Source organism: Variovorax sp. 05N34 (genome assembly GCF_056397405.1).
In genome coordinates this window covers 449018-559177 of record NZ_JBFTNI010000001.1, presented here as the reverse complement: position 1 = coordinate 559177, position 110160 = coordinate 449018, and the positions used below count along the sequence as shown (strand labels likewise).

The 110160-nt window shown below is 63.3% G+C and carries 116 protein-coding genes, 1 tRNA gene and 1 riboswitch (2 of these 118 only partly in view); of the genes, 61 read left to right on the top strand and 56 right to left on the bottom strand.

Features of this window, described 5'->3' with window-relative positions; translation table 11 throughout:
* The 7 genes from dnaX to AC1DMA_RS02745 form a co-directional block, all read left to right on the top strand.
* A protein-coding gene (gene dnaX, locus AC1DMA_RS02775; protein ID WP_478143141.1) for a DNA polymerase III subunit gamma/tau crosses the window boundary here: on the top strand, positions 1-77 show its end. The gene continues 1774 nt to the left of window position 1, outside the view; 77 of the gene's 1851 nt are visible here — the last part of the coding sequence; its start codon lies beyond the left edge, outside the window; the stop codon is at positions 75-77.
* 75 nt (positions 78-152) lie between these two features.
* Positions 153-485 carry a YbaB/EbfC family nucleoid-associated protein gene (locus AC1DMA_RS02770; protein ID WP_012747441.1) on the top strand — a complete coding sequence of 111 codons (333 nt, stop codon included), beginning with the start codon at positions 153-155 and terminating at the stop codon, positions 483-485.
* A 17-nt stretch (positions 486-502) separates the two neighbouring features.
* Positions 503-1093: a recombination mediator RecR gene (recR, locus tag AC1DMA_RS02765; protein ID WP_478126465.1), complete on the top strand. Its 591-nt coding sequence runs from the start codon at positions 503-505 to the stop codon at positions 1091-1093.
* 22 nt (positions 1094-1115) lie between these two features.
* Positions 1116-1511, top strand: coding sequence for an MAPEG family protein (locus tag AC1DMA_RS02760; protein ID WP_478126464.1), 396 nt, complete (start codon positions 1116-1118; stop codon positions 1509-1511).
* A gap of 110 nt (positions 1512-1621) precedes the next feature.
* Entirely contained in the window at positions 1622-2656 is a 1035-nt protein-coding gene (locus AC1DMA_RS02755) for an ABC transporter substrate-binding protein (RefSeq protein WP_478126463.1), read from the top strand.
* Between the two features lie 48 nt (positions 2657-2704).
* The gene (locus AC1DMA_RS02750) at positions 2705-3520 is read left to right on the top strand and encodes an ABC transporter ATP-binding protein (protein ID WP_478126462.1); all 816 of its coding nucleotides are present in this window, start codon (positions 2705-2707) and stop codon (positions 3518-3520) included.
* A gap of 1 nt (position 3521) precedes the next feature.
* Positions 3522-4355, top strand: coding sequence for an ABC transporter permease (locus AC1DMA_RS02745; protein ID WP_478143140.1), 834 nt, complete (start codon positions 3522-3524; stop codon positions 4353-4355).
* A 4-nt stretch (positions 4356-4359) separates the two neighbouring features.
* On the opposite strand, the gene AC1DMA_RS02740 is transcribed toward AC1DMA_RS02745, so the two are convergent.
* Complete coding sequence (locus AC1DMA_RS02740; RefSeq protein ID WP_478143139.1) at positions 4360-5889, bottom strand: transglycosylase SLT domain-containing protein; 1530 nt, start codon at positions 5887-5889, stop codon at positions 4360-4362.
* A 349-nt stretch (positions 5890-6238) separates the two neighbouring features.
* Between AC1DMA_RS02740 and AC1DMA_RS02735 the strand changes: the two genes are divergently transcribed.
* A complete protein-coding gene (locus AC1DMA_RS02735; protein WP_478126459.1) occupies positions 6239-7009 on the top strand; it encodes a class I SAM-dependent methyltransferase in 771 nt (256 codons plus the stop codon).
* 13 nt (positions 7010-7022) lie between these two features.
* Positions 7023-7472, top strand: coding sequence for a ribonuclease HI (rnhA, locus tag AC1DMA_RS02730; protein ID WP_478126458.1), 450 nt, complete (start codon positions 7023-7025; stop codon positions 7470-7472).
* Positions 7473-7478: 6 nt separating this feature from the next.
* Here the strand turns inward: rnhA and AC1DMA_RS02725 are convergent, their stop codons facing one another.
* The 7 genes from AC1DMA_RS02725 to AC1DMA_RS02695 all read right to left on the bottom strand — a co-directional run bounded on the left by AC1DMA_RS02725 (position 7479) and on the right by AC1DMA_RS02695 (position 14034).
* A complete protein-coding gene (locus AC1DMA_RS02725; protein ID WP_478143138.1) occupies positions 7479-7961 on the bottom strand; it encodes a cyclic nucleotide-binding domain-containing protein in 483 nt (160 codons plus the stop codon).
* A gap of 40 nt (positions 7962-8001) precedes the next feature.
* The gene (gene moeA / locus AC1DMA_RS02720; RefSeq protein WP_478126456.1) at positions 8002-9312 is read right to left on the bottom strand and encodes a molybdopterin molybdotransferase MoeA; all 1311 of its coding nucleotides are present in this window, start codon (positions 9310-9312) and stop codon (positions 8002-8004) included.
* Positions 9313-9355: 43 nt separating this feature from the next.
* Positions 9356-10000: a molybdenum cofactor guanylyltransferase MobA gene (mobA, locus tag AC1DMA_RS02715; protein WP_478143137.1), complete on the bottom strand. Its 645-nt coding sequence runs from the start codon at positions 9998-10000 to the stop codon at positions 9356-9358.
* Entirely contained in the window at positions 9997-11109 is a 1113-nt protein-coding gene (gene moaA, locus AC1DMA_RS02710) for a GTP 3',8-cyclase MoaA (RefSeq protein ID WP_478143136.1), read from the bottom strand. Before moaA ends, mobA begins: the two co-directional genes overlap by 4 nt.
* Before the next feature lie 91 nt (positions 11110-11200).
* Positions 11201-11962: an SDR family oxidoreductase gene (locus AC1DMA_RS02705; protein ID WP_478126453.1), complete on the bottom strand. Its 762-nt coding sequence runs from the start codon at positions 11960-11962 to the stop codon at positions 11201-11203.
* A 24-nt stretch (positions 11963-11986) separates the two neighbouring features.
* Complete coding sequence (locus AC1DMA_RS02700; protein WP_478143135.1) at positions 11987-13420, bottom strand: aldehyde dehydrogenase family protein; 1434 nt, start codon at positions 13418-13420, stop codon at positions 11987-11989.
* A 47-nt stretch (positions 13421-13467) separates the two neighbouring features.
* Positions 13468-14034 (bottom strand): peroxiredoxin, encoded by a 567-nt coding sequence (locus AC1DMA_RS02695; protein ID WP_478126451.1) that lies wholly within the window; start codon positions 14032-14034, stop codon positions 13468-13470.
* 70 nt (positions 14035-14104) lie between these two features.
* Between AC1DMA_RS02695 and AC1DMA_RS02690 the strand changes: the two genes are divergently transcribed.
* The 4 genes from AC1DMA_RS02690 (at position 14105) to AC1DMA_RS02675 (ending at position 17101) form a co-directional block, all read left to right on the top strand.
* Positions 14105-15682, top strand: coding sequence for a phospholipase D-like domain-containing protein (locus tag AC1DMA_RS02690; RefSeq protein WP_478143134.1), 1578 nt, complete (start codon positions 14105-14107; stop codon positions 15680-15682).
* Positions 15683-15746: 64 nt separating this feature from the next.
* Positions 15747-16091, top strand: coding sequence for a hypothetical protein (locus tag AC1DMA_RS02685; protein ID WP_478126449.1), 345 nt, complete (start codon positions 15747-15749; stop codon positions 16089-16091).
* Positions 16084-16326, top strand: coding sequence for a hypothetical protein (locus AC1DMA_RS02680; RefSeq protein WP_478126448.1), 243 nt, complete (start codon positions 16084-16086; stop codon positions 16324-16326). The genes AC1DMA_RS02685 and AC1DMA_RS02680 overlap by 8 nt, the downstream gene beginning before the upstream one ends.
* Before the next feature lie 208 nt (positions 16327-16534).
* Entirely contained in the window at positions 16535-17101 is a 567-nt protein-coding gene (locus tag AC1DMA_RS02675) for a hypothetical protein (RefSeq protein WP_478126447.1), read from the top strand.
* Positions 17102-17111: 10 nt separating this feature from the next.
* On the opposite strand, the gene AC1DMA_RS02670 is transcribed toward AC1DMA_RS02675, so the two are convergent.
* Positions 17112-19631: a sodium-translocating pyrophosphatase gene (locus tag AC1DMA_RS02670; RefSeq protein WP_478143133.1), complete on the bottom strand. Its 2520-nt coding sequence runs from the start codon at positions 19629-19631 to the stop codon at positions 17112-17114.
* 252 nt (positions 19632-19883) lie between these two features.
* Here AC1DMA_RS02670 and ppa point away from each other — a divergent pair, with 252 nt between their 5' ends.
* Positions 19884-20411: an inorganic diphosphatase gene (ppa, locus tag AC1DMA_RS02665; RefSeq protein ID WP_478126445.1), complete on the top strand. Its 528-nt coding sequence runs from the start codon at positions 19884-19886 to the stop codon at positions 20409-20411.
* A gap of 65 nt (positions 20412-20476) precedes the next feature.
* Here ppa and AC1DMA_RS02660 read toward each other — a convergent pair whose 3' ends face one another.
* Together AC1DMA_RS02660 and AC1DMA_RS02655 are read right to left on the bottom strand one after the other, a co-directional pair.
* The gene (locus tag AC1DMA_RS02660) at positions 20477-21652 is read right to left on the bottom strand and encodes a GNAT family N-acetyltransferase (protein WP_478143132.1); all 1176 of its coding nucleotides are present in this window, start codon (positions 21650-21652) and stop codon (positions 20477-20479) included.
* Between the two features lie 10 nt (positions 21653-21662).
* Positions 21663-22601 carry a DMT family transporter gene (locus AC1DMA_RS02655; protein ID WP_478126443.1) on the bottom strand — a complete coding sequence of 313 codons (939 nt, stop codon included), beginning with the start codon at positions 22599-22601 and terminating at the stop codon, positions 21663-21665.
* Between the two features lie 108 nt (positions 22602-22709).
* On the opposite strand from AC1DMA_RS02655, the gene AC1DMA_RS02650 reads away from it, so the two are divergent.
* Both AC1DMA_RS02650 and AC1DMA_RS02645 read left to right on the top strand, forming a co-directional pair.
* On the top strand, positions 22710-24404 hold the full coding sequence (locus AC1DMA_RS02650; protein ID WP_478143131.1) for an NAD+ synthase: 1695 nt from the start codon (positions 22710-22712) through the stop codon (positions 24402-24404).
* On the top strand, positions 24401-24739 hold the full coding sequence (locus AC1DMA_RS02645) for a P-II family nitrogen regulator (RefSeq protein WP_286565984.1): 339 nt from the start codon (positions 24401-24403) through the stop codon (positions 24737-24739). The genes AC1DMA_RS02650 and AC1DMA_RS02645 overlap by 4 nt, the downstream gene beginning before the upstream one ends.
* Positions 24740-24868: 129 nt before the next feature.
* Here the strand turns inward: AC1DMA_RS02645 and AC1DMA_RS02640 are convergent, their stop codons facing one another.
* From AC1DMA_RS02640 to AC1DMA_RS02615, 6 genes are read right to left on the bottom strand one after another with little or no spacing between them, the layout of a single operon-like run.
* Positions 24869-25459 carry an LOG family protein gene (locus AC1DMA_RS02640; protein ID WP_478126441.1) on the bottom strand — a complete coding sequence of 197 codons (591 nt, stop codon included), beginning with the start codon at positions 25457-25459 and terminating at the stop codon, positions 24869-24871.
* A gap of 49 nt (positions 25460-25508) precedes the next feature.
* Complete coding sequence (locus tag AC1DMA_RS02635) at positions 25509-25901, bottom strand: diacylglycerol kinase (RefSeq protein WP_478126440.1); 393 nt, start codon at positions 25899-25901, stop codon at positions 25509-25511.
* The gene (locus AC1DMA_RS02630; protein ID WP_478126439.1) at positions 25898-26482 is read right to left on the bottom strand and encodes an RDD family protein; all 585 of its coding nucleotides are present in this window, start codon (positions 26480-26482) and stop codon (positions 25898-25900) included. The genes AC1DMA_RS02635 and AC1DMA_RS02630 overlap by 4 nt, the downstream gene beginning before the upstream one ends.
* A 10-nt stretch (positions 26483-26492) precedes the next feature.
* The gene (locus AC1DMA_RS02625; RefSeq protein WP_478126438.1) at positions 26493-27326 is read right to left on the bottom strand and encodes a DUF3106 domain-containing protein; all 834 of its coding nucleotides are present in this window, start codon (positions 27324-27326) and stop codon (positions 26493-26495) included.
* 14 nt (positions 27327-27340) lie between these two features.
* The gene (locus tag AC1DMA_RS02620; RefSeq protein ID WP_478126437.1) at positions 27341-27775 is read right to left on the bottom strand and encodes a DUF3619 family protein; all 435 of its coding nucleotides are present in this window, start codon (positions 27773-27775) and stop codon (positions 27341-27343) included.
* Complete coding sequence (locus AC1DMA_RS02615) at positions 27772-28338, bottom strand: RNA polymerase sigma factor (RefSeq protein WP_478126436.1); 567 nt, start codon at positions 28336-28338, stop codon at positions 27772-27774. The genes AC1DMA_RS02620 and AC1DMA_RS02615 overlap by 4 nt, the downstream gene beginning before the upstream one ends.
* A gap of 296 nt (positions 28339-28634) precedes the next feature.
* On the opposite strand from AC1DMA_RS02615, the gene AC1DMA_RS02610 reads away from it, so the two are divergent.
* The 7 genes from AC1DMA_RS02610 to AC1DMA_RS02580 all read left to right on the top strand — a co-directional run bounded on the left by AC1DMA_RS02610 (position 28635) and on the right by AC1DMA_RS02580 (position 37848).
* The gene (locus AC1DMA_RS02610; RefSeq protein ID WP_478143130.1) at positions 28635-30419 is read left to right on the top strand and encodes an acetolactate synthase 3 catalytic subunit; all 1785 of its coding nucleotides are present in this window, start codon (positions 28635-28637) and stop codon (positions 30417-30419) included.
* 130 nt (positions 30420-30549) lie between these two features.
* Positions 30550-31041 (top strand): acetolactate synthase small subunit, encoded by a 492-nt coding sequence (gene ilvN / locus AC1DMA_RS02605; protein WP_478126434.1) that lies wholly within the window; start codon positions 30550-30552, stop codon positions 31039-31041.
* A gap of 43 nt (positions 31042-31084) precedes the next feature.
* A complete protein-coding gene (gene ilvC / locus AC1DMA_RS02600; RefSeq protein ID WP_478126433.1) occupies positions 31085-32101 on the top strand; it encodes a ketol-acid reductoisomerase in 1017 nt (338 codons plus the stop codon).
* 164 nt (positions 32102-32265) lie between these two features.
* Positions 32266-33090 carry a CDP-diacylglycerol--serine O-phosphatidyltransferase gene (gene pssA / locus AC1DMA_RS02595; protein WP_478126432.1) on the top strand — a complete coding sequence of 275 codons (825 nt, stop codon included), beginning with the start codon at positions 32266-32268 and terminating at the stop codon, positions 33088-33090.
* A 178-nt stretch (positions 33091-33268) separates the two neighbouring features.
* Positions 33269-34972 carry a 2-isopropylmalate synthase gene (gene leuA / locus AC1DMA_RS02590; RefSeq protein ID WP_478143129.1) on the top strand — a complete coding sequence of 568 codons (1704 nt, stop codon included), beginning with the start codon at positions 33269-33271 and terminating at the stop codon, positions 34970-34972.
* A gap of 64 nt (positions 34973-35036) precedes the next feature.
* Positions 35037-36575: a 2-isopropylmalate synthase gene (locus tag AC1DMA_RS02585; RefSeq protein WP_478143128.1), complete on the top strand. Its 1539-nt coding sequence runs from the start codon at positions 35037-35039 to the stop codon at positions 36573-36575.
* Positions 36576-36687: 112 nt separating this feature from the next.
* Positions 36688-37848 carry a serine hydrolase gene (locus tag AC1DMA_RS02580; RefSeq protein ID WP_478126429.1) on the top strand — a complete coding sequence of 387 codons (1161 nt, stop codon included), beginning with the start codon at positions 36688-36690 and terminating at the stop codon, positions 37846-37848.
* Positions 37849-37870: 22 nt separating this feature from the next.
* Here AC1DMA_RS02580 and AC1DMA_RS02575 read toward each other — a convergent pair whose 3' ends face one another.
* From AC1DMA_RS02575 to aat, 3 genes are read right to left on the bottom strand one after another with little or no spacing between them, the layout of a single operon-like run.
* On the bottom strand, positions 37871-38671 hold the full coding sequence (locus tag AC1DMA_RS02575; protein WP_478126428.1) for an IclR family transcriptional regulator: 801 nt from the start codon (positions 38669-38671) through the stop codon (positions 37871-37873).
* 30 nt (positions 38672-38701) lie between these two features.
* Positions 38702-39451 carry an arginyltransferase gene (locus AC1DMA_RS02570; protein ID WP_478126427.1) on the bottom strand — a complete coding sequence of 250 codons (750 nt, stop codon included), beginning with the start codon at positions 39449-39451 and terminating at the stop codon, positions 38702-38704.
* Entirely contained in the window at positions 39448-40200 is a 753-nt protein-coding gene (gene aat, locus AC1DMA_RS02565; RefSeq protein WP_478143127.1) for a leucyl/phenylalanyl-tRNA--protein transferase, read from the bottom strand. Before aat ends, AC1DMA_RS02570 begins: the two co-directional genes overlap by 4 nt.
* 113 nt (positions 40201-40313) lie before the next feature.
* On the opposite strand from aat, the gene AC1DMA_RS02560 reads away from it, so the two are divergent.
* Entirely contained in the window at positions 40314-42644 is a 2331-nt protein-coding gene (locus tag AC1DMA_RS02560; protein ID WP_478143126.1) for a xanthine dehydrogenase family protein molybdopterin-binding subunit, read from the top strand.
* Between the two features lie 19 nt (positions 42645-42663).
* Here AC1DMA_RS02560 and pobA read toward each other — a convergent pair whose 3' ends face one another.
* Positions 42664-43845, bottom strand: coding sequence for a 4-hydroxybenzoate 3-monooxygenase (pobA, locus tag AC1DMA_RS02555; protein WP_478143125.1), 1182 nt, complete (start codon positions 43843-43845; stop codon positions 42664-42666).
* 120 nt (positions 43846-43965) lie between these two features.
* Here pobA and AC1DMA_RS02550 point away from each other — a divergent pair, with 120 nt between their 5' ends.
* The 9 genes from AC1DMA_RS02550 to AC1DMA_RS02510 all read left to right on the top strand — a co-directional run bounded on the left by AC1DMA_RS02550 (position 43966) and on the right by AC1DMA_RS02510 (position 51883).
* Positions 43966-44736: an IclR family transcriptional regulator domain-containing protein gene (locus tag AC1DMA_RS02550; protein WP_478126423.1), complete on the top strand. Its 771-nt coding sequence runs from the start codon at positions 43966-43968 to the stop codon at positions 44734-44736.
* A gap of 61 nt (positions 44737-44797) precedes the next feature.
* Complete coding sequence (locus AC1DMA_RS02545) at positions 44798-45457, top strand: response regulator (protein ID WP_478126422.1); 660 nt, start codon at positions 44798-44800, stop codon at positions 45455-45457.
* Positions 45458-45464: 7 nt separating this feature from the next.
* Positions 45465-46787, top strand: coding sequence for an ATP-binding protein (locus AC1DMA_RS02540; RefSeq protein ID WP_478143124.1), 1323 nt, complete (start codon positions 45465-45467; stop codon positions 46785-46787).
* Positions 46788-46889: 102 nt separating this feature from the next.
* Positions 46890-48362, top strand: a complete 1473-nt coding sequence (locus tag AC1DMA_RS02535; protein WP_478126420.1) for a DegQ family serine endoprotease — start codon at positions 46890-46892, stop codon at positions 48360-48362.
* A 141-nt stretch (positions 48363-48503) separates the two neighbouring features.
* A complete protein-coding gene (locus AC1DMA_RS02530) occupies positions 48504-48854 on the top strand; it encodes a hypothetical protein (protein ID WP_478126419.1) in 351 nt (116 codons plus the stop codon).
* Positions 48855-48922: 68 nt separating this feature from the next.
* Entirely contained in the window at positions 48923-49303 is a 381-nt protein-coding gene (locus AC1DMA_RS02525; protein WP_478126418.1) for an FHA domain-containing protein, read from the top strand.
* Positions 49304-49393: 90 nt separating this feature from the next.
* A complete protein-coding gene (locus tag AC1DMA_RS02520; protein WP_478143123.1) occupies positions 49394-50335 on the top strand; it encodes a LysR family transcriptional regulator in 942 nt (313 codons plus the stop codon).
* A 124-nt stretch (positions 50336-50459) separates the two neighbouring features.
* Entirely contained in the window at positions 50460-51461 is a 1002-nt protein-coding gene (locus AC1DMA_RS02515; protein WP_478143122.1) for a helix-hairpin-helix domain-containing protein, read from the top strand.
* An 80-nt stretch (positions 51462-51541) separates the two neighbouring features.
* The gene (locus AC1DMA_RS02510; protein ID WP_478126415.1) at positions 51542-51883 is read left to right on the top strand and encodes a DUF1090 family protein; all 342 of its coding nucleotides are present in this window, start codon (positions 51542-51544) and stop codon (positions 51881-51883) included.
* Between the two features lie 180 nt (positions 51884-52063).
* Here the strand turns inward: AC1DMA_RS02510 and AC1DMA_RS02505 are convergent.
* The 5 genes from AC1DMA_RS02505 to AC1DMA_RS02485 form a co-directional block, all read right to left on the bottom strand.
* Positions 52064-52139 (bottom strand) — tRNA-Asn (locus tag AC1DMA_RS02505).
* A gap of 65 nt (positions 52140-52204) precedes the next feature.
* Positions 52205-53134, bottom strand: coding sequence for a thiamine phosphate synthase (locus tag AC1DMA_RS02500; protein ID WP_478143121.1), 930 nt, complete (start codon positions 53132-53134; stop codon positions 52205-52207).
* A 36-nt stretch (positions 53135-53170) separates the two neighbouring features.
* Complete coding sequence (locus tag AC1DMA_RS02495) at positions 53171-53983, bottom strand: thiazole synthase (protein ID WP_478126413.1); 813 nt, start codon at positions 53981-53983, stop codon at positions 53171-53173.
* Between the two features lie 7 nt (positions 53984-53990).
* On the bottom strand, positions 53991-54188 hold the full coding sequence (gene thiS / locus AC1DMA_RS02490; RefSeq protein ID WP_478126412.1) for a sulfur carrier protein ThiS: 198 nt from the start codon (positions 54186-54188) through the stop codon (positions 53991-53993).
* Positions 54185-55312 carry an FAD-dependent oxidoreductase gene (locus AC1DMA_RS02485; RefSeq protein WP_478126411.1) on the bottom strand — a complete coding sequence of 376 codons (1128 nt, stop codon included), beginning with the start codon at positions 55310-55312 and terminating at the stop codon, positions 54185-54187. Before AC1DMA_RS02485 ends, thiS begins: the two co-directional genes overlap by 4 nt.
* A gap of 47 nt (positions 55313-55359) precedes the next feature.
* Here AC1DMA_RS02485 and thiD point away from each other — a divergent pair, with 47 nt between their 5' ends.
* Entirely contained in the window at positions 55360-56205 is an 846-nt protein-coding gene (gene thiD / locus AC1DMA_RS02480; protein ID WP_478126410.1) for a bifunctional hydroxymethylpyrimidine kinase/phosphomethylpyrimidine kinase, read from the top strand.
* Here the strand turns inward: thiD and AC1DMA_RS02475 are convergent.
* The 12 genes from AC1DMA_RS02475 to AC1DMA_RS02420 all read right to left on the bottom strand — a co-directional run bounded on the left by AC1DMA_RS02475 (position 56150) and on the right by AC1DMA_RS02420 (position 68327).
* Positions 56150-57487: a purine-cytosine permease family protein gene (locus tag AC1DMA_RS02475; RefSeq protein ID WP_478126409.1), complete on the bottom strand. Its 1338-nt coding sequence runs from the start codon at positions 57485-57487 to the stop codon at positions 56150-56152. The genes thiD and AC1DMA_RS02475 overlap by 56 nt on opposite strands.
* A 74-nt stretch (positions 57488-57561) precedes the next feature.
* Positions 57562-57668: riboswitch (TPP riboswitch) on the bottom strand.
* Positions 57668-58234 carry a phosphatase PAP2 family protein gene (locus AC1DMA_RS02470; protein WP_478143120.1) on the bottom strand — a complete coding sequence of 189 codons (567 nt, stop codon included), beginning with the start codon at positions 58232-58234 and terminating at the stop codon, positions 57668-57670. Its footprint overlaps the riboswitch before it by 1 nt.
* A gap of 22 nt (positions 58235-58256) precedes the next feature.
* On the bottom strand, positions 58257-59318 hold the full coding sequence (locus AC1DMA_RS02465; RefSeq protein ID WP_478143119.1) for an NAD(P)/FAD-dependent oxidoreductase: 1062 nt from the start codon (positions 59316-59318) through the stop codon (positions 58257-58259).
* The gene (gene fdxA / locus AC1DMA_RS02460; RefSeq protein WP_478126406.1) at positions 59276-59605 is read right to left on the bottom strand and encodes a ferredoxin FdxA; all 330 of its coding nucleotides are present in this window, start codon (positions 59603-59605) and stop codon (positions 59276-59278) included. Before fdxA ends, AC1DMA_RS02465 begins: the two co-directional genes overlap by 43 nt.
* Positions 59606-59645: 40 nt before the next feature.
* Positions 59646-60977 (bottom strand): sulfate adenylyltransferase subunit 1, encoded by a 1332-nt coding sequence (locus AC1DMA_RS02455; protein ID WP_478126405.1) that lies wholly within the window; start codon positions 60975-60977, stop codon positions 59646-59648.
* 131 nt (positions 60978-61108) lie between these two features.
* Positions 61109-62062, bottom strand: coding sequence for a sulfate adenylyltransferase subunit CysD (cysD, locus tag AC1DMA_RS02450; protein WP_478126404.1), 954 nt, complete (start codon positions 62060-62062; stop codon positions 61109-61111).
* A 43-nt stretch (positions 62063-62105) separates the two neighbouring features.
* The gene (locus AC1DMA_RS02445; protein ID WP_478126403.1) at positions 62106-62726 is read right to left on the bottom strand and encodes a phosphoadenosine phosphosulfate reductase domain-containing protein; all 621 of its coding nucleotides are present in this window, start codon (positions 62724-62726) and stop codon (positions 62106-62108) included.
* Between the two features lie 17 nt (positions 62727-62743).
* Positions 62744-63136 (bottom strand): DUF934 domain-containing protein, encoded by a 393-nt coding sequence (locus AC1DMA_RS02440; protein WP_478126402.1) that lies wholly within the window; start codon positions 63134-63136, stop codon positions 62744-62746.
* On the bottom strand, positions 63133-64911 hold the full coding sequence (locus tag AC1DMA_RS02435; RefSeq protein ID WP_478143118.1) for a nitrite/sulfite reductase: 1779 nt from the start codon (positions 64909-64911) through the stop codon (positions 63133-63135). Before AC1DMA_RS02435 ends, AC1DMA_RS02440 begins: the two co-directional genes overlap by 4 nt.
* 286 nt (positions 64912-65197) lie before the next feature.
* The gene (locus AC1DMA_RS02430) at positions 65198-65425 is read right to left on the bottom strand and encodes a YbdD/YjiX family protein (RefSeq protein ID WP_478143117.1); all 228 of its coding nucleotides are present in this window, start codon (positions 65423-65425) and stop codon (positions 65198-65200) included.
* Positions 65422-67488: a carbon starvation CstA family protein gene (locus AC1DMA_RS02425; protein ID WP_478143116.1), complete on the bottom strand. Its 2067-nt coding sequence runs from the start codon at positions 67486-67488 to the stop codon at positions 65422-65424. The genes AC1DMA_RS02430 and AC1DMA_RS02425 overlap by 4 nt, the downstream gene beginning before the upstream one ends.
* Before the next feature lie 41 nt (positions 67489-67529).
* On the bottom strand, positions 67530-68327 hold the full coding sequence (locus AC1DMA_RS02420) for a fumarylacetoacetate hydrolase family protein (RefSeq protein WP_478143115.1): 798 nt from the start codon (positions 68325-68327) through the stop codon (positions 67530-67532).
* Between the two features lie 201 nt (positions 68328-68528).
* On the opposite strand from AC1DMA_RS02420, the gene AC1DMA_RS02415 reads away from it, so the two are divergent.
* Positions 68529-68774, top strand: a complete 246-nt coding sequence (locus tag AC1DMA_RS02415; protein ID WP_478143114.1) for a hypothetical protein — start codon at positions 68529-68531, stop codon at positions 68772-68774.
* A gap of 21 nt (positions 68775-68795) precedes the next feature.
* Here AC1DMA_RS02415 and AC1DMA_RS02410 read toward each other — a convergent pair whose 3' ends face one another.
* The 5 genes from AC1DMA_RS02410 to AC1DMA_RS02390 form a co-directional block, all read right to left on the bottom strand.
* Positions 68796-70250, bottom strand: a complete 1455-nt coding sequence (locus AC1DMA_RS02410) for a GntP family permease (RefSeq protein ID WP_478143113.1) — start codon at positions 70248-70250, stop codon at positions 68796-68798.
* 3 nt (positions 70251-70253) lie between these two features.
* Positions 70254-71267, bottom strand: coding sequence for a patatin-like phospholipase family protein (locus AC1DMA_RS02405; RefSeq protein ID WP_478126395.1), 1014 nt, complete (start codon positions 71265-71267; stop codon positions 70254-70256).
* A gap of 103 nt (positions 71268-71370) precedes the next feature.
* The gene (locus tag AC1DMA_RS02400; RefSeq protein ID WP_478143112.1) at positions 71371-72273 is read right to left on the bottom strand and encodes a transglutaminase family protein; all 903 of its coding nucleotides are present in this window, start codon (positions 72271-72273) and stop codon (positions 71371-71373) included.
* Between the two features lie 40 nt (positions 72274-72313).
* Positions 72314-74164 (bottom strand): bifunctional tRNA (5-methylaminomethyl-2-thiouridine)(34)-methyltransferase MnmC2/FAD-dependent 5-carboxymethylaminomethyl-2-thiouridine(34) oxidoreductase MnmC1, encoded by a 1851-nt coding sequence (gene mnmC, locus AC1DMA_RS02395; protein WP_478143111.1) that lies wholly within the window; start codon positions 74162-74164, stop codon positions 72314-72316.
* A 223-nt stretch (positions 74165-74387) separates the two neighbouring features.
* The gene (locus tag AC1DMA_RS02390; protein ID WP_478126392.1) at positions 74388-74654 is read right to left on the bottom strand and encodes an oxidative damage protection protein; all 267 of its coding nucleotides are present in this window, start codon (positions 74652-74654) and stop codon (positions 74388-74390) included.
* Between the two features lie 126 nt (positions 74655-74780).
* Here AC1DMA_RS02390 and AC1DMA_RS02385 point away from each other — a divergent pair, with 126 nt between their 5' ends.
* From AC1DMA_RS02385 to AC1DMA_RS02325, 13 genes are all read left to right on the top strand, one after another.
* Complete coding sequence (locus AC1DMA_RS02385) at positions 74781-75806, top strand: sulfate ABC transporter substrate-binding protein (RefSeq protein ID WP_478126391.1); 1026 nt, start codon at positions 74781-74783, stop codon at positions 75804-75806.
* A gap of 11 nt (positions 75807-75817) precedes the next feature.
* Positions 75818-76402: an NADPH-dependent FMN reductase gene (ssuE, locus tag AC1DMA_RS02380; protein WP_478143110.1), complete on the top strand. Its 585-nt coding sequence runs from the start codon at positions 75818-75820 to the stop codon at positions 76400-76402.
* Between the two features lie 119 nt (positions 76403-76521).
* Positions 76522-77487: a sulfonate ABC transporter substrate-binding protein gene (locus AC1DMA_RS02375; protein WP_478143109.1), complete on the top strand. Its 966-nt coding sequence runs from the start codon at positions 76522-76524 to the stop codon at positions 77485-77487.
* Positions 77488-77505: 18 nt separating this feature from the next.
* Complete coding sequence (locus AC1DMA_RS02370) at positions 77506-78531, top strand: sulfonate ABC transporter substrate-binding protein (protein WP_478143108.1); 1026 nt, start codon at positions 77506-77508, stop codon at positions 78529-78531.
* Between the two features lie 11 nt (positions 78532-78542).
* Positions 78543-79712: an FMNH2-dependent alkanesulfonate monooxygenase gene (gene ssuD / locus AC1DMA_RS02365; RefSeq protein ID WP_478143107.1), complete on the top strand. Its 1170-nt coding sequence runs from the start codon at positions 78543-78545 to the stop codon at positions 79710-79712.
* A 34-nt stretch (positions 79713-79746) separates the two neighbouring features.
* Positions 79747-80598: an aliphatic sulfonate ABC transporter permease SsuC gene (ssuC, locus tag AC1DMA_RS02360; protein WP_478126386.1), complete on the top strand. Its 852-nt coding sequence runs from the start codon at positions 79747-79749 to the stop codon at positions 80596-80598.
* 27 nt (positions 80599-80625) lie between these two features.
* Positions 80626-81471 carry an ATP-binding cassette domain-containing protein gene (locus AC1DMA_RS02355; protein WP_478143106.1) on the top strand — a complete coding sequence of 282 codons (846 nt, stop codon included), beginning with the start codon at positions 80626-80628 and terminating at the stop codon, positions 81469-81471.
* A gap of 41 nt (positions 81472-81512) precedes the next feature.
* The gene (locus AC1DMA_RS02350; RefSeq protein WP_028250350.1) at positions 81513-81728 is read left to right on the top strand and encodes a TOBE domain-containing protein; all 216 of its coding nucleotides are present in this window, start codon (positions 81513-81515) and stop codon (positions 81726-81728) included.
* Positions 81729-81735: 7 nt separating this feature from the next.
* Complete coding sequence (locus tag AC1DMA_RS02345) at positions 81736-82779, top strand: methionine ABC transporter ATP-binding protein (RefSeq protein WP_478143105.1); 1044 nt, start codon at positions 81736-81738, stop codon at positions 82777-82779.
* Positions 82772-83437, top strand: coding sequence for a methionine ABC transporter permease (locus tag AC1DMA_RS02340; RefSeq protein ID WP_478143104.1), 666 nt, complete (start codon positions 82772-82774; stop codon positions 83435-83437). Before AC1DMA_RS02345 ends, AC1DMA_RS02340 begins: the two co-directional genes overlap by 8 nt.
* Positions 83438-83471: 34 nt before the next feature.
* Entirely contained in the window at positions 83472-84278 is an 807-nt protein-coding gene (locus tag AC1DMA_RS02335) for a MetQ/NlpA family ABC transporter substrate-binding protein (protein WP_478143103.1), read from the top strand.
* A 121-nt stretch (positions 84279-84399) separates the two neighbouring features.
* Positions 84400-85314 carry a serine O-acetyltransferase EpsC gene (gene epsC / locus AC1DMA_RS02330; RefSeq protein ID WP_478126381.1) on the top strand — a complete coding sequence of 305 codons (915 nt, stop codon included), beginning with the start codon at positions 84400-84402 and terminating at the stop codon, positions 85312-85314.
* 50 nt (positions 85315-85364) lie between these two features.
* Positions 85365-85919, top strand: coding sequence for an NADPH-dependent FMN reductase (locus tag AC1DMA_RS02325; RefSeq protein WP_478126380.1), 555 nt, complete (start codon positions 85365-85367; stop codon positions 85917-85919).
* Here AC1DMA_RS02325 and AC1DMA_RS02320 read toward each other — a convergent pair.
* The 3 genes from AC1DMA_RS02320 to AC1DMA_RS02310 are packed head-to-tail and all read right to left on the bottom strand — an operon-like array spanning position 85900 to position 88334.
* Positions 85900-86691, bottom strand: coding sequence for a cyclase family protein (locus AC1DMA_RS02320; protein ID WP_478143102.1), 792 nt, complete (start codon positions 86689-86691; stop codon positions 85900-85902). The genes AC1DMA_RS02325 and AC1DMA_RS02320 overlap by 20 nt on opposite strands.
* Positions 86672-87238, bottom strand: coding sequence for a flavin reductase family protein (locus AC1DMA_RS02315; RefSeq protein ID WP_478143101.1), 567 nt, complete (start codon positions 87236-87238; stop codon positions 86672-86674). The genes AC1DMA_RS02320 and AC1DMA_RS02315 overlap by 20 nt, the downstream gene beginning before the upstream one ends.
* Positions 87231-88334 carry an LLM class flavin-dependent oxidoreductase gene (locus AC1DMA_RS02310; RefSeq protein WP_478126377.1) on the bottom strand — a complete coding sequence of 368 codons (1104 nt, stop codon included), beginning with the start codon at positions 88332-88334 and terminating at the stop codon, positions 87231-87233. Before AC1DMA_RS02310 ends, AC1DMA_RS02315 begins: the two co-directional genes overlap by 8 nt.
* A gap of 226 nt (positions 88335-88560) precedes the next feature.
* Here AC1DMA_RS02310 and AC1DMA_RS02305 point away from each other — a divergent pair, with 226 nt between their 5' ends.
* Positions 88561-89571: an AraC family transcriptional regulator gene (locus tag AC1DMA_RS02305; protein ID WP_478126376.1), complete on the top strand. Its 1011-nt coding sequence runs from the start codon at positions 88561-88563 to the stop codon at positions 89569-89571.
* 72 nt (positions 89572-89643) lie between these two features.
* Here AC1DMA_RS02305 and AC1DMA_RS02300 read toward each other — a convergent pair whose 3' ends face one another.
* Genes AC1DMA_RS02300 through AC1DMA_RS02285 form a run of 4 tightly spaced genes read right to left on the bottom strand, consistent with a single transcriptional unit; the run spans position 89644 to position 92107 of the window.
* Positions 89644-90342 carry an HD domain-containing protein gene (locus tag AC1DMA_RS02300; RefSeq protein ID WP_478143346.1) on the bottom strand — a complete coding sequence of 233 codons (699 nt, stop codon included), beginning with the start codon at positions 90340-90342 and terminating at the stop codon, positions 89644-89646.
* Positions 90342-90824, bottom strand: coding sequence for a carboxymuconolactone decarboxylase family protein (locus AC1DMA_RS02295; RefSeq protein ID WP_478126375.1), 483 nt, complete (start codon positions 90822-90824; stop codon positions 90342-90344). Before AC1DMA_RS02295 ends, AC1DMA_RS02300 begins: the two co-directional genes overlap by 1 nt.
* Before the next feature lie 20 nt (positions 90825-90844).
* Positions 90845-91555 (bottom strand): nitroreductase, encoded by a 711-nt coding sequence (locus AC1DMA_RS02290; protein ID WP_478126374.1) that lies wholly within the window; start codon positions 91553-91555, stop codon positions 90845-90847.
* A gap of 3 nt (positions 91556-91558) precedes the next feature.
* Entirely contained in the window at positions 91559-92107 is a 549-nt protein-coding gene (locus tag AC1DMA_RS02285) for a 4-hydroxylaminobenzoate lyase (RefSeq protein WP_478143100.1), read from the bottom strand.
* Between the two features lie 116 nt (positions 92108-92223).
* Between AC1DMA_RS02285 and AC1DMA_RS02280 the strand changes: the two genes are divergently transcribed.
* Entirely contained in the window at positions 92224-93204 is a 981-nt protein-coding gene (locus AC1DMA_RS02280) for a LysR family transcriptional regulator (RefSeq protein ID WP_478143099.1), read from the top strand.
* A 101-nt stretch (positions 93205-93305) separates the two neighbouring features.
* On the opposite strand, the gene AC1DMA_RS02275 is transcribed toward AC1DMA_RS02280, so the two are convergent.
* The gene (locus AC1DMA_RS02275; RefSeq protein WP_478126371.1) at positions 93306-93953 is read right to left on the bottom strand and encodes an FMN-dependent NADH-azoreductase; all 648 of its coding nucleotides are present in this window, start codon (positions 93951-93953) and stop codon (positions 93306-93308) included.
* A 130-nt stretch (positions 93954-94083) separates the two neighbouring features.
* On the opposite strand from AC1DMA_RS02275, the gene AC1DMA_RS02270 reads away from it, so the two are divergent.
* From AC1DMA_RS02270 to AC1DMA_RS02235, 8 genes are all read left to right on the top strand, one after another.
* Positions 94084-95001, top strand: coding sequence for a LysR family transcriptional regulator (locus tag AC1DMA_RS02270; RefSeq protein WP_478126370.1), 918 nt, complete (start codon positions 94084-94086; stop codon positions 94999-95001).
* Between the two features lie 122 nt (positions 95002-95123).
* A complete protein-coding gene (locus tag AC1DMA_RS02265) occupies positions 95124-95702 on the top strand; it encodes an RBBP9/YdeN family alpha/beta hydrolase (RefSeq protein ID WP_478143345.1) in 579 nt (192 codons plus the stop codon).
* A complete protein-coding gene (locus AC1DMA_RS02260) occupies positions 95699-96703 on the top strand; it encodes a sulfate ABC transporter substrate-binding protein (protein WP_478126368.1) in 1005 nt (334 codons plus the stop codon). The genes AC1DMA_RS02265 and AC1DMA_RS02260 overlap by 4 nt, the downstream gene beginning before the upstream one ends.
* Complete coding sequence (cysT, locus tag AC1DMA_RS02255; protein WP_478126367.1) at positions 96704-97597, top strand: sulfate ABC transporter permease subunit CysT; 894 nt, start codon at positions 96704-96706, stop codon at positions 97595-97597.
* The gene (gene cysW, locus AC1DMA_RS02250) at positions 97594-98484 is read left to right on the top strand and encodes a sulfate ABC transporter permease subunit CysW (protein WP_478126366.1); all 891 of its coding nucleotides are present in this window, start codon (positions 97594-97596) and stop codon (positions 98482-98484) included. The genes cysT and cysW overlap by 4 nt, the downstream gene beginning before the upstream one ends.
* Before the next feature lie 167 nt (positions 98485-98651).
* Positions 98652-99746: a sulfate/molybdate ABC transporter ATP-binding protein gene (locus tag AC1DMA_RS02245; RefSeq protein ID WP_478126365.1), complete on the top strand. Its 1095-nt coding sequence runs from the start codon at positions 98652-98654 to the stop codon at positions 99744-99746.
* Complete coding sequence (locus tag AC1DMA_RS02240; protein ID WP_478126364.1) at positions 99743-100255, top strand: disulfide bond formation protein B; 513 nt, start codon at positions 99743-99745, stop codon at positions 100253-100255. Before AC1DMA_RS02245 ends, AC1DMA_RS02240 begins: the two co-directional genes overlap by 4 nt.
* Positions 100256-100533: 278 nt before the next feature.
* Positions 100534-101562 carry an AraC family transcriptional regulator gene (locus tag AC1DMA_RS02235; RefSeq protein ID WP_478143098.1) on the top strand — a complete coding sequence of 343 codons (1029 nt, stop codon included), beginning with the start codon at positions 100534-100536 and terminating at the stop codon, positions 101560-101562.
* A gap of 109 nt (positions 101563-101671) precedes the next feature.
* Here AC1DMA_RS02235 and AC1DMA_RS02230 read toward each other — a convergent pair whose 3' ends face one another.
* The 4 genes from AC1DMA_RS02230 to AC1DMA_RS02215 all read right to left on the bottom strand — a co-directional run bounded on the left by AC1DMA_RS02230 (position 101672) and on the right by AC1DMA_RS02215 (position 105203).
* The gene (locus tag AC1DMA_RS02230; protein WP_478126362.1) at positions 101672-102028 is read right to left on the bottom strand and encodes a LysR family transcriptional regulator; all 357 of its coding nucleotides are present in this window, start codon (positions 102026-102028) and stop codon (positions 101672-101674) included.
* A 165-nt stretch (positions 102029-102193) separates the two neighbouring features.
* Positions 102194-103357: a porin gene (locus AC1DMA_RS02225; RefSeq protein ID WP_478126361.1), complete on the bottom strand. Its 1164-nt coding sequence runs from the start codon at positions 103355-103357 to the stop codon at positions 102194-102196.
* A gap of 290 nt (positions 103358-103647) precedes the next feature.
* On the bottom strand, positions 103648-104340 hold the full coding sequence (locus tag AC1DMA_RS02220) for a P-loop NTPase family protein (protein ID WP_478143097.1): 693 nt from the start codon (positions 104338-104340) through the stop codon (positions 103648-103650).
* Positions 104337-105203: an esterase/lipase family protein gene (locus tag AC1DMA_RS02215; RefSeq protein WP_478143096.1), complete on the bottom strand. Its 867-nt coding sequence runs from the start codon at positions 105201-105203 to the stop codon at positions 104337-104339. Before AC1DMA_RS02215 ends, AC1DMA_RS02220 begins: the two co-directional genes overlap by 4 nt.
* Between AC1DMA_RS02215 and AC1DMA_RS02210 the strand changes: the two genes are divergently transcribed.
* Complete coding sequence (locus AC1DMA_RS02210) at positions 105195-105494, top strand: hypothetical protein (RefSeq protein ID WP_478143095.1); 300 nt, start codon at positions 105195-105197, stop codon at positions 105492-105494. The genes AC1DMA_RS02215 and AC1DMA_RS02210 overlap by 9 nt on opposite strands.
* 42 nt (positions 105495-105536) lie before the next feature.
* Here AC1DMA_RS02210 and AC1DMA_RS02205 read toward each other — a convergent pair whose 3' ends face one another.
* The gene (locus tag AC1DMA_RS02205) at positions 105537-106307 is read right to left on the bottom strand and encodes a hypothetical protein (protein WP_478126359.1); all 771 of its coding nucleotides are present in this window, start codon (positions 106305-106307) and stop codon (positions 105537-105539) included.
* Positions 106308-106411: 104 nt separating this feature from the next.
* Here AC1DMA_RS02205 and smc point away from each other — a divergent pair, with 104 nt between their 5' ends.
* Both smc and AC1DMA_RS02195 read left to right on the top strand, forming a co-directional pair.
* The gene (gene smc, locus AC1DMA_RS02200) at positions 106412-109927 is read left to right on the top strand and encodes a chromosome segregation protein SMC (RefSeq protein WP_478143094.1); all 3516 of its coding nucleotides are present in this window, start codon (positions 106412-106414) and stop codon (positions 109925-109927) included.
* Positions 109924-110160: the 5' end (the start) of a cell division protein ZipA C-terminal FtsZ-binding domain-containing protein gene (locus AC1DMA_RS02195; protein ID WP_478126357.1), read on the top strand. The gene runs 858 nt beyond the window's last position; the window shows 237 of its 1095 coding nt (coding positions 1-237); the start codon lies at positions 109924-109926; the stop codon falls past the right edge of the window. The genes smc and AC1DMA_RS02195 overlap by 4 nt, the downstream gene beginning before the upstream one ends.

Below are 110160 nucleotides of genomic sequence, written 5' to 3'. Positions count from 1 at the left end.
GCAACGATCCTGAAGTGCAATCGATGATGCGAGACTGGGATGCGAGGATCGTCCCAGGTACATTGCGACCCGCATGACGGTTTGAGCCGGCGGCGCCGAGCCGGCGCCACCTGGTCTCATCCATCCAACATTTCTTACTCACAGGACCAACGATGTTCAACAAAGGACAACTGGCCGGCCTCATGAAGCAGGCGCAGGCAATGCAGGACAACCTCAAGAAGGCGCAGGAAGAACTCGCCACCATCGAGGTCGAAGGCGAGTCGGGCGCGGGCCTCGTGAAGGTCGTGATGACCTGCAAGCACGATGTCAAACGCATCACCATCGACCCGAGCCTTCTGGCCGACGACAAGGACATGCTCGAAGACCTGGTGGCCGCTGCGTTCAACGCGGCGGTGCGCAAGGCTGAAGAAACGAGCGAGCAGAAGATGGGCAAGCTCACCGCCGGCATGCCCGGCTTGCCGCCCGGCATGAAGCTGCCGTTCTGACGGTTCGCCGCACCTGAATGGCGGATTCCAGCTCGCTCGATGCGCTGATCGAAGCGCTGCGGCGTTTGCCCGGCGTAGGCGCGAAGTCTGCTTCGCGCATGGCGTTTCACTTGCTGCAGCACGATCGCGAAGGCACACAGATGCTGGCTCGCGCGTTGCAGCAGGCGGCCAGCAACGTGCGGCATTGCGAGCGGTGCAACACGTTCACCGAAGCCGCCATCTGCAATGTCTGCGGAGATCCGCGCCGCGATGCGACCAAGCTTTGCGTCGTCGAGACACCGGCCGACCAGGCCGCACTCGAGCGCACCGGCGCGTTCCGTGGCTACTACTTCGTTTTGATGGGCAAGCTCAGTCCGCTCGATGGTATTGGACCCAAGGACATCGGCCTTGCGAAGCTGTTCGATCGCGCGCTCGATGGCACTGTGAGCGAGGTGATCCTTGCGACCAACTTCACCGCCGAGGGCGAGGCCACGGCTCACGTGATCGGCGAAGCGCTCAAGCAACGGGGGCTCACGGTGACGCGGCTTGCGCGTGGCGTGCCTGCCGGCAGTGAGCTCGAATACGTCGACCTGGGCACCATCGCGCACGCGTTGGTCGACCGTCGTTGACCCTCTCCAAGGCGAGAAGCACATGAGCATGCCCCACCTCTCTCTGGCCTACTGGTGCGTGTTGATCGCTGCCTTGCTGCCCTATGTGTCGGCCTACATTGCCAAGGCGGGCGCTTTCAAGGGCAGCGACAACCAGAAGCCGCGCGAGTGGGGTGCGCGCCAGTCTGGATGGCGCGCGAGGGCTAACAGCTCACAGGCCAACGGCTTCGAAGGGCTTCCGTTCTTCATCGGCGCCGTGATCATCGCGCATCAGCTGGGCGCTGCGCAGGCGCGGCTCGACATGCTTGCAGCGGCCTACGTCTTGCTGCGCTTGGTCTATATCGGTGTCTATATCGCAGGTCTCGGCACCATTCGGAGCGCTGTCTGGGCGCTCGCGTTTTTCGTGAATGTCGCGATCCTGTTCGCGGGCCGCCAGTAGTCTTCATGTTTACGTGAAAACCCGCACGGGATGTTCCCGATGCAGAGGGACATGCACACCCCTAAGCTCGTTTCGAAAACATTCGAACACAGGGCCTCAAGGCGCCACTCATGCTCAATCGCCGCACCTTCACCATCGCCACCGCACTTGGCGCTGCAGCCGTCGGCGCGCCCCTGGTCCACAGCCAGCCCAAGCTTGAAAAATCGAAGGTGTCTATCGCGGTCGGCGGCAAGGCCGCTTTCTACTACCTTCCGTTGACGATCTCAGAGCAGCTCGGCTACTTCAAGGCCGAGGGCCTGGATGTGGAAATCTCCGATTTCGCAGGAGGCTCACGCGCCCTGCAAGCCGTTGTCGGCGGCTCGGCCGATGTCTGCTCGGGTGCTTTCGAGCACACGATCAACCTTCAGGCCAAGAACCAGATCTTTCAGGCTTTCGTCCTGCAAGGGCGCGCACCGCAGATCGCGATCGGCGTTTCGACGAAGAACATGCCGAGCTATTCGGGCATCGTCGATCTGAGGGGCAAGAAGCTGGGCGTCTCGGCACCGGGCTCGTCGACGAACATGGTGGCCAACCTGGTGCTCTCGCGCGGCGGCCTCAAGGCGAGCGACGTGAGTTACATCGGCGTCGGCGTTGCGGCAGGGGCGCTCACCGCACTGCGCTCGGGTCAAATCGATGCCATCAGCAACACCGATCCGGTGATGACGATGCTCGAGCAGAAGGGCGACGTGAAGATCATCAGCGACACGCGCACGCTCAAGGGCACGCAGGAAGTGTTCGGCGGCCCGATGCCGGCCGCTTGCCTCTATGCGTCTGCGGAGTTCATCCAGAAGAATCCGAACACGTGCCAGGCGCTGGCGAATGCCATCGTGCATGGCCTCAAGTGGCTGCAGACGGCCGGCCCGGGTGACATCATCAAGACAGTGCCGGAGACGTATCTGCTTGGCGACCGCGCGCTGTATCTCGCGTCGTTCGACAAGGTTCGTGAAGCCATCGCCACGGACGGCATGGTGCCGGCGGATGGTCCGAAGACGGCGCTCAACGCCATCGCGAGTTTCGATCCCAGCGTCAAGGCCGACAAGATCGACCTGTCGAAGCTCTACACCAACGATTTTGCGCGGCGCGCAAAGGACAGGTTCAAAGCCTGACCTTTACGCCTCGCAACCCGGCTCCGGCCGGGTTTTTTCTGGCACTCCATGGTCGACTACGCGCTCGAACTCCTAGACATCAGCTGCATCTTTCGATCGAAGGACGATCAGGGGCAGCGCTACACCGCTGTTTCGGACACCACGCTGCGCATTCGCGAGGGCGAATTTGTGTCCGTGGTCGGGCCGACCGGTTGCGGCAAGTCGACCCTGCTCAACATCGGCGCCGGGCTGCTGGCGCCGTCGTCGGGCAGCGTGAAGGTGTTTGGACAACCATTGGCCGGCATCAATGCGCGGGCTGGCTACATGTTCCAGACCGAAGCCCTGATGCCGTGGCGCAGTGCGCTGGACAACGTGATGCTGGGTCTGCAATACCGCGGCGTTGCCGATGCGCAGGCGAAGGCACAGGCCGAAGACTGGCTCGCCCGCGTGGGTCTTGCCGGATTCGGCGACCGCTATCCGCATCAACTCTCGGGCGGCATGCGCAAGCGTACGGCGCTTGCCCAGGTGCTGGCACTGGACCCTGACATCATCCTCATGGACGAGCCGTTCAGCGCACTCGATATCCAGACAAGGCAACTGATGGAGAACGAGGTGCTCGACCTGTGGGCGGCGAAGAAGAAGGCGGTGCTTTTCATCACGCACGATCTCGACGAGGCGATCGCGATGAGTGATCGCGTAGTGGTTCTGTCGGCCGGTCCGGCAACGCATCCGATCGGTGAATTCGTCATCGACCTTCCGCGTCCGCGCGACGTGGCCGAGGTGCGGGCGCATCCAAGGTTTGTCGAACTGCACACGCAGATATGGGGCGTGCTGCGCGACGAAGTCCTCAAGGGCTACGCGCAACAACTGAAGAAGGCGGCCTGACATGCGCCTTCGACCCAGTGAAAACAACGCACGGTTCTGGCAGATCGCGCTGCTGATCGTGCTTCTGGTGGCGTGGCACGTCGCGTCGCGCAACGAGCAGTTCGCCTTCTTCGTCGGCGAACCGATCCAGGTCGCGGGGCGAATCTGGAGCTGGTTCATGCCCGTCGCGATCCCGCCGAACGTGCTCTTTCCGGAAGGGCTGCCCGGCAATGCCGATGTCTATCTGCACCTCGGGGTGACGCTGCTGGAGACCGTCCTCGCATTCCTCATCGGCACTGTGCTGGGGCTGGCCTGCGGACTCTGGCTGGCGCTCGCGCGCACGGCGAGCCTCGTGTTCGACCCGTACATCAAGGCAGCGAACTCAATGCCTCGCGTGATCCTCGCGCCGATCTTTGCCCTTTGGTTTGGGCTGGGGATCTGGAGCAAGGTGGCGCTTGCGGTCACTCTGGTGTTCTTCATCGTGTTCTTCAACGTGTACCAGGGAGTTCGCGAGGTGAGCCCGGTGGTGCTCGCCAACGCCCGCATGCTGGGCGCGAATCAACGTCAATTGCTGCGCACGGTGTATTTGCCGAGCGCGACCAGCTGGGTGTTTTCGAGCCTTCACACCTCGGTCGGGTTGGCCTTCGTCGGTGCGGTGGTGGGCGAATACCTGGGCTCGGCGCGCGGCGTCGGCTATCTGATCCTGCAGGCCGAAGGCACTTTCGACGTCAACACGGTGTTCGCGGGCATCGTGGTGCTGACAGCCTTCGCGCTGGTGCTCGACGCTATCGTTGGCGTGCTCGAAAAGCGCCTGATGAAGTGGCAGCCCCGCAGCGGCGAAACCGAGAAGCTCTGAGTGCCTAGCGCTTTTTCTTGGAGGTCTTCGGCGCGCTCTTGACGGCCTTTGCCTTTGGACTGGCCGCGGTGCTCTTGGGCGAGAGGCTCGTCGTCTTGAGCATGTGGTTTCCGCTCGAGCGCGCTGCACCGCTGCCGACGTGCGCCGTCGATGCCGCGCGCACGGGCAGATACACAACGACTTCGTAGCCCTTCTGGAAGGCGTGATTGGGCTTCACGTCGTTCCATTCGGCGACGGCGGCCGGGCTGAGCCTGTAGCGACGGGCGATGCTCGCGACGCTGTCCTTCTTGCCGGCGCGCACGATCGTTCGGCGCGTGACGATTTCGGGCTGAAAGCTCAGATGCCCGGTGTCAGCGACAAGCGCCGCCACGTCTTCCTGAACGCGGGCGCCACGCGGCACTATCAGAGTCGAGCCCGCCTTGATGAGCATGCGCGGAGGCACGCTGTTGACGGCGCGCAGGTCGGCTTCGCTCATGCCTGTGCGCTGGGCGGCGTCCGCGACCGTCATCGTCGATGGCACGGACCAGGCGGTCCAACTGGCGTACTGCCCTTGCGAGTAAGCCTCGAAATTGCGCTGGAACACGGCTGCGTTGTCCCAGGGCAGCAGGATCTCGGGTGTTCCGGCAGCGAGCAGAACCGGCTTGTGCGCCGATGGATTGAGCGCGCGGAAGTCTTCGATCTTGACGTCGGCCAGTTTTGCGGCAAGGTCGACGTCGAGATCCCGCTTGAGCGTGACGGTCTGGAAGTAAGGGTGGTTTGCGATCAGCGGCAGCTCTGCGTTGAAGCGTTCCGGATTGGCAACGATGTTCTTGACGGCCTGCAGCTTGGGGACGTACATGCGGGTTTCGGCAGGCATGTTGAGGTCGGTATAGCCGGTCGGCAAGCCGGCGCGCTGGTTCTTCGCGATGGCGCGGCTCACGTTGCCTTCGCCCCAGTTGTATGCCGCCAGCGCCAGTTGCCAGTCGCCGAACATGCCGTAGAGCTTCTGCAGGTAGTCGAGCGCTGCGCGAGTAGACGCGACCACGTCCCGGCGGTCATCACGAAAGATGTTCTGCTTGAGGTCGTAGTCGGTGCCTGTGGCGGGCATGAACTGCCACATGCCGGCAGCACGAGCGGTCGAAACCGCTTGCGGATTGAAGGCGCTTTCAATGTACGGCAGCAGCGCAATCTCCGTCGGCATGTCGCGACGCTCGAGTTCCTCGACGATGTGGAAGATGTAGCGGCTCGACCGCTCTGTCATGCGCTGCATGTAGTCGGGCCGGCTTGCGTACCACTGCTCGCGATCGTGTACGAGGTCGTTGTCGAGGTCGGGCATCTTGAAGCCCTTGCGGATGCGGTCCCACATGTCCGTGGGAGGTGCCAAGGTGACGACAGCGCGTGATTTCGTCTGGCCCGAAGTAATCGGCGTCAGGGGTCCGCCCGGATAGACCGGAGTCGCGCGCTCCGATGCAGCCAAGGACGAATTGCCTGTACCGGTGGCGCAGCCCGCGAGAAACAAGGAGCCCGCGAGGCAGGCGGCAACGATAAGTCTCATCAAAAGTGGTTCATCCATTAACGCAGCGCCGCGAACACCGCAGCGGCCGCTTACTGATCGATCTCTGCGGCAGGGGGTTCCGCTGCACACGCAAATCTCGGGTTAGCAAGTGTGTATGCCAGGTCGCCCTCGTCGCCAATGCGCGCCGGGCGGAAGAAAATTCGACATTCGCCTCATCGGGTCGGCATGACGGGAGTGCGTGACTAGAATCGCGGCCAACTGCAGATTGCCACGCTCGAGTGCATCGGACACCGGCCTGGCATCTCCCGGGTCGACCGAGTTCGCGTCGCACACTTCCTGCAGCATCCAGATGTGGTTGTCGGCAAAGGCGGGCAGCGGAACGAGGGTCATGAGCGGTCAAATTATAGGTTTGCATGATTGGTTCGAGACCCCCCCAGGCCGCTATCTGCTGGCCTGGGAGCAGTCCCAGTTCGATCAGGCCGTGGCGGACGTATTCGGCTATCACGCGCTGCAACTGGGCTTGCCGGAGCTGGACGGCCTGCGTGCCAATCGCATGCCGTATCGCTGGCTTTCGGTATCCGACCCGGCGATGGCGGCGAGATGCGCGCTCGTCACCGATTTTTCCGCGTTGCCTTTTTCGGCCAACAGCCTTGACCTGGTGGTGCTTCCGCACACGCTCGAACTCAGCCTCGACCCCCATGCGACGCTGCGTGAAGTCGAGCGCGTGCTGGTGCCCGAAGGCCGTGTCGTGATCTGCGGGCTCAATCCCGCAAGCCTGTGGGGCATGCGGCAACGGAGGGCGCGTCTTTACAGGCGCCTTGGATTCGGCGAGCTCTTTTTGCCGGAGGCCGGCGACTTCATCGGCTACAGGCGCATGCGCGACTGGCTGCGTCTGCTGAGCTTCGAGGTCGAATCAGGGCGCTTCGGTGTCTACCGACCTGCGGTGCGCAGCGAGGCATGGCTGGAGCGCTGCCATTGGTTCGACACGGCAGGGGAGCGCTGGTGGCCGATCTTCGGCGCGGTTTATTTTCTGGTCGCGGTCAAACGGGTCCGCGGCCTCCGGCTGCTGAGCGCCGACTGGCGCCGGGCTGCGGCCCGCGCGAGCGCGCCGGTGCCGATCGCGGGCAGGATGCACCGCGATCCCTCTCATCGACAGTGACAAGGAACGTTTCTTGAACGAAGTACAGATCTATACCGACGGCGCCTGCAAGGGAAACCCGGGCCCCGGCGGCTGGGGCGCATGGCTCAAGTCGGGTGCCACCGAAAAAGAATTGTTCGGCGGCGAACTCAACACCACCAACAACCGGATGGAACTGCAGGCGGTGATCGAAGGGCTCGGTGCCCTCAAGCGCCCATGCAAGGTCGTTCTCTATCTGGACAGCCAATACGTGCGGATGGGCATCACGGAATGGATTCGCGGCTGGAAAGCCAAGGGCTGGCGCACTTCGACGAAGCAGCCCGTCAAGAATGTCGAGCTTTGGCAGCAACTCGACAAGCTGGTGTCGGAGGGCGGCCATCAAATCGAGTGGCGATGGGTCAAGGGGCATTCGGGAGACCCGGGCAACGAGCGTGCGGATGCGCTCGCCAACAAGGGAGTCGAGCGGGCGCTGGGGAGGATCTGACGCGCTTCAGATGCGCTGCGGCGTTTCCAGTGCTTCGCCCATCTGGGCCCTGAAGAGCAGGTCATCGGTGACCCGCAGTCGCCGGCTCATCTCGCGCGCGATGTTCATCTGGATCAGCGCAAACTGTTCGACGTCGCGCTCGAACACCCGATAGAGATTGGCCGACGAAAGCTGAATTGCGCTGCAATCCTCGTCCGCGCGCACCGACGCACTGCGTGGCGAAAGATCGAGAAGGGCCATCTCACCGAAGCAGTCGCCCGGCCCGAGCCGGCGGATGAGGAGTTCGTGGCTTTGCCAGCTTTTCGAGACAGTGACGTGCCCGGTTTCCAGCACGTACATGCAGTCGGGCTCATCGTTTTCATGGAAGAAGTAGTCGCCGCCCTTCATGCGGACCACCGGCGCCGGCGCCAGCAGGAATTCCATCGTTTCAGAGCCCACGGCTCCGAAGATGGGCATCTGTTGCATCAGTTCGATTCTTGTCGCGCCCACTTGCCGCTCCTTCCGCTCCTTCGATCTGCGGGGCCAGACCTTACACCACACCGTCGAACATCATCACGTCGACGGCATCGCCTGCGGCCACGTCTCCCTGATCATGGTGGAGCACCACCAGCCCATTGGCTTCGACCATCGAGCTCAGGACGCCAGAGCCCTGGTTTCCGGCAACCCGAACCTCCGGCAGTGAGCCAGCGACGGCCTGTACGCGGCCACGCTGGTATTCGGTGCGGCCGGGCTTCTTGCGAATGGCGCTGACGCTCTTTGCGCGAAGGAGGGGTGGGGCCGCCGCCGAGCTTGCATTGCAGCCCATCATCCGCAGCAGCGCAGGGCGCACGAACGCGAGGAAAGTCACCATGACCGCGACAGGATTGCCGGGCAGGCCGAAGAGCACCGCTGGTGCGCGCATCTCGGTGCCCGCGTGAATGAGCCCGACGGCCATTGGACGCCCGGGCCGCATGGCAACACGCCAGAAGGCCATGTCGCCCAGGCGCTGCATTACCGTGCGCGTGTGGTCGGCCTCGCCGACACTGACGCCGCCGCTGGTGATGATGGCGTCGGCATCGCCCGCAGCACGCCGCAGGACGGATTCGAGCGCGGCGGGGTCGTCGCGCACCAAGCCAAGGTCGACGACCTCGGCACCCAGGCGCGCGAGAAGTCCGAAGACCGTGTAGCGATTGCTGTCGTAGACCGCACCCTCACGCGGCGATTCGCCCACGCTCAGGATCTCGTCGCCCGTCGAGAAATAAGCGACCCGCAGGCGCCTGAGCACCGGCACGGTGGGCAATCCCAGGCTGGCCATCATGCCCAACGCAGCCGGAGAGACGATCTCGCCGCGTTGGAGTGCCGGCCTGCCCTGCATCAGGTCTTCGCCGGCCAGTCGCCGGTTGTCGCCGCGCTGCAGCGCGGCGGCGGAAAAGCTGACGGCCGCGCCCTCGATGGTGCAGAACTCCTGCGGAATGACGGTGTCCAGGCCCTCCGGCATGACGGCCCCGGTCATGATCTTGACGGCGTCGCCAGCGGCGATCGAACCGTGCCAGGCGGCACCTGCCAGCGCCGTGCCCACCACCCGCAGGCGCACGGTCGCATCGTCGTCATGGCGGTCGAGCACCGCGCCATTGAAGGCGAACCCGTCCATGGCCGAGTTGTCGTGCGGGGGCACGCTCAGCGGCGAGACGATGTCCTCCGACAGAACCCTTCCGAGCGCATCGCGCAGCGCGACGGTTTCGTCTCGCGTGACGGCGGATTGGTCGGCAAGCCGCGCCAGGAACGCCTGCACCGCATCGACGCCCATCGCCTTGGGGTCGTAGCCCGCCAGGGCGGCGGCGATGTCGGCAATTCGGCTCATGGAGAAAGAACGGCAAGGATGACGAGAACGATCGGGCCGGCCGTCAAGGACGTCGCTGGGATTCGAGTGCGTGCAACTCGGCCAGCGTATTGGCGTTGAAGAATGCGCCCGGCGCGTCTTCTGGCCCCTCGAAAGGCACGATCACTGTCCGGTGCTGTGCAGTCCACCGCTGGATCTTGCGACCCCCGTCCTCCGTGAAGCGCACCAGGCTTTCGCGCAGTTGGATGCTCAGGAGGCAAAACACGGGTTGGGGTCGCGTGACATCAGCCTCATCCAATGACTCGGGCGCGGCCGCCATGGCGATTTCGGAGCCGTCGGAGACAAGGGCTTGGGATAGCCGGCGCGCGAGGTCGAGCGGAAACAGCGGCGTGTCGCACGGCACGGTCAGAAGATAAGGCGTCTCGCAGTGCTCCAGCCCTGTGAGAAAACCCGCCAGCGGCCCCGCGTAGTCCGCAAGTTCGTCAGGCCACACCGGAACGCCAAAGGCTCGATAAGCCGGGAGATTCCGATTGGCGTTCACCATGACCTGCCCGACCTGGCTGCCCAGGCGCTTGACCGCATGCTCGGCAAGTGGCGAGCCGTTGAAGTTCTGCAAGCCTTTGTCGACGCCGCCCATGCGCGAGCCGCGACCGCCGGCCAGCACGAGGCCTGTGATGTCCTGGACGGGGATGCCGGCCACCGCGCTCATCCGCCGATGTAGCTCATTTCGACACGACGCGGCGCGCCCGCATCGTTGTCCGGTTCGCGCAGCGAGCGCAACTCGGAATACCGGTCGCTCCGGCCCTGCCAGATGTCGGCGATGGCGGATGTGATCTGAGCGTCGTCCGCGCCGCCACGCAGCATCGGACGCAGATCGTGGCCGGAATTGGCAAAGAGGCAGAGAAAGAGCTTGCCCTCGGTGGAGAGTCGCGCGCGGGTGCAATCGTGGCAAAACGCCTGGGTCACGCTGCTGATCACGCCGATCTCGCCGGCGCCATCCGCATAGGCCCAGCGCTGCGCGGTTTCGCCGGGCGCGCTGGCTTCGAGCGGAACGAGCGGGAATTCCTCTGAAATGCGCCGCACCACGTCTGCGGACGGAAGCACTTCATCCATGCGCCAGCCGTTGGTCGCACCGACGTCCATGTATTCGATGAAGCGCAACACCACGCCAGTGCCGCGGAAATGCCGTGCCATCGGCAGGATTTCCTGCTCATTGGTGCCACGCTTGACCACCATGTTCACCTTGATCGGCGCGAGCCCGGCAGCCTGTGCAGCTTCAATGCCCGCGAGCACCTCGGCCACCGGAAAGTCGACGTCGTTCATGGCGCGAAAGACGGTGTCATCCAATCCGTCAAGGCTCACCGTCACGCGGTGAAGCCCAGCCGCCTTCAGCGCCTTGGCCTTGCGGGCGAGAAGGGAGCCATTGGTCGTCAGCGTCAGGTCCAAGGGTTCGCCATCCGCCGTGCGCAGGGCGGCCAGCTGCTCCACAAGCACTTCGAGGTTCTTGCGCAGCAGCGGTTCGCCGCCCGTGAGGCGGATCTTGCGCACGCCGTGCGTCGCAAAAACGCGCGCCAGGCGCGTGATCTCCTCGAAGCTCAGCAATGCACTGTGCGGCAGGTATTGATAGTTCTTGTCGAAGATTTCCTTCGGCATGCAATAGCTGCAGCGGAAGTTGCATCGATCGGTGACGCTGATTCGCAGGTCGGTCAGCGGGCGAGCCAGGCGATCGAGCAATACGCCCGTTGCCGCGACCGGAAGCCCGGCCGTGGCGCGGCGTGCGCGGCCGATCTCGGAGAGGGGAACGACATGCTGGCTCATGGAAAGAGCAATTTAACGCATCGCCCGCGGCATCGGTGCTGCAGGGCCGTTTGACCCTGCCGCGAGCCGACCACAACTTTGGTCTTGTGCGTTACACGCACCGAGCGCCGTCGACCTCGATGCAGACCCCGCTGATGAACGAAGCTTCGTCGCTCGCCAGATAAAGCGCCGCATTGGCTACGTCGAGCGCTGTCGAGAAACGCCCCAGCGGAATGGTCGCCCGGAACTTCGCCTTGCGTTCTTCCGTGACGGGCCCGCCGGCAAATTCGGCGGCGAGGCCGGTGTCGGGGTTGAACACCGGGTTGATGCAATTCACGCGAATGTTGTCGGGGCCCAGTTCGGCGGCCAGCGACTTGCTCGTGGTGATCACGGCACCTTTCGATCCGTTGTACCAGGTGAGGCCGGGGCGGGGCCGCACGCCTGCGGTCGAGGCGATGTTGATGAACGACCCACCGCCATTGGCACGAAAGGCGGGCACCGCGTGAATGGTCGAAAGATAGATGCTCTTCACGTTGACCGAATAGCAGCGGTCGAACTCGTCTTCGCTCACTTCGAGTGCCGGACGATTGCGGTGCGTCCAGCCGGCGTTGTTGACCATGGCGTCGAGCTTGCCATGGCGCTCGACCGCAGCGCCCACCAGCGCCTTCATGTCGGCTGATTTGGTGACATCTCCAGCAAAAAACGATGCGCGGCCGCCCGCACGCAGGATGGCTTCGACCACCTGCTCGCCCAGTGCCGTATTGATGTCGTTGACGATCACCTGGGCGCCTTCTTCCGCCAGCCGCTTCGCGATGCCTTCGCCGATGCCGCCGCCGGCGCCGGTGACGATGATGGATTTGTCCTTGACGCGCATTTTGTTGTTTCCTGTAGCTGTTGTTCAGCCGTGCTTGATGGCGACGGTCTTGAGGGTCGTGAATCCGTAGAGCGCTTCGAAACCCTTTTCACGGCCATAGCCCGATGACTTGACACCGCCGAATGGCAACTCGACGCCGCCGCCGGCCCCGTAGTTGTTGATGAACACCTGCCCGCTCTGCAGGCGCTTCGCCATCCGGAACTGCCGCCCGCCGTTTTCGGTCCAGACGCCCGCGACCAGGCCAAACCGCGTCGCGTTGGCGAGCGCCACGGCTTCGTCCTCGTCGCGGAACGACATCGCGGCCAGCACGGGGCCGAAGACTTCCTCTTGCGCGAGACGGTGGTCCACCGGCACGTCGCGCAGGAGAGTGGGCGCCTGGTAGAAGCCGCTCTCGGGCGCTTCCTCGACCACCGTGCCCTGGCCGACCATGGGAATGCCCGCGACATGCGCGTCCGACAGAAAGTCCCACACGCGCTGCTGCTGCGATTGGCGAATCAGCGGGCCCACGTCGAGGTCCATCGCCGCAGGTCCCACCCGCAGCGCATTGAACGCGTGGCCCAGCCGATCGAGCAGGGGCTCGTAGATTTCGCGCTCGATGAGAACGCGCGAGCCCGCCGAACAAGTCTGGCCCGCGTTCTGCACGATGGCGTTGATCACCACCGGAATGACAGCGCCCAGGTCGGCATCCGCGAAGATGATCTGAGGGCTCTTGCCGCCAAGCTCGAGCGTGACCGGGCAATGGCGCTCCGCCGCGACCTGCTGGATGATCGTCCCGACGCTGGGGCTGCCAGTAAAGCTGATGTGGTCGATGCCTGGATGGCGCGCCAGCGAATCGCCGACTTCGTGGCCGTAGCCCGTCACGATGTTGAGGGCGCCCGGCGGGAAACCCACCTCGGCCGCGAGTTGCGCCACGCGGATCAGCGACAGGCAAGCGTCTTCCGAAGGTTTGACGACGCACACGTTGCCCGCAGCGAGCGCGCCACCCACGCTGCGCCCGAAGATTTGCATCGGGTAGTTCCACGGAATGATGTGGCCCGTGACACCGTGCGGCTCGCGCCAGGTGAGCACGCTGTAGCCGTCTTGGTAGGGGATGGTTTCGCCGTGCAGCTTGTCGCATGCGCCGGCATAGAACTCGAAGTAGCGCACCAGCGCCAGTGCGTCGGCCCGAGCCTGCTTGACCGGCTTGCCGCAATCGCGTTGCTCGAGAAGCGCCAGCTCGTCCGTGTGCTGGGCAATCTTTTGCGAGAGCTTGTAGAGCAGCTTTCCGCGATCGGCGGCGCTCACCTTGTGCCAGGTCGACTCGAAACAGTGGCGCGCGGCGCGCACCGCGTTGTCGATGTCCGAGGCGTTGCTGCGCTGCAGTTCGTCGAAGGTCTGGCCGTCGGAAGGGTCGATCACCGGCAGCGTGCGGCCGGACGATGAGGCAACGCTTTCGTTGCCGATGTAGTTGAGTTGCATGGGGCGAAATCTTAGCGGCCTCCCGCTGCTTTCGTGAGGCGGCGGTTTCAGCGCGAAGCCGTGGCCTTCGGCAGGGCGCGCACGGCATTGAGCATCCGCTCCACGTGCTTGTCGGGGTTCAGGTTCTGGTAGTAATAGGCGACGTTGCCATTGGGGGCGATCACATACGACAGCCGGTTGGCAAAATCCGGGCGCGTTTGCATGAGTGCATCGAAGCCCTGGATGACTGTCTTCGCTGAGTCGGACGCGACCGGAAAGCGGTTCTGGCATGACTTCACCGAGAACCTGGTCAGCGTCTCGATGTCGTCGGCCGACACACCGATCACGGTGGCGCCAAGGGCCGCGAACTGGTCGATCGCTTCGGCGAAGGCGTGCGCCTCGATGGAGCAATCGTTCGAATCAGCGGCGGGGAAGAAATAGACCACCACCGGACCTTTGGCGAGTTGCTCGGCAAGCGAATACTGGAATGTTTTTCCGCCAAGAGCCGCCGTGGCCGTGAACTTGGGAGCAGGATCGCCGATGTCCAGTGCCGCGAAAGCGGGCGGTGCCAGAACTGCGGCAATTGCAATGCCAATCCCAAGCAAAGCCGGACGGGCAGAGATCGTGAGCGTCATGATGTAACCCTGCGGAAGGTTCGACGAATTCTAGGACGCAAGGGCGCAAAACAACCGAGGTGGAAAGACGATGACTTCCGGAACGACCCGCTGGCTGCACGCCGCCTTTTCATGCGCCTTGCTTGCCATGCTGACCGCTTGCGGGTCTTTGCCGCAGATGCATGAACGCGCGGACGAGTACGCTGCGCCACCCGATCAGTCCACCCGGCTCGCAAAGATCGTGGCTGATTCGACGCCGCCGGGTGAGCACTCCGGTTTTCGCCTGATGCCGCTGGGCGTCTATTCGCTCGACGCCCGAATCCAGCTCGCCAAGCGGGCCCAGCAGGCGCTCGCGGTGCAGTATTACCAGCTCGAAAACGACGGCACCGGCCGATTGCTGATGCGGGCTTTGCGGGAAGCCGCGGCGCGCGGCGTGAAGGTGAGGCTGCTGGTGGACGACCTCTACACCGCCAAGAGCCAGGAGCCGCTGCTGGAGCTCGCGCAGGTGCCAAACGTCCAGGTGCGGCTGTTCAATCCGTTCTGCTGCGGGCGCAACGGCTTCATCTCGCGTTTTGCCGCCTCGCCGCAGGACATCCCGCGTCTCAATCACCGCATGCACAACAAGCTCTTCATTGCCGATGGCGTGTTGGCGGTCGTGGGCGGACGCAACATCGCCGATGAGTATTTTGTGCTCAGCCAGGCGCAGAACTTCATTGACATGGACGCCGTTGTCGTCGGGAAAGTGGTGCCGGAGCTCGAGGCAGTCTTCGACACCTTCTGGAACGCCGAGCAGGTCTGGCCCATCGAAGACATCGTGCACGCCACTCGGGGGAAAAAGCCCACGGCCGAAGATTTCGACAATTGGATCGGCATGTCCGCGCCTGCGCCCCGGCTGGAGCTTCCGCCGGTGGACGTCCTGGGATACGGCCCGATCACGGAGGAACTGGACGGCGGCCGCATGGGGCTGCTCTGGGGCGAAGCCCATGTGATTGCCGATCCGCCGAAGAAGCCCACCTACATGAATGCCGACGAGGCGCTTGCCACCAGCGTGACCATGAAGGTCTGGGGGCTGATGATGGATGCGAAGACCGAAGTGAACCTGACTTCCCCCTACCTGGTGCCGGGGGAAAAGGGCATGGCCGCCTTCGACGATCTCGCGCGGCGAAAGGTCAAACTGACGCTGCTGACCAATTCGCTCGCCGCCAACGACGAGCCGCTGGTGCACACGGCCTATGCCCGCTATCGGGAGCGGCTCCTTCGCAGCGGCGCCGACCTCTACGAGCTGAGCCCCGAGCGAACGATCGCCAGCGAACGCTTCGGCATGTTCGGCAAGTCGCTCGGCCGGCTGCACGCCAAGACGGCCGCGATCGACAAGCAGCGCATCTTCATCGGATCCATGAACCTCGACCCGCGATCGGCGACGCAGAACACCGAAATGGGTGTCGTGGCCGAAAGCCCGCAACTCGCGCGCGAAATGCTGCGGGTCATCAACATCAGCAAGCTCCAGAATTCGTATCGCCTCCGGCTGAACAAGGAAACGGGAGCCTTGCAATGGCTGACCACCGACGGTGAAAAAGAAATAATCCTGACTTCCGAACCTGAAGCCAGCTTTTTTCAACGTTTTTACAACGTGCTGGTCGGGCCGATCGTTCCGGAAATGCTGTTGTAATCCCCGGATGGTCACCACGGCACCCCGTCCTTGCAATTCGGCTCCGGCTCCCCACATGCTTCGCATGAACGCTACACATACTCCTGCGAACAAGTCCGACCTGGCTGTAACGCACGTGCTGGCCCAACTCCTCGAGCGCATCGAGCACAGTTCCGAGCCCGTCGGGGCCGAGCAATATCGGTCCGTCGTCATGCACCTCGTGGATGAATTCCGCGATGTAGAACCAGGTGCCCAACTGGGCCAATTGCTCGACGCCTACCCGGCCGCCGCCGAGGTGTACGAAAATCTCAACTACCAGCATGCGGGCCTGTGCCGCACCGCGCTGGACGTATCGCTATCCGCTGAACTGGCCGCCAAGAGCGCTATAGAGCGCGCCATGAAGCGTGGCCCGGAAGCCGCCCATGAGTAAGACTGAAGTCAAGACCACCGTTCTAGAGGACGGCCTGCGCTACAAGGCGAAGGCGTCCGGATCCCCATTTCGCGCTTCGGCGTCGTTCAGCGGCGCGACGATGTCGTGCTTCATGTGCGGAAAGCACCGCGTGCGCTCGCAGATGCGCACCCGTCAATTGCTCGGCAAATCGCAGACGGTTTGCGCGCCTTCCTGCAAGGCACTCGACGAACTCGTGGCTTCCGGGGGCGGCTAAGCCCCCTTCTCGGGGGCGATCGGCCGCCGAATTAGTACTTCGTACCGCCTATCAAATCGGAAGAATTCGAACTACAGTTGGAAACAACTGACGCAACTATTTGCATCAGAGCAAAGTTCCAATTGATGGTTGATTCCATGTTTCCGATGAATTCGATAGCTCTTCAAGCCCTGAGCACGCTTCGATTCAATGCGAAAGGACGTGCCCTGTGAGCCGCCAACGCCACGTGATCATGCAGGTCGTCAAACGATCCGGCGGTGCGACGCACCACGTCGAGTTTTCGATGGACGACAACTTCGCCGAGCGACTGCGGCAATTGCGCTCGCTCGTTCCACCCCTGAACGCCCTGAACAAGCAACGCGACCTCGTCATCGACAAGGTCCGCGTGCGCTTGCCGACGGCTGTGTGGCGATGCGGCGTTGACATCGACAGCTCGGTCGACGGGTCTTGCATCGTGATCGCTGCCGAAGGTTTTTTCAATTGCGGGGCCAAGGACCGCAAGACCAAGGAAAAGCTGGTCACCTATACCTTTCCTATCGCGAGGCTGATCGAGCTTCACGTGGAGCGACCCGAGGGCGAGACTTTCTACATCCGCGACGGCATCTTCACCAATGACGAGCCGGCGGACTCAGCGGCCGGACGCTGGGTCGCTTCGCTGCATGAGCTCGACGAAATGCGTGTCCCCGAGGCGCCATCGGACTTCGACACGCTCCAGGGCGTGCCATTGCGAAGCGAGCAGGGCGCCTCGCCCACGCGCTCGGTCAGCCTGAACTGACCGTTTCTCGCTACTGAACCTTCACCTCGACGCGGCGGGCTTCGCCCGCAGAGCCGTCGCCCTGGGCTTGCGCGGGCTTGGCGAGTTCGACCTTGTCGTCAGGCACGCCCGCCATCCGAAGCGCGGCGCCTACCGCCATTGCGCGTTGCTTGGCGAGTTCGGCGTTCTTCTCTGCGTCTCCGCTGGCATCGTGGAAGCCGCTCACCACCACATGACCACCGGCCTGTACGTTCTTCGCGATGTCGGCCAGCGCTTCGTTCGCGCCGGCCGGTACTTCGGCGCTGCTGCTGGCAAAGTAGAACTTCACCACGCCGCCTTCGGTCTTGATCGACGCGCCTGAGTCCGCGGCCACCGGGGCCGATACCGGCGCAGCCGCGGCGGGGGCTGCGGGGGGGGCTGCGGGCGTAGCAGGTGCGGTTAGCGGTGCTGGCGTTTCTGCCGGCTTGGTCATTGCACCCGCTTCACCCGAATGAAACTTGACCACCAGCGGGACGATCAGGAGCGCCACGATGTTGATGATCTTGATCAGCGGATTGATGGCCGGGCCGGCAGTGTCCTTGTAGGGGTCGCCCACGGTGTCGCCGGTCACGGCGGCCTTGTGCGCCTCCGAGCCCTTGCCGCCGTGGTGGCCATCCTCGATGTACTTCTTCGCGTTATCCCACGCGCCGCCGCCCGTGCACATGGAGATCGCCACGAAAAGACCGGTCACGATGGTGCCCATCAGCAAGCCACCGAGCGCCTTCGGCCCGAGCACCAGGCCGACCAGAATCGGCACGACCACCGGCAACAGTGACGGGATCATCATTTCCTTGATGGCCGCACCAGTCAGCATGCTCACCGCGCGACCGTATTCGGGCTTGGCGGTGCCTTCCATGATGCCCTTGATCTCGCGGAACTGGCGGCGCACTTCCTCCACGACGGAACCCGCCGCCCGGCCGACGGCTTCCATTGCCATGGCGCCGAAAAGGTAGGGGATCATGCCGCCGATGAACAGTCCAACGATCACCATCGGATCGCTCAGATTGAAGTCGATCGCAAGGCCGTAGCCTTCGAGCTTGTGCGTGTAATCGGCAAAGAGCACCAGCGCCGCAAGCCCTGCGGAGCCAATCGCATAACCCTTGGTCACGGCCTTCGTGGTGTTGCCGACAGCGTCGAGCGGGTCGGTGATGTCGCGCACACTGGCTGGCAGTTCGGCCATCTCGGCGATGCCGCCGGCGTTGTCGGTGATGGGGCCATAGGCGTCGAGCGCGACGACGATGCCGGCCATGCTCAGCATCGCCGTTGCCGCCACTGCGATGCCATAGAGGCCGGCCATCGTGTAGGCGGCCAAGATTGCGATACAGACGCAGATCACCGGCCAAGCGGTCGAACGCATCGAAACGCCAAGGCCAGCAATGATGTTGGTGCCGTGGCCGGTCGTCGAAGCCTGCGCAATGTGACGTACCGGCGAATATTGCGTGCCGGTATAGAACTCGGTGATCCACACCAGTGCAGCCGTCAGCGCCAGCCCGACAAAACAGGCACCGAAAAGCTTGAGCTGGCTGCCGGTGGGAGCGATGGCGTTGTCGGGGATCAGCCAGCTCGTCACGAACCAGAACGCGATCAGCGACAGGATGCCCGCTACCGCCAAGCCCTTGTAGAGCGCGGGCATGACATTGACCATGCCTGGAGAAGCTTTCACGAAGAAGCAGCCGATAATCGAAGCGATGATCGACACGCCGCCGAGCGCCAGGGGATACATCACCGCGTTGACCGGTGCCGCGGACACCATGAGCGCGCCCAGGACCATGGTCGCGATCAATGTCACGGCGTAGGTCTCGAACAGGTCGGCGGCCATGCCGGCGCAGTCGCCGACGTTGTCGCCCACGTTGTCGGCGATCACGGCCGGATTGCGCGGATCGTCTTCAGGGATGCCCGCTTCGACCTTGCCCACCAGGTCGGCGCCCACGTCGGCGCCCTTGGTGAAGATGCCACCGCCCAGGCGCGCGAAGATCGAGATCAGCGAAGAGCCGAAGGCGAAACCGATCAACGGATTGAGCAGGCTCGCGAGGCTCTTGTCCGGTGTGATCGTGGCGCTGCCCGCCAGGTACCAGTAGAAGGCCGACACGCCCAGCAGGCCGAGCCCCACGACCAGCATGCCGGTGATGGCCCCACCGCGAAACGCCACGTCGAGCGCCGGGCCGATGCCCTTGGTGGCCGCCTGCGCCGTGCGAACGTTGGCCCGCACCGAGACGTTCATGCCGATGAAGCCGCAGGCGCCTGAAAGCACCGCGCCGATGATGAAGCCCACTGCCGTGGTCAAGTCAAGAAAGATGGCGATCAGAATTGCAAGCACCACGCCTACGATGGCGATGGTGCGGTACTGCTTCGCGAGGTAGGCGGCCGCGCCGGTCTGGATCGCGGCTGCGATTTCCTGCATTCGGGCGTTGCCCGCGTCTTTCGAAAGAATCCAGCTGCGCGCCCAGAACCCATAAGCCACGGCCACGAGGCCGCAGACAATGGCGAGGACGAGAGGGGTGTTGCCAGTCATGCCTTTGCTTCTCCATTAGTTCGACTTAACTTTGTGGAGACGAAAGCTCGACCTGTGCGCAACGCGTACGGGTCAGTGCTTCCGCCGCGTTGCTTCCTCGAAGCCCCGGTGCCGCAAAGGCAGGGGCCGATTGGCCAACGGGTTCAATTTACAGGCAAATGCGGCTTTGTGTGCGACTGTGCCGTGACATGGAAAGTAAACTTCGGGTTTGTCCGCATCTCGCTAACCTCCTCCTACTCCTAAAGACAGACCATGTCCCTCGGCAAAGTTCACCCCGGAAAAGACGCTCCCGAATCTTTCAACGTCATCATCGAAATCCCGATGAACGCTGATCCGATCAAGTACGAAGTCGACAAGGAATCGGGCGCGATCTTCGTCGACCGGTTCATGACGACGGCGATGCACTACCCGACCAACTATGGTTATGTGCCGCAAACCCTGTCGGGCGACGGCGATCCGGTGGACGTGCTGGTCATCACGCCTTACGCGCTGGTGCCTGGCGTGGTGGTGCCGTGCCGCCCCATCGGCATCCTCATGATGGAAGACGAAGCAGGCGTGGACGGCAAGGTGCTGGCCGTTCCGACCGACAAGGTGCTGCCGATCTACAGCCACTGGAAGAAGGTGGAGGACGTGAACCCGATGCGCCTGAAGGCCATCACGCACTTCTTCGAGCACTACAAGGATCTCGAAGCCGGCAAGTGGGTCAAGGTGCTTGGCTGGGAAGGCATCGACTCGGCCAAGAAGGAAATCATGGACGGCATCGCGAACTTCAACAAGTAAGTTTCGCGGTCGGTCATTTTCAGGGCGCCTTGCGGCACGTGTCGCAAGGCGCTTTTTTCATGCCTTCATTCTTGTTGGCGGAACGGGCTGCGCTCTTCGAGGTGGTCCATGTAGTTCTCGATGCCCGCGCCTTCGCGTTCCAGAAAGCGCTCGACCGCGTCCGCGAAAGACGGGTGCGCCAGCCAATGCGCGCTCGTGGTCTTGACCGGCATCAGCGCGCGCGCCATCTTGTGTTCGCCCTGCGCGCCGCCTTCGAAGCGCAGAACGCCATGCTCGATGCACCACTGCAGCGGCTGGTAGTAGCAAGCCTCGAAGTGCAGGCAGTCGACCCGTTCGAGCGCGCCCCAGTAGCGGCCGTAGGCGATGAGCGGATGCTCCGATGCGTTGCTTCTGCCGACGCCGGCGGACAATGCGATCAGGCTCGCCGCGATCGGCTTGCCGCCGCGCTCGGCGATGAAGAGCAGCCAGGCTTCCGGCATGCTCGCCGCCATGCGATGAAAGAAGTCGCGATTCAGATAGGGCGGATTGCCGTGCTCGCGGTAAGTGCGCGCATAGCAGCGATAGAAGAAATCCCAGTCGGCGCTGTCGATGTCGGTTCCACGCGACCAGCGAAAGCTCACACCTGCCTCATGGACCTTGCGGCGCTCCTGGCGGATCTTCTTGCGCTTGTCATGAGCCAGGCTCGCAAGGAACGCGTCGAAATCGCTCCATTGCGCGTTGTTCCAATGGAACTGGACCGTGTGCCGCAGCATGAGTCCGGCGTCGGCGCACGCAGCGATATCTTCGTCGGCGCCGAAAAGCAGATGCAGGGAAGACACTTCCGTCTGCTCACACCAGGCGACCAAGGCTCGTGCCAAAAGCGCTCGGCTGATGTCGTCGCGCGCGAGCAGCCGGGTACCCGGCACGGGCGTGAAAGGCACCGCGACGACCGCCTTGGGGTAGTAGGCCAGCCCGTGCTGCTCGTACGCATTGGCCCAGGCCCAATCGAAGACGTACTCCCCGTACGAATGGTCCTTGACATAGAGCGGGCATGCCGCCAACAGCTGCTTGCCGCGCCAGAGCGCCACGAAGTGCGGCGCCCATCCTGTCTTCGGCGAAGCGCTGCCGCTGGCGTCGAGCGCGTTCAGGTAGGCATGGCGCATGAAGGGGGAGGGCGCGGCCTGCGTGGCGAGCAAGCCGTCCCACGCGGCGGCGTCGATCTCGGCGATCGAGCGATGGATGCGAACGATAGGGTCAGTCACTGCAAACTCGTCAACTGCGGCGGGCCCCGAGCGTCTCGGCCACGTAAATGCCGCCGAGCACGAGGGCCAGTGCTACCGCGTGGTAGATCGACAGGGGCTCGCCCAGGATCATCACGGCCAGCAGCGGCCCGAAGATCGGAACCAGATTGAGAAAAACGCCGGCCCGCGCCGGCCCGATCAGTCCCACTGCGTGAATGAAGGTGATCTGCGAAATGAAAGACGGCAGCAGGCCGACGAAGATCACCAGTGCGATGCCCCTGCCCGTGGGCATGAAGAACTGGCCCATTGCGACCTCCGCAGCCACCAGCGGCAGTGAGACCAGGCACGCGACCAGGGCGGTGGCAGCAAAGAAGACGATCGCTGGCACCGCGGGTCTTCTGCGCAGACCCAGTGCATATCCCGCATACAGGAGGCACGCGATCACCATCCAGACGTCTCCGACATTGAACGCAAGACTCGCCAGCAACGCAAACTCACCGCGAGACGCGACGACCGCGATGCCGGCCAGTGTCATGACAACGCCCACGATCTGCAGGCCAGTGATGCGCGTGCCGAAGAACAAAAAGCTGCCGACCAGCACCAGCACGGGAATGGTGCCCTGAATGATCGCGATATTGATGGCCGTTGTGTGATGGGCCGCCGCATAGAACAGCGCGTTGAAACCCGTGAAGCCGAGCGCACCCATCAGCACGATGGACCGCCAGAACGGCAGCAGGGAGCGCCAGTGCATGGCGATCTGTTGCCGCGACGTAAGACCGAGGGCGAGACAACAGACGATCCAGCGCGAGAAGGTCAGCATCATCGGCGAGACCTCACCCACGGCGAGCCGCGCAGCCACGGCATTGGCGCCCCAGATCAGCGTGGTGAAGACCAGGAGCAGATAGGCCTGGCCCTGCGGGCTCGGAACGACGGAATCGAAGAAGGCGGAAATTGAAGAGCCGGTGCGCATCGCTTCATGAGGGTAACAGCCCCTGCGATGCCGCGTGGCCCGAGGGTTGCAAGGCGTGGGCGCCGATATGTGGATGACATAATCGATCAGCCCTTTGCTTGCTCTCATATGACTCTGAAACTCGCCATCGCGCAGCTCAATTTCGTGGTCGGCGACCTTACCGGCAATGCGCGGAAGATCGTCGACGCCGCGCGATCCGCCTATCAGCAAGGGGCACGCCTCCTGCTTACACCGGAGCTTTCGATCTGCGGCTATGCGGCGGAAGACCTGTTCCTGCGGCCCGCCTTCGTTGCCGCCTGCGACGATGCCGTAAAGGTGGTGGCCGCCGAACTCGCCGATCTCGATGGCATGGTGGTTGTGGTTGGCCATCCGACGGGCGGCAGCCTGCGCAGCAAGTCGGTCGCCGTGCAATTGCGGCACAACGCGGCCAGCGTGCTCAGCGAAGGGCGCATCCTCGAGACCTACGCCAAGCGCGAACTGCCCAACTACCAGGTTTTTGACGAGCGCCGGTATTTCACGCCCGGCGAAGGCGTCTGTGTGTTCCAGGCGGGCGGCGTGTCCGTCGGCCTGCTGATTTGCGAAGACGCGTGGTTCGACACTCCCGCGCGACTGGCCAAGGAGGCGGGTGCCGAAGTGCTGGCGGTCATCAACGCGTCGCCGTTTCACGTCGGCAAGGGCGGCGAGCGCCTGACGCGCATGGCCGAGCGCGCGCATGCGGTAGGCCTGCCGCTGGTATATGCGCACCTCGTCGGCGGCCAGGACGAAGTGGTCTTTGACGGGGGCTCCTTCGCGCTGCAGGCTGAAGGCACGCGCGCGCTGCAAGCGGAAAGTTTCAAGGAACAACTGGTCCTCGCGCAAATGGAGCGCAGTGCGCAAGGGATGCGCTTCATGCCCGACGACTCCGCCGCCTCGGCACCGCGCGAAGCCGAAGCGCAACTGTGGGACGCCCTCGTACTCGGCGTGCGGGACTACATCGGAAAGAACGGCTTTCCGGGCGCGATCCTCGGCCTTTCGGGCGGGATCGACTCGGCGCTTGTGCTCGCGGTTGCGGTCGATGCGCTCGGCAAGGACAGGGTGCGGGCCGTGATGATGCCTTCGCCGTACACCGCTGACATCAGTTGGATCGATGCGCGTGAAATGGCTCGGCGCATGGGCGTGCGCTACGACGAAATCTCGATCAAGCACACTTTCGAGTCGTACCTCGGTGCATTGGCCAATGAGTTCGAGGGGCTGCGCGAAGACACCACCGAAGAAAACCTCCAGGCGCGCATCCGCGGTACCTTGCTGATGGCGCTGTCGAACAAGTTCGGCTCTATCGTGCTGACCACCGGCAACAAGAGCGAAATGGCGACGGGCTACTGCACGCTTTACGGCGACATGGCGGGGGGCTTCGCGGTCATCAAGGATCTGCTGAAGACAACGGTGTTCGCGCTGGCACGCTGGCGGAATGCGCATGACCCCTACGGCACAGGCCACGAGCCAATCCCCGAGCGCATCATCACGCGCCCGCCGAGCGCCGAGTTGCGGCCGGACCAAACCGATCAGGACAGTCTGCCGCCCTACGACGTCCTCGACGGCATCCTGTCGCGCTACATGGAAGACGACGAAGGGATCGACGAGATCATCGCGGCGGGCTATGACCGGGACGTGGTCGAAAGAGTGGCGCGCCTGATCAAGATCAATGAATACAAAAGGCGTCAGGCACCCGTGGGAATCCGGGTCACCCATCGCAGCTTCGGCAAAGATTGGCGCTACCCTATTACCAGCAAATTCAACGAAACCGCCGGAAGAAAGCCCCTATGAAGCAAATCACTGCCATCCTCAAACCGTTCAAGCTCGATGACGTGCGCGAGGCCTTGGCCGAAGTGGGCGTCACTGGCCTCACCGTGACCGAAGTGAAAGGCTTTGGCCGCCAGAAGGGTCATACCGAGCTGTACCGTGGCGCTGAATACGTGGTCGACTTCCTGCCGAAGATGAAGGTCGAGGTGGTGGTCAACGAGGCGGATGTCGATCGCTGTGTCGATGCGATCGTCAGCGCTGCGCGCACCGGCAAGATCGGGGACGGCAAGATCTTCGTGACGAACGTGGAGCGGGTCGTGCGCATCCGCACGGGGGAAGAGGACGAAGCTGCGGTCTGACGGCTGGCTCGCCCCCAGGCTGCGCGCACTTCGTGTCGCTTCGCCTTCCCCCTGCCCGGGGGCAACACCGGCGGCCCGGCAAAGCCGGTTCCGCGGTGTTTCTGGAAGGAACTCGTTGCGACGCGGTCCTTATAGGATCTGGGCTAATTTGTCGGACTTGGGGTGGCGGGTGTGCTCTTGCCGGAGTGCTTCCAGGAGGGCGGGCGCGTCGGTGGCGGAGCGGATGAGGTCCATTTGCCATTCGCCCATGAAGCCTTCGCGGACGCTGTGGGCGAGGAAGGCGAGGAGGGCGTCGTAGTAGCCGGCCACGTTGAGGATGCCGACTGGCTTGTCGTGGTAGCCGAGTTGGCGCCAGGTCCAGATCTCGAACAGTTCCTCGAAGGTGCCGATGCCGCCGGGCAAGGCGAGGAAGGCGTCGGCTCGCTCGCCCATCATGGCCTTGCGCTCGTGCATGGTGTCTACAACGTGAAGCTCGTCGCTTTGGCGGTTGGCGAGTTCCCTGTCGACGAGGGCCTTGGGGATGATGCCGACGACACGGCCGCCGGCCGCACGGGTGGCGTCGGCGACGGTGCCCATCAGGCCCGTTCGACCGCCGCCGTAGACCAGCTGGCCGCCTTGTTCGCCGATCCAGCGGCCGACCGTCTGGGCGGCGGCGGTGAATTCGGCTTGCTCACCTGGGCGGGAGCCGCAATAAACGCATATCGAAAATCTAGGAGTCATCTCCGTATCATGCCGCGCCAGCGTGACGTTCGGGCTCCGGGGCCATGCGTCAACCCGCCAGGCGCTGCCAAACTGCGGTGATCCAGACGCCGGCGCACAGGAGGATGGACACAAGCACCGCGGCGCTGCCCACGTCCTTCGCCGTCTTGGAAAGTGGATGCCACTCGGCACCCACTCGGTCGATGGCGGCCTCGATGGCCGTATTGAGCAGTTCGACGATCACCACGAGAGCCAGTACGGCAAGAAGCAGCGCGATCTCCATCCAGCGCTGGCCCACCCAGAACGCAGACGGCACCATGACGATGGCGCAATAGATTTCCTGCCGGAATGAGGGCTCCTGCCAGCCGGCGCGGAAGCCGTCGACTGAAATCCGCGCTGCGTGCCAGATGCGAACCAAACCCCGACGTGCTTTTTGCGGGTTGGCCGTTTCCGTGGTGCTCATCTGCGGCTGAGCGGCTTCGACGGAATCAGGCGCGTGCCAGCCCATGCGTCATGCCAGAACTGTCGCTCTGGCTGAAACCGGGCCAACAGCGCCCACACCAGGACCCAGCCAAAAACCAGCACCGACGCTTCGCCGCCGCCGAGCTTGAACGGGGAGATGGCGGCCAGCGGCGGCAAGAACCAGATCCAGCTCAACAAATATCGCAGCAGCGCGCGACCTTGCGTCAGGGGTCGCCCGAAACGGTCAACGACCCGGATCCCCCAGGTTTTCATGGCGAGGGTCTGCCCCTTCGACCAAAACCAGACGAAGTAGACGCCGAATACCACGAACAGGAAGGCCTGCAGCAGATGCCGGCGGGAATCCATGCCGTCGCGCATCTGCCCGAGGGTGCTGAAAAGCCAGCCTGCAACGAACACTACCGCAAACAGCAGCATGCCTTCATAGAGCCAGCAAGCCATGCGGCGCCACAGACCGGGTGCTGGCAAAGCGGGCGAGGCGGGCGAGACAGGCGGACTCTGTGCGGGCGCTCCAGCGGCGGCAGCACGATCGGAGCCAGGGGTGCCGGAGGACGTGGAAGACATCGACAGCGGCTCAGGGCGCGGAGGCGGGTTGGTCGGACACGCGCACGGGCGCTTCAGATGCGGACGGAGCCGGCACCTGAGCCTCTGCGCTCACGGGCGGAAAGGAAGCCGAGGCTGCGGACGTGGGTGCGGGCGCGGGCGTGTTTGCCGCAGATGGCGCGGGCACCGGATGTGCCGTTCCCACAGGCGCAGAAGCCGCCGCGGCAGTGGTCGCGGGCGGGGCCAGCTGTATGCGGGGCATGTGCAGGTTGTCGGGGCCGACGGCGGGGACGGGCGCCAGCTTCTGGCGTGGCACTGGGCGGATCGTCGATGCCGCGCCTGGAGATTTCACGGTCGTGGCACGGGCCGCCAGCTTGCTTTTTTCTTCGTCGCTCAAGGCTTGGTAGGCCTCCCACTTCGCCTTGCGCTCGTCAGCGGGGACCTGCTTGACGTCCGCGAAGTTGAGCCGCGCCTGTTCTCGCTGCTGATTGCTCAGCTTTGCCCATTCGGTCATTCGGCTATGGAGAACTTCCTGATCCGACGCAGGCAAGCTGGCGTAATCGCGCGAAATGGCAAGCCATTTGCGCTTGTGAGGCTCGGTCAGCTCGTCCCAGTACAGGGCCAGCGGTTGCAGGGCCTTTTGCTGGCGGGCGGTGAGCTCGCGCCAGAGCGGCTTCGAGGGGGGCTTGGGCGCGACTGCGGAGGTGGTTGCCGAGCCGGTCGCTTTGCCCGGCTGGGCCTTGGCCGAAGTCGCGGCCATACCGCAGGCACACAGCAAAAGACCCGCGCTCAGCCACACGGCCGCCCAGGTGTGCGGCCGCGCGAGGCTGCGCGCTTCGGCGCGAGAAAGAGGGCGTAGCGGCATTCGGTGCGCGGCAATCAGTGTTCGGGCTCGGTGTCGGACGTCTTCAGGAACTGGGCAAATCCCGGGTCGGTATAGGCCGCCGGCGGGAGCGCGTCGGTCAGGAGCGCCGAGTCGATCGCGGCCAATTCGTTGGTGCGGTTGTCGTCCTGCATCACGCTGATCGCCACGAGCCCCGCGACGAGCGCGACGAGGGGGACGACCGATCCGATGCGGGTCCACCAGCGGGCGCCCAGCCCGAGCGACGCACTACCACCGTGCGACAGGACGACCGGCGCACTGCGAACGTGTTCAACGACCTTCCGACGCGCCATCGCCTGCGCCCGGGCGACGCGGAGCCTTTCGCTGACCTCGTGCGAAAGTTCTACATTGCCGGCCGAGAGCCGGGCGGCCACGCGGCGGCCGAACTGCTCCTCAAGTGCAGCGGAAGAGGCGGAAAGCGATGTATTCATAGCGAAATTCCCTTGGCTTTGAGCGCCTTGCTCAAGGCGTGAACGGCGCGCGAACAGTGAGTCTTGACGCTACCTTCGGAGCACCCCATTGCAGCGGCCGTCTCGGCGACATCCATTTCCTCCCAGTAACGCATCAGAAAGGCCTCACGTTGACGACCGGGGAGCGCGGCAATTTGTTCCTCGATTTCGCGGAAGACCTGAGCCCGCCGTGTCGTGTCTTCGGCGCTTTCGGTTTCCTGGCCGTTGGTCGAGAGCTGGAAGTGCTCCAGCAGGTCGAAATCACCGTCATCGTCCAGGCTCTCGAAATCGCTTAGATTGGAGAAAAGCGCCTTGCGCGTCTTCTGCCGCCGGAACCAGTCGAGGGTGCAATTGGAGAGGATGCGCTGGAAAAGCAGCGGCAGCTCGTTGGCCGGCTTGTCGCCATAGTGCTCGGCCAGCTTCATCATGCTGTCCTGGACGATGTCCAACGCGGCTTCTTCGTCCCGCACGTGATAGACGGACCGCTTGAACGCGCGACGTTCGACGCTCTTCAGGAAGTCGGAAAGTTCTTTTTCAGTGGCCAAGCGAATCTGGCGCCGGGGACGCGCCGAGTGGGAAAGTGTCTCGAGGACATCGGGTTTTCTTGTCGCCGCGGATTATGCCCCGCACCCATCCTGGCCGTGAGAAGGGGCGCCGGTTGCTCTTTGGGCGCCACTTCCGGTGTCATAATCCGCGCTGCTAGTCAAAAGGCAAACGGGTCACGGTCCGGCGGTATGACAAATTCGCCCATGGTCGTGGCCTCAAGTCCTGACGCGGCTTCAAGAGAGCTGGCGAAGGGGCACCCAAGGTTTTTCGTTCCCGAAAATCACAAAGGTTGATCATGGAAATCTCAAAGGCGGAAATCACTTCCGCGGCAGCCGCATCCTCCGCGATGGGCAATCAAACACAAGAGCTCATGGGCGCCGAAGTGCTGGTCAAGGCACTGCAGGCTGAAGGCGTCCAGTACGTCTGGGGCTACCCCGGCGGCGCGGTGCTCTACATCTACGACGCGTTCTACAAGCAAGACACCATCCAGCATGTGCTGGTGCGGCACGAGCAAGCCGCTGTGCACGCCGCCGACGGGTATGCGCGCGCCACCGGCGAGGTCGGCGTGGCGCTGGTCACTTCCGGTCCCGGGCTGACCAATGCGGTCACCGGCATCGCGACCGCCTACATGGACAGCATCCCGATGGTCATCATCTCGGGGCAGGTCCCGACTGCTGCGATCGGGCTCGATGCATTCCAGGAATGCGACACGGTCGGCATTACCCGTCCCATCGTCAAGCACAACTTCCTCGTCAAGGATCCCAAGGATCTGGCGCTGACGATGAAAAAGGCCTTCCACATCGCACGCACCGGCCGTCCGGGCCCGGTGGTGGTGGACGTGCCCAAGGACGTTTCATTCAAAAAGGTACCGTACAGCGGCTATCCCGACAAGGTGGAGATGCGCTCGTACAACCCCGTGCGCAAAGGCCATGGCGGCCAGATCCGCAAGGCCCTGCAGCTTCTGCTGGCTGCCAAGCGCCCCTACATCTATACCGGCGGTGGCGTGCTTCTCGGCAACGCGACGAACGAGTTGCGCGCGCTGGTCGACATGCTCGGCTACCCGGTCACCAACACCTTGATGGGTCTTGGCGCCTACCCGGCAAGCGACCGCAAGTTCCTGGGCATGCTCGGCATGCACGGCACCATCGAAGCCAACAACGCCATGCAGAACTGCGATGTGCTGCTGGCGGTCGGCGCCCGGTTCGATGACCGCGTGATCGGCAATCCCAAGCACTTTGCACAGAACGAACGCAAGATCATCCACGTCGACATCGATCCGTCGAGCATCTCCAAGCGGGTGAAGGTCGACATCCCGATCGTCGGCGACGTGAAGGACGTTCTCACCGAACTGATCTCGATGATTCGCGAAAGCTCCGTCCGCACCGATGCGGCGGCGCTCGCCAACTGGTGGGAGACCATCGAGGGCTGGCGCGGCAAGGATTGCCTCAAGTACGACCGCGGCAACAAGGACGTCATCAAGCCGCAATACGTGGTCGAAACCCTCTGGAACATGACCAAGGACGCCGACACGTACGTCACGTCGGACGTCGGCCAGCACCAGATGTGGGCGGCCCAGTACTACCGTTTCGACGAGCCGCGTCGCTGGATCAATTCGGGCGGTCTTGGCACGATGGGTGTCGGCATTCCCTATGCGATGGGCGTCAAGCTCGCCAAGCCCGAATCCGAGGTGTTCTGCATCACGGGAGAAGGCTCGGTGCAGATGTGCATCCAGGAGCTTTCGACCTGCCTGCAATACAACACGCCGATCAAGATCTGCTCTCTCAACAACCGCTATCTCGGCATGGTGCGGCAGTGGCAGGAGATCGAGTATTCGGGCCGCTACAGCCACAGCTACATGGACGCGCTGCCCAACTTCGTGAAGCTGGCCGAGGCCTATGGCCACGTGGGTCTGCTGATCGAACGCCCCCAGGACGTCGAGCCGGCATTGCGCGAAGCACGCAAGCTCAAGGACCGCACGGTGTTCATGGATTTCCGCACCGATCCGACCGAAAACGTGTTCCCGATGGTCAAGGCAGGCATGGGCATTACCGAAATGCTCCTCGGCTCCGAAGACCTCTGACGCAATGTCCCTCGTCCCCGTGTCCGCAGGGACCGGGTTTCCAGTCAATTTTTACGACAAATCTATTGCCCGCCAAGCCCGCGCATTACCGTGCGCGGGGGAGGGCGGCGAAAAGAGGAGTCCTCTCGCCATGAAACACATCATTGCCGTGCTGCTCGAGAACGAGCCCGGTGCACTCTCCCGCGTCGTCGGCTTGTTCTCGGCGCGCGGCTACAACATCGAATCGCTGACCGTTGCGCCGACCGAGGACCCCAGCCTCTCGCGCATGACCATCGTCACCGCCGGCTCGGACGACGTGATCGAGCAGATTACCAAGCACCTCAACCGGCTGATCGAAGTCGTCAAGGTCGTCGACCTGACCGAAGGCGCCTACACCGAGCGCGAGCTCATGATGGTGAAAGTGCGCGCAGTCGGCAAAGAGCGTGAAGAGATGATGCGCATGACCGAAATCTTCCGCGGGCGCATCATCGACGTGACCGACAAGAGCTACACCATCGAGCTCACTGGCGATCACGGCAAGAATGACGCGTTCCTCGAAGCCATCGATCGCGGCGCGATCCTCGAAACCGTCCGTACCGGCGCAAGTGGCATTGGCCGGGGCGAGCGCATTCTGCGCGTCTGAAAACAAAGTTCCACATCCACCGAATCAACGAAGGAGAAATCTCATGAAGGTCTACTACGACAAGGACGCTGATCTCAGCCTCATCAAGGGCAAGACGGTTGCAATCATCGGCTACGGCAGCCAGGGCCACGCACACGCGCAGAACCTGAACGACAGCGGCGTGAAGGTCGTCGTCGGCCTGCGCAAGGGCGGCGCTTCGTGGCCCAAGGTCGAGAAGGCCGGCCTCAAGGTGGCCGAAGTGGCAGATGCCGTGAAGGCAGCCGACGTGGTCATGATTCTGTTGCCTGACGAGCAGATCGCCAACGTCTACAAGAACGATGTCGCGCCGCACATCAAGGAAGGCGCTTCGCTCGTCTTCGCGCACGGCTTCAACGTGCACTATGGCTTCGTGCAGCCGCGCGCGGATCTGGACGTGTGGATGGTGGCACCGAAGGCGCCCGGTCACACCGTGCGCAGCACCTATGCCCAAGGTGGCGGCGTGCCCCATCTGATCGCCGTGCATGCCGACAAGAGCGGCAAGGCGCGCGACCTGGCTCTGTCGTATGCCACAGCCAATGGCGGCGGCAAGGCCGGCATCATCGAGACCAACTTCCGCGAAGAAACCGAAACCGACCTGTTCGGCGAACAAGCCGTGCTGTGCGGCGGCACCGTCGAACTGATCAAGGCCGGTTTCGAGACGCTGGTGGAAGCCGGCTACGCCCCTGAAATGGCGTACTTCGAATGCCTGCACGAGCTGAAGCTGATCGTCGACCTGATCTATGAAGGCGGCATCGCCAACATGAACTACTCGATCTCGAACAACGCCGAGTACGGCGAGTACGTGACCGGCCCGCGCATCGTGACCGAAGAAACCAAGAAGGTCATGAAGCAGGTTCTGAAGGACATCCAGACGGGTGAATACGCCAAGAGCTTCGTGCTCGAAAACGCGGGCGGCGCGCCCACGCTGATCAGCCGTCGCCGCCTCAACGCCGAGCACCAGATCGAAGTGGTCGGCGAGAAGCTGCGGGCCATGATGCCTTGGATCAAGAAGAACAAGCTGGTGGACCAGACCCGCAACTGATCGGGGCCTTTTTCATAGCTTGCAGGGGCCACCGATCGGTGGCCCTTTTCTTTCGGGGCGCCGCGGCGCCTGAACTACACTGCCTCCGATGCGATCGTCCCCCCTATTTGCCGTGATTTCCGAAGCCTGTTGCACCCTCCTGACGTGCACTGGAGGCCGGTTGCATGCATGACGACACGCTTCCTGATGATGCGCCGCCGCGCAAGCGTCGAAAAGGCATCTACATCCTCCCGAATCTGTTTACCCTTGCAGCGCTGTTCGGAGGCTTCTATTCGATCGTGATGGCGATGAATGCGCGCTTCGATCTCGCGGCGCTGGGTGTCTTCGCGGCGATGATCCTCGACAGCCTGGACGGGCGGGTCGCGCGCATGACCAATACTCAGAGCGCGTTCGGCGAGCAGATGGATTCGCTATCCGACATGGTGTCTTTTGGCGCGGCGCCCGCGCTGATCGCGTACGAATGGTCGCTCAAGGGCCTCGGCCGCTGGGGCTGGATTGCTGCCTTCGTCTATTGCGCGTGCGCTGCGCTGCGACTTGCGCGTTTCAACGTCAATACCGGCGTCGTCGACAAGCGCTGGTTCCAGGGCCTCCCTTCGCCCGCGGCGGCGGCGCTCGTGGCGGGCTTCATCTGGCTCATGACCGAATGGGGCAAGCGCGGCGGTGAGGTGCTTTATCTCTCCTGGCAGCAGATCACCTGGATTACTTTCGCCTTCACTTTGTACGCAGGGCTCTCGATGGTGACCAACGCGCCGTTCTACAGCTTCAAGGACGTGCAGGTGAAGCGCAGCGTTCCATTTGCCGTGATCGTGCTGATCGCACTTGGGATCGCTGTCATCAACATCCATCCGCCGACCGTACTGTTCAGCCTGTTCGTGGCCTACGGCCTCAGTGGATATGTTGTCTATGGATGGCGCAAGGCCAACGGACAGCCGGTGAGCGTGATCAGCATTTCGACGGACGAGCCCGACGAACGCGGTCTCCACAACTGATCAGGCCTGTGCTACATTCGCGCCTCCCATGAACAAGATTTCGCTGGCCCTACTACTAATCCCCCACGGGCGGAGAAGGTAGCGCGCGCGCAAATCCCTCACCACGGCCCGTTCGCACCAGCAACGGGCCGTTTGTTTTGGGGTTGCTGGTTGATCCAACCACAGCGAGAAATATCAGATGTTGAAGCAACCCAACCTCAAGTACCGTGCCTCCGCACCGGTCGGCCTCAAGGATCGCACTTGGCCTGACGCCGTGCTGAGCCAGGCTCCCATCTGGCTGTCAACTGACCTGCGTGATGGAAACCAGGCGCTGGTGGAGCCGATGGACATCGCCCGCAAGATGCGGATGTTCGAGACGCTGGTTGCGATCGGCTTCAAGGAAATCGAAGTGGGGTTTCCATCCGCGTCGCAAATCGAGTTCGACTTCGTGCGCAAGCTCATCGAGGAGGACCGCATCCCTGATGATGTGACCATTCAGGTACTCACCCAGGCGCGCGACCACCTGATCGAGCGCACCTTCGAGGCGCTGCAGGGCGCGCCGCGCGCGATCGTTCACCTGTACAACGCCGTGGCCCCAATCATGCGCCGGGTCGTGCTCGGCATGGACGAGGACCAGATCGTCGAACTCGCCACATCGCATGCGCGCATGTTCAACGAATTGGCGGCCAGACAGCCGAACACCCGGTGGACATTCCAGTACTCGCCCGAAATGTTCTCGGGCACCGATCTCGCGTTTTCGAAGCGCGTGGTCGATGCAGTGACTGAGGTTTGGGCGCCAACGCCGGCCCACAAGTGCATCGTCAACCTGCCGTCGACCGTCGAGCACTCGACCCCGAACATCTTCGCGGACATGATCGAATGGATGCACCGCAACCTCGCCCGCCGGGATGCAATCGTGCTTTCAGTGCACCCCCACAATGATCGCGGCACCGGCACTGCGGCCGGCGAGTTTGCGCTGATGGCAGGCGCCGATCGCATCGAAGGCTGTCTTTTCGGCAACGGCGAACGCACCGGCAACCTCGATCTCGTGAACGTGGCGCTCAATCTCTACACCCAAGGCGTCTCGCCTGGATTGGACTTCTCGAACATCGACGAAATCCGGGCGACGGTCGAGCACTGCAACCAGCTTCCGGTGCATCCGCGCCATCCCTACGTAGGCGATCTGGTTTACACGTCGTTCTCCGGTTCGCACCAGGACGCGATCAAGAAGGCATTCAGCGCCCGCAAGGACGGCGACGTCTGGGACATGCCCTATCTGCCGATCGACCCGAAAGACGTCGGCCGCAGCTACGAAGCCGTGATCCGCGTCAACAGCCAATCGGGCAAGGGTGGCATTTCCTACTTGCTCGAGAGCGAGTACGGATTGGAGTTGCCGCGCCGCCTGCAGATGGAGTTCAGCCAGACTGTGCAGCGCGTGATGGACGTCGCTGGCAAGGAACTCACCGCAGCCGACCTCTGGGACCTGTTCGAGAGCGAATACGGCCTGAGGGACGAAATCGGGCCGCAGCATCGCGTGCTCGAAGAGCAGGGCGAGGGCGCAGACGCATCGGTGGTCCTGCGCGCCGACTTGCCCTGGAACGGCGAAATTTGCCGAATCGAAGGTCGTGGCAACGGACCGATCGACGCTTTCATCCATGCCATTGCCGGTGCCACCGGTCATGCCCTGCGCGTGATCGACTATCACCAGCATGCCATTGGCGCGGGCGCCGACGCGCAAGCCGTGGCCTACCTTGAGTTGCGCGTGGACGAGGCGGTCACGCTGTTCGGCGTCGGAATGGATGCCAACATCATCTCGGCTTCGCTCAAGGCGATCGTTTCGGGCCTGACGAGGGCTCGGACGCAGACGGCGGTCAGCGCACAATCGGTGCCCGAACCTGTCTGATGAGCGGCAGAGGAGGGCCGCAGCGGCGCGCCCTCCGCCTCGCGCTGAATAAAGGAGATCCACGATGGCTGACAAACTGATCATTTTCGACACGACCTTGCGCGACGGCGAGCAGTCGCCCGGCGCGTCCATGACCAAGGACGAGAAGTTGCGCATCGCGCGTCAGTTGGAGCGCCTGCGAGTCGACGTCATCGAAGCCGGCTTCCCGGCGAGTTCGAATGGCGATTTCGACGCCGTGGCGGCGATCGCCACTGCCATCAAGGACTCCACCGTTTGCGGGCTTTCGCGTGCCAACGACCGCGATATCTCACGCGCGGCCGAAGCGCTCAAGAGCGCGGCCAATGGCCGGATCCACACCTTCATCGCGACGTCGGCCCTTCACATGGAGAAGAAGCTGCGGATGACGCCGGACGAGGTCTTCGAGCAGGCCAGGCTTTCGGTCCGCTTTGCGCGCAATCTCGTCGCCGACGTCGAGTTCAGCCCCGAAGACGGCTATCGGAGTGATCCAGACTTTCTCTGCCGGGTGCTAGAAGCGGTCATCAACGAAGGCGCGACGACGATCAATGTCCCAGACACGGTGGGTTATGCCATACCGGAGCTCTACGGCAATTTCCTCAAGATGTTGCGCGAGCGCATCCCGAACAGCGACAAGGCGGTTTGGTCGGTGCACTGCCACAACGACCTGGGCATGGCGGTTGCCAATTCGCTCGCGGGTGTGAAGATCGGCGGCGCCCGGCAGGTCGAATGCACCATCAACGGCCTGGGGGAGCGCGCGGGCAACTGCTCCCTTGAGGAAGTCGTGATGGCAGTGAAGACCCGCAAGGATTACTTCGGGCTCGAGTTGGGCATCGATACGCGCCACATCGTTGCCGCAAGCCGCATGGTGAGCCAGACGACGGGGTTTGTGGTGCAGCCCAACAAGGCTGTGGTCGGCGCCAATGCCTTTGCTCATGCGTCCGGCATTCACCAGGACGGGGTGCTGAAGGCGCGCGACACATACGAGATCATGAGGGCGGAGGACGTGGGCTGGGCGGCCAACAAGATCGTCCTCGGCAAGCTCAGCGGTCGCAACGCGTTCAAGCAACGCTTGCAGGAACTGGGCGTGACGATGGAAAGCGAAGCGGACATCAACGCCGCGTTCGCCCGGTTCAAGGAGCTTGCCGATCGAAAAAGTGAAATATTTGACGAAGACATCCTCGCGCTCGTCAGCGACGAAGAACTCTCGCACGTTGGAGAACAGTTTGGCTTTGTGTCCTTGTCGCAGCACAGCGAAACGGGCGAGCGTCCCAAGGCTCGCGTCGTGTTCACGGTCAGCGGCAAGGAAGTCACTGGAGAGTCCGACGGCAATGGCCCGGTGGACGCTTCGCTGAAGGCGATCGAGTCGCATGTGAAGAGTGGCGCCGAGATGGTGCTCTATTCGGTCAATGCGATCAGCGGATCGACCGAAAGCCAGGGGGAGGTGACAGTGCGATTGCAGAATGCGGGCCGCGTGGTCAACGGTGTGGGGGCGGATCCCGATATCGTGGTCGCGTCGGCCAAGGCTTATTTGAGTGCGCTCAACAAGTTACAGAGCCAAGCTGAGAGAGTGGCAGCACAAGGCTAGTTTCTCGTGCTCCTTGTTTTCGATTGAAGAAAAGGATGCAAGTAACTGATATTGCGCGTTTTTTTTGATTTCGATACACTGCGGTTTTCTTTGTCGCCGCTGGAGATTTTTAATGCCCGAAGCCCGTCCCCACCGAGTTTCCAGCCAGCGGTTTCTTCCCGCCTTTCGCCTACTCGCCGTCGCGCTTTGCGCCACGGCGTTTTTATTGCCCGCTGCCAATGCGGCCAAGAAAGAGCCCACGAAGAAGACCCTGAACGCGGATACCAAGCGCAAGACGGTCTCGAGCACGCGCACTGCGGTGTCCAAGCGCAGCACGAGCGCCGCGAAGAGCGAGAAGGTTGTCAGCGGCGGACGCAACGTGGTCGCATCCATTCGCAAGAAGAATGGCCGTACCGAAGTGGCCGTGCAGCGGCGCTCGGTCGTTCGCGTCGCCGAACCTGCCCGCCAATCCTTCGGCCAGATCGCCGGCTTGCACAGCACGGAGGATGCACTCGATCTGAAGTCGAGCGTTGCCCTCGTCATCGATCAGGACACGCACGAAGTGCTGCTCAGCAAGAACGATCACGCCGTTCTGCCGATCGCTTCGTTGACCAAGCTCATGACAGGCCTGCTCATCAGCGAAGCCCAGCTTCCAACGGATGAGCTGATCACCATCACCCAGGACGACGTCGATACCGAGAAGAGAAGCAGTTCGCGCCTGACCGTCGGCTCGACCCTGCCGCGCGGCGAGTTGCTGCACCTGGCCTTGATGTCGAGCGAGAACCGCGCGGCCCATGCTCTTGGCCGTACATACCCGGGCGGATTGACGACTTTCGTCAGCGTCATGAACGCCAAAGCCAAGATGCTCGGCATGAAGGACACCCGGTATGTCGAACCGACCGGCCTATCGAGCCGCAATCAATCCAGCGCGCAGGATCTTGCCCTGCTCGTGAATGCCGCCTATTCCGATCCGACGGTGCGGCAACTATCGACCTCGCCGGAATACCAGGTCGAAGTCGGCAATCGCGTGTTGCAGTTCAACACCACCAACCGGCTCGTCAAGAGTCCTGACTGGGACATCGGCGTTCAAAAGACCGGCTACATCTCTGAGGCGGGCCAGTGTCTTGTGATGCAGGCGAAGATCGCGGGCCGCAAGCTGATCATGGTGTTCCTCGACTCGGCCGGCAAGTTCAGCCGCATAGCCGACGCCGAACGTGTGCGGCGCTGGGTGGAAGCGAACCACATGGTGAGCAAGGCTGCGCAGCAGCGCCTGGCGGCAAACAACGCAGGATGATTCCACCGCAGCCCTTCAAGGGCTATGGCGATGCGGCGCTCGCGGCGTCGGCCTTGTAGCCGAGCGCGTTCGATATTTCGTTGGCGGTCGCTTGAAGCTTGGGTAGCCATCCATCATCCAGGCGATCCGCCGGTGCGGAGATCGAGAGACCGGCAACCAGCTTTCCCTGATCGTCGTAGATGCCTGCCGCCATGCAGCGCACGCCGAGTTCGAGCTCCTCGTTGTCACGCGCGATGCCGTACTGGCGAGCCTTCGAAAGCTCCCTCTCGAGAATCGGCAGCTGCGTGATGCTGTTGCGCGTGTGGCCAGCTAACCCGGTGCGCGTGGCGTAGCTTCGGACGCGCTGGGGTTCATCCACCGCCAGAAAGAGCTTTCCCGTTGAGGTCAGATGCAACGGAGCCCGGCCACCGATCGCGCGCACCACCTGCATTCCCGAGCGTTCGCTATAGGCCCGCTCGATGTAGACGATCTCGTCGCCCTGGCGCATGCTCAGGTTCACCGGTTGTTGGGTCAGTTTGTGCAGCTCCCGCATGGGCGCCATCGCGGCGTCCCGCACGTTGAGGCGTCCCTTGACCAGATTGCCGAGTTCCAGCAGGCGCATGCCGAGCCGGTAGCTTCCAGCTTCGGGGCGATCCACGAAGCGGCCGACCGCCAGGTCGTTCAGGATGCGGTGCGTGGTCGACGGATGAAGCCCCGTTTTCTCGCTGATCTCCTTGAGCGATATCGCCTCTTCGCGTGAAGCGAGGACGTCGATCAAGGAAAACATTCGCTCGATGACCTGGATCACGGGCGTGGCTGGAACGTCGGATTGGATTTTTCGCATGTGCAACACGGTTTTGGACCGGTCGCGATTTTACGTGGTGAAATGACTTGGCGCCTGCCACCGTCCGTCAATCAGTACCTCGTGCGGTGCGTAGCGCGCCTTGTAGTTCATCTTGGAGCTTCCTTCGATCCAGTAGCCCAGATACACGTGCGGCAGCCCAAGCTTGCGCGCCTGCTGGATCTGCCAAAGCACGCTGTAGTTGCCATACCCGGCGCCCGGCTCGGGTTCGTAGAAGGTGTAGACGGCCGAAAGCCCATCGTTGAGCACGTCGAGGATGGAAACCATCTTCAGAGCGCCTGGGCTGCCGTCGGGCAGGGTTTCGCGAAACTCCACGAGGCGCGAGTTGACCCTGCTTTGCAGCAGGAACTGGGTGTATTGGTCGATGCTGTCGTGGTCCATGCCGCCACCCGCATGCCGCCCGTTCTGGTAGCGCAAATAGAGCTGATAGTGCTCGGGGACAAAGCACAGTTTCAGCACGCGCGCTTGCAGATTGGCGTGGCGGGTCTGGGCGCGGCGTTGGCTTCGGGTCGGACGGAACTCGTTGACTAGCACACGCAACGGAATGCATGCATTGCATCCGTCGCAATAGGGCCGATAGGTGAACATGCCGCTTCGACGGAACCCGCTCAGTACGAGATCCGAATAGGCGTCGTTGTGGATGAGGTGGCTGGGCGTGGCAACCTGCGAGCGCGCCTGCCGGTCCGGCAGATAGCTGCACGGATAGGGAGCCGTCGCGTAGAACTGCAGCGTATGGAGCGGAAGGTCCTTGAGGTGCGTCACGTCTTTGGCAAGGGTCGCGCGGACAGGAGTTCGTTCCAGTATACGGGGTCGAAGCGCCACACAGGAGCGTCCATGAGGTGCGCGTGGGCGACGTGCGACACGAAGCGCTGGCGCGGCATTTCCCGGGCGCCGAGGCTGGCAAGATGGGCCGTGTTCTGCTGGCAGTCGATCATGGCGATGCCGTGATGCAAGCAGAAGGAGACGAGCGCAGCCAGTGCGATCTTGGATGCGTCGGGTCTTCGCGCGAACATGGATTCGCCGAAGACCGCGCGCCCGATTCCGACGCAGTAGAGTCCGCCGACGAGTTGACCGTCGACCCACGTTTCGACGCTGTGGGCATGCCCCGCGCGGTGAAGTGCGGTGTAGGCGCGCACCATTTCCGGAAGAATCCACGTGCCGCTCTGGCCCGCGCGCGGGGTTTGCGAGCAATTCGAGATCACCTTCACAAAATCTTGGTCGATGCGGACTTCGCAGCCTTCGGTGGCGACGAATCGAAGGAGCGTCTTGCGAAGAGAGCGGTGAAGCTTGAATCGAGCGGTTTCCAGCACCATGCGCGGATCGGGACTCCACCAAAGAATGGGCTGGCCGTCGCTGAACCACGGGAAGATTCCTTGGGCGTACGCCTGCAGCAGGCTTGCGACGTCCAGCGACCCGCCGGCTGCGAGCAGACCGGGAACCGGGTCGGCATCGCCCCACGCCATGGCCGCGTCAGGCAAGGGGTCACCGGGGTCTAGCCAGGGCAATTGCATTTTGGAATGGTTACACGCTTCGGCCAGATCGCAGTCAGTCAATGCCGAAAGTACCCGAAGCCCATATAGTCGTTATCTGTTCCGAAAATTTCCTCCAGACAAAAAGGACTACGGTGACAACTGAAACGAACCCCGCGCGCTTCGGGAGCGGCCAGGCAGTCAGGCGGCTCGAAGACGAAGACTTGCTGGCCGGTACCGGCCGCTATACCGATGACGTCGCGCTGCCGGGCCAAGCCTGGCTGAGCTTCGTTCGCTCTCCGTACCCGCACGCCAAGCTGGTCTCGGTGGACACGGCGTCCGCCACCGGCATGCCGGGCGTGCTCGGCGTCTACTCCGGTGCCGATCTGGCGCAAGCCGGCGTCAAGCCGATGCCGGGCGCTGCCGGGTTCAAGCGCGCCGACGGCTCGGACTGCGCCACGCCGCCGCGACGCGCGCTGGCCGTCGAGCGGGTGCGCTTTGTGGGCGAGCCGGTGGCCGTCGTTGTCGCGGAGACCGCGCAACAAGCGCGGGACGCTGCCGAAGCGGTGATGGTCGAGTACGAAGAACTGCCTATGGTTGTCGATCTGCCTGGCGCAACTGCGGACGGTGCGCCGCTGATCTGGGATGAGGCCACTGGCAATATCGCGGCCGAGATGCGCCACGGCAGCAGCGAGGCCACGGCCGAAGCGTTCGCCAAGGCCAAGCACATCGTCGCGCTCGACGTCATCAACCAGAGGGTCGTCGCGCTCACGATCGAGCCGCGTTCCGTGCTCGTCGATTTCGACGCTGCATCGGAGCGGCTCACGATCCGCATGAGCACGCAAATGCCCTCGGGTGTTCGCGACTCCGTTTGCGACGCCATCGGCTTGCCCAAGGAAAAAGTGCGCGTGGTCGTCGGCGATGTCGGCGGCGGTTTCGGCATGAAGACCGGTGCGTATCCCGAAGACATCGCTGTCGCGTTCGCAGCGCGCGCCCTGCGGCGGCCGGTCAAGTGGATCGCCGAGCGAAGCGAAGAATTTCTTTCGACGTCGCATGGCCGCGACATCGAGGCGCGCGCCGAGTTGGCGCTCGACGGGCAGGGCAAAATCCTTGGCCTTCGGATCAAGACCCATGCGAACGTCGGTGCCTATGCGACTGGCACCGGGGTTGCGATCCAACTGCTCATCGGGCCATGGGTGCAAACCAGCGTCTACGACATCCAGAACATCGATTTCCATTTCAAGGCGGTGCTGACCAACACGGCACCAACGGGCGCCTATCGGGGAGCAGGCCGTCCGGAGGCCATCTACACGATGGAGCGCTTGATGGACGAAGCTGCCCGCCAGACGGGCATCGACCGTATCGAGCTGCGCCGGCGCAATTTCATCCGTCCAGAGCAGATGCCGTACACGAACCCGATGCACCAGACTTATGACACGGGGCAGTTCGAATCGGTCATGAACCAGGCATTGGCGCTGGCGGACTGGCAGGGTTTCGATGCGCGCGCAGCCGAGTCGAAGCAGGCGGGGCGCGTTCGCGGGCTCGGCATCGCCACATTCCTGGAGTGGACTGGTGGCAATGTCTTCGAGGAACGGGTGACCGTATCGGTCCAGGCCGACGGCATGATCGAAGTGTTTTCCGCCGTCAACGCAATGGGACAGGGCATCGCGACCACCTTGGCGCAATTGGTTGTCGATGCATTCGGCGTACCCATCGAAAAAGTGAAGATCATCCTGGGCGACACGGATCGTGGGGATGGATTCGGCAGCGCCGGTTCCCGATCGCTTTTCACGGGCGGATCCGCGGTTCGGGTGGGGTCCGAACGGACCATCGACAAGGCGAAGGAACTCGCGGCGCAGGAACTCGAAGTTTCCCCAGCCGACGTCGAGTACTCGGCGGGAGTCTTCAAGGTCGCAGGCACCGATCTCTCGGTCGATCTGTTCACGCTGGCAGGCCATCAACCTGATCGGCAGATCTTCGTGGACTCGACCAGCACGGTGTCGGGCCCGACGTGGCCCAACGGATGCCACATCACCGAGGTGGAAATCGACCCGCCGACGGGCGAAGTCAGTGTGCTGCGCTATGCCTCAGTCAATGACGTCGGACGTGTGGTCAATCCACTGATCGTCCGCGGCCAGTTGGAGGGTGGGGCGGTGCAGGGGATCGGCCAGGCGCTTTACGAGCAAGTGGTGTACGACCCCCAAACCGGGCAGCCATTGACAGGCAGCCTGATGGACTACGCCGCTCCGAGAGCCGAGACGCTTGCGTCGATGTTCCGCATGGAGATGGACGAGTCGACGCCCTGTAAGAACAACCCGTTGGGCGTGAAGGGAGTCGGCGAACTCGGCACCATCGGCGCGACGCCGGCCATTGTCAATGCGGTGGCCGACGCACTGGCGCGGAACGGCATGGCCGACCGCACGCCGCACCTGGACATGCCGCTGACGCCGGCCCGGGTCTGGCAGTTGATGGCTTCGGCGGGTTGAGCCGCCCGCTGTCAGAAATTCAGAAATCCTCGAGCGGCAATCCGACGTAGTTTTCAGCCAGGGACGTCGAGGCCGCGCGCGAATGAACCAGGTAGTCGAGTTCGGCTTCCTGGATCTTCTGGCCGAATTCGCCGGTTTCTGGAAATCGGTGCATCAGTGACGTGAACCACCACGAGAAGCGCTCGGCCTTCCACACGCGACGCAGACAGAGGTCGGAGTAGCGGTCCAGCGCCGAAGCGGACTTCTCGCCATAGAAAATTTCGAGGGCGCGCGAGAGGTAACCGACATCCGCCGTCGCCAGGTTCAATCCCTTGGCACCTGTGGGCGGGACGATGTGCGCCGCGTCGCCTGCCAGGAAGAGGCTCCCGAAGCGCATCGGCTCGGCCACGAAGCTGCGCAGCGGCGCGATGCTTTTTTCGAGCGAAGGGCCGGTCACGAGACGCTCGCGGGCTTCAGGGTCCAGCCGCAGTCGCAGTTCATTCCAGAATGCGTCGTCGCTCCAGTTCTCGACCCGTTCATCTGTCGGCACCTGAACGTAGTAGCGGCTGCGCGTGGCGCTGCGCATGCTGCAAAGGGCAAATCCGCGCGACGTGTTGGCGTAAATCAGTTCATGCGAAACAGGCGGGACATCCGCCAGCACGCCCAGCCAGCCGAAGGGATAAACCTTTTCGTACATGTGCAGCGACTGCGCAGGAACACTGGCGCGGCTCACGCCGTGATAGCCGTCGCATCCGGCGATGAAGTCGCACTCGATTTCGTGCGTTGCGCCGTCTTTTTCGTATCGGACGCGCGGGGCAAGCGTGTCGAAATCGTGCAGGCTGACCTGCGATGCGCTGTAGACGGTGGTGAGGCTCTCGGCGTCGCGGGCGGCCATCAGGTCGCGAGTGACCTCCGTCTGCCCATAGACAGTGACCTGTTTCCCGCCGGTGAGCCCATGCATGTCGATGCGATGGCGGGCACCTTTGAACAGCAACTCGATGCCTTCGTGCGGCAGCCCTTCGGTCTTGGCTCGGGCGTCGACGCCTGCGCGGGACAGGAGGTCCATCGTGACCTGTTCCAGGACGCCCGCACGGATGCGTCCGAGCACGTATTCGCTCGTCTGGCGTTCAATGATGATGTTGTCGATGCCTGCCTTGTGCAGCAACTGCCCGAGCAAGAGTCCGGCAGGACCTGCTCCGATGATGGCGACCTGTGTTCGCATGGTTGTCTCCTGATGGCGTGCCGCCGAGCGTAGGGCGCCAAGGTGGTTTCGTGACGGCGCGAGTTCATGCTCTGTGCGATCATGAGGCCACCTGCGCGATCATCGCGCAACAGTTCTTTCATGACCATCGCAAAACAAGACTTCATCGAAGGCGTCGCCAAAGGAATGGCCGTACTGGAAAGCTTTGATACCGAGCGCCAACGGCTCAACGCGACGCTGGCTGCGGAGCGTGCCGGGCTGACGCGTGCTGCGGCGCGTCGGCATCTGCTGACGCTTTCACACCTCGGCTACCTCGAAACCGACGGCAGCTATTTCTGGATGGCGCCGAAGGTCTTGCGCTTTTCAGGCAGCTATCTGGCGTCCTCCAGGCTGCCGCGCGCACTGCAGCCGACGCTGAACCGGCTCGCCGCCCAGACGCAGGAATCGTTCTCGGCCGTGGTGCTCGACGGAGAGGAAGTGGTCATCGTCGCGCGCAGCGGGAGCTACGGGGCGCCCAACCGAGTGCTGGCTTACGGACTTCATCTCGGTGCGCGTCTGCCGGCGCATGCGACTTCGACGGGCCGTGTCCTGCTCGCAGCCCTCAGCGCCGCGCAGCTCACCCAGTGGCTCAAAGGGCGAAGCCTTCCGCGCCTCACTCCGCACACGCTGACCCAGCTGCGGATGCTCCGTCAGCGCGTGGCGCAGGTTCGCAAGGACGATTTCTGCTTTGCCAGCGAAGAACACGAACTCGGCGTGCAGGCCTTGGCGGTTCCGCTGCGCGACATGCAGGGCCACACCGTTGCGGCACTCAACGTCGTGCTTTCAGGGGGCCACCACAAGGAAGAGGCATTGCGACGCGACATGCTGCCGCTGCTGTTCGAGGCTGCGCGTGAGGTGAGGGCGCTTCTGTGAGCAATGAACCTGATCGCCGCTACGATCTCCAATCAGCCCAGACGGGTACGGACGACTGACCATGCGACTCCTGCTGCTTGAAGACGACGTGATGATCGGCGAGACCGTGCTCGATTTGCTGCGTGCGGAGCAGTATGCGGTCGACTGGGTCAAGGACGGCGAAACCGCGGACAGTGCGCTTCGCTCGCAGCAATACGACCTCGTCCTGCTCGACCTCGGTGTGCCGCGCCGGGACGGCCTCGATGTGCTGCGTGCGCTGCGTGCCCGCAAGCAGCGCATGCCGGTGCTGATCGCCACCGCGCGCGATTCCGTCCGGCAGCGTATCGAGGGATTGGATGCCGGCGCCGACGACTACGTGCTGAAACCCTACGATCTCGACGAGCTCCTGGCGCGCATTCGCGCCCTTTTGCGCCGAGCCTCCGGGCGGGCGGAGCCGGTCTATGAGCACAAGGGTGTGACGGTCAATCCGGCCACCCGCGAAGTCAGCGTTGCCGGGCAGCCGGTAATGCTTTCCGCCCGCGAATGGGCGGTGCTGGAGCCGCTGCTCGCGCGTCCGGGGATGGTGCTGTCCCGGGCGCAGCTCGAAGAAAAGCTCTACAGCTGGAAGGACGAGATCAGCAGCAATGCCGTGGAGGTGTACGTACACGGACTGCGAAAGAAGCTCGGCGCCGACCTGATCCGGAATGTGCGCGGCGTCGGCTACATGGTTCCCAAGGAATGACGGGCGCATGAAATCACTTCGTGCGCGTCTCCTGTGGTTTCTCCTTGCCGCCATCCTGATGGCCGCCGGCATCCAGGGCTTCGTGGCCTACAGGACAGTGCTTCACGAAGCCGACGACATTTTTGATCACCACATGCAGCAAATGGCGCTTTCGCTGCGTGCCGGGCTGCCGCCCAGCGCGACTGTGGGCGGACTCGGTGGTCTTGGCGCGGGCGAAGAAAACTTCGAATTCATCGTACAGGTCTGGACCGCCGACGGCATCCGCATCTTCGAGTCCGCCGCTCAGGCGGCACTGCCTCAGCGAGCGGTCCTGGGATTTTCGAACGTCCAGGCGCGGCGCACGACCTATCGCGTGTTTTCGATGCAAGCCGGCCCATTGGTGATCCAGGTCGCACAGGACATGGCCGCTCGCCGCCGAATGGCGGGATCGCTGGCGTTGCGCACGGTCGGCCCGATCGCGCTCGCTGCGCCTTTGCTGATGCTGGTCGTCTGGTGGGTGGTCAGCCGTTCGCTTGCGCCGGTCGCGCGCGTCCGCGGGCAGGTTGCCGCGCGGCAGGCCGATGATCTGTCGCCCTTGAGCGAAGACGACCTTCCCGAGGAAGTTCGGCCGCTGGTGCATGAACTCAATCTGCTTTTCGATCGTGTTCAGAAGGCCTTTGACGCGCAGAAGCACTTCGTGGCCGATGCGGCGCACGAACTGCGCTCGCCGTTGACCGCAATCAAGCTGCAGGTGCAGGGGCTGCAGCGCGCGCCCGATCAACCCACCCGCGACCTTGCTATCGCGAGGCTGGCTGCGGGCATCGACCGTGCGGCCAGGCTTGTCGAGCAGATGCTCGCGTTGGCGCGGCACGAGGCCAGCGCGGCGGCGGGGGCGGAGCGCGAAACCATCAGCCTGCCGGAGGTAGTCCGTCTGGCAATCTCCGATGCAGTTGCCGCAGCGCAGGCGCAAGACATCGACGTCGGACTCGTACGGGCGGATCCGGCGACGGTCACCGGTCAGGCAGAGGCAGTGCGAATGATGGTCCGAAATCTCCTCGACAACGCCGTCAAGTACACGCCGGGCGGTGGCCGCGTGGACGTCGCTGTTCTCAGGCTCGCAGATGGAGTCGAACTCACGGTCGACGACAGCGGCCCTGGCATTGCCGCAGATGAACGCGAGCGGGTGCTCGATCGCTTCTACCGTTCCGGCGAGCCGCAGGTGCCCGGCAGTGGACTCGGTCTCGCCATCGTGAAGTCAATCGCCGAGCTGCACGGTGCCACCGTATCGCTCGATCATTCAAAAACCCTCGGCGGTCTTCGCGTAGTGGTTCGCTTCGCACCCGACATCTAAGTGCGCCCGGAGCGCCATCAGACGCGCCTGAATTTAAGGCGCGCTTAAGCGTGCGGCGCGACATTCCTTTCGTTGATTTCAAAACCCTCGAAAGGATCACAAATGAAGAACCGTTTGAACTCTCCCCGGGCACTTGTCCTTTCGCTGGCCGCAGCCGGTCTGATCGGCGCCGCCGCCACAGGTGCCTACACCAGCGCCAACGCCCTGGGTTCCACGCCCACGGCCACAGCGCTCGCCGCCGCACCGCAGGTTTCCATGCCTGACTTCTCCAGCATCACCGCCGAGACCGGCCCTGCTGTCGTCAACATCAGCGTCGTCGGTACCAAGGCTGCTTCGGAAGGGCCCCAAGCCATGCAGGGAATGGACCCGGATGATCCGATGTTCGAATTCTTCCGCCGCTTCCAGGGCCAGATCGGCCCGCGCGGTCAGCAGCAGCAGCGTGAAGTGCCGGTTCGCGGCCAGGGCTCCGGCTTCATCGTGAGCGCCGACGGCATCATCCTGACCAATGCCCACGTGGTGAAGGACGCCAAGGACGTCACCGTGAAGCTCACCGACCGCCGCGAGTTCCACGCGAAGGTGCTGGGCTCCGATCCGAAGACGGACGTCGCCGTTCTCAAGATCGATGCGAAGAACCTGCCGACTCTCGCCATGGGCAAGACCAAGGATCTGAAGGTCGGCGAATGGGTGCTCGCAATCGGTTCCCCGTTCGGATTCGAGAACACCGTGACCGCTGGCGTTGTGAGCGCAAAGGGCCGCTCGTTGCCTGACGACGGCTACGTTCCGTTCATCCAGACCGACGTGGCAGTGAATCCCGGCAATTCCGGTGGTCCGCTGATCAATACGCGCGGCGAAGTGGTCGGCATCAATTCGCAGATCTACAGCCGCAGCGGTGGCTACCAAGGCGTTTCGTTCGCGATTCCGATCGACGTGGCGATCCAGATCAAGGATCAGATCGTCGCCACTGGCAAGGCGAGCCATGCCCGTCTGGGCGTCGCGGTGCAAGAGGTCAATCAGACATTCGCCGATTCCTTCAAGCTCGACAAGCCCGAAGGCGCGTTGGTCTCGAACGTCGAGAAGGGCGGCCCCGCCGATCAGGCCGGATTGCGCTCGGGCGACGTCATCCGCAAGGTCGATGGCGATGCGATCGTGTCTTCGGGCGATCTGCCCGCAGTGATCGGCCAGAAGAAGCCCGGCACCAAGATCACGCTTGAAGTGTGGCGCCAGGGCTCGCGCGAAGAGATCACCGCCAAGCTCGGCGACGCCTCGGACAAGGCCGCAACCGTCGCGAAGAACGACGACGCAGGGAATCAAGGCAAGCTCGGCTTGGCTCTGCGACCGCTGCAACCTGAAGAGCAGCGCGAGGCCTCGGTCGACGGTGGCCTGCTGATCGTCAACGTCGGCGGTCCGGCTGCCTTGGCCGGCGTCCAGACTGGCGACGTTCTGCTTGCCATCAACGGCACGCCTGCGAAAAACATCGATCAGGTCCGCGCCGTCGTGGCCAAGGCCGACAAGTCGGTTGCCTTGCTCATCCAGCGCGATGGCGACAAGATCTTCGTGCCTGTTCGCCTGAGCTGACCCGGATACGGGCTGCGACACCGTGTTCGAGACTTAGTACCCGGTTCGCGGCCCGGCCGAGGCGCAATGTGCCAAATTACCTTGGCGGATATTTCTGGCAGCTGTAACAATTCTTGAAACGGCTGAATAAGAGATTTCCCTATGGCACTCCGCGACATTGCGCTCACTGTTCTCGAGTTGGAACCGAATGAATTTCATTGGGTGCTGATGGAACCGGTACAGGCGGAGACCGAGGACTGCCTTGGGTACCGGCCGATCGATTCGTCGACGCAAGGATTGCCCGATTATTCGGAAGCGCTGATCCAGGGTGCGTCAGCCCTACGGGTGTTGCAGGGGCTCGCGCCGTTCGGCAAGCCGAGGAATCCGGTGGGCATGGGCGAAAGCGTCGCCGGCGACTTCCTGGAGAAGGAAGACAAGTCCTCGTCAAATTCATCTAGCTCCGCCAACGGCCCTGACTCGTGTATGTTCACGACCGGTCACCCGGTGTTGTAGTCGAGCGTCGCTGCTGTTGCGCGATCGGGTTTCGATCGGGAGTCTCTCCCGCCTCCAGGATTTGAACGATGCCAAGACTTATCGTGCTGCAGAAAAACGGGTCGGCCAAGCAGGTCAACATCACGGGGACGCCATTTGTCATCGGTCGCGCCGACAGCTGCGATCTGGTTCTGGACAGTCCGTTGGTGAGCAGGTCTCATGCTGTCTTCGAAACCGTCGGGAATGCGATGACGATCCGCGATCTTCAAAGCCACAACGGAACCTACGTCAACGGTGATCGGGGTGATGTGAGCGCCTTGAGCAGCGGTGACGAGATCAAGATCGGCAGCTATCAGATCCGTTTTCTGGCAAGCGAATCTCCGATTGGTGCAGCCGAGGCGCTTCGGCTCGTGACCATTCCCGGCAAACTATCCGACATCGACATGCTCAAGCTCAGCGGCAAAGCCTGAGGTCGGCGCGGCTTCGGGGAGCAACCGAGGCCTGCATGGCACCCCTGAAGCGGGTGCGATACTCCCGGTGCCCGGCAGAAAACAGCACCCATGCAGCAAAAGAGAAACGACAGCGGCGAGCTGAACTTTTATCTACTGAAGTGCCTGGTCGCGCTGATCGATCATTCACACGTATCGCGAGCGGCGGACGCGCTTTCAATCAGCCAGCCCGCAATGAGCCGTGCGATGAGCCAACTGCGTGCAGTCACCGCAGACCCGATTCTTGTACGAGGCGGAAGCGGGCTCATACCCACCGCCAAGGCGATTCAGCTGCGCGACTTTGCCGATCGCATCCTCCGAGAGATGGACGAACTGCTCGGTGACGCGGTGGCCTTCGATCCCGGGACTACCCAATATGAGTTCCGGATGGTGGTCACCGATTACCTCGAATGCGTATTCATTGAAGGTCTGCTGAAACGATTAAGCGCCGCCTTCCCGCGAATCAGCGTATTGACGCGCCATCCCGTGCATCCTTCCCACTTCAACAAGGTGCTGGAGGCCGGCGAAGTGGATTTCGCCGCTGGAATTTTGCCCATGAGTCTTCGCGACTTGCGGCACCGTTTGCTGTTCAGAGATCACATCGTTTGCGGCGCTCGGAAGGATCATCCCGCAGTGGGCCGAACCCTGTCGCCCAAGGAGTTTGCGGCGCTCGAGCACCTTGTGATCATGCCAAACACAGTGAACTGCTTTGGCGAATCGGTGGACCAGGTCCTCGGCGCACAAGGGTACCGGCGCAATCGCCGGTTCGTCACACCCAACTACCTGACTGCTCCGCACCTGCTTGCTGATTCCGACATGGTCGCGCTTTTGCCTGCATCTTTGCTGAAGCGTTTCAGCAATGAACTGGGTTTGGCGGAAGTGCTATTGCCGGTGCATGTACCTCCGTTGGATATCTATCTTTCCTGGCATGACCGCACGCATCGGCATGCCGCCCACACCTGGTTTCGCGACCAGGTCGTGAAGAGCCTCCAGCCGCTTACTCAGGCCCCTTAGCTGTCAAGGCTGGCGCGTGCCCAGCGCGCCAATCCAATTGGCGCATAGCGCATATCCGCGCCCGCCATGGACAACGATCCTTCGACTCCCAATACTTTGCCCGTCGCCGCTATATGTCTCTGCTATGTCCTATCGAATCATTCGAACCGTTGACGACCTGGCACAGCTGCCGGATGAAGAATTGCTGGCAAGTCTCGGCGCCCTGCGCGCTGCGATCGTTGAAGCAAAGCGACAACACGGAGTCGCTGTGCGGGAACACGTCATACCTTCTGGATCACCTTTCACCTTTCCTTCGTTCAACTGGCGCCCGAAAGGTCCACAGCGCCTCGATACACCCGTCCAACTCAAGCCCGAGACGCCGATTGATGAACTTGCCGTGCGTGCAAGCGCGAGAGAAGCGTTGCGCGAACTCAGCATCTTCTGCATCGAGGATCTGTCGGCCATCAGCGAGCAAGAGTTGCTGAACGAAGAGGCGATCGGCGCAAGAACTGTCGGAAGATTGCGTGAAATGCTGGCTCGCGTGGGACTCGACTTTCTTCCGAACCCCAATGTCGAAGAGCGCGCGCATGAGCAAAGCAAGGCGGTGCTCGCCTTGCCGTCCGACGCTCGCGCGCTCGCCCTGCGCGGGCTCGTGGACTCAGCGTTCGTTTCCTCGCTGGGGCTGAGGTCATCCACATTGAGCAGGGCGCTCGCCCATGGCTTCGAGACGGTCGGCCAATTGCGGCGGCTGACACTTGCTTCGCTATGCGAAAACTTTGGCAAGCGCGAAGCGCGAGAGATCTACGACCTGTTGCTGGCCACCGATTGTCCCTTCACCAGTTCAGCCTCTCCAATCGATCTTTGGCGCCATGGTCTGATGATGGCGAAGGAACTCCCGGTCCCTACGGCAGGCGAAACCCCCATTGCCGAATTGCGGCCTTGGCTGGGCACGTCGGTGGACTCGTTGAGTGCTTGCGGCATTGATACGCTCGGCAGTCTCCGAAGCGTCGCTGCTCAAGGAGACGTTGCTTCTTTCCGCGGAATGGGGCGCGTCACGTCCGATCGGGTTCTTGGCTTTCTCGGATCCTACGTGGCGCCGCAACCATATCGGCGCGGCATGTCAACTGCGACAGGCTTCCCCGCCTGATCGAGTGTTCGTTCCATCTGCGGCTTTGTCCGCGGATGGACTTGGTGCAAGATGTCACGACCCTTGACTCCATCCATCTCATGAAATTGCACCTTTGTACTAGCGCAGTTGCTATTGGCCTTCTGTGTTCGGCGCATGTCAACGCTCAGTCCCAACCCTCCAAGAAGATTGAGGCTGATTGCTATGCGCAGCAGGCCGCGCTTGAAAAAGACATGCGTGCCGCTCGTTCGAGAGGGCAGATGCTGCGTCGGCGCCAACTCCAGGAATCCCTGGACGCCTTGCGAAGCCGCTGCGATGAAATCGCCTCGCAGGAAAGTCACGAAGCGCGCGTCATGCGGCAGAAGAATGTGGTCCTGCAATTGAGGCTCGATCTTGATCGCGCCGAAGAGGATTTGCGGAAGCTCGTGGCTGAGAAGAAGTAGATCGGAAGTGGAGAAGTAGGGGCGCCACCCGCCTGACTTCTCCGGTCTAAGACGCGGCCGCAGTCCGGAAGTCGCAAGTGCAGCGAGTGAAAGGCGCAAACAATGGCACAAACCGAAATCACAAAGAAAAAGCCCGCTACAAAAATGTAGCGGGCTTTCCAGAGGCCTTGCGGCTTGTAGTGGCTCCTCGACCTGGGCTCGAACCAGGGACCTACGGATTAACAGTCCGGCGCTCTACCGACTGAGCTATCGAGGAACAAGCCTCAAATTATAGCGTCGTTTTTTGGCTTTTCAGACTCGACGCAACAACCTGCATTTTTTTCATCCCAAGTTCGACGACGTTCGCATCATGGTCATCAGTCGGCCCGCAGCGGCTTCGGGATCGGGATCGGAAATGATCGCGCGCACCACCGCCACCGACCCCACACCTGTCGCCAGAACATCGGCCATGCGTGCCGCATCGATACCTCCGATGCCGACCTGCGGATAGCCTCGCAGCAGCCGAGCGTAAGCATCCAGTCGTGCGACGCCTTGTGGTGCCGTGGCCATCTGCTTCAGGGTAGTGGGATACACCGCACCCATCGCGATGTAGCTCGGGCTCACGGCATCAGCGCGCACCATCTCCGCGTACCCGTGCGTGCTGACGCCAAGGCGGAGGCCCGACGATTGGATCGACTTCAGATCCTGTGGTGTCAGCGCGTCGAGGTCTTCCTGACCGAGATGAAGGCCGTAGGCTCTCGCCTCGATGGCTGCACGCCAATGATCGTTGATGAACAGAAGACTCTCCGTGCCGCGCACCGCTTCCACCGCCGCGCGGACCTCTTGGGCAATTGCTTTCGCGTCTTTCGATTTGAAGCGCAACTGAACAGTCGGCACGCCAGACTTGGCCATGCGCCCCACCCATTGCGAATCTGGCAGTACGGCATAGAGGCCCAACTTCTGCGGACACTGGGGGAACGCGTCTTCGCGAGAAGCGGGCGGGAATGCCCTCATGCCGAAGTCGACCGGGTTGTCGGGCCACGCGTTTGCATCGAAGGTGCCGGTGCGTCGCGTTTGCGCATCCCATGCATTTGCAAGGCACTCGGCGTCGACTTCGATAAAGCCGAATGCGGCGCATGCTTGCTTGGCGCCGCGATAGACGCTTCCTGTCGACGAGAAAGCATCGGCCGTGTTGCTGCTCTCCCCAAAGCGACCTGCGTGCGCCTTGACGATGGCATGTGCGATGGCGCTCGCGTCTTCAGGCGAATTCATGATGTTCATTGCGTCCACCGCATTCGGGGTTGATATTCAGGCTTGATGCCAGAAGGGGGTCCCAAGCACCGGCGTGCTCGGCTGAGCAGAGAGCTGTGCGGCCATGGCGCCGGCACGATGCGCCTCTCGACCGGCGTGCACCGCGTCCGCGAATGCACCCGCCATGGCGACCGGATCTTGGGCGAGTGCAACGGCAGTGTTGAGCAGCACGCCGTCGTAACCCCATTCCATGACTTGGCAGGCGTGAGACGGCAGACCGAGGCCGGCATCGACGAGCAGCGGCACCGTCAAGCGCTCGCGCAGCATCTGGAGCGCATATGGATTGACCGGCCCGCGGCCGGTGCCAATTGGCGCTGCCCAAGGCATCACGGCCTGGCATCCGACATCGACGAGCCTTTGGCATAGCACGAGGTCTTCGGTGCAGTATGGCAATACCTGAAACCCGTCTCGGATCAATTGCGATGCGGCATCGACCAGGTTCAGCGTGTCGGGTTGGAGCGTGTAGTCGTCGCCGATGAGTTCGAGCTTGATCCACGGCGTGTCGAACAGTTCGCGCGCCATCTGCGCCGTGGCGATGACTTCCTGCACGCTGTGGCAGCCAGCAGTGTTGGGCAGCACCGGCACATCAAGTCGCCGCAGAAGGTCCCAGAAACCGTTGTCGCTGCCGGATGTGCCCGACGCCGCCGTCTGGCGGCGCAGCGAGGCGGTCAGCATCGCGGGTCGCGCCCTGCAAACCGCAGCTTCGAGGATATCCGGCGATGGGTAACGCGCAGTGCCGAGCAGAAGGCGGCTCTGAAAAGGCTGCCCGTACAGCACGAGCGGGTCATTCGCGGGGTAAGAGGAATTCATGGTGTTCTCAGCCGCCCGTCACCGGACGGATCACTTCAATGCGGTCGTCGGCGTGCAGCGTGTGCGACGAGTAACTCGATCGCGGGACGAACTGGCGATTCACTGCCGCGGCGAAAGGCGGCGTGGCGTTGATGAGGCGCAGCGCGTCGACGAGCTTGGATTCGGGCGGGAGCGTATGAGGAAGGTCGTTGATCAGAATCTTCATGAGATTGCCTCTTCCAGGCCGGCCGGCAGATCGAAACGGCCAGCTAGGGTCGAGTGCCCGTTCGCGAGCATCTCCATCGCCATATCGAGAATGGCGGGTGCGATCATGAACCCGTGCCTGTACAGGCCGTTGATCTGCATCACACCGGGGCGCGGGTGGCGCACGGCTGGCAGATTGTCGGGAAGGGTGGGACGGCATTGTGTCGCGATTTCGATGATGCGGGCCTCCGCGAAGCCGCTATGCACGGAATACGCTGCGCTCAACAGTTCGAGCGTGGAACGCACGCTGGCGGGCGACATGTCATCCGACTCGATCTCGGTCGCTCCGATGACGAACACGCTCCCAGGCTTGGGCGCGATGTAGAGCGGATATCGCGGATGCACCAGTCGCGTCGGGCGTCGCAGCGTGACCTCAGGTGCGTGCACGCGGATGACTTCGCCGCGCACGCCGCGAATCGCGTTCCACTGAGGACGCGCGCCCAGGCCCCTGCAGTCGATCACGCGTTCGGGTTGGCCCGGCGATCCGGGCGCGAAGTCGTCGAGCGTGCGCGGAGTGTGCCAGTGCAGGCGCACCCCAGGCAGCGCTTGGAGCGTCTCGAGCAAAGCGGCTAACAACTCGCGATTGTCGAGTTGGCCTTCGCCTGGCAAGAGCAGGCCTTGCGCGAATCGCCGCCCCAATGAGGGCTCGACGGCAACGATGCCTTCAGCGTCGAGCGTTTGCATGGCGGGGAGATCAGGCACTGCCGCGCGCGTCCCGGCGAGCACGCGCGACAGCCGAGACGCCTCCGCGCTGTCCTGCCGATGCCACAGCACCAAGGTTCCTTCGCGCTGGAAGAAGACCGGCCCGGCGAGGGATTCGATCAACTCGGGCCAGCGTTCGAGTGCGTAGTGGCCCATGCGCACCACGGAAGGCGGCGCCACCGCGGATTCGGCCAGCGGCGCCAGCATGGCGGCGGCCACCCGCGCTGCGGCGCCGCCGGCGTCGGGGCCTGCAGCATCGAACAGGTCGACCTTGCAGCCAGCTTGCGCCAGTGTCACGGCAAGCAGCCGCCCCATCAGACCGGCGCCGATGATGGCTGCGGACCCGAAAGGAAGACTGAGCCCGATGCGCTTGTCAGCCTTCACGCACCCCTCCGGCACAGTCGTTGATCGCGTGGTCGATAATTTTCGACATGACCAATGCATTTTCCCGCTATGCGCGCGTCCTTTCGATCGCCGGCTCCGACAGCGGCGGCGGCGCGGGCATTCAGGCCGATCTCAAGACTTTCTCGGCCCTGGGTTGCTACGGCATGACGGCCATCACTGCACTGACGGCCCAGAACACCTTGGGCGTGACGGGAATCCATGGCGTGCCGCCGGCCTTCCTCAAGGCGCAGATTCAGGCGGTCGTCGAAGACATCGGCGTCGATGCCGTCAAGCTCGGCATGCTGCATGCGCCCGAGATCGTCGAAGTCGTCGCATGGGCGATCGATCACTACAAACTGCCGAACGTCGTGCTCGACCCGGTGATGGTGGCTACCAGCGGAGACAGGCTGATCGCAGCGGAAACAGTGCAGGTCTTGGTACGCGAACTCTTTCCGCGCGCGGTCGTGGTGACGCCCAATCTCGATGAAGCGGCATTGCTGATCGGTCATTCGATCGACGGCGCCGACGCGCTCGACGACGCGGCAAGTGAGCTGCTGGCGCTCGGAACGACTGCCGTCCTGCTCAAGGGCGGTCATCTCCCGGGCGACGACGTGGTCGATCTCCTGGCACAGGCGAACGGCGATCGATTGCGCCTGGCTTCGACGCGCATCGCCAGCCGCAATCTTCATGGCACGGGATGCACGCTGTCGTCCGCCATCGCGTCGAACCTGGCGCTTGGCTATGACTTGCCGCAGGCTGTCGAGCGCGCGCGCGGCTATGTCGTTGCCGCGATGGCGGCCGGCGCTGATGTGAAGATCGGTCGCGGGCATGGGCCTCTCAACCACGGCTTTGCGCCAGTGCCGACCGTCCGCCTGCCGGCGCAGGGCGGGTGATCCATGCAAACACGAAGGTGATCACGAGCGTCGGCAGCGCGGACCCCCAGCGCGGAGCCCATGCGGCGCAGGCGTGATAGACCACGATGCCGCCGATCCAGATGGCGGCGGCAGTCCAGTCCACCCGCCGCGTTTGCACCGACTCGACCAACGTACCGAGGCCGAGCCGCCCGAGAATCACTCCGTACAGCGGCACGAAGACCGAACTGAGCATCAGGAGAAACGGCTCGAGCGAGTGCATTGGCAACACCAGTGCGAAGGCAATGCAGACCGCCGCGACCAGCAATCCCCAGCGGCGAATGCTCCAGCGTGGCATCAGGCTATGAGCCGAAACGGAGCCTGAATAAACATCCCCATAGGCGTTGTCGAGTTCGTCGACCAGGATCAGACCGAGCGCGACCAGCCCGCCCTGCGCCAGCAGCAGCGCGGCCAGCATGTCCGTGCCGGGGTCGGCCACACTCACCACCATCACCCCCAGTGCGTAGCACCAGATGTTCGCGACGGCATAGCCGAACCATGTGCCGCCGAATGCGCCGCCCAGCCCACCAATGGACCGCTTGCCATGACGTGCGTAGTCGGCCACCAGCGGGAGCCAGGACACCGGCATCGCAATGACGAGGTCGAGTGCGCCGAACATGCTCATGCTGCCGTCGCCGGGCCTTGTCCAGAATGATTCGAGCCCCTTCGCATGAAGCCGTGCAGCGAACTGCCAGCTCAGCCATATCAGCGACAGCACGACCAGCGGCAGGCCGAACCGGCTCACGAACCGTCGAACAAGCTTGACCATCGATCCAGAAAGCAGGGCCAGGAGCACGGCGCCCCAGAGGAGTGTCGTTGCGACCGCGCCCACTTGTCCGTCCAGCGACCAGCCAAACGCCTGCCTGCCGATGGCCTGGGTGCCCTCGCGCATGATCACGATCTCGAAGGTGGTCCAGCCGATCAGCTGCACGATGTTGAGTACGACGGGCAGTCGGGCAAATGCGCTGCCGTAGGTCGCATGCATCAAGCCGGCGCTCGCCAGTCCGCTTTCGCAGCCGACCCGCGCAGTCCATGCCAGCAGACCTGCGCCGATGCACGAACCCAGCACAATGGCGATGGCCGCCTCGCGCGTGCCGACCGCGGGCACCAGGTAGGCGCCGATCTGCATGACCAGCAAGCCCACGCCAAGACTGAACCACAGCGCCATGTGGTCGTGCCATCGGAAGACGCGTCCGGATTCGCGGAGCGGCGTCAGCGCCTCATTGGCGCCTGTCGACGCCTGCTCGTTCTTTGTGTGTGCCATCCATTTGCTCCAATGCAAATTGTTTGGCAGGTGGGCGAGGCGACGGCGGCACGACAGGCACGCGAGAAACGTGACGGCCGCCGGACCAGCTTCCCTGCGCGAGGATTACCTCAGTCAGGTTCAAAGGGACTCTCTCAGCCGGTACACCGCAAACGGCGGACCGGCACCCCTAGCATTGCTTCAATCTGGCGAAGCGGATCTGATTGTAGAACTGTGCGGCGGATCGATGAACCGGTGCGACAGCTTCACCAGCACCCAGAACACTCCCGCGATCGCCACTGCCAAGACGAAGCCGCCGAGCACATCCAAAGGGAAATGAACGCCCACGTAGACGCGTGCCCATCCGGTGACGATCCCGATCAAAAGGACCGCAAGACCGGTCATGCGCAGAGTCGGTCGCAGGCAGAGGATCAAGGCGACCGCGAACATGACCGTTGCGTGTGTACTGGGCATTGACCCGCGTGCGCCGTGCTCGATGTAGCTTGGGCTCAGACCCGCGACGAAGGGCCGAGGCATGTTGACGGCGGCGGCTATGGCGTGGGCAACCACCGATGCGGCGGCTGCTGCGACCAGCGTCGCAATCACATATTTGCGTTGCGAAGGGTGACGCCAAGCGGCCCCGATGACCAAGGCCCCGCAAAGCCAAGCCGTGCCGACCGCCAAAAGAGATGCGATCCACAGGATCTGCGGATGCGGCGTGTTGCCGGCCGCCATCCAGTGAAAAAGCGAGACATTCAACTCCTGCATGCCTCGCATCCTAGCGGCAAGGTCAATGCTGGACCCCGAGCAGCGTATGCAGTCGCGTGCTGGTGGTCGTGTACTGCAGCGGGATCGACTTGCCCGGAAAGACGACGGCTGTCGCGCCCCAAGCCGCCAGGGTCGCTTCGTGGAAGCCGCAGACGATCAGCTTCTTCTTGCCTGGATAGGTGTTGATGTCGCCGACCGCGAAGACGCCCCGTTCGCGAGTCTCGAACTTTTCCGTGTCCACTGGTATTTGCTTGCGAACCAGTTCCAAACCCCATTCGGCGATAGCACCCAGGCGCGGCGAGATGCCGAGGCACCCGATGAGCGCATCGAATGGCACGGACACGGTCTGCGCGTCGGGCGTGATGATCTGCAGATGGGCGTCGTCAAAGGCGGACGGCTGGCCGATCGCGAGCTGGATCGACCGCGCCGCGACGTGTGTCCGCAATGCTGCGACGTTGGCATCTTCAGCCTGGAAGACGTCTCTTCGATGAAGCAGGGTGACGTGCCGCGCGAAGGGTACCAGCGCCAGTGCGGTCTCAAGGGCCGCATCGTCGCCGCCATTGACGACCACCCGCTGGCCGGCAAAGCGATCCAATGCGTCAGGGTGATAGAAAAGCTTGGTGCCCTCCAGTTCTTCGATGCCCTCGACGGCAATCCGCTTTGGCACGAATGCGCCGACGCCGGCCGCTATGAACACTGTCCTGGCAAGAAAGGCGGTGTTTCGCGAAGTGGTCAGGAGGAGGCGTCCGTCGTCCTGGCGCGCCAACGTGGCAACCTGCTCACCGAAATGGAAGTGGGGCTTGAAGGGCGCGATCTGCTGCACCAGCGACTCCGACAAGCCTCTACCAGTGGTCACAGGCGTGCCGGGGATGTCGTAGATCGGCTTGTCGCCATAAAGCTCGACACATTGGCCGCCGGCCCGGGGCAGGGCGTCGACGATATGGCAGGAGACTTCGAGCAGGCCGAGCTGAAAAGCCTGGAACAGCCCGACCGGACCCGCGCCGATGATCAGCGCGTCTGTCTCGATGGGCGCTTGCGCGCTCAGCGCACGAGCTCCGAAATCTTGCCGGTCTTGTCTTTCCACTCTTCGGCGTCAGGCAGCGCGGGCTTGCGTTTGGTGATGCTCTTCCAGCCGTCGGCCATGGCCAGCTCGGCATTGAGCTTGATGAAGGCGATCTGGTCGCCGGGCAGATCTTCCTCGGCGTAGATCGCGTTGACCGGGCATTCGGGAATGCAAACCGCGCAGTCGATGCATTCGTCGGGGTCGATCACCAGCATGTTCGGACCTTCGCGGAAGCAATCGACCGGACAAACGTCAACGCAATCGGTGTATTTGCAGCGGATGCAGGATTCGGAGACGACGTGGGTCATGGTGATTGCAAAGCGGGAAGGTAAGCGGGAACCGGCAATTTTAGGCGTTTGCGGCAGGCCGCACGAGGACGGCTGCGGAAGTCCGATGCGAAGCGGTGTCTACCAGGATCAGTGAACCAAGCGCGCGCGATTGCGTGAAAGGCAGCACGGCCAGAGGCTGTTGGAGGCTGAGCACCACGTCGCCAATCGCATTGGCTTCGAGCCGGTCGGCCGGCTCGGAATCCAGCGTGGTGATGTTGACGCGATCCACGATGCGCGCCACCTTCGCCTTGACCCAGCGATGGCCCTGCAGCGCCCAGTAGACGCGGCCCGCCACGAGCGGTTCGTCGTCGAGCCACGCGATGGTGGCGGTGATCTCGCGCGACGGTTCGAAGGCGCCGGGTTCCAGCAGCCAGTCGCCGCGCGACACGTCGAGTTCGCGGTCTAGCACGATGCCGGCGCTGTGACCCGCATGCACGGCTTTCGGCTGGCGCGTATGGCTCAGCACCTGCGCAACCGTGGCCGTCTGGTTGCCCGGCAGGACCGTCACGCGTTGTCCCGGTTCGATGTGGCCGCTGGCAACGCGGCCCCAGAACACGCGGCGACCGCGCGAAGTGTCCGCCGAAGCAGAGAACTTCTCCACCCATTGCACCGGAAACGCAAAAGGCACCGCTTCGTCCTGCGCCGTGACCGGCAGCTTCTCCAGCAGTTCGAGCAGGCTGGGGCCTTCGTAGCCCGCCCAGTCCGCATGTCGAGAAGCCACATTCCAGCCCTTGAGCGCCGAGATCGGCACCGTGGCAGCAACCTGCACCCCGGCCGCTTCGGCAAAGTTCGACAGCGCCGCCGAAATCCGCTCGAACGCCAGTTCGGCATCGTCCATGGCGTCGAGCTTGTTCACGGCGAACACAATCGACTGCACCCGCAGCAAATGGCAAAGCAGCGTATGCCGGCGCGTCTGCGGCAGAAGCTCGCGCCTCACTACTTCCCCGTCCCCGCATTCGGCAGCCCAGGCCAGCTTGGTCGCATCGACCAGCACCACCGCCGCATCCGCGCTGGAAGCCGCGGTCACCATGTTGCGCGTGTACTGCTCATGCCCCGGCGCATCCCCGATCACGAACTTGCGCTGCGCCGTAGAAAAGTACCGATACGCCACGTCAATCGTGATCCCCTGTTCGCGTTCGGCCGACAACCCATCCGTCAGCAGCGCCAGATCAGTTTCACCCCCCCGCTGAACCCCCGCAAGCTGGTCCTGCAGCACCGTCTTGCTGTCAACCAGCAGCCGCCCAATCAACGTGCTCTTGCCATCGTCCACGCTCCCGCAAGTAATAAACCGCAGCGCAGCCCCCGTCTCGGCAGCAGTGTGATCAGGCAAAGCAGCAATCGAAGTAGTCATGATCAGTTCAATTCATCAGCGGCGCGTAGGCCTTATTCGAGAAACACCGCGGAACCGGCTTAGCCGGGCCGCTGGTGTTGCCCCCGGCAGGGGGTAGGCGGCCACACGAAGTGGGCAAGCCTGGGGGCGAGTCAAAAATACCCGTCTTTCTTGCGCTTCTCCATGGAAGCTTCCGAGGTCTTGTCATCCATGCGTGTGGCGCCGCGTTCGCTCACATCGGCAGCGAGCGTTTCGACCACCACGTCGGCGGCATCGGACGCGAGGCTTTCGACTGGGCACGTGCAAGTGATATCGCCCACGGTGCGGAAGCGCACGTCACGCACTTCGACCTGTTCCCCGTCGCGCGGCGGAGTGAGCGCGGTCACCGGAACCAGCAGCCCGCGCCGCTCGACTACTTCGCGCTTGTGCGTGTAGTAGATCGACGGCAGCGCGATGTTTTCGCGCTCGATGTATTGCCATACGTCGAGCTCGGTCCAGTTCGAAATGGGGAACACGCGGAAGTGTTCTCCGGGAGAGAGGCGCGTGTTGAACAGCGTCCAGAGTTCAGGCCGCTGGTCTTTGGGTTGCCACTGACCGAAGCTGTCGCGGTGCGAAAAGATGCGTTCCTTGGCGCGCGCCTTTTCTTCGTCGCGGCGTGCACCGCCGATCAGCGCGTCGAAGCGAAATTCCTCGATGGCTTCGAGCAGCGTGACCGACTGATGCACGTTGCGCGATTCGTCAGGATGCGCAAGGCGCACCGTGCCGCGCTTCATTGAGTCCTCGACGTTGCGCACGATCAGTTCCGCCCCGAGTTCCTTGGCGCGCGCATCGCGAAAGTCCGTCACTTCGGGAAAGTTATGGCCCGTGTCGATCATCAGCAGCGGGTAGGGGATGCGGCCAGCGCCGAAAGCCTTCTCCGCGCACTTGAGCAGTACCAGCGAATCCTTGCCGCCCGAAAACAGCAGCGTCGGCCGTTCGAAAGAGGCGGCGACTTCGCGCAGGATGAAGATGGTTTCTTCTTCGAGTGCGTCCAGTTGCGTGTTGGACAGGCGCGCAAGCGACTGCGAAGTTTGCAGCAGCAGATCGTGTTCGGTACGGGCGTTCATGAAATGGGGCGCTCAGAGATTGAATCGAATGCGACGTGGGACATCAATGCGCGAGGTGCAGACCGCACTCGCGGTTGTCCTCGCCCTTGGTCGGATCGAGGTAGTCGAAGTTGTTGGGCAGTCCATGCGCCTGGCAGTAGGCGTGCAGATCCTTGGAAGACCAGTGCAGCAGCGGTGCGACCTTGATCAGTCCGTCTGGATTGATGCTGACCGGATCCATCTGCGCACGCACGGCGGTGTCGGTGGCCCGCAGCGCGGTGAACCAGACCTGCGGCGACATTTCGCGCAGCGCGCGCGCGAAGGGCTCCAGTTTCACTTCCTCGGTGAAGGCGGCGTGGCGCGGATCGTCGAGCGTCGGTGTCGGACCTTCCACCGCTTCGCGATGCGCTCGCGAACGCCGGGGCACGAAGATGCGCAGATCCAGGTTCAGCAGCTTCGTCACCTCGTCGGCGAAGCGATAGGTGGCGTCAGTGTTGTAGCCGTTGTCCATCCAGACCACCGGCACGTCGGGTTTCGCGCGCGTGACCATGTGCAGGATCACCGCCTCGAAGGGCCTGAAATTGGTGGTGATGATCGCCCGCCGGCCCAGGCCGATAGCCCAGTCCACGAGGCCCTCGGCGTTGCGGCCGAGCTTGGCGTTGATTTGTTCGAGATCGATGTTCATTTGGCGAAGGCAACCGTTCAGGCGCGCTTGAAGATGGGTGTGGCTTGCACCGCGTCGCCCTGGTAGAAGGCCGCGAATCTGTCGAATTGGCGTTGAGCCGCGGATGCATCAACGCCTTCCTTCAGAACGGCGCTGGAGAAACCCATGCGCTGCATCTGCACCAATTGGTCGACCAGCACGTCGCCAGTCGCGCGAATCTCGCCCTTGAAGCCGAGGCGGCGACGCAGCAGGAATGCCTGGCTGTAGGCGCGCCCATCGGTGAACTTCGGGAAGTCCAGGTCGATGCGCTCCACGTCGTCAAGGCACTGCTCGATCGCGAGTGGATCGGCGTCGTTGGACAGTTGCAGCACGGTCGGATCGCCGTTGTCGATGTGATCTTCGGCAGCGATCAGTTGAAGCGTCTTGTTCATGCGGCCACCTCGACCTTGAAGCGTGCGCCGTTGGCGGCGACCTTGAAAGGCTCGATGCCGACTCGCCGCAGCGCATCGATGAAGGTTTCACCCGCTTCCCGCGTATCGCGGTAGGTGTTCAGCACGGCTTCGATCACGTCGGGCACTTCGGCCGCCGAGAAAGAAGGGCCGACCACCTTGCCGGGCTGCGCCGCGCCGCTGAGTGCGGAACCATCGGAGCCGCCGAGCGTGACCTGATACCACTCCTTGCCGTCCTTGTCGACGCCGAGAATGCCGATATGCCCGCTGTGATGATGGCCGCACGAATTGATGCAGCCGCTGATGTGCAGGTCGATTTCGCCCAGGTCGTCGAGCTCGTCCAGGTCCTGGTAGCGCTCGGTGATGGCTTCGGCGATCGGGATCGAACGCGCATTGGCGAGCGCACAGAAATCGCCGCCGGGGCAGGCGATCATGTCCGTCAGCAGGTGCACGTTGGCGCTGGCGAAGCCGGCTTCGCGGGCAGCCAACCAAAGAGCGTGCAGGTCTTCGGCATGCACCCATGGCAAGAGCAGGTTCTGGTCGTGCGTGACCCGGACCTCGCCGGCACTGAAGCGGTCGGCCAGACGCGCGGCCGTTTCGAGCTGTTCGGCCGATGCATCGCCGGGCGCCTGCAAACGGCGCTTGAACGACAGCGTCACGGCGCGCAGCGACGGGTTCTTGTGCGGCGCCACGTTGCGTGCAAGCCAGCGTGCGAACATCACGTCGTCGGCAGCCTGCGCGCGCAGGTCCGCGTCGGTTTCCTCGGCGCTGCGGAAAACGCGGGTCGCGAGCGTCGGCGGCACGAAAGACGCGCTCACGCGGTCCAGCTCGGCCTGCGTGATGGTGTGCGGTGCGCCGTCGTGCTCGACGATCTGCTTGTATTCAGCCTCGACGTCGTCGATGTAGCGCTGGCCTTCGGCCTTCACGAGGATCTTGATGCGCGCCTTGTAGATGTTGTCGCGCCGGCCGTAGCGGTTGTAGACCCGAACCACCGCTTCGAGGTAATTCATGATCTGGTTCCACGGCAGGAACTCGCGCAGCACGGTGCCGATGATCGGCGTGCGGCCCATGCCGCCGCCGACCTGCACGCGAAAGCCCAGTTCGCCCTTGTCGTTCTTCAGCAGATGCAGGCCTACGTCGTGCCAGCCCGTGGCGGCACGGTCTTCGGTGGCGCCGGTGATCGCGATCTTGAACTTGCGCGGCAGGAAGGCGAATTCAGGATGCAGCGTGCTCCACTGCCGCATGATTTCCGCAAAGGGGCGCGGGTCGGCGATTTCGTCGACGGCGATGCCGGCGCGTTCATCGCTCGTGATATTGCGGATGCAATTGCCGCTGGTCTGGATGCCGTGCATGTCGACTGAAGCCAGAAGCTCCATCACGTCAGCCGACTTCGACAGCGGAATCCAGTTGTACTGGACGTTCTGGCGCGTCGTGAAGTGCGCGTAGTGCGTCGGCAGCTTCTGCGAGCCGAGCTTGCCCTGGGTGGCGACGGCGTTCTTGTAGACCTCGGCTTCGGGTGCGTCGTACTCGCGGGCGATCTTTGCGAGCACGCGCAGCTGACGGCTCGCCAGTTCGCCGTAAGGCACCGCCACGCGCAACATGGGCGCATAGCGCTGCACATACCAGCCGTTTTGCAGGCGCAAAGGGCGGAACTCGTCTTCCGAAAGCTTGCCGGTTTGCCAGCGCTCCAGTTGGTCGCGGAATTGCGCTGCGCGCAGGTGCACGAACTGACGGTCGAAATCTGTGTATTGGTACATCGTGTTTGACTTGCTGGAAGGCGGTGCGTCCACGGCCCGCCGATGCGAGGCACGAAATGTAGAAGCGAGCCTTATGGAAACGAACTATTTTTTGGTTCGCGCCTTATGCGGATAAGCATATTCACCAGGTTTCATGCGGGTTTGCGGGCGATTGGATGCTTATTCCGGATAAGGCGAGCAGCGAGCCGAATCGCCGCCGCGCACCCGAAACCGGGCTCGGAACGTGAGCGATTCTAGGAACTGCGGCGCGCCGGCGCTCGCGGCAGATCGGCACGGCCGCCAGGACTCAACAGCAGCGCCCAGTGCCCTGGCCGTACCGCCGTTCGATCACCCGAGCGCAGTATTCGTTGCGTGACATCACCGGCGCCCCGGGATGCGTGGCTTCGGCGTGCGCAAGGTAGCGCTCATAGTCGGGCATGCCGAAAACCTGACGGCACACCGAACAGACGCTGCGCATGCTGCGACCCAGCCAGCGATCGGTGTCGTCCGCAGGCGTGGTCGCTCGCGTGTTCAAGGCATCGCCCCTTGCGCGCCGGAGAACGGCGGAATCTCATGCGCCGTCGGCTTCGACTGCTTCAGCGCCTGCATGCAGATCTTGGCCGCGAAGACGCACATCGCCACCACGAGCAGCACGAAGAAGCCGCACACGATTGCGTCGAGGTAGTTGTTGAAGGCGACCCGCTGCATTTCCTCGATGGACTTGGCCGGTGCGATCAGCGTGCCTTGTGCGGCGGCATCGCCGAACTTTCGCGCCAGCGCCACGAAACCGATGGCGGGGTCCGGATGGAAGATTTTCTGCACGCCTGCAGTCAGGGTGGTGATGAGCAGCCAGGCCGTCGGCAGCAAAGTGACCCACACGTAGCGCTGCCGCTTCATCTTGACCAGCACGCTGGTGCACAGGAGCAGCGCGATACCGGCCAGCATCTGGTTGCCCACGCCGAACAGTTGCCAGAGCGTGTTGATGCCGCCCAATGGATCGACCACGCCCTGATACAGGAAGTACCCCCACATCGCGACGCACAGCGCGGTGGCGACAAGGTTGGCTGGCAGGAAGTCGGTATTGCCGAGCGGCTTGTAGACGTGGCCCAGCATGTCCTGGATCATGAAGCGTCCCACACGCGTTCCGGCGTCGACGGCCGTCAGGATGAACAGCGCCTCGAACAGGATCGCGAAGTGGTACCAGAAGGCTTCCATCGACTTTCCACCGAACGCCTGGCCGAGGATCTGCGCCATGCCGACTGCCAGCGTCGGGGCGCCACCTGCGCGCGAGAGGATGCTGGTTTCGCCGATGTCCTCGGCAGTCTGCGCGATGAGGTCCGGCGTGATGGTGAAGCCCCAACTCGAGATGACCTGCGCGGCGTTTGCAGCGGTCGTTCCGATCACCGCAGCGGGTGCGTTCATCGCAAAGTAGATGCCTGGGTCAAGCACACTCGCGGCGGTCAGCGCCATCACCGCGACGAAGGATTCGGCCAGCATGCCGCCGAATCCGATGATGCGCATGTGAGATTCCTTTTCGATCATCTTCGGCGTCGTGCCCGATGAGATCAGCGCATGAAAGCCCGAAACCGAACCGCAGGCGATGGTGATGAAAAGAAACGGAAAGAGCTTGCCCGAGAAGACCGGTCCCGTGCCATCGATGAAGCGGGTGGTGGCGGGCATCGACAACTGCGGTGCGACGTAGTAGATGCCAAGCGCCAGCGCGATGATGGTGCCGATCTTCAGGAAAGTGCTCAGGTAGTCGCGCGGCGCCAGCATCAGCCACACGGGCAGGCTGGCGGCGATTGCACCGTAGATGATCAGCGCCCAGGCAAGCTGCGGGCCGGTGAGGGTGAACATCGGCCCCCATGTCGGGTCGCCCGCCACGGCGCGGCCGAGAAAGATCGATCCCAGCAGAAGCACCACCCCGAAAGCGGACGCTTCGCCAACGCGTCCGGGGCGAATGACGCGCATGTAGAGCCCCATCAGGAGCGCGATCGGAATCGTCGCGAAGATCGTGAACAGCCCCCACGGGCTTCCCGTGAGCGCCTTGACGACAATCAGCGCGAGCACCGCCAGGATGATGATCATGATCGCCAGCACGCCGACGAGAGCCAGCGAACCCGGAACCGGGCCGAGTTCCATCTTGATCATCTCGCCGAGCGACTTGCCGTCCCGCCGAACGGAGGCAAAGAGCACGATGAAGTCCTGCACCGCGCCCGCCAGCACCACGCCCGCGAGGATCCAGATCGTGCCGGGCAGAAAGCCCATCTGCACGGCCAGCACCGGCCCCACGAGCGGACCCGCACCGGCGATCGCCGCGAAATGATGGCCGTACAGCACCCATTTGTTGGTGGGCACGTAGTCCATTCCGTCGTTGTGCCGAACAGCCGGCGTCGGCCGCGAGTCGTCCAGGCGCAGAACCTTGTCCGCAATGAACTTGCTGTAGAAGCGATACGCGATGAAGTAGACGCACAAGGCGGCGGTGACCAGCCACACCGCATTGACGCTTTCGCCGCGGCCCAGCGCCAGCGCGGCAAACGAAAAGGCGCCGAGGATGGCGACGGCTGACCAGACCAGGAGGGATGTGAGCTTGTTCATCGCGCAGTCCTCTCAGGAAAAAACGTCCGCAACGTTTCGCGTCAGACGACCTTCACGCTGATGTCGTAGAGGCCGTCGATGTGCCCCGTCATCACATCGCCCGGCACCACCGGCCCGACGTTTTCGGGGGTACCCGAGTAAACGATGTCACCCGGGAATAGTTCGTTGTAGGTCGACAGGTTCGCGATCTGTTCGGCCACGCTCCAGATCATCCGCGAAAGATCGCTCGGCTGCTTCGTCTGTCCGTTCACCTTGAGCCAGATGCCACCCTTGCTGAAGTGGCCGACCTGACTCACCGGATGCAGGTGGCTCACCACCGCCGAATGGTCGAAGGACTTGCCGATTTCCCAGGGCTTCTTCTCGTTCGCCATGGCATTCTGGAGGTCGCGACGGGTCATGTCCAGACCAACCGCGTAGGCGAAGACGCAGTCCAGCGCCTGGCTGGCCGGAATGTTCCGGCCGCCCTTGCCGAGCGCGGCGACCAGTTCGACCTCATAGTGATAGTTCTTCGTGACCGGCGGATAGGGATGATCGATCGTCACCCCTTTCGGCACCAGTTGCACTGCGTCGCTGGGCTTCTGGAAGAAGAAGGGCGGCTCGCGCGTCGGGTCCGAACCGCGTTCGATTGCGTGCGCTGCGTAGTTCCTGCCGATGCAGTAGATGCGGCGAACCGGAAAGGACTGCTCGCTGCCCATTACCGGGATGGTCGACCCGGCGACGGCGAACATGGGCTTCCTCGCGCCCTGCGCGCCAGCCGTCGAGGCACAGCCGGAGAGCGCTCCCGCCGCCATTGCCGCGGTAGAGAGTTGCAGCATGGCTCGGCGATTCGTAGCGGTCATCGATTCAGTCTCCTTGTTACTTTTGAAAGGACACCATCATCCCGCCGACGCCCATCGATGCATAGGCTCATCGCCTATCGGACTGAACGGCTACGGCCTAAGCGGTATAGACCTACAGCGGCACCCGTAATACATAAGTAGTCTGCAAACCCGATCACAACCGAGGAAAAGTCTGACGTGGCGCAAGTTCAAGGACGCGAGATGACGACGCTGTACCAAGCAGTCGTTTGCAGTCGCCTGAGGGTCGAGCAGGCGCGCGGAGAGCTTGTCGAGGCGCTCGGCGATTGGCTCTGCGGAAGCGGTACTCCGCCCGGCGTGCGGGAGATCGAAGCACTCGCGCTTCTCACCGCAGCGCAAGAGGAAGCCGAGGCCGAATATGCGCGGCACATCGCAGTCCTTTCCAATGCACTGGTCGCACGGTTGCGGCGCAGCCGAACGCACTTGTAGCGGGTGCGCTGTGGGAGCCGTTCAGAACGAACCGAAGGTCGTGCCCAGAACAATCACCGCAACCAGCGCCAACAGGGCGCCGACGATGCCGACCATCACGATGTCGAAATAGCTCTCGCGATGTCCCTGGCCGCACACCGCGAGCAGGGTGACGACCGCCCCATTGTGCGGCAGGCTGTCCAGCGTGCCTGCGCCGATCACCGCGACCCGGTGCATCAGTGCGGGGTCGAGGCCGATCGTCGCCGCCAGTTGCATGTAGGTGCTGCCCAGCGCGTCGAGCGCGATGGTCAGGCCACCCGAGGCCGATCCGGTCAGCGCCGCGAGGATGTTGGTCGACAGTGCCAGCGACACCAGCGGGCCTCCGCCGATCCCGAGCACCCATTCACGCACCGCCTCGAATGCAGGCATCGCCGCGACGACGGCGCCGAAACCTACCAGGCTGGCGACGCCCATCACCGGCAGCACTGCCGCGTTGGCGCCTGCGTCCACGGTCGCGCGCAGCGACGGCAGGCGTTTCCAGTTGAGCGCGATCAGCACCACGATGGCCACCGTGAGTGCCACCAGCACGGCCCACACGCCGCCGACGTTCGCCAGCGTGATGCCACCGAAGCGCGGCTCGGAAAGGAAATCGGTGTCCATGCGCGGCAGCACCACCAGCGCCATCACCAGATTGACCAGTACCACGATGGCAAGCGGCAGCAGTGCGACGACGACGCTGGGTTGCCCGGTGCCGTGTTCGCCGTGCTCGATTTCCGCGGGATCGAAACTGCCGGACGTCGTTGCACGTTCGCGCACGACAGGGTCTTCGGACGCGCTCACGTGCTTGTCCAGCGCCACCGCGCCGTAGCTTTCGCCGGCCCGCCGCGCGGACCCTTCAGCGCGCCGCAGCCACCACATGCCGAAGCCGAGCATGATCGCCGAGGCGATCAAACCCAGCCCTGGCGCGGCAAAGGCCGTGGTGCCGAAGAAGGGCATCGGAATTGCGTTCTGGATGGCGGGAGTTCCAGGCAACGCCGACATCGTGAACGTGGAAGTCCCCAGCGCGATCGCCGCCGGCATGAGGCGGCCCGGAATGTCAGCTGCGCGGAACAGCGCCTGCGCCATCGGCGCCAGCACGAAGAACGCGACGAACAAGCTGACGCCGCCATAGGTCACGAGCGCGCCCGCCAGGACGACGGCGAGCATGGCGCGCTTCGGCCCGAGCTTTTCGGTCATAAAGCGTGCGATTGTCTGCACCGAACCGCTGTCGTCCATCAGCTTGCCGAAAATCGCTCCGAGCAGGAAGAGGGGGAAGAACTGCGCCAGGAAGCCGGCCGCCGAGGTCATGAAAGTCTGCGTCCAGTGCGCGAGCAAGGGCTCGCCGGCGAAGAGCGCGGCAACGAGGGCCGCCATCGGCGCCAGCACCAGAACGCTCCAGCCCCGATACGAGAGCCAGATCAGCAGCCCGAGGCCGACGAAGATTCCTGCGAGTCCCATGCTTCAGACTCCTTCGAGCAGCGCGTCGAGGTCGAGCGTCGAACGCTTGCCGATGTCGCCTGCATGCGCATCGATAAATGCGGTTGCCGAGCGCCGGCCTTCGTCGCGCAGCTTGCAGAGGAACTCCCACTCCGCGATCAGCTTGGATGAGTAGCCGAGTTCGAGCATCGCGTCCGTGGAAATCCGGTGAATGCGCATGCGCGCCCAGGCTGCGCCTTCGCCGTGACCCGGGTCCGCCACCTGATGCAGCATCGCGACCATGCGCAATTCCTTCAGCAGCGGCGAGTTGAACGAGATTTCGTTCAGGCGGTTGTTGATCTCCTGCGCCGAACGCGGAATGCCGGGACGTTCCACCGGGTTGATCTGCACGAGGATCGTGTCGCTCGAACTGCATTCACGGATCAGCGGAGTCATGGTCGGATTGCCCGCATAGCCCCCGTCCCAGTAGGGCTCGCCATCGATCTCGACCGCATGGAACATCGTCGGCAGGCAGGCCGATGCGAGCAGCACGTCGGGGCCGATCTCCGCATTCCGGAAGACGCGCCCGCGGCCGGTGCGCACGTTGGTCGCGGTCACGAACAGCTTGATGGGGGAGGAGGCCAGCCGGTCGAAGTCGATCAGCTCGGCCAGGATGCCGCGCAATGGATTCATGCCCCGCGGGTTGAGGTCGTAGGGCGACCACAGGCGCGTCGCCATGTCGATCGCCATGAAGGCCGGCGAATTGTCGAGCGTCCAGCGGCCGCTCATCATTTCCATCCAGCTGCGGCGGAAAGGACTGAAGCGGGCCGCCTCGGAAACGCCGCGCCAGAAGGTCTCGAGCGATTCGCGTGCGCCATCGGCACCCGCCCTTGCATGGCCGCAAGCCAGCACCGCGGCGTTCATCGCGCCAGCGGACGTGCCCGAAATGCCGTCGATCCGAAACCATGGCTCTTCGAGCAGTCGGTCGAGCACGCCCCAGGTGAATGCGCCATGCGAGCCACCGCCTTGCAGCGCAAGATCGATCGGGAGAGTTTTCAAGGGGAGACCTCCAAGGCCGAAGCCATTGCCCAAGCGGACGTTGTAGAGAGAGGATGCACGCAAGCAATGGCCGAGCCAGCTTGCCGGAGTGAGGCGACGGGCATCAGGCGGATATGCGCCGAATCACGACCGAGGCGTCGAGCCCTTCATAGGCGCCTGGCTCGCCATACCAGGTGCCGGAGATGGGCGCCGCGAGCGCCGGATCGCGCGCCACGCCCACGCGGATCAACTGGTTGCCGCCGAGGAAGTTGTTGGTCGGGTCGAAGGCCACCCAGCCCGCGCCTGGCAAGTAGGCTTGAAGCCATGCGTGCGTGCTGCCGGCGCCTGTGACGGAACCATCGGCCGAGTCGCTGGCGATTTGCGTGTCGAGTGCGGCGTCGTAAAGATAGCCGGTGACAAAGCGCGTCGCGATGCCCAGGCGGCGAGCGGCTTCCATCATCAGCAACGCGTAGTCGCGGCAACTGCCGCTGCCCAGAGCGAGCGTCTGCAGCGGTGTCTGCGTGCCTTCCTCGTCGCGCGCGGCGTACGTCAGGGTCTGTCCGATGTGCGCGTTCATGCGCTTGAGCACGTCGAAGGTGGCATTGGGCGCATCGATCTGGAGAAACTGGTGGGCCCAACGGATCAGCGTGGCGTCGGGATCGTCGTGGTGCGGGCGCAGGTAACAGTCGAGGTCGAAGCGGTCTTGCAGGGAATACGCAAACGGAATGACTTCGGCCGATGGGTCCAGCGCCAGCATGTCGACGGTGCTGGGCACGTGCTCGATCGTGAAGCGGCAGACGATGCGCAATTCAGTCGCTTCGCCCAGCGGATACACGAGCGCGACCGAATTGGAGTGAGGGTCCAGGATCATCCGTACGTTGGCTGTCGGGCTCACCTGCAGGTCGGTCGCGAGCACACGCAAGTCATGGCTCTCGCGGGGCCGAAACATCACGCGATGCATCCCGAAGGTGACGGGCGACCTGTATCTGTAGACCGTGGTGTGCGTGACGTCGTAGTGAATGGGCATGCGCGCATTGTGCTGCGCGGAAGGAGATCGGGCGACCCCATCACATGGACGATGTCGCGCGCGACGTGTCCAATGCGCTCGCGAGCTTCGCCGGCAGCGGCAGCGGCTCGCCGTGCCAGCGCGCGGCAAGCACTTCGGCGCAGAGTGCCGCGAAGCTCATCCCGCGCGAGCCCATGGCGGTGCAGAGCCAGGCGCTGTTCTCGTTCGATGCATCCACCGGTCCAACGAGCGGGCGCCGGTCGCCGGAAGCGCAGCGCACGCCTGCCCACGCTTGCACATTGCCCTCGGCGAAGGCTTCGGCGAGCTGCGCGGCCGCATCGGGATGCAGTTGTCGGAGTCGTTCGAAGTTGACCTGACGCTCGCCCAACCGCACCGATGGATCGCTGCTGTGGCGGTCGAAGGTCGCGCCAGCCAGCCACAACTTGCCGGCTTCGTCCGGCACCCCGGCAATCAGGTGACCGTCGCCGTTGACCGGTACGTCAGGCAAACGCGCGCCCGAAGGCGCGACGCCCCAAGCCACTTGGCCACGCACGGGCTGCAGCGGAAAGCGGGGTGCGAAGGCGCGGCTTTCAAAGCCGGCGGCAATCACGACGCGATCGGCCTGCGCCAAGGCTGCGCCGGCGCCGTCACGGAGCGTCCAGCCTGACTCGATGCGTTCAATGCGTGCCACGTGGCGGCCTGTCTCCACGCGAACGCCCGGTCGCTTGAGCCATGCGTCGACGAGCCGCGCGGGCCGCACCCATCCGGCGCGTGCGTGCCACAGCGCGACGGCATCGCACGGCAAACCCGCGTCTCGCAGTTGCGCCGCCGTCGCATGCCATGACTCGTTCGGGCCTTCGGCAGTCCAGCCGTCGGGCACACGTGCATCTCCGGCGGCGCGCCGCTCGATCACGCCACTCGCGCGCCAGTCGCGCCCTTCGTCCAACCATTGCATCAACTGCTGCCACACCGCGCGAATGCCCGCTCGCGTGAGGCGCGAGAGCAGCGCATCGTCTGGCGACACATGCGGTGCCAGCACACCGACCGGCAGCCCGGATGCGCCAGCCGCAGGGCGCGCAGCCGCATCCAGCACGGTGACTTTCCAGCCACGCCGCGCGAGACTTGCCGCGACCGCCGCACCGGCCAGCCCCGCGCCAACCACCGCGCAATAGCCGGGCTTTGCTGGCGGCGCCGGTTCGGGCCCACGCCGCCGGACCTCCCATGCAGGCGCGAACACCGCCTGAAGGCAATCCCTTTTGGGTGGCAAGCCAGGTGCCTTGGTCACTTCGAATCCGAATTGCGTCAGCGCCGCCCGAACGCTGCTGGCAATCGTCCAGGTGGCCGCACGCGTTCCACGCCGAGCGAAACGCGAAACCGCCTTCAACGTTTCGGCCGACCACATCGCCGGGTTGCGCTGCGGACTGAAACCATCGAGAAAGATGCTGTCCGCTTCAAAGCGCTGGGCGCGCAACATCGGCTGCACGTCCCCAATGCAGAGCGTGAGCAGCACCCGACCTTCGTCGAACCAAAGCCGATGAAACCCTGGCAGCAGCCCGTGCCATTGACCGGCCAACATTTCGGCCAGCGGCATCAACTCGGGATAGGTGCACGCAGCCCGCAGCAAGTCTTCCCTCGAGACCGGATGCCCCTCCACGGAAACGAAGTGCAGCAACCGAGGCCGCCGCGGATCAGCCCGCCAGGCCTCCCAGCTTGTCAGGAAATTGAGTCCAAACCCAAACCCAGTTTCGAGAATCCGCCATTGCGCCTCCCCGCCCCAAGCCGCAGGCAGCCCACACCCGCCCAGGAACACATGCCGCGCCTGCGCCAGCGCCCCCGTTTCCGAGTGATAGATATCGTCGAAACGCGCGCTACGCGGAACCCCGTCCGACCGCCAATCAACAGGTTCAGCCATGTCCAATCCGAGCTATGCCGACAGCGAAAGTCCAGAAATACCGCGGAACCGGCTCAGCCGGGCTGCTGGTATTGCCCCCGGTAGGGGGTGGAGAGCGACACGAAGTGCGCGAGCCTGGGGGCGAGCAACAGGAATACCGCGGAACCGGCTCAGCCGGGCTGCTGGTATTGCCCCCGGTAGGGGGTGGAGAGCGACACGAAGTGCGCGAGCCTGGGGGCGAGCCCTATTGCGGCACGTAGCCCTGCGCGACGTCCGCACCGCCGCCGAAAAAATGGTTTTCCATCTGGCGCGCCAGGTACTGCCGCGCCCGCGCGTCGGCCAGGTTCAGCCGGTTTTCATTCACAAGCATCGTCTGCTGCTTCAGCCAGGCCGCCCACGCTTCCTTGCTGACGTTTTCCCAGATGCGTTTGCCGAGTTCGCCGGGGTAGGGCGGAAAGTCGAGACCTTCGGCCTCTTTGCCGAGCTTGATGCACTGGACCATGCGTGCCATTTGGATGCCTTTGGGGTGTCTTAGTTGATTTTGCTATTTAGAACTGAGAACTCAGTCGTTCTCTATTCCATATGCCGTATCCAGAATACGTCGCTTCAGCTTTATGCCATTTACGAGCACTAGACCATGAGCCTTCGCCGCGACTTTATCAAGCTTTCCCTCGGTGTCGCCGCCGTTGCGGGCTTCGCCCTGACGGCATTGCCGTCGTTTGCACAGGGGGTGACGCTGCTCAATGTCTCCTACGACCCGACCCGCGAACTGTATGTCGACTACAACCAGGTTTTTGCGAAGTACTGGAAGGCCAAGACCGGCCAGGACGTGACGATCAAGCAGTCGCACGGCGGCTCCGGCAAGCAGGCCCGTTCGATCATCGACGGCCTGGACGCCGACGTCGCGACGCTCGCGCTGGCCGGTGACACCGATGCGCTCGTCACGCACGGCGGCCTCGTCAAGCCTGACTGGCAAAAGCGCCTGCCGCACAACTCGGCGCCCTACACCTCGACCATCGTCTTTCTCGTGAAGAAAGGCAATCCCAAAGGCCTGAAGGACTGGGACGATCTCGTGAAGCCGGGCGTTCAGGTGATCACCCCGAACCCGAAGACTTCAGGCGGCGCGCGCTGGAACTACCTTGCCGCCTGGGAATTTGCCAAGCGCAAGTACGGCGGCGATGACAAGGCCAAGGACTTCGTGGGCAAGCTCTACAAGAACGTGCCCGTGCTCGACACCGGCGCTCGGGGTTCGACCATCACCTTCGTGCAGCGCGGCGTGGGCGACGTGCTGCTGGCGTGGGAAAACGAGGCCTTCCTCGCGCTGAAGGAATTCGGGCCGGAGAAGTTCGACATCGTCGTGCCGTCGGTCAGCATCCTGGCGGAACCGACCGTAGCCGTGGTCGACAAGGTCGTCGACAAGAAGGGTACGCGCGCCGTGGCGGAGGAATACCTGAAGTATCTGTATTCGGATGAAGGCCAGGACGTGGTCGGCCGCAACTATTACCGGCCGACATCGGAGAAGGCGAAGGCAAAGTACGAAAAGCAGTTCCCCAAGCTCACGCTCTTCACGATCGACGATGCATTCGGTGGCTGGACCAAGGCCGACAAGACGCACTTCGCCGATGGCGGCACCTTCGACCAGATCTACCTGAGCAACAAGTAACGCGCGCGGCCATGACTGTTCTTCTGATTGCCGGCAGCCCTTCTGCGCCTTCGCGCTCGGCCGTTTTGCTCGACGCCGTCTCGGCGCGGCTTGCGGAGCGCGGTGTGCCGGTGGATCGGCTCGCGATCCGCGAACTGGCCGCCCACGCCTTGCTGTTGGGGGAGGCTTCGCATCCAACGGTGCAGCACGCGGTGGAGCAGGTCCGTCGGGCTGACGTCATCGTGATCGCGACACCGGTCTACAAGGCTGCCTATAGCGGTGTGCTGAAGGTGTTTCTCGATCTGCTGCCGCAGTCGGCACTCAAGGGCAAGACGGTGCTGCCGCTGGCGACCGGCGGCAGTCCGCATCACATGCTGGCGCTCGACTATGCGCTGCGGCCGGTGCTGCAGTCGCTCGCAGCGCGACACATCCTCCCGGGTGTGTATGCAACAGACGGGCAGGTGACGCTGCAGCCAGAAGGGGCGTATCAGTTGCAGGCCGATCTGGCGCAGCGCCTGGACGATGCGGTCGAGACATTGGCGAGCGAAGGCCTCAAGCTGCCGGCGACCTGGGGCTTCGAGCCTGTGGCTTTCTCGCGCGTGCGATGTAGCGTCTGACGGATCGTCCGTTGACGCAGCGCCCATGGCGGCGCTTTCTTTCCCACTTCCCCAATTCCATTTCGTTCCGATTTTTGGCCGCTGCGCGGTCCGGGGCGAGCTACGTCTGAAAGAAGCAAATGCAATCATCCTCGACCCGCCGGCAGCTGATCCAGGGCGCCGCCGCAGCGATCGCGCTGCCAGCAATGGGCGCATGGGCACAGGCACCGGCGCCTCGGGGCGAACGCCAGCTCCGAATCGGCAACCAGAAGGGCCAGTTGAGCCTGCTCAAGGCTCGCGGCACGCTGGAGAAGCGGCTGGCGCCGTTGGGCGTGACGGTCAAATGGACGGAATTCACGGCGGGCCCGGTACAACTCGAGGCGCTCAATGTCGGCTCGATCGACTTCGGCGATGTGGGCGAGGCGCCCCCCATCTTTGCGCAGGCCGCGGGCGCGCCGCTGGCCTACGTCGCCGCCACCGTGCCCCGGCCTGCGGCGGAAGCAGTGCTGGTTCAGCAGGATTCGCCAATTCGGACGGTCGCTGACCTGAAAGGCAAGAAGATCGCGCTCAACAGGGGCAGCAACGTTCACTATTTCATCGTCAAGCTGTTCGAGAAGCACGGGCTTCCGTACAGCGACCTGAAATTCGTTTTCCTGCCGCCCGCCGATGCGCGCGCCGCCTTCGAGAAGGGCTCCGTCGATGCCTGGGTGATCTGGGATCCCTTCCTCGCGTCCGCGGAAAAGTTGCTCGGCGCCCGCATCCTGGCCGATGCGAGCGGGGTGGTGGGCAATCGCGCCTACTACTTCTCGTCGCTCGACTACGTGGCGAAAAATGCGGACGTATTGGCCGCGGTGACCGAAGAGATCAACCGCGTCGACCATTGGGCCGCTGCCAACAAAGATTCGTTTGCCGCGGAACTGTCGACCATCTGGGGGCTGCCCAAGCCCGTCGTCGATGTGACGGTTGCGCGCTCGGCATACGGCACGTCGCCAATCACCAAGGCCATCCTCGGTGAGCAGCAACAGATCGCCGACACCTTCTTTGCCCTTGGCTTGATCCCGCGAAAGATCCGCGTGTTCGACGCCGCCTCGGCCAATATCGCCTGAGCGCACGGAGGCACCACCATGACTGCTTCGCTTCCAAGCTCGTCGGTTGCTCGCCGTCGCCTGCTGCAGTTGCTTGCGCTCACCGCGGGCACCTGGGGGCTGGGCGGTCCTATCGCGCTGGCACAGCCTGTGAGCGCGTCGCCTTCGGCCGCTGAGCCTTCCCCGCAGTTGCAGCTGCTCAGAATCGGCTATCAGAAATCCGCCGCCAACCTGGTGATCGTCAAACAGTCGGGCTGGCTCGAAAAGCGCTTTCCGACCACGAAGATCGGCTGGATCGAGTTTCCGGCCGGACCGCAGTTGCTCGAAGCCTTGTCGGTCGGAAGTCTGGAGTTCGGACTCACCGGTGATTCGCCGCCCGTCTTTGCCCAGGCCGCCGGCAAGGATCTCGTCTATGTCGGCGCCGAGCCGCCCAAGCCGGACAGCTCCGCGGTGCTCGTGCTGAAGGACTCGCCGCTCAAGACTCTGGCTGACCTCAAGGGACGAAAGGTGGCGCTGCAGAAGGGCTCGAGCGCGCACTTCCTCCTCGTGCGCGCGGTCGAGAAGGCCGGGCTGCAATGGAGCGATATCCAGCCCATCTACCTCGCGCCGGCCGATGCGCGTGCGGCCTTCGAGCGCGGCAGCGTCGACGCATGGGCGATCTGGGACCCGTTCTACGCCGCGACCGAGCTTGCAATCCATCCGCGTGCGCTGGCGACGGGCCGCGGGCTTTCGAACAACAACTCTTTCTACCTGGCGTCGCGTGCGCTTGCGGAGCGGCACCCGGCGGTGATCAATGCGCTGTTCGAAGAGCTGACGCGCGCCGACCGGCTGGTGCAGCAGGACCGGCCCGCCGCGATCAAGCTCATCGCGGAATTCAGCGGACTGGATGCCGGCATCGTGAGCCTGTTCCTGCAGCGGCGGCCGCCATCGCCGGTGGGTCCGATCCAGCCCGCGACCACCGCCGACCAGCAACGCGTCGCGGACGCCTTTCTCAAGCTGGGGCTTATCCCCAAGCCGGTGGAAGTCGCCCGAATCGTCTGGCACCCCGACGCCGCCAAACCCTGAAAGCACATCCCATGAATATCTTCTGGTTCCTTCCCACGCATGGCGACAGTCGCTATCTCGGCACCACCGAGGGCGCTCGCCCGGTCGACCTGGCCTACCTGCAGCAGATCGCCGGCGCGGCCGACAAGCTGGGCTATGAAGGCGTGCTGATCCCGACAGGGCGCTCTTGCGAAGATCCGTGGGTGATCGCGTCGAGCCTGATCGGTGCGACAACGCGCCTCAAGTTCCTCGTCGCGGTACGACCAGGATTGCATCAACCCAGCCTCGCCGCGCGCATGGCCGCGACCTTCGACCGGCTCTCCGGCGGTCGTGTGCTCGTGAACCTCGTGACCGGCGGCGACCAGACCGAGCTCGAAGGCGATGGGGTGTTCCTCGACCATGCGGCGCGCTACGAGCAGTCGGCCGAGTTCATCCGCATCTGGCGCGAGATCATCGCTCGCAGTCATGAAGGAAAGAGCTTCGACTACGACGGCAAGCATCTGAGCGTGAAGGGCGCGAAGCTGCTTTTCCCGCCGACGCAAAAGCCGTATCCACCGGTGTGGTTCGGCGGTTCGTCGGCAGCGGCGCACGACTTGGCCGCCGAGCAGGTGGATGCCTATCTCACGTGGGGCGAGCCGCCAGCAGAGGTGGCAAAGAAGATCGCGGACGTGCGCGAACGTGCAGCGCGCAAGGGCCGCACGGTCAAGTTCGGCATCCGACTGCACGTCATCGTTCGTGAGACCGAGGACGAGGCGTGGCGCGCGGCCGAATCTCTGATCAGCCGCGTCGACGATGAAACGGTGATTCGCGCCCAGAACGCCTTTGCGCGCATGGATTCCGAAGGCCAGCGCCGGATGGCTGCGCTGCACGCGGGCGGTGCGAAGCGCACGCGCGCCGATCTGGAGATCAGTCCGAACCTCTGGGCCGGCGTAGGGCTGGTGCGCGGCGGTGCGGGGACGGCGCTGGTGGGCGATCCGAAGACTGTCGCGGCGCGTATCGAGAAATACGCCGCGCTTGGCATCGAGAGCTTCATCTTCTCGGGCTATCCGCATCTGGAAGAGTCCTATCGATTCGCCGAGCTGGTGTTTCCGCTGCTGCCACGCAAGCAGCGCCCGGGCTTGCCGGGTGAGACGCTGACCGGCCCCTTCGGCGAAGTGGTCGCCAATCTCGATGCGCCTTCGCGTCTTCTGTCGCAGAGCTGAGCAGTACCCAGCAGTACCCAGCCAAAGGATTCACATGACTGAACAAGTGCAGACTTTGCCCGCACAAACTCCCGCATCCACGTCGGCGCCGTTGCTGGGCGCCGTCAAAGGCTTCGGGGTCTCGGTAGCGAAGCGCCTCGTGCCCTGGCTGGTGCCGGTAGGCCTGATCGTGGCGTGGCAGATTGCGTCATCCCTCGGATGGCTTTCGACGCGCGTGCTGCCTGCACCGGTCGACGTCATCAAGGCGGCCTGGACGCTGGCTGCGTCGGGCGAGCTGTGGACGCACGTCAAGGTGAGCGCCGGTCGCGCGCTGGGCGGCCTGGCCATCGGCGGCGGCTTCGGCCTTGCCCTGGGGCTGCTCACCGGGTCGGTCCGCTTCTTCGAGACGCTGCTCGATTCGACGATCCAGATGGTGCGCAACATCCCGGCGCTGGCGTTGATCCCGCTGGTGATCCTGTGGTTCGGCATCGAAGAGTCGGCCAAGCTGTTCCTGATCTCGGTGTCGGTGTTCTTTCCGATCTACCTCAACACCTTCCACGGCATCCGCAATGTCGATCCGCAGTTGATCGAGATGGGCCGCACTTACGGCCTCACGCGCTGGCAGCTCTACAAGGAAGTGATTCTTCCGGGCGCGATGTCGTCAATCCTGGTCGGCCTGCGCTTTTCGCTCGGGCTGATGTGGGTGATCCTCATCGTGGCCGAGACCATTTCCGCGCAATCGGGCATCGGCTATCTCACGATGAACGCGCGCGAGTTTTTGCAGACGGACATCGTGCTCGTCGGCATCTTGCTCTACGCGCTGCTGGGCAAATTGGCCGATCTGTTCGCGCGCGGACTCGAACGCTGGTGGCTGCGGTGGCATCCGGGCTATCGCGTTGCGAAGTGATGAAGTGACGACAACAAAGTGAACACCATGAGCGCCATCCCCCACATCCCGCAAATCCCGCGCAGTCCATCGGAAGAGCCCGGCGGCGTCCGGCTCGATATTCGCGGCCTCTCCAAGCGCTACGGCGACCGCGAAGTGCTGCGCAATACGCAGCTTTCGGTCGAGCCTGGCCAATTCATCGCCATCGTCGGCCGCAGCGGATGCGGCAAGAGCACGCTGCTGCGGCTGGTCGCAGGTCTTGAAGAGGCTTCGGAGGGTGCGCTCTATACGGACGGCAAGCCGGTTGAGGGTCTGCACGACGACACACGGATCATGTTCCAGGAGGCGCGACTGCTGCCGTGGCGGCGCGTGCTCGACAACGTGACGCTGGGCCTGCCCGCGCAGAGCCGCCGTCACGGCGAAGAGGTCCTGGCGCAAGTCGGCCTTGCCGAGCGCAAGAACGAGTGGCCGGCGCGGCTTTCCGGCGGGCAACGACAGCGTGTTGCGTTGGCACGCGCCCTCGTGCATCAACCGCGCCTGTTGCTGCTCGACGAGCCTCTGGGTGCGCTCGACGCGCTGACCCGCATCGAGATGCATCGCCTGATCGAGAACCTGTGGCAACGCCATCGCTTTACTGCGCTGCTGGTTACGCACGATGTGCAGGAGGCGGTGGCGCTGGCCGATCGCGTCATCCTGATCGAGGACGGCCGCATCGCGCTGGACGAGAACATCGCGCTCGCACGGCCGCGCTCGCAGGGCGATCCGGCCTTCGCAGCGATCGAGAAGCGAATCCTTGATCGGGTCCTGCAAAAACCGCAAAGCCCCGAAGCCGAACCGGCCAACGACACCCGCTGGGCCGATGGACCCGCGCACGTGCTGCGCTGGGCCGTATGAGCGCTTCATCCAGTTCAATCACCCAACCGAAGGAGTTTTCCATGTCCATCCAAGCCATCAACGTTCGCAACCAGTTCAAGGGCAAGGTCCGCGAGATCATTCGCGGCGACGTCGTCTCCGAAGTCGATGTGGAGACCGCCTGGGGCATCGTGACCTCGGTCATCACGACGCGCTCGGTCGACGAGCTTCAGCTCAAGCCGGGCTCCGACGTGGTCGCGCTGGTGAAGTCGACCGAAGTGTCGATCGCCAAGCTCTAATACGGGGATGATTCAACTCAAAGATATTCATCAGATCTACGACGGCCCGAGCGGGCCGGTCGAGGCTCTCAAGGGCATCGACCTGACGGTGGCGCCGGGCCAAGTGTTCGGCGTGATCGGGCGCAGCGGCGCGGGCAAGAGCTCGCTCGTGCGCACTATCAATCTCCTCAATCGCCCCATCCGCGGCAGCGTGCGGGTGGATGGGCGCGAGCTCACGGCCATGAACGATGTCGAACTGCGCAGCGCGCGGCAGGGCATCGGCATGATCTTTCAGCACTTCAACCTGCTGGCGTCGCGCACCGTGTACAACAACGTGGCCTTGCCGCTCGAACTCGCCGGCCTCGGTGCCTCGGAGATCAAGGGGCGGGTCGATCCGCTGCTGGAACTGGTGGGCCTCACCGGGCTGCGCGACCGCTATCCGGCGCAGATCAGCGGCGGTCAGAAGCAGCGCGTCGGCATCGCGCGGGCATTGGCCAACCGGCCGAAGGTGCTGCTTTCGGACGAGGCCACCTCGGCGCTCGACCCCGAGACCACGCGCTCGATCCTCGCGCTGTTGCAGCACATCAACCGCGAATTCGGCCTGACTGTCGTGCTCATCACCCACGAGATGCAGGTCATCAAGCAACTCGCGCAGCAAGTCGCGGTCATCGACCATGGCCGCATCGTGGAGCAGGGGGCCGTGCTCGATGTCTTCACGCGGCCGCAGCATGAAACGACGCGCAGCCTGCTCGACGACATTGCGCCACAAGAACTGCCTGAAAGCGTGCTTGCGCGCATCCGCGCGCTGATGCAAGACGACGCCGCACATGCGCCTCAGTTGCTGCGCCTGGCCTTTGCAGGGGACGATGCGGCGGACCAGCCGCTGCTTTCGCAGGTGATCCACCGGTTTGGCATCGACCTGTCCATCGTGCATGGGCAAGTCGACGAAATCCAGGGCCGGCCTTTCGGCTCGCTTGCCGTGCTGGCGCGCGGAGCGGGGGAGTCGGTCGCTTCGGCTGTGGCCTATCTGCGGGGCGCCGGCGTGGTGGTGCAGGAGGTGGCCCATGTTTGACGTCTTCACCAGGCCGATGCTGGAACTCTTCGCCGCTTCGTTGTGGGAAACCATCGTGATGGTCGGCATCTCGGGCTTGATCGGCGCGCTGGTGGGTGTGCCGCTCGGCGTGTACCTGCATCTCACGGACACCGGTGGCGTGCTCGAGAACCGCCCGGCCAATCGGATCGTCGGTGCCATCGTCAATGCGGTGCGCTCCACGCCCTTCATCATCCTGCTGGTCGCGATCATTCCGTTGACGCGCTTGCTCACGGGCTCGTCGATCGGCACTGCGGCCGCCGTGGTGCCGTTGAGCCTTGCCGCCGCTCCTTTTGTCGCGCGGCTGGTGGAGACATCCCTCCGCGAGGTCGATCGCGGACTGGTCGAAGCTGCGCAGGCCATGGGCGCAACCACGCGCCAGATCGTGTGGAAGGTGCTGTTGCCCGAGGCTCTCCCGGGCATCGTGGCCGGCGTGACAATATCTTTCGTCAGCCTCACCGGCTATTCGGCGATGGCGGGCGCGATCGGCGGCGGCGGACTGGGCGACCTCGGCATCCGCTACGGCTATCAGCGCTTTCTGCCCGAAGTGATGCTGGCTGTGGTCATCGTGCTGATCCTCTTCGTGCAGGCGCTGCAAAGCGGCGGTGACTGGCTCGTGCGCAGGCTCAGCCACAAGTGATTTTTCTCTTTTTTTCTCTCAAGGAACTCGTTTCATGATTCACCCCAAACGCAAGCTTCTTCAGTCGATCATCGCAATGACGATCGTCTCGGGCTTTGCGGCCGTGCCCGCGCTCGCTCAGGACAAGCCGATCAAGGTCGGCGTCACCGGCGGGCCGCACGCACAGATCTTCGAGCAGGTCAAGAAGGTGGCCGAAAAGGACGGACTCAAGATCCAGATTATCGAGTTCAGTGACTATGTTCAGCCCAATGCCGCGTTGGCCGCGGGCGACCTCGACGCCAACAGCTATCAGCACAAGCCCTACCTCGACCAGCAGATCAAGGACCGCAACTACAAGCTGGCGGACGTGGCCTACACCGTCAATTTCCCCATTGGTATCTATTCGAAAAAGGTCAAGAGCCTGAACGACCTGAAGGAAGGCGCCCGCTTCGGCATGCCGAACGACCCGACCAATGGCGGGCGTGTGCTGCTCGTGCTGCAGGACCAAGGGCTGATCAAGCTCAGGCCCGAAGCCGGGCTCAAGGCGACGCCGCTCGACGTGATCGAGAACCCCAAGAAGATCAAGTTCGTGGAAGTCGATGCGGCCCAGTTGCCGCGCACGCTGGATGACCTCGATGCCGCCGGCATCAACACCAACTTCGCGCTGTCTGCTGGCCTCAACCCCGGCAAGGATGCGATTGCCAAGGAAAGCGCGAAGAGCCCCTACGTGAACATCCTCGTCGTGCGCGAGCAGGACAAGAGCAAGCCGTGGGTCGCCAAGCTGGTGAAGGCTTATCACTCCGATGAGGTGCGCAACTACATCCAGACCGAGTTCAAGGGCTCGGTGCTGGCGGGCTGGTAAGAGGGACGGCCGGACTTGCCTGAAGACGGTGGGCCGGGTTTGAGGTAGAAACCCGCTCAGGGTGGGGTTTTGTGCGATGGTGCAAGGTTCAAGCCCCAACACCGAACACCAAAGGAATGGCATGTCCCTGTTCGACGTCAGTGACATCGTCGCCGGCCTGCATGAGGCCCGCGACGAATGGCGCGATGCCCAGAAGCGGTCGCGCGAGCCCGGCAGTCGCGAATTTCCCTCACGCGATGCGCTGGCAGGCATTGTCGAGTCGCTGAAGGGCGCGCTTTTTCCGATGCGGCTCGGTCCGCCGGAGCTTCGCAGGGAAAGCGAAGACTTCTATGTGGGCTACACGCTCGATGCGGCGCTTCAGTCGTTGCTCGCACAGGCGCGGCTCGAACTGCGCTACACGGCGCGCCACGAGCCGCGCGCTCCCGAAGAAATAGACGCCGACGCGGACGCGGCAGTCCGCGACTTCGCGGCCGCGCTGCCGGGCATCCGCCGGCTGCTGGACGGAGACGTGCTCGCCGCTTTCCTTGGCGACCCCGCGGCGCGCAGCGTCGACGAAGTGCTGCTGTGCTACCCCGGCATTCTCGCGATGATTCATCATCGCCTGGCGCATCGGTTGTACGGACTGGGCTTGCCGCTGCTGGCGCGCATCGTGGCCGAACTGGCCCACGGGCAGACCGGCATCGACATCCATCCAGGCGCGCAGATCGACGCCGGATTCTTCATTGACCACGGCACGGGCGTCGTCATTGGCGAAACCGCCGTGATCGGCAAGCGCGTTCGCATCTACCAGGCGGTGACGCTCGGTGCCAAGCGCTTTCCGACCGATGTCGAGGGCAATCTGCAAAAGGGCCTGCCGCGCCACCCGGTCGTGGAGGACGACGTGGTCATCTACGCCGGCGCGACCATCCTGGGGCGCGTGACGCTGGGCAAGGGCGCGACCATCGGCGGCAATGTGTGGATCACCGATGATGTGCCGCCCGGCGCCAATGTGACGCAGGCCAGCCTGCAGAACGCACCGCAGCGTCGGCAGGCCTGAGCCGCCCATCATTCATTGCAACTTCCTTCAACCATAGACAAGGAGTTTTCATGGCTCAGAAAAAAATCGCCGTGGTCATCGGCAGCCTGCGGAAGGACTCGCTGAACCGCAAGCTTGCGCTGGCCATTGCGCATCTTGCCCCCGAGGACTTCACTTTCGAGCATCTGCAGATCGACGATCTCCCGCTCTATAACCAGGACCAGGACGGCAATCAGGCGCCGTCGGTCAAGCGCCTCAAGACCGAGATCGCGGCGGCTGACGGGGTGCTGTTCGTTACCCCCGAATACAACCGCGCAGTCCCGGGCGTGATGAAGAACGCAATCGATAACGCTTCGCGCCCCTATGGCCAGAGCGCCTGGGCGGGCAAGCCAGCCGGCGTGATCGGTATTTCGGTGGGCCAGATCGGCACCGCCATTGCGCAGCAGCAGTTGCGCACGATCCTGGCCTACCTGGACATGCCGACGCTAGGCCAGCCGGAGGTTTTCCTGCAGAACAAGGAAGGCCTTTTCGACGACAAGGGACATGTCGCTGAAGGTTCGACCAAGCAGTTTCTGCAGAGCTGGGTCGACAAGTACGTCGCCTGGATCAAGGACCACTCGAAATAAGCGCAAGAACGCGCAGCGGGCTGCCGGAGCCGCCCTGGATCTTCAGTGGCGCTGCCCAGATCATGGCGCCCCTCGGCGGCAGCTGATGCAGGTTCGTCAGGCATTGCAGCCCGTAGCGATTGGCGCCGTGCATCAGCGTGTGGCACGGATAGGGCAGTGGCCACGAATGCGCCTGCCCGGCGTCGGTGTTGATGGTCTCCACGCCGAAGCCATGCACGTCGCGCTGCTCGATGAGCCATTGCACTGTTTCCTGGGTGGGCCCCGGCGTGTGGGCGCCGTCCTCGCGCAGATTCAGGAACGCCGCCGGATCGCTCGCGCGGTGGGACCAGTCCGTGCGAAACAATACCCACGCACCGGCTGGAATGCGGCCATGCTTTGATTCCCACGCTTCGATGAAGGGCACGGTCAACAGCCAGTCAGGGTTGCTGGCGACTTCAGCAGAGGCGTCGACGACCACAGCCGGTGCGACAAAATTCCGAGCGTCGATGGTATCGACGCTGTTGTTCGGATGGTCCTTGCCGCTGATCCAGTGCACCGGTGCATCGAAGTGCGTGCCCGTGTGTTCGCCGCAAGAAAAATTGTTCCAGTACCAGCCCGGACCCGCTTCGTCGTAGTGCGAGATCTTCTCCATCTTGAAGCCCCAGACTTGGCCGAACTGCGGCGGCAGTTGCAGCGCTGGAAAGTCGGGCGACAAGGTCTGGGTGAGGTCGACGACGCGGATTCGCCCTTCGAGCAGTTCGGAGGCGAGGCGATCAAGAGTGGCATGTGTCATGGGTGCGGATCTCCGTGGGAACAGTGAGAGCAGTGAGAGCAGTGGGAATGGTCAAGGCCGTGTAGTTGGTTTTCCAGTAGACGAGCGCGCCCTCGTCGCGCTCGCCGGTGCGAACTGCGCGCACGCGGCCAAGCACGACGCGGTGGCCGTGACGCTCGAAGCTTTCCTCGATCTCGCAGGCGAAGGCAGCCGTTGCGCCGTCGAGCAGCCACGCTTCTTCGATCCGATGCCACCTCGATCGCGCGTAGCGGCCCTCGCCCTGAATGCCCTGTCGGCCCGAAAAGCGCTCTGCGACGGTTTGCTGGTGCTCCCCAAGTACGTTGACGCCAAACCGTCCGTGCTCGCGCATCAACGGCCAGGACGAAGACGAGGCGTTGACGGACACCAGCAATACCGCGGGTTTGACCGACAGCGAGACGACGGACGTGGCCGTGAAACCCGTGCGCGCTCCAAGAGTGCCAACGGTGATGACGCTGACCCCGCCCGCGAGCTGCCGCATGGCCGTGCGGAAGGCGTGGCCGCCGACTGGATCGGCCGTGTCATGCATCGCGCAGGCCATGTGCATGGAGGATCGGGAGAACCGTGTCTCGGAAGTACGGGAACTCCTTGACGTAGTCGACGAAGGACAGCGTGGTGCCGCTGAAGCCGGCCTCGGCGAGGCTGATGATCCCCTGAGCCACTTGCTCGGGGGTGCCGACCAGCGGATAGCCACCGTGGCCCGCCGCCATGCGGTCGCGGATCAGCGCCAGCAGATCGTGCGGAAACGATTGTGCGTGCGCGAACTGAAGGTTGACCAGGTTGTCCACGGCCGCCCAGTCCGCATGCTCCTGCCCGAAATGCGAGAGATAGGCGCGCGCCTCTGCCTCCGTCGGCCGGCAGACCACATGAGAGAAAGTCAGTACTCCGACCTCGCGCCCCTTGGCGTTTGCCGAGCTTCGCAATTCGGCGACTTCATCCTTCGAGCGGGCAAGATCAATAGCCGGCGTGAAGAGGAAGTTCGCATTGCGCGTGGCGAATTCACGCCCCAGCCCCGAGCCTGCCGCATTGAGGATCGGCGGCAATTCGCCGTAGGGCTTCGGATGGCTGTGTATGCCCTTGAGCTGGAAATGCGCGCCGTCCCAGTCGAAGATGCCCGGGTCTTGCCAAAGCTTGCGCACCAGCTGATACCACTCTTCGGCGTAGGCATAGCGCGTCTCGTGATCGGGCGGGAGCTTCAGGCCCAGCGCCTCGTACTCCGGGTTGTTCCATCCGGCCACGATGTTCAGGCCGGCCCGGCCCTGGCCGAGCTGGTCGATGGTGGCAATCTGCTTCGCGACAACGACCGGATGGTTGGCCGCGGTGTGCGTGGTCGCGAACACCGTCAGTTGCTTGGTTTGGGCGACCAATCCGGTTGCCCAGGTCACGGTTTCGAGAACATCGCCGTGGAAGTTGGTTTCGCCGCCGTAGCCGATCCAGCGTGCGATGGGCAGCATGAAGTCGATGCCCGCGTCGTCGAGCATTTGGGCGAGTTTCAGGTTGTTGTCCCAGGTGTTCTGCCAACGTTCCGGCACTTTGGTGACGGACATGCCGCTGGAACAGTTGGATGCAAAGGTGCCGAGCAGGAAGTGCTTGCGTTGCAGGAGGGGAGTTGCTTGGATTGGCATGGGGCGTGCATGTGTGGACTTGGACGGGTTCACGATAGGGGCACGGCGCGAGGGCAGTGTCCCGGGCGCGCAAGCGCTGTCCCATGAGTGCAAGTCTTTGTGCCGCCATGGCCGCAGGGAGCGCGGCGGTCGAGGGTTATCCCCGAAGTCCGGGCTCGGCGCGAGCGCCCAGTATCGGGACACGGGACTGCCCAGACGCGTTTCAGACCAGATTTCCGGAGAGAGCGTGATTCAAGCTTCAGTTGTTGCCGATGCCCAGAGCCCGTTGGCTCACGTCGGCCACTTTCAGACTTCAGATCTCGACGAGGCGCGCAGCCGCGTCACGCAGGTGTTCTGCGATCACAAGCTGACGGTCGTCGGCAGCCGCCAGCGCGTCAAGGCATCGATGCACTATCGCGGAATCGGCGCTTTGGGTTTGGGGCGGATGGGCTACGGCGCCACTGTGGCGATCGATCCGGGACGGCTTGAGAGCTTTTATCTCGTTCAGGTCCTTCTGAAAGGGAACGAAAGCGTGCGCACGGCGGGTGAAACGGTGCAGTCGACGAGCGCCGTCGCGTCGGTCGTCAGTCCCAGCGAGTCGATGACGATGCTCCACCATGAAGGTTGCGAGAAGCTGTTCGTGCGCGTGGAGCGCGCGGCACTCGAAAAGCATTGCGCCGGGCAGCTCGGCCGCCCCTTGCGAGACCCTCTCGTCTTTACTCCGGCGATGGTGCTCGATCAGCCGCAGGTGGCGGCATGGGCACGGTGGATTCGCTGGTTGTTCGAGGAGCTCGGCGACGACCTCTCGAAAAGTTCGCCATGGGTCGACTCCCCGCTGCTGGCTTCGCAAATTGAGCAAGCGGGCATTGCCGCACTGTTGCAATGCCAGCCGCACACGTACCGCGAAGTTCTCGGCGCGGCCGAGCACAGCGTCTCTCCCGGTTTCGTGCGGCGGGCGGAGGCTTACATCCACGATCACGCACACGAGTCGATTTCGATCGCGGACGTCGCCGGCCACGTGGACGTGAGCACGCGGGCGCTGTTCCTCGGGTTTCGGAAGTACAAAGGCACCACGCCGATGCGCTACATGTCCGATGTGCGCATGGCGCGCGTGCGCGACGAGCTGTCGCAAGGGCGCCTTGCCGGTGAAACGGTGCGCGATGTCGCATTGCGGTGGGGCTTCGCTCACCTTGGGCACTTCAGCGCACGTTATCGCGAGAAGTACGGCGAGTTGCCATCCCAAACGCTGAACCGCTGAGACCTAGGTCGACCGAATCCATCGCGCGTGCTATGACTGTTCATCCGTTGTCCCATCCTTCGTTGCGATGGCCTAGTGACCGCAGCTTCCCAGATGGTCGTGGGCGGATGAACAACCTGTTGGGACATTTCGGCTGTTCCAGCTTGATGCAAGGATGACGCTGCACATCTCAACCCGCCGAAACTGTGGATCCTTGAACGCCAGGACGTCATCGTTGAAGGTTCCGAAAGTGCTGTCGGGGCGGTGCTTCATGCCCTGGTAGAAGGCGTCGATGATTCCCTGATTGAAGTCAGTTTCTCGGGGAAAGGCGGCGACAACGGCCTCCCGCTGAGCGTTGGTATATTGGTCATAGCCGCGGCCGGCTACATCCATGCCAGCCCCCGCCTGCACCAATGCGATCTCCGGACGCATGAATTGCGGTATGCCAGGCGTTGTGTGGAGAGCGACGGCGTTCCAAACCGTCTCGATATCGCTATCGGCGATGCCGTGCCCCCGAAGAAATTCACGCGCGGCATTCGCGCCATCCACTTCAAAGCGTAGCTGACTATTTTTATAGCGTGCGGTGAGGCCAATGTCGTGGAACATGGAAGCCGCGTAAAGCAGTTCAGGATCGAATTTCAATCCTGTTCGGTTTCCTGCCAAGACTCCCCAGCAATAAACTCGGACCGAGTGGTGGAAGAGCAAATCACTCTCGGTATCGCGAATGAGCTGAGTCAGTTCGCGCGCGAGTTTGCTGTCCGGGATACGCACCCCTGATATTTCCTTAAGCATCATGACTCTCTCCTGGCGTTGACTACCTGTTTTGGAATGACCGCCATAGGGGTGTTGCGGAAACTGATCGCCATGCGGTTGTAGGTATTCATCAGCCCGATGGCAATGGTCAGGTCCACTAGCTCCCGCTCGTCAAAGACGGTGCGAGCAGCTTGGTAGTCGCTGTCGGGGACCCCGGTCTCCGCCACGCGTGTCACCGATTCAGCCCAAGCCAGCGCGGCACGTTCCCGCTCGTCAAAGAGGGCACCTGCCTCTCTCCATGCTTGCAGCAGTGCGAGCTTTTCGATTGCCTGCCCCTTCTTCAACAGGTCACGCGTGTGCATGTCCAAGCAGTAGGCGCAGTTGTTGATCTGCGAAACACGCAAGTACACCAGATCCACCAGAACCGGTGAAAGACCGCTCTGCGAGATGTACCCGTACACGTTGCCAAGTGCCTTGATGCCCGTTGGGGCGACTTCGTTGTAGTCGATTCGATTGCTCATGGTCATGGTTCTGCTGATCTTCAGGCCGGGAAACCGAGAAGTCGCGCGAAATCGTGCCTGCGTTCCCGAGGCATGCTTGCTTGATTCACCGGGGCCTCCAGATCGCCGTATCCCATGGACATGCCGAAGGCGGTTACTTCCTCCGGGGGCATCGCAAGATGGGATGCGATCTGGTCATGAAACTGCGCAAATGCGACCTGCGGGCAGGTGTCGACGCCACGTGCTTTCGCGGCGATCATCACGTTCTGCGCGAAGAGGCCGAGGTCGATCCAGCTGTGTGCCTTCAGTCTGCGGTCGATGCTGAAAATGAGACCGACCGGGGCGCCAAAAAATGAGAAGTTTCGCTCGGTTTGGCGCATGCGCGCCGAAGCATCGTTGCGATCAATCTTGAGGGAGGCGTAGTACCGCGCGCCGAAGTCAAGCAACCTCGTACGGAATACGTCCGGCAACGGTTCGGGGAAGTGCGTCGGCGCCGGTGCGGTTCCGGCACGAAACGCTGCGACCAACGCATTTGCCAGCTGCTCCTTGGCCACGCCGCTGACCACATGCACCCGCCAGGGCTGGATGTTGCCACCGCTTGGGGCAGTTGCTGCATCCTCCAAGATCGCTTCCACAAGCGTGCGGCGCAAAGGCTCCGGCTTGAATGCACGAACCGCTCGGCGCGAATGCATGACGGAGGAGACGCATTTCGCAATGGTCTCCTGGGACCATTCAGTTGCCGTCTGGACCATGGTTCACCCCTGCAGCGGCGCGTCGTGATACGAAATCCGTCCGGAGGGGAGGAAGAACAGCGCAATCACGGCGCCGCCCTTTGCTTCCGGATAGTGGTGACTGCCCGGCGGCGGTGCGGTCCAGCCACCAAAGCACCAGCCATTCGGCCCCTTCAACGCGGCGCCGGAATTGAGCGGAATGACCATGTTGATCTCGCCATAGGGATGGCCGTGGTACTGCCCGAGGAAGTGATGATCAGGATGACCCTGCTGATTCCCTGTGCTGTCCATGTATACGGCTGTGATGCTGAAGTGCAGTGTGCGCTCCGAGGGCTCCGCGATGCGGCTGCGGCGGTAAGCCTGACCGTCGATCGGGACGTTCGCTGCCCAGCAGTCTTGCACGCCCTTCAACACCAAGTGAGCCAGGGTCCGATAGAGCTCGCTGTCAGCCCCGTACTTCTGGTTCAACCAGTTTTCGACCGCGGCTCCGGCGGTCATGTCCTTCACTTCTTCGAGGAAGGGGATGCAGCGCTCGATGAGCGCCTGTCTGTCCTGAATGTTTGTTTCGGTCATCGTGGTCTCGCCTTTGCGGAATGCCTGGACACGATCATGGGCGAAACTCGAACTGAATGGAAACGATAGATCTGCAGTTCCATAATGAACGCAGTTCAACTGCAGGAGGTGAAGTCGTGAGCATTGGTCGCATGGACCTCAACCTGTTGAAGGTGTTCGAGGCCGTCTACGAGGACCGCAATCTGCTAGTGGCGGGTAAGCGCCTCAATCTGACGCCATCGGCGGTTAGCCATGCGCTCAGGAGGCTGCGCGAACTTGTGGGCGACGAGCTTTTTATGCGTACGGGGAAAGGCATGGTGCCGACCGGCCGTGCAACGGCGATGGCGCCGGGCCTGCGGGACTCATTGCGCCAGATCGAGGCTATCGTGGGAGTGGAGCCGTTTTCACCCGAAACATCCAAGCGGCGTTTCGTCATTGCGGCGAACGACCACGTGACCGAGGTGATTGTTGTGCCCTTGTCCCGAGAACTGCAAGAAATTGCTCCGCATATCGATCTCGTCATCCGTCCGTCCACGCGACTGGACTTGGCTGAGCAGATTGACTTGGGGCGCATCGACCTGGCTATTGGCATTTTTTCGCAGGTGCCGTCGCGACTCAACTCTCAAACGTTGTTGTCCCAGGGAGAGGCGATCTTGATGCGCAAGGGACACCCCGCCTCCCGCCGGAAACTCACGCTCCAGGATTTGACGAAGTACCCGCTGGTCACCCTGTCCGTCGGAGGACAGGAGGAGGGCGCAGTGGGAGGGTTTATCGTTGAACGTGGCCTCGCACGCCAGTCGGAAATGTTTGACCGGCATGCGTTGGAAGAGGCACTCATTGAATCGAAGGAGGGGCCGCGGGTGAGAATCACCGTCCCCCACGCGCTCGCCATTCCCGCGCTGCTTCGTGACACTTCAATGCTGTCCATCGTGCCCGCGTCTCTGGCAGTGGCTCTCACGAAGCGCGAAGACCTTGTTCGCCGACCGCCGCCCTACCAAGCTCGACCATCGACCATGCGTGCGATCTGGCATGGCCGCGACGAGCATGACGTGGGTCACGCTTGGCTGCGCGAGAAGGTAGCGAAAGCAGCTCGAACCACTGAGAAGGCGCTCGCATAGCTGGCCTACGTGTCCGCAAACCGGCTCTGCGCGTTGGCGCACCTCTCAAATCTGCCAATTCGGGTGGTGCGCACCCAGAGGTGCGCGAGCCAGTGTGTGGCTTACGCGGCCAGCGTTGCGACGTCCTGATTGGCAGCCTTGCCTGTCGCTCCGCCAATATTTGCGCGTGCAGCGGCGATCGCAGCCGACTTTGCAGCATCGCCCATGGCAAGTCCTTCGGCGCGCACGATGCGCACATCGGTAATTCCGAAGAAGCCGAAAATGACCTTCAGGTAGCTCTCCTGGTGCTCCATCGCCTGGCCGCCGTCGCTGGTCGAGTACATGCCGCCGCGCGTCGAAGCGACGATCACGGTCTTGCCGGTTGCGAGGCCGACTGGGCCCTTGTCGGTGTACTTGAAGGTGCGGCCGGCTTGAGCCAGACGGTCGATCCACGCCTTGAGTTGGGTCGGCACCGTGAAGTTGTAGAGCGGAGCGCCGATCACGATGACATCCGCAGCCAGGAATTGCGTCACGAGGCGCTCGGAAACTTCGTTTTCGCGGCGCTGCGCTTCGGTGGGTTCAGCCTGAACGCCGACCTTGATGCCGAGCGCATCGGCGCTGAAGTGGTTGGGGGTGTCCACGGCCAGGTCGAGGTACTCGACGGTAGTGTGGGAGTGGGCCTTGCGCCAGTCGGCCACGATTTCGGCACTCAGTTGACGCGAAACGGAGTTGGTGCCCAGGACACTGGAGTCGACGTGCAGCAGTTTCATGATCGATAGTCTTTCTTGAACAGTGCCGGCGCTGAAATCGGTCGGCGTGAGTAGGATTCTATTTTTGTGGCGATTGGCTGATAAGTAAGTAAAAATGGCCCAGTTCGTTCCAAAAATAGGACAGTGGATCATGCAAGACCTGAACGACATGGTGTTCTTTGCCGAAGTGGCGGAGCGCGGCGGCTTTGCAGCTGCCAGCCGCGCGCTTGGCATTCCAAAGTCGCGGCTTTCGCGCCGCGTCGCCGATCTGGAGGCCCAACTCGGCGTCCAACTCATGCAGCGCAGCACCCGGCGCCTATCCCTCACGTCTGCCGGCGAGATCTACCTGAAGCATTGCGCTGCCATGCGCGATGCGGCGCAAGCGGCGGCGGAGGCGGTGGCGCAAGCCCAGACGGAGCCGCGCGGAACGGTCCGCTTGAGCTGCCCCGTGACCTTGGCGCAGAGCAGCGTGGGGCCTTTGCTACCGCGTTTCATGGCGCTTTATCCCGCAGTGCGCGTGGAGATGCGTGTGCTGAACCGGCCGGTCGACCTGGTCGAGGAGGGCGTCGACCTGGCGCTGCGCGTGCGACCCGAGGTCGAGGACAGCACAACACTTGTAGCCAAGATTTTCGGAATCAGCCGCGGCATCCTGGTCGGCAATCCAGAACAGATCCGGCAGCAGGGGCCCGTGTCGGCGCCAGCGGACTTGTCGAAGCTCGACACCGTTTCGATGTCGACTGGCGATGGTCGTGCCAACTGGCGCCTCGAAGGGCCGAGTGGCAAGGTGACCGTTCATTCGCATGTGCCGCGCTACGTGGCCGACGACCTGCTTACGCTCAAGTTCGCCGTGGTGCAAGGCACCGGAGTCTCAGTTCTGCCTGACTACATGTGCCGCAGCGAACTGAAAGCAGGAAAGCTGGTTGAGGTGCTGCCGGGCTGGGGGCCGGCTCCGGGCATCACGCACATGATGTTCCCCGCCCGGCGCGCGTTGGTCCCGGCGGTGCGCCGGCTGATCGATTTCCTCGTGGAAAACCTCGACAGCGATGAGCCGCACGATCTCGCCGGGTGAGTTCCACGGCTTTTCCTTATGCGCAAAACACCATATTCAAACAAGCAGATATTCGTTTGTCTTTGAAGCGATGCTTCGCAGAATCCGGGGCTGCTCACCAACGCCTCCAACGTATTCTCCGTGTGACAAAACAAACCATCGTGATCGTGCCGGGCTGGCGTGACTCCGGTCCTGGCCACTGGCAAAGCCTGTGGGCCGAGCGGATGCAAGGCGCAGCTCGAGTGACGCAGGATGACTGGATCACGCCGACCCGTGCGGCGTGGGTCGCTGCACTCGAAAAGCTTGTGCTCGAGAGTCCCACGCCGGTCGTCATCGCCGCACACAGCCTGGGCTGCATTGCGACGGCGCACCTCTGCGAAGCCGCGGCCGCTCGCATCAGCGGTGCGCTGCTGGTGGCGCCGGCGGACCCCGAGCGCCGTGCCGTCTTGTCCGATTTCGCGCCGGTCCCTCATGCCAAGCTGCCCTATCGGAGCATCGTCGTCGCGAGCAGCAACGACCCCTTTTGCCCCGTGCGTTTGGCGGGTGCTTATGCTCGCGCTTGGGGAAGCGAATTCGTTCGGATGCAGAATGCCGGCCACATCAACATCGAATCCGGGCATGGGAACTGGCCGCTGGGCCTCGCTCTGCTCCAATCCTTGACGGACGAGCCGACCACTCTGATGGATGGCCGTCGAAATTTCGAACCTTTGGCAACTCTATGACTTCCAGAATCAAGACGATCCTCGGCGCGCTGGTGCTCGCCGCCGCCGGCGCTGCGTCCGCGCAACCGACCTCGCTTCTCAATGTCTCGTACGACGTGGCGCGCGAGTTCTACAAGGACTACAACGCCGCCTTCGTTGCGAACTACAAGAAGACCACCGGCAAGGACGTCAAGATCGACCAGTCGCATGCGGGCTCCAGCGCGCAAGCTCGCGCCGTTGCGGATGGGCTGGACGCCGATGTGGTCACAATGAACACCAGCACCGACATCGAATTCCTCGCCAACGCTGGCGTGGTCGCAAAGGACTGGGCCAAGCGTTTCCCGTACAACGCGTCGCCGACCACGTCGACGATGCTATTCCTCACGCGCAACGGCAATCCCAAAGGCATCAAGGATTGGGACGATTTGATCAAGCCCGGCGTTCAGGTCGTGATCGTCAACCCCAAGACCGGCGGCAATGGCCGCTACGCCTATCTCGCCGCGTGGGGCTACGTGAAGAAGAAGGGCGGTACCGACGCCCAGGCGGCCGAGTTCGTCGGTAAGCTCTTCAAGAACGTGCCGGTGCTCGCGCGCGGCGGCCGCGATGCGACGACCGCCTTCCTGCAACGAAACATAGGCGACGTGCTGATCACCTTCGAATCCGAAGTGGTCTCCATCGACCGCGAATTCGGCGCAGGCAAGGCACAGGCCGTGTATCCGTCCATCAGCATCCTGGCCGAGAACCCCGTCGCTGTCGTCGAGCGCACGACCGCCAAGCGCGGCTCCGGCGAGCTTGCCAAGGCATACCTCGAGTACCTCTACTCGGACGAGGCGCAGGAAATCGCGGCCAAGCATGCCCTGCGCCCGCGTTCCGAAGCGGTGCTCAAGAAGTTCTCCGCGACCTTCAAACCGCTGCAACTCTTCACCGTGCAGGAACTGTTCGGCAGCCTGAGCGAAGCGCAGAAGGTGCACTTCAACGACGGCGGGCAGTTCGACCGGCTGTACACGCCCGGCGGCAAATAAATGAGCGGTGCCGTGTCTTCGGCGCTGCCGTCCTCGGCGGCGCCGCTTGCGCGTGCGGGTGGCACAGGTGTATCTCGGCGCGTGCTGCCGGGCTTTCACCTCACGCTCGGCTATGCGCTGCTCTACCTGAGCCTGATCGTCCTGATTCCGCTTTCGGCGCTGGTTTTCAAGACCTTCACGCTCACCTGGGACCAGTTCTGGGTCGCGGTCACAGCACCTCGTGTGATGGCGTCGTATCGCCTGACCTTTGGCGCATCGCTGATTGCCGCGCTGGTCAACCTGGTGTTCGGGTTGCTGGTCGCCTGGGTGCTCGTTCGCTACAAGTTTCCCGGCAAGCGGATCGTGGACGCGCTCGTCGACCTTCCTTTCGCATTGCCGACGGCGGTCGCCGGCATCTCGCTGACCGCGCTACTTGCCGGCAATGGCTGGATCGGCCAATACCTCGAACCGCTCGGCATCAAGGTGGCCTTCACCCCGACCGGCATCGTGATTGCGCTGATCTTCATTGGTCTGCCTTTCGTGGTCCGGACCGTCCAGCCGGTGCTCGAAGACACTGAAAAAGAACTTGAAGAAGCCGCCACGAGCCTCGGCGCAACGCGCCTGCAGACCTTCACGAAGGTGATCCTGCCTTCGATCGCGCCGGCGCTGCTGACGGGTTTCGCGATGGCGTTTGCGCGCGCCATCGGTGAATACGGCTCCGTGATCTTCATTGCCGGAAACATGCCGATGATCTCGGAGATCACGCCGCTGATCATCATCGGCAAGCTCGAACAATACGACTTCGGCGGTGCGACCGCGGTGGCGCTGGTGATGCTGGTGATTTCGTTCGTGCTGCTGCTGGTCATCAACGGCCTGCAAGCGTGGCAGCGGCGCCGCGCGGGGAGTTCGTCATGAGCGCGCGTTCCACCACCGTTCGCCGCGCGCAGGCCGGAACGACCGAATCCGCATGGGTGCGCCGAACGCTCATCGGCATCGCGATGCTGTTCATGCTGCTGTTCCTGGTGCTGCCGCTGGCCGCCGTCGCCACCGAAGCACTGCGCAAGGGCTTCGAGGCCTACCTCGATGCGTTGAAGGAGCCCGATGCGTGGAGCGCCATCCGCCTCACCTTGCTGACAGCCGCCATTGCCGTGCCGATGAACCTCGTGTTCGGGGTCGCGGCCGCATGGGCCATCGCCAAGTTCGAGTTTCGCGGGAAGGCATTTCTCACCACGTTGGTCGATCTGCCGTTTGCCGTGTCGCCCGTGGTCGCCGGCTTGATCTACGTGCTGATCTTCGGCGCGCAGGGCTGGTTCGGACCTTGGCTTGCAGCGCACGACATCAAGATTATCTTCGCCGTGCCCGGCATCGTGCTGGCGACGGTTTTCGTGACCTTTCCGTTCATCGCGCGCGAACTGATCCCTCTGATGCAGGCGCAGGGCACGGAAGAAGAGCAGGCCGCCATCGTGCTGGGTGCGACCGGCTGGCAGACCTTCTGGCGCGTGACGCTGCCCAACATCAAGTGGGGCCTGATCTACGGCGTGATCTTGTGCAATGCGCGTGCGATGGGCGAGTTCGGCGCCGTGTCGGTCGTGTCGGGTCACATCCGCGGCCAGACCAACACGATGCCGCTGCATGTGGAAGTGCTCTACAACGAATACCAGTCCGTCGCCGCCTTCGCGGTGGCATCGCTGCTGGCCATCCTGGCTTTGGTCACGCTGGTGATCAAGTCCTTCGTCGAATGGCGGCACGAGCGTGAAATGAAGGCCATCGCCGACCTGCCGCCAGAGCGGCCCCGGACATGAAGCTCGCCCCCAGGTTGCCCGCACTTCGTGTCGGGCGCCCATCCCCTGCCGGGGGCAACACCGGCGGCCCGGCGAAGCCGGTTCCGCGGTGTTCCTGGCTTGGGGACTATGGCAGTTTCATCGGGTGGCGCGGCCACGCAGTCGGTGGAAAGTGAAGGAGAGGAAACATGAGTATTGAAATTCGCAACGTCAACAAGGCCTTCGGCGACTTCCAGGCCTTGCGGAATGTGAGCCTCGACGTCTCGTCGGGCGAATTGGTCGCGTTGCTCGGCCCCTCGGGCTGCGGCAAGACCACGTTGCTGCGCATCATCGCGGGACTGGAAACGGCCGACGCGGGCAGCATTCTCTTTTCGGGCGAAGACACGACCGATGTGCACGTGCGCGAGCGGCAGGTGGGGTTCGTGTTCCAGCACTACGCGCTGTTCCGGCACATGACGGTGTTCGAGAACGTGGCGTTCGGTCTACGTGTGAAGCCGCGCAGTGCGCGTCCGAGCGAAGCGCAGATCAAGGCCAAGGTGCATGAGCTTTTGAAGCTGGTGCAACTCGACTGGCTGGCCGATCGCTATCCCGCTCAGCTGTCGGGCGGCCAGCGCCAGCGCATCGCCCTGGCGCGTGCGCTTGCAGTCGAGCCCAAGGTGTTGCTGCTCGACGAGCCTTTTGGCGCGCTCGATGCCAAGGTGCGCAAGGAACTGCGCCGGTGGCTTCGGCGCTTGCACGACGAACTGCACGTCACCAGCATCTTCGTCACGCACGACCAGGAAGAGGCGCTCGAAGTCGCCGACCGGGTGGTGCTGATGAACAGCGGGCAGGTCGAACAAGTCGGCTCTCCGCAAGACGTGTGGGACCATCCGGCGAGTCCGTTCGTCTACGGCTTCCTCGGTGACGTGAACCTCTTCCACGGGCGCGCTCACGAGGGCGAGGTGCACGTCGAAGGCATCCGCATCGACTCCCCGGAAAACAGCGAGCTCCGGAACGGAAAGGCACTGGCCTACGTGCGGCCGCATGACCTCGAGGTCAGGCGCTATGCGCCCGGTGCGACCGGAATCGTCGCAACGTTGACTCGCGCGATCGTGGTCGGCCCCATTGCGCGGCTGGAACTCGAACCCACCGAATCGAATCCAGATAATCCGGGCTCCGGAACCATTATCGAAGCGCAACTCCCTGCGCAACAGTTCCGGGACCTGGGTCTGCACGAGGGCGACACCGTTGTCGCCACGCCGCGCAAGGCCCGGGTGTTCGTAGAGGACTGGGTTTCACCATGATCGACTGGTATTTCGGCGCGCCTCGGCGTGCCCTGGCTTTGATTTGCGCCGCATGTGTGGCGATGCTTGCATTTGGCATGTATCTGCAGCACGTGGTCGGGCTCGAACCTTGCCCCATGTGCATCGTGCAGCGGTACGCGCTGGTGCTGGTGGCGGTATTCGCGGGGCTGGCCTCACTGAGCCGCCGAAAGGGGCTGCAGGTGACGGGCTCGCTGCTCGGGCTGATCATGGCTGTGGGCGGCGCATACACCGCCGCGCGCCAGAGCTGGCTGCAATGGCATCCGCCGGAAGTCGTGACGTGCGGCCGCGACATCTACGGGATGATCGAGACTTTTCCTCTCCAGCGCGCGCTGCCCATGATCTTTCGCGGGGCCGGTGATTGTTCGAAAGTCGATTGGACGCTGCTGGGGCTGTCGTTGGCCAACTGGTCTTTCATTGCATTCACCGTGTTGGGACTGCTGTTGATCGCTCTGATGTTCCGCCGCGGAGCCTCCAACAACGTGCGCTGATCCCAGCGCACGGCCAAACATATCGCGCGCCATGCAATGTGGCGCGCGGAGTGCGTCAATCATTGCACTCCGATTGAAGTTCTGGACCTTTCTGGACCTTTCTGGACCAGCTTCGCGATCCTTCTCGGCCATTCGCAGGCCAAACAAAGAGACGCAGAGAGTAGATTTGGCGCGGTCGGCTCCGACTGCGATTTGAAGATCCCTCCAAGTCGAATGCATTGCCCTTTCTGACATGGGCACCTCGCGCACGGACTCGCCGATGCAATCCACGATCGACTATGAATCCCAAGGCCGAGGTCTCCATTCCGTTTGCGCATCCCGTCTATGTTCGAAGCGTGCTCGACTGCCTCAACAGCCGTGGCGTGTCGCCATCTACAGTGCTCTCAAACGCGGGTTTGGCATGGCAGGACCTCTGCGACGGGCAGGACATGGTGGACTTCTCGGTCTTTCGCCGCTTCGTCGCGCAAGCGGTGCTGTGCAGCGGAGAGCCGGCCTTGGGCCTGATGGCCGGCTCGATGATCCAGCCCTATCACAGCCCTGTCGGCATCGCCGCCGTGACGAGCGAAAGTCTCGGCCAAGGCCTCGAATTTGTGAGCCGACATGCCGGGCAGATCTTCGGTGGTGTGGAGTTCCAGATGGAAAACGGGCGCCAATGGAGCACCCTCAAGGTCAGGCCGTCGCGTCCGTTGTGCGAGACCCACGTCTTCGTTACGCAGTCCATCGTTGGCGCGCACTGCAGACTGCTGGAGGCTATGTTGGGGCGGCCCGCTGACGAACTCACGGTGGGGTTGCCTTACCCCCGGCCTGCGGGCAACGACGTGCCGTGTCTGCGGTACGTGCGACGGGCGGCATTCGACCAGGAATGCCTGACGTTTCAGTTGCCGACAGAGATGCTTCATTGGCCTTGTACTTCCGCTGATGCAAAGGCATTTGTGGCAGCCGCGGAGGCTTGCGGACGTGCGGCATCGGAACAGGGGCAGGGGGACTTCGTGCAGCGCGTCCGCCGCGCGCTTCTCGAGCGGCTAGCGATCAATCCCGAAGCGGGTGAGTTGGCTGTCGATCTCGGAATCTCCGGGCGAACGCTCGTGCGCAGGCTTGCAGATGCGGGCATCAATTACTCCGACATCAAGGACAACCTGCGCAAAGAGCACGCCGCCTGGTACTTGCAGCACACCGAACTGTCGATGGAAGCCATTGCGTCGCAACTGGGCTATTCAGACCCGACCAGCTTCGGTCGAAAGTTCAAGACCTGGTATCGCGTCGCGCCCAGCAAGATGCGGCAGAGCTTGCGCTCCGCCGCTCATTGATCTGCCGCAGTCCGGCTGAGCTCATGTGAACTGGGCGGCCATGGCGACTGCGCGGCAGCAAGCGTTCGCACGCGCAGTCTGATCAGCCATGACCCATGCGCCCGCTCGTTCAGGCGCCTTGCATGCGCAAGCCTTGCTCCCCGCCGTGGCGCTTTGACTGAGCATCGTTGATGCTGCCGATGTAGGCGATCGAGTCATTGACGTGGGAGAGGATCTCGACGGAGCGGACCTTCAAGGCCATGCCGCATCGCGTCAGTTGAACCTTGCGCGTCGTGCGCTGAATCAATGGTGCTTTCAGCATCGATTCAAGTCGCGTGATGCTTCTGCTGACGCTTGATTTATGAATCTGCAACGCGTCCGCCGCCATCGAGAAGCTGGCATGTGATGCGACGTACGCAAAAACGCGCAAGTCATTGAGGTCCAGGGCTTTGTCTGCGATGTGTTTGGACAGGATACTGTTCGGCATTGAGGCTCCCTTGCCATATCTTTGACCGAACAATCCGCCGTTGGCATGTGCGGGTCGTCGGCTGATGGCTATTGTGAAAATGAAAAGGGCCGCCCGACTCTCGCCGGACAGCCCTCAAGAACTGCCTAAGGATGCTGATATTTTTCAGCTTGCTGTCAGGTGGCGTTAGAAGGCGTGACGGATACCGATGTCGTAACCGGTGGAGGATTTCGGCACGGTCCAGACGCCGTCAAACACTGCGTTGTAGGCTGGGCCTCCAACTGTGAAGGCAGTTCCGTTCTTGTTGTTCACGCGAGCAACCGTGGTGTACAGAGCTGTGCGCTTCGAAAGGTTGTGCACATAGCCAATCGCGAACTTGTCGGCCTTTGGCTCTTCGCCGAGTTCGATGCCGCGATAACGCACTGACGAGTACGAGGCACGGATAAGACCTGGACCGACGGGGACGGTGGCCCCGAGCAACCAACCCTTCGTGCCGGGATCAGCCAGCAAGCCAAAGCTATCGGTGTCGATTTCGAGCTTGTTGTCAGAGTACTCGCCGAACAACTTGACCGGTCCAAAGTCGTACGAAGTACCCAGGCTCCAGTTGACCGAGTTTGCAGTCAATCCGAGGAAGAAATCGTCCGCCACAGTGCTTTGGCCGTAAGAGAGAGCCACATCCACCGGGCCGTTGGCGTATCCGACGCGACCACCGATATAGCGGCCGGTGCGCTGCGAGTCGGGCACACGAGGGGTCAGAACTGCCGGATCGAACTTTGCGTGTTCGTTGAACGAGTACATGAACTGTCCGTACACACCACCAAGTTTTGGTGGCAGGAAGTAGCCGACCGAGTTGCTGGCGCGCGTGTAGTTTTCGTTGTTCATTGACTGGCCTGCCGACACGATCAGGTTCGTGCCAACGCCATTGGCGCCGAACGGGTCGAACACGGTGTCGTTCCAGTAAGTCGGGGTGTAGTCGCGACCGAGGCGGACTTCACCGAATGCTCCGGCGAGGCTGACCGTCGAGCGACGGTTGAAGCTGAGCCCACCGCCAGTTGCCTTCCCGCTGCCGTCGTCGTTGTTCAGCCCAGCTTCGAGCCAAAAGCTGGCAGCCAAGCCGCCGCCCAGGTCTTCCGTCCCGCGGAAGCCCAGGCGGCTGGAGTTGTAGCCGGAGTTGGTGAGAGCGGTCTGGCTCGTCGTGAGGCTATTGCCCAGGGGGGTCTCTGCCCGGTTCGAGTAGCTGCTCACAGCAGCATCAACCACGCCGAAGAGCGTGACGGAAGACTGTGCCGAGGCAATGCCTGCGCTGGTCAAGGTGGCCAGGGCAGCCAGGGCGACAAAGGATTTTTTCATTCAGGGTTCTCCTAGGTTCAACAAAGGCACCGGTGTGACAGGCTCACCGTGACGGCACGTTTGTGCTCCCCACCGGCCCCCGGGCCAACCTCCCATTGGGAAGTTGAGTCGATTCCATCAGAGGCCCCTCCTTGCGGCAGACGCGTTCCTGCAAGGTCGCCCCATAACCCTGCAAGATCGACCCTAGAAGTTGAGATTCGCGTTGTCTGTTTGCGACAAGGCAGGCATGCACCCGCAGCCCTCACGCGCGCGGGCTGGGTCGTTGAAGTGCCTGAGGTCGTGCCGAACGACTAAAGAGGCAGCGTGTCGAATGCCGCGTAGGCTGTCGCCAGCCACGTCTTCACGCGTTGCCGTTCGAGCAGTCCGAGCGCGTGCGGTCCTTCGCGGTCGTTGACCGCCTTCCAGAAGCTCGTGTTGCGCCCATCGATCTTGCGCATGCTGGCATCGTGCAGGCGCGGCAGGGCGATCACGCGCGCGCCATGTGCAGTCGCCTTGTTGAGCGATTGCGAACCGAGCAGCAGTCCGAAATCGTTGCCGCGGCCATAGTTCTGCACCACGATGTAGTTCGGCCGATTGCCAAAGGTGTCGATCAGCGTTCCCAGCAGATCGGTTGAATCCTTCCCGTCGTCCAGCACGTGCCAGAAGTTGACGGCGACGCCGAGTTCGGCGAATACATCGAACAGATCCGACTCCTTGATCCACCGCGAGAGTGGCGCCAGGGTCTGCGCGGCGAGGTCGACGATGACGCTCTGTTGCGGATTGGTTTCGAAGCCGTTCACGACCGTGTCGAGTCCCTCGAAGCTGTCCACCACGATCGGGGACGCAAATCCCTCGTAGAAGCGTGTGAAGGAGCTGTGCGAGCGATCGGTGTCGAATCCGACAAAGGGGCGGCTGTGGTCGATGAAATACTGCGCCAGGACCCGCGCGGTGACCGACTTGCCGACACCGCCTTTTTCGCCGCCGATGAAGTTGAGTGAGCTCATGAGGTTCCTGGACAGGGAGGTGCGAAGCATTCTAGGGGGCCGTCAGATGATTCGACGAGTCGTTCATGCGCTGATTCAGCTTGTCGATCATGGCTTTCGACCGGAGTATCGAACTGTGATCCTCGTGGAACCCGAAGACGAAGTCGGCGCGGCTTTGAATGTCGGGCGGCAGAACGCTCCGCAGGGACACGACCCCATCGTTGCTTCCCCCGTGCGCTCTCCTGGCCGAGCCACGGAGTGGATATCGAGATCAGGTGATGTACCGGCGGCTTGCGGCCTTCGCGCAGGATGATGTTCAGTGCCGCGCGGGTGACCAGTCCACCCATGCTGTGAGCCACGATGACGCTGGTGTCGAAGCCGTCGCGGTAATGCAACTCGTCGATCGCATTGTTCAGCATCATGGCCGAGAGGTTGATCGAGAAGCCGCTCGGGTAATAGAAGACCCAGGGCTGGAATCGGTTGGGGTCGAGCTGATCGATGACTTCTTCCCAATCGCGCGGCGACCCGCCGATGCCGTGGACGAAGATCACCGGCACGCGTTGCGGATCGAAGGGTTCGAGCATGAAGAGTCCGGCCCGGCCTTCGGCAATGAACTGCAAGGGCGCGAACATTCCCTGCCGGACTTTTTGCGGCGAGAAACGCGGTTCGTCGATGGTGGCCCGTGCGCCGAATTCCTCGGTTCGTCGACGCACCAGCTCTGCATATCCGTCTTCGAGAACAGCGGGCAAGTCAATTGCAGGTGCTGCAAATGGGATCTTGATCTGACCGAGCCCTGTCGCGACAGTCGGAGGATCGTTGATGGCATCCAGCGCCAGCGCGGCTCCTCGATAGAGTGCCACCGGCTCGTTGCTCTGGTGCAGCAAGTCGCGATTGACGTCCTCGAAAGCGAGGATGCCGTATTGGCCCGGCGGAGCCGCGAGGTGGTAGACCCCTCGGCTTCGTGGAACAACGTCGATGAAGACGGGCCTCGGATCATCGCCGAGCTTGTAAAGCACGACCACGATGGGGCCGCGAGCCGCTTTCTCGGTTTCGACGATTCCCGTGAAATACACGGCGTCGCCGATCCGCCTCATCTGCCGGTCGGCCGTGATGAGCGCGCAGCCGGCAGTCATGACACAAAACGCCGTCAACAAAGCGATGCGAAGCGTTCGTGAAAGAGTGTGGGCTGTCATCAGGATTTGCTCCGGGCCTCTACCTTAGTTCTTGGGCACCATCGAGAAGAAAGGTCCCAGGCTGCCGAGGAGCCAGTTCTGACTGAAGTCGAGCGCCGCGCGGCGATATTTTTCGTCCGCCTGTGCGGCCATCAGGTCAAGCCGCGCAACCACTTTCGACAGCTCGCGATCGACCAGCAGGTTGCGCCCGTGCTCGCTGATTTCCGTGGCAAACAGCAGAGGCTTGCCGTCCGCGCCAGTCTTGGAGCCGATGAGCCACAGCGAGATCTCGACGTTGCGGGCCGCGCGAAAACTGTTCTCGGCGTTCACGCCGTCCAGCATGGTCTGCTCCCATGTATTGCCGTTGGCCTGCTTGAGCAGCGCCGCCCAGCCGACCACGAGAGCCGCGACGCGGTCGCCCTCGTAGGGCTTGGGAGCGGTCTCGAATGCCAGCCGGATGGCATCGATGCCTGTGGTGCCGTGAAGATCGGGCAGCGGCTGTTCCTGCTGGATTGCATCCCACGTGCGCTGGATGGCTTCGTCCGCGCTGGTTGCCCACTTTTTCCATTCGCGCGGATTGCGCCGGTAGAGCGACAGCTGCACGCGCTTGATCGACTGCACGTTGTCGCGCAGCGCCAGGTTCGCGATGCGGTTGGTTCCGGTCTGGAGCCATTCCTGGTTGTTGTAGGGCTCCGCCCGCTGTGTGGACGAGCAACCGCCAAGTGCGAGGACGACCAGGGCCAGGAGGGCCGCCGTGCAGATTCCAGGCCGCCAGCTATGAGGTTCAAGAGGGGGAAAACGGGGGATCGCGCGCATGGACCGCACGTTATCATCCTGCCCTCGGGTGGCGGCCGGTCCTTCGGATCCAGGCCAGTGAATTCTCCTTACTAATCAACACCTTGGCTTAGGGCCGACCTGCCGTGCGTCTCAATTCCATCAAGCTCTCCGGCTTCAAGTCGTTCGCCGAACCCACCAATTTCCTCTTGCCCGGCCAACTCGTCGGAGTCGTCGGCCCGAACGGCTGTGGCAAGTCGAACATCATGGATGCCGTGCGCTGGGTCCTCGGCGAATCGCGCGCCTCTGAACTGCGCGGCGAGTCCATGCAGGACGTCATCTTCAACGGCACCACGACGCGCAAGCAGGCCAGCCGTTCGAGCGTCGAGCTGGTGTTCGACAACGCCGACCACCGTGCCGGCGGCCAATGGTCGCAATTTGCCGAAATCGCGGTCAAGCGCGTTCTGACGCGCGACGGCAATTCGAGCTACTACATCAACAACCAGGCGGTGCGCCGGCGCGACGTGCAGGACGTGTTCCTCGGCACCGGCCTGGGCCCTCGCGCCTACGCCATCATCGGGCAGGGGACGATCAGCCGGATCATCGAATCGAAGCCTGAAGAACTGCGCCTCTTTCTGGAAGAAGCGGCCGGCGTTTCCAAGTACAAGGAGCGCCGCCGCGAGACAGAGAACCGCCTCGGCGACACGCGCGAAAACCTCACGCGGGTTGAAGACATCCTGCGCGAACTCAACAGCAATCTCGAAAAGCTCGAGAAGCAGGCCGAGGTCGCGGCGCGCTACAACACGCTGACAAGCGATGCCACACGCAAGCAGCATCAGCTCTGGTTCATGAAGCGGACCGAGAGCGAGGCCGACCAAGCCAAGATCAAGGCCGATGCCGAAAAGGCGATCAACGATCTCGAATCCCGCACCGCCGATCTCCGCCACATCGAGGCCGAGCTTGAAACCGTTCGCCAGGCGCACTATGCCGCCGGCGATCAGGTCAACCAGGCGCAGGGCAAGCTGTATGAAGCCAGCGCCGAGGTCGGGCGGCTCGAAGGCGAGATCCGTTTCGTGGTCGAAGGCCGTCAGCGTGTGGAGCAGCGACTGGTGCAACTGCGAGAGCAGATCGCGCAGTGGAGCGCCCGCAAGGAGGATGCAGAGGCCGAAATCGAAACGCTCGCCGGCCAAGGCATCAACGCCGAAGAGCAAGCCGAATTGCTGGCCGCGCAACTCGAAGAGCATGACGCGCGCCTTCCTGAACTCGAGGACGCGCAGCAACGCGCACAGGACGAGGCGAATGCCCAACGCGCTTCGGTCGCGCAGGTGCAGCAGCAGATCCAGGTGCTGGCCGCCGACCAGCGCAACATCGAGGAACAGAGCCGTCAGCTCAATCAGCGCGCAGAGCGTCTGCGCACGGACCAGAACGCGCTCGCCGCCCCCGACGAGGCGCGGCTGCGCGACTTGCAGGAACAGCTCGCCGCTGCGCAAGAGGCCGCTGCCGAAGCGGACGCGCGGCTGCAGGATTTGCAGGAAGCGGTACCGCAGCTGGACGACGACCGTCGCACACGCCAGCAGGCAGTCAACACGGAAGGCGCGCGCCATGCCGAGCTGTCCGCGCGTCTCGAAGCGCTCAAGGCGCTGCAGGAAAAGGTCAAGACCGACGGCAAGCTCGCACCTTGGCTGGCCAAGCACGGTCTCGAAAGCCTGCAAGGCTTGTGGAGCCGTATCCACGTCGAGCAGGGCTGGGAAAACGCACTCGAATCGGCGTTGCGCGAGCGTCTGGGTGCGCTCGAAGTCAGCCGGCTCGACATGGTCCGCGCATTCGGCAGCGACGCACCACCGGCCAAGCTCGCGTTCTATACGCCGCCCGTCGCCGCCGCGCCTCAGAGCGCCGCCGCGCTGCCGCGTCTCTCCGACCTGCTGCGATTGAACGATGCCGGCCAGCAGGCGCTGCTCGCTGAATGGCTGCACGGCTGCCATACGGCTGCCACGCTCGAAGAAGCCCTGGCGCAGCGCGACAAGCTCCAGCCCGGCGAGGCGATCTACGTCAAGAGCGGCCACGCGGTCACGGCGCACAGCGTCAGCTTCTATGCGCAGGATTCCGAACAGGCCGGCTTGCTCGCGCGCCAGCAGGAAATGGAAAATCTGGAGCGCCAGTTGCGCGCCCAGACGCTGATCGCCGATGAATCGCGCACCGCGCTCGCTCGCGCCGAGGCCGCCTACGCCGACGCGGCGCAGCGCCTCATCACTGCCCGCCGCGAAGCCGCCGACACGCAATCGCGCGCGCACGAGCTCCAGGTGGAGACGCTGCGCCTGACGCAGTTGGCCGAACAGACACGCGCGCGCAGCGAGCAACTGTCGAATGATCTAGGCGAAGTCGTTGCCCAGCTCGAGGAGCTGCAGGAACGTCGCATCGCAGCCGAATCACGCTTCGAAGAGCTGGACATGCAGCTTGCTGACAGCCAGGAGCGGCACGCGCAACTCGACGAGCGCGTCATCGAAGCGGCCCGCGCGCTGGCGGCGAGCCGCGACCAGCATCGCAGCCTCGAACGCCAGGCGCAGGAAGCGACCTTCGCTCAGCGCACGCTCGAAGCCCGCCGTGGCGAGCTCAGCCGCGCGATTGAAACCGCGACCCAGCAGACCGTGGCGCTCACCGAAGAAGACGAGCGCGCGCGCGCCGAACTCGGGCGCCTTTCCGACGCAGCCGCGCAGGCTGGTTTGCAGGACGCGTTGTCGCTCAAGCTGGAACGCGAGAGTGCGCTGGGCGCGTCGCGCAGCCAATATGACGACCTCACCCTCAAGTTGCGCGCGAGCGACGAGCGCCGCCTGCAACTGGAGCGCGAACTCGATCCGCTGCGCCAGCGCATCACCGATTTCCAGCTGAAGGAACAGGCCGCTCGCCTGGGCTTCGAGCAATATCAGCAACTGCTGGTCGACGCCCAGGCCGATCTCGAAGCCGTCGCGCTGTCGATCGAAACCGACAAGGTCCGCCTCACCGGCCTGCAAGGCGAAATCGACCGTCTGAACCGCGAAGTCGCATCGCTGGGTGCCGTCAACCTCGCAGCGCTCGACGAACTGGCCGTCGCGCGCGAGCGCAAGACTTTCCTCGATGCCCAGTCGGCCGACCTGAACGAAGCCATCGGCACGCTCGAAGACGCGATCCGCAAGATCGACGCAGAAACGCGCGATCTGCTCGGCGGCACCTTCAAGACCGTCAACGAGCATTTCAGCCGCATGTTCCCGGAACTGTTCGGCGGCGGCAATGCCAAGCTGATGATGACGGGCGACGAGATCCTCGACTCCGGTGTTCAGGTGATGGCCCAGCCGCCAGGCAAGAAGAACCAGACCATCCACCTGCTTTCGGGCGGTGAAAAGGCGTTGACCGCGATCGCGCTGGTGTTCGCAATCTTCCAGCTCAACCCGGCGCCGTTCTGCCTGCTGGACGAAGTCGATGCACCGCTCGACGATGCCAACACCGAACGCTATGCCAAGCTGGTCACGGCCATGAGCCGCGAAACCCAGTTTCTCTTCATCAGCCACAACAAGATCGCGATGGAAATGGCAGAACAACTCATCGGCGTGACCATGCAGGAGCAGGGCGTATCGCGCATCGTGGCGGTCGACATGGAGTCGGCGGTGTCGATGGTCGAGGCTGCATGAGCAGCCTGACCGTCGCCCTCGCCATTCTTGGCGGTCTCGTCCTCGCCGCGGTGGTCGGCTACAACACCTGGATGTCGCGTCGCAATGCGCCGCGGCAACCCGATGCCGTCGACAGCGAGCCCCCCGAATCGAACCCACCGCCGCGTGACGACCAGGAGCCCGTGCTGCACCGCGATTCGCATCGGTCGCCCGGCACCGAGCGGCACGAGCCGCTGTTCGATCCGGATCTGCCG

Bases quoted from the DNA above. Each gene is read 5' to 3' on its own strand.
- AC1DMA_RS02770 (WP_012747441.1), top strand. From the start codon at position 153: ATGTTCAACAAAGGACAACTGGCCGGCCTCATGAAGCAGGCGCAGGCA.
- recR (WP_478126465.1), top strand. From the start codon at position 503: ATGGCGGATTCCAGCTCGCTCGATGCGCTGATCGAAGCGCTGCGGCGT.
- AC1DMA_RS02760 (WP_478126464.1), top strand. From the start codon at position 1,116: ATGAGCATGCCCCACCTCTCTCTGGCCTACTGGTGCGTGTTGATCGCT.
- AC1DMA_RS02755 (WP_478126463.1), top strand. From the start codon at position 1,622: ATGCTCAATCGCCGCACCTTCACCATCGCCACCGCACTTGGCGCTGCA.
- AC1DMA_RS02750 (WP_478126462.1), top strand. From the start codon at position 2,705: ATGGTCGACTACGCGCTCGAACTCCTAGACATCAGCTGCATCTTTCGA.
- AC1DMA_RS02745 (WP_478143140.1), top strand. From the start codon at position 3,522: ATGCGCCTTCGACCCAGTGAAAACAACGCACGGTTCTGGCAGATCGCG.
- AC1DMA_RS02740 (WP_478143139.1), bottom strand. From the start codon at position 5,889: ATGAGACTTATCGTTGCCGCCTGCCTCGCGGGCTCCTTGTTTCTCGCG.
- AC1DMA_RS02735 (WP_478126459.1), top strand. From the start codon at position 6,239: ATGAGCGGTCAAATTATAGGTTTGCATGATTGGTTCGAGACCCCCCCA.
- moeA (WP_478126456.1), bottom strand. From the start codon at position 9,312: ATGAGCCGAATTGCCGACATCGCCGCCGCCCTGGCGGGCTACGACCCC.
- mobA (WP_478143137.1), bottom strand. From the start codon at position 10,000: ATGAGCGCGGTGGCCGGCATCCCCGTCCAGGACATCACAGGCCTCGTG.
- moaA (WP_478143136.1), bottom strand. From the start codon at position 11,109: ATGAGCCAGCATGTCGTTCCCCTCTCCGAGATCGGCCGCGCACGCCGC.
- AC1DMA_RS02705 (WP_478126453.1), bottom strand. From the start codon at position 11,962: ATGCGCGTCAAGGACAAATCCATCATCGTCACCGGCGCCGGCGGCGGC.
- AC1DMA_RS02700 (WP_478143135.1), bottom strand. From the start codon at position 13,420: ATGCAACTCAACTACATCGGCAACGAAAGCGTTGCCTCATCGTCCGGC.
- AC1DMA_RS02695 (WP_478126451.1), bottom strand. From the start codon at position 14,034: ATGACGCTCACGATCTCTGCCCGTCCGGCTTTGCTTGGGATTGGCATT.
- AC1DMA_RS02690 (WP_478143134.1), top strand. From the start codon at position 14,105: ATGACTTCCGGAACGACCCGCTGGCTGCACGCCGCCTTTTCATGCGCC.
- AC1DMA_RS02685 (WP_478126449.1), top strand. From the start codon at position 15,747: ATGAACGCTACACATACTCCTGCGAACAAGTCCGACCTGGCTGTAACG.
- AC1DMA_RS02680 (WP_478126448.1), top strand. From the start codon at position 16,084: ATGAGTAAGACTGAAGTCAAGACCACCGTTCTAGAGGACGGCCTGCGC.
- AC1DMA_RS02670 (WP_478143133.1), bottom strand. From the start codon at position 19,631: ATGACTGGCAACACCCCTCTCGTCCTCGCCATTGTCTGCGGCCTCGTG.
- ppa (WP_478126445.1), top strand. From the start codon at position 19,884: ATGTCCCTCGGCAAAGTTCACCCCGGAAAAGACGCTCCCGAATCTTTC.
- AC1DMA_RS02655 (WP_478126443.1), bottom strand. From the start codon at position 22,601: ATGCGCACCGGCTCTTCAATTTCCGCCTTCTTCGATTCCGTCGTTCCG.
- AC1DMA_RS02650 (WP_478143131.1), top strand. From the start codon at position 22,710: ATGACTCTGAAACTCGCCATCGCGCAGCTCAATTTCGTGGTCGGCGAC.
- AC1DMA_RS02645 (WP_286565984.1), top strand. From the start codon at position 24,401: ATGAAGCAAATCACTGCCATCCTCAAACCGTTCAAGCTCGATGACGTG.
- AC1DMA_RS02640 (WP_478126441.1), bottom strand. From the start codon at position 25,459: ATGACTCCTAGATTTTCGATATGCGTTTATTGCGGCTCCCGCCCAGGT.
- AC1DMA_RS02635 (WP_478126440.1), bottom strand. From the start codon at position 25,901: ATGAGCACCACGGAAACGGCCAACCCGCAAAAAGCACGTCGGGGTTTG.
- AC1DMA_RS02630 (WP_478126439.1), bottom strand. From the start codon at position 26,482: ATGTCTTCCACGTCCTCCGGCACCCCTGGCTCCGATCGTGCTGCCGCC.
- AC1DMA_RS02625 (WP_478126438.1), bottom strand. From the start codon at position 27,326: ATGCCGCTACGCCCTCTTTCTCGCGCCGAAGCGCGCAGCCTCGCGCGG.
- AC1DMA_RS02620 (WP_478126437.1), bottom strand. From the start codon at position 27,775: ATGAATACATCGCTTTCCGCCTCTTCCGCTGCACTTGAGGAGCAGTTC.
- AC1DMA_RS02610 (WP_478143130.1), top strand. From the start codon at position 28,635: ATGGAAATCTCAAAGGCGGAAATCACTTCCGCGGCAGCCGCATCCTCC.
- ilvN (WP_478126434.1), top strand. From the start codon at position 30,550: ATGAAACACATCATTGCCGTGCTGCTCGAGAACGAGCCCGGTGCACTC.
- ilvC (WP_478126433.1), top strand. From the start codon at position 31,085: ATGAAGGTCTACTACGACAAGGACGCTGATCTCAGCCTCATCAAGGGC.
- pssA (WP_478126432.1), top strand. From the start codon at position 32,266: ATGCATGACGACACGCTTCCTGATGATGCGCCGCCGCGCAAGCGTCGA.
- leuA (WP_478143129.1), top strand. From the start codon at position 33,269: ATGTTGAAGCAACCCAACCTCAAGTACCGTGCCTCCGCACCGGTCGGC.
- AC1DMA_RS02585 (WP_478143128.1), top strand. From the start codon at position 35,037: ATGGCTGACAAACTGATCATTTTCGACACGACCTTGCGCGACGGCGAG.
- AC1DMA_RS02580 (WP_478126429.1), top strand. From the start codon at position 36,688: ATGCCCGAAGCCCGTCCCCACCGAGTTTCCAGCCAGCGGTTTCTTCCC.
- AC1DMA_RS02575 (WP_478126428.1), bottom strand. From the start codon at position 38,671: ATGCGAAAAATCCAATCCGACGTTCCAGCCACGCCCGTGATCCAGGTC.
- aat (WP_478143127.1), bottom strand. From the start codon at position 40,200: ATGCAATTGCCCTGGCTAGACCCCGGTGACCCCTTGCCTGACGCGGCC.
- pobA (WP_478143125.1), bottom strand. From the start codon at position 43,845: ATGCGAACACAGGTCGCCATCATCGGAGCAGGTCCTGCCGGACTCTTG.
- AC1DMA_RS02550 (WP_478126423.1), top strand. From the start codon at position 43,966: ATGACCATCGCAAAACAAGACTTCATCGAAGGCGTCGCCAAAGGAATG.
- AC1DMA_RS02545 (WP_478126422.1), top strand. From the start codon at position 44,798: ATGCGACTCCTGCTGCTTGAAGACGACGTGATGATCGGCGAGACCGTG.
- AC1DMA_RS02540 (WP_478143124.1), top strand. From the start codon at position 45,465: ATGAAATCACTTCGTGCGCGTCTCCTGTGGTTTCTCCTTGCCGCCATC.
- AC1DMA_RS02535 (WP_478126420.1), top strand. From the start codon at position 46,890: ATGAAGAACCGTTTGAACTCTCCCCGGGCACTTGTCCTTTCGCTGGCC.
- AC1DMA_RS02530 (WP_478126419.1), top strand. From the start codon at position 48,504: ATGGCACTCCGCGACATTGCGCTCACTGTTCTCGAGTTGGAACCGAAT.
- AC1DMA_RS02525 (WP_478126418.1), top strand. From the start codon at position 48,923: ATGCCAAGACTTATCGTGCTGCAGAAAAACGGGTCGGCCAAGCAGGTC.
- AC1DMA_RS02520 (WP_478143123.1), top strand. From the start codon at position 49,394: ATGCAGCAAAAGAGAAACGACAGCGGCGAGCTGAACTTTTATCTACTG.
- AC1DMA_RS02515 (WP_478143122.1), top strand. From the start codon at position 50,460: ATGTCCTATCGAATCATTCGAACCGTTGACGACCTGGCACAGCTGCCG.
- AC1DMA_RS02510 (WP_478126415.1), top strand. From the start codon at position 51,542: ATGAAATTGCACCTTTGTACTAGCGCAGTTGCTATTGGCCTTCTGTGT.
- AC1DMA_RS02500 (WP_478143121.1), bottom strand. From the start codon at position 53,134: ATGAATTCGCCTGAAGACGCGAGCGCCATCGCACATGCCATCGTCAAG.
- AC1DMA_RS02495 (WP_478126413.1), bottom strand. From the start codon at position 53,983: ATGAATTCCTCTTACCCCGCGAATGACCCGCTCGTGCTGTACGGGCAG.
- thiS (WP_478126412.1), bottom strand. From the start codon at position 54,188: ATGAAGATTCTGATCAACGACCTTCCTCATACGCTCCCGCCCGAATCC.
- thiD (WP_478126410.1), top strand. From the start codon at position 55,360: ATGACCAATGCATTTTCCCGCTATGCGCGCGTCCTTTCGATCGCCGGC.
- AC1DMA_RS02475 (WP_478126409.1), bottom strand. From the start codon at position 57,487: ATGGCACACACAAAGAACGAGCAGGCGTCGACAGGCGCCAATGAGGCG.
- AC1DMA_RS02470 (WP_478143120.1), bottom strand. From the start codon at position 58,234: ATGCAGGAGTTGAATGTCTCGCTTTTTCACTGGATGGCGGCCGGCAAC.
- fdxA (WP_478126406.1), bottom strand. From the start codon at position 59,605: ATGACCCACGTCGTCTCCGAATCCTGCATCCGCTGCAAATACACCGAT.
- AC1DMA_RS02455 (WP_478126405.1), bottom strand. From the start codon at position 60,977: ATGACTACTTCGATTGCTGCTTTGCCTGATCACACTGCTGCCGAGACG.
- cysD (WP_478126404.1), bottom strand. From the start codon at position 62,062: ATGAACGCCCGTACCGAACACGATCTGCTGCTGCAAACTTCGCAGTCG.
- AC1DMA_RS02445 (WP_478126403.1), bottom strand. From the start codon at position 62,726: ATGAACATCGATCTCGAACAAATCAACGCCAAGCTCGGCCGCAACGCC.
- AC1DMA_RS02440 (WP_478126402.1), bottom strand. From the start codon at position 63,136: ATGAACAAGACGCTTCAACTGATCGCTGCCGAAGATCACATCGACAAC.
- AC1DMA_RS02435 (WP_478143118.1), bottom strand. From the start codon at position 64,911: ATGTACCAATACACAGATTTCGACCGTCAGTTCGTGCACCTGCGCGCA.
- AC1DMA_RS02425 (WP_478143116.1), bottom strand. From the start codon at position 67,488: ATGAACAAGCTCACATCCCTCCTGGTCTGGTCAGCCGTCGCCATCCTC.
- AC1DMA_RS02420 (WP_478143115.1), bottom strand. From the start codon at position 68,327: ATGACCGCTACGAATCGCCGAGCCATGCTGCAACTCTCTACCGCGGCA.
- AC1DMA_RS02415 (WP_478143114.1), top strand. From the start codon at position 68,529: ATGACGACGCTGTACCAAGCAGTCGTTTGCAGTCGCCTGAGGGTCGAG.
- AC1DMA_RS02410 (WP_478143113.1), bottom strand. From the start codon at position 70,250: ATGGGACTCGCAGGAATCTTCGTCGGCCTCGGGCTGCTGATCTGGCTC.
- AC1DMA_RS02400 (WP_478143112.1), bottom strand. From the start codon at position 72,273: ATGCCCATTCACTACGACGTCACGCACACCACGGTCTACAGATACAGG.
- mnmC (WP_478143111.1), bottom strand. From the start codon at position 74,164: ATGGCTGAACCTGTTGATTGGCGGTCGGACGGGGTTCCGCGTAGCGCG.
- AC1DMA_RS02390 (WP_478126392.1), bottom strand. From the start codon at position 74,654: ATGGCACGCATGGTCCAGTGCATCAAGCTCGGCAAAGAGGCCGAAGGT.
- AC1DMA_RS02385 (WP_478126391.1), top strand. From the start codon at position 74,781: ATGAGCCTTCGCCGCGACTTTATCAAGCTTTCCCTCGGTGTCGCCGCC.
- ssuE (WP_478143110.1), top strand. From the start codon at position 75,818: ATGACTGTTCTTCTGATTGCCGGCAGCCCTTCTGCGCCTTCGCGCTCG.
- AC1DMA_RS02375 (WP_478143109.1), top strand. From the start codon at position 76,522: ATGCAATCATCCTCGACCCGCCGGCAGCTGATCCAGGGCGCCGCCGCA.
- AC1DMA_RS02370 (WP_478143108.1), top strand. From the start codon at position 77,506: ATGACTGCTTCGCTTCCAAGCTCGTCGGTTGCTCGCCGTCGCCTGCTG.
- ssuD (WP_478143107.1), top strand. From the start codon at position 78,543: ATGAATATCTTCTGGTTCCTTCCCACGCATGGCGACAGTCGCTATCTC.
- ssuC (WP_478126386.1), top strand. From the start codon at position 79,747: ATGACTGAACAAGTGCAGACTTTGCCCGCACAAACTCCCGCATCCACG.
- AC1DMA_RS02355 (WP_478143106.1), top strand. From the start codon at position 80,626: ATGAGCGCCATCCCCCACATCCCGCAAATCCCGCGCAGTCCATCGGAA.
- AC1DMA_RS02350 (WP_028250350.1), top strand. From the start codon at position 81,513: ATGTCCATCCAAGCCATCAACGTTCGCAACCAGTTCAAGGGCAAGGTC.
- AC1DMA_RS02345 (WP_478143105.1), top strand. From the start codon at position 81,736: ATGATTCAACTCAAAGATATTCATCAGATCTACGACGGCCCGAGCGGG.
- AC1DMA_RS02340 (WP_478143104.1), top strand. From the start codon at position 82,772: ATGTTTGACGTCTTCACCAGGCCGATGCTGGAACTCTTCGCCGCTTCG.
- AC1DMA_RS02335 (WP_478143103.1), top strand. From the start codon at position 83,472: ATGATTCACCCCAAACGCAAGCTTCTTCAGTCGATCATCGCAATGACG.
- epsC (WP_478126381.1), top strand. From the start codon at position 84,400: ATGTCCCTGTTCGACGTCAGTGACATCGTCGCCGGCCTGCATGAGGCC.
- AC1DMA_RS02325 (WP_478126380.1), top strand. From the start codon at position 85,365: ATGGCTCAGAAAAAAATCGCCGTGGTCATCGGCAGCCTGCGGAAGGAC.
- AC1DMA_RS02320 (WP_478143102.1), bottom strand. From the start codon at position 86,691: ATGACACATGCCACTCTTGATCGCCTCGCCTCCGAACTGCTCGAAGGG.
- AC1DMA_RS02315 (WP_478143101.1), bottom strand. From the start codon at position 87,238: ATGCATGACACGGCCGATCCAGTCGGCGGCCACGCCTTCCGCACGGCC.
- AC1DMA_RS02310 (WP_478126377.1), bottom strand. From the start codon at position 88,334: ATGCCAATCCAAGCAACTCCCCTCCTGCAACGCAAGCACTTCCTGCTC.
- AC1DMA_RS02300 (WP_478143346.1), bottom strand. From the start codon at position 90,342: ATGCTTAAGGAAATATCAGGGGTGCGTATCCCGGACAGCAAACTCGCG.
- AC1DMA_RS02295 (WP_478126375.1), bottom strand. From the start codon at position 90,824: ATGAGCAATCGAATCGACTACAACGAAGTCGCCCCAACGGGCATCAAG.
- AC1DMA_RS02290 (WP_478126374.1), bottom strand. From the start codon at position 91,555: ATGGTCCAGACGGCAACTGAATGGTCCCAGGAGACCATTGCGAAATGC.
- AC1DMA_RS02285 (WP_478143100.1), bottom strand. From the start codon at position 92,107: ATGACCGAAACAAACATTCAGGACAGACAGGCGCTCATCGAGCGCTGC.
- AC1DMA_RS02275 (WP_478126371.1), bottom strand. From the start codon at position 93,953: ATGAAACTGCTGCACGTCGACTCCAGTGTCCTGGGCACCAACTCCGTT.
- AC1DMA_RS02270 (WP_478126370.1), top strand. From the start codon at position 94,084: ATGCAAGACCTGAACGACATGGTGTTCTTTGCCGAAGTGGCGGAGCGC.
- AC1DMA_RS02260 (WP_478126368.1), top strand. From the start codon at position 95,699: ATGACTTCCAGAATCAAGACGATCCTCGGCGCGCTGGTGCTCGCCGCC.
- cysT (WP_478126367.1), top strand. From the start codon at position 96,704: ATGAGCGGTGCCGTGTCTTCGGCGCTGCCGTCCTCGGCGGCGCCGCTT.
- cysW (WP_478126366.1), top strand. From the start codon at position 97,594: ATGAGCGCGCGTTCCACCACCGTTCGCCGCGCGCAGGCCGGAACGACC.
- AC1DMA_RS02245 (WP_478126365.1), top strand. From the start codon at position 98,652: ATGAGTATTGAAATTCGCAACGTCAACAAGGCCTTCGGCGACTTCCAG.
- AC1DMA_RS02240 (WP_478126364.1), top strand. From the start codon at position 99,743: ATGATCGACTGGTATTTCGGCGCGCCTCGGCGTGCCCTGGCTTTGATT.
- AC1DMA_RS02235 (WP_478143098.1), top strand. From the start codon at position 100,534: ATGAATCCCAAGGCCGAGGTCTCCATTCCGTTTGCGCATCCCGTCTAT.
- AC1DMA_RS02230 (WP_478126362.1), bottom strand. From the start codon at position 102,028: ATGCCGAACAGTATCCTGTCCAAACACATCGCAGACAAAGCCCTGGAC.
- AC1DMA_RS02225 (WP_478126361.1), bottom strand. From the start codon at position 103,357: ATGAAAAAATCCTTTGTCGCCCTGGCTGCCCTGGCCACCTTGACCAGC.
- AC1DMA_RS02220 (WP_478143097.1), bottom strand. From the start codon at position 104,340: ATGAGCTCACTCAACTTCATCGGCGGCGAAAAAGGCGGTGTCGGCAAG.
- AC1DMA_RS02205 (WP_478126359.1), bottom strand. From the start codon at position 106,307: ATGCGCGCGATCCCCCGTTTTCCCCCTCTTGAACCTCATAGCTGGCGG.